This window comes from Caballeronia sp. LZ024, from assembly GCF_031451455.1.
In the GTDB taxonomy this organism is placed as follows: domain Bacteria; phylum Pseudomonadota; class Gammaproteobacteria; order Burkholderiales; family Burkholderiaceae; genus Caballeronia; species Caballeronia telluris.
In genome coordinates this window covers 65,523-178,438 of record NZ_JARUXL010000002.1, presented here as the reverse complement: position 1 = coordinate 178,438, position 112,916 = coordinate 65,523, and the positions used below count along the sequence as shown (strand labels likewise).

General features: G+C 63.1%; 107 protein-coding genes and 6 pseudogenes (1 of these 113 only partly in view). 65 read left to right on the top strand and 48 right to left on the bottom strand.

The genetic code is table 11. From position 1 onward, the window contains the following. Positions 1-236, top strand: partial view of a pentapeptide MXKDX repeat protein gene (locus QCE48_RS16240; RefSeq protein WP_309784865.1) — the 3' portion only. Its footprint begins 31 nt before the window's first position; 236 of the gene's 267 nt are visible here — the last part of the coding sequence; the start codon falls outside the window, past its left edge; the stop codon is at positions 234-236. A gap of 113 nt (positions 237-349) precedes the next feature. Here QCE48_RS16240 and kdgT read toward each other — a convergent pair whose 3' ends face one another. Further along, positions 350-1,366 (bottom strand): 2-keto-3-deoxygluconate transporter, encoded by a 1,017-nt coding sequence (gene kdgT, locus QCE48_RS16235; protein WP_309784864.1) that lies wholly within the window; start codon positions 1,364-1,366, stop codon positions 350-352. A gap of 225 nt (positions 1,367-1,591) precedes the next feature. Beyond that, positions 1,592-2,497: a LysR family transcriptional regulator gene (locus QCE48_RS16230; RefSeq protein WP_309784863.1), complete on the bottom strand. Its 906-nt coding sequence runs from the start codon at positions 2,495-2,497 to the stop codon at positions 1,592-1,594. Positions 2,498-2,621: 124 nt separating this feature from the next. On the opposite strand from QCE48_RS16230, the gene QCE48_RS16225 reads away from it, so the two are divergent. Then, on the top strand, positions 2,622-3,404 hold the full coding sequence (locus QCE48_RS16225) for a glucose 1-dehydrogenase (RefSeq protein ID WP_309784862.1): 783 nt from the start codon (positions 2,622-2,624) through the stop codon (positions 3,402-3,404). Between the two features lie 81 nt (positions 3,405-3,485). Here QCE48_RS16225 and gcvA read toward each other — a convergent pair whose 3' ends face one another. Beyond that, positions 3,486-4,388: a transcriptional regulator GcvA gene (gcvA, locus tag QCE48_RS16220; protein ID WP_309784861.1), complete on the bottom strand. Its 903-nt coding sequence runs from the start codon at positions 4,386-4,388 to the stop codon at positions 3,486-3,488. Between the two features lie 221 nt (positions 4,389-4,609). Here gcvA and QCE48_RS16215 point away from each other — a divergent pair, with 221 nt between their 5' ends. From QCE48_RS16215 to QCE48_RS16185, 7 genes are all read left to right on the top strand, one after another. Next, complete coding sequence (locus QCE48_RS16215) at positions 4,610-5,455, top strand: transketolase (protein ID WP_309784860.1); 846 nt, start codon at positions 4,610-4,612, stop codon at positions 5,453-5,455. Further along, positions 5,452-6,453: a transketolase family protein gene (locus QCE48_RS16210; RefSeq protein ID WP_309784858.1), complete on the top strand. Its 1,002-nt coding sequence runs from the start codon at positions 5,452-5,454 to the stop codon at positions 6,451-6,453. The genes QCE48_RS16215 and QCE48_RS16210 overlap by 4 nt, the downstream gene beginning before the upstream one ends. A 52-nt stretch (positions 6,454-6,505) precedes the next feature. Continuing rightward, positions 6,506-7,270 (top strand): glucose 1-dehydrogenase, encoded by a 765-nt coding sequence (locus tag QCE48_RS16205; protein ID WP_309784855.1) that lies wholly within the window; start codon positions 6,506-6,508, stop codon positions 7,268-7,270. A 135-nt stretch (positions 7,271-7,405) separates the two neighbouring features. Continuing rightward, on the top strand, positions 7,406-8,446 hold the full coding sequence (locus QCE48_RS16200) for a TRAP transporter substrate-binding protein (RefSeq protein ID WP_087632900.1): 1,041 nt from the start codon (positions 7,406-7,408) through the stop codon (positions 8,444-8,446). Between the two features lie 4 nt (positions 8,447-8,450). Continuing rightward, a complete protein-coding gene (locus QCE48_RS16195) occupies positions 8,451-10,310 on the top strand; it encodes a TRAP transporter large permease subunit (protein WP_309784854.1) in 1,860 nt (619 codons plus the stop codon). Between the two features lie 87 nt (positions 10,311-10,397). After that, positions 10,398-12,392, top strand: a complete 1,995-nt coding sequence (gene tkt / locus QCE48_RS16190) for a transketolase (RefSeq protein WP_309784852.1) — start codon at positions 10,398-10,400, stop codon at positions 12,390-12,392. Positions 12,393-12,394: 2 nt separating this feature from the next. After that, positions 12,395-13,360 (top strand): D-2-hydroxyacid dehydrogenase, encoded by a 966-nt coding sequence (locus QCE48_RS16185; protein WP_309784850.1) that lies wholly within the window; start codon positions 12,395-12,397, stop codon positions 13,358-13,360. Positions 13,361-13,379: 19 nt separating this feature from the next. Here the strand turns inward: QCE48_RS16185 and QCE48_RS16180 are convergent, their stop codons facing one another. Further along, positions 13,380-14,300, bottom strand: coding sequence for an AEC family transporter (locus tag QCE48_RS16180; protein ID WP_309784848.1), 921 nt, complete (start codon positions 14,298-14,300; stop codon positions 13,380-13,382). 94 nt (positions 14,301-14,394) lie between these two features. After that, positions 14,395-14,727 carry a cupin domain-containing protein gene (locus tag QCE48_RS16175; RefSeq protein ID WP_309784846.1) on the bottom strand — a complete coding sequence of 111 codons (333 nt, stop codon included), beginning with the start codon at positions 14,725-14,727 and terminating at the stop codon, positions 14,395-14,397. A gap of 171 nt (positions 14,728-14,898) precedes the next feature. On the opposite strand from QCE48_RS16175, the gene QCE48_RS16170 reads away from it, so the two are divergent. The 4 genes from QCE48_RS16170 to QCE48_RS16155 all read left to right on the top strand — a co-directional run bounded on the left by QCE48_RS16170 (position 14,899) and on the right by QCE48_RS16155 (position 19,191). Continuing rightward, positions 14,899-17,145 carry a filamentous hemagglutinin N-terminal domain-containing protein gene (locus QCE48_RS16170; protein WP_309784844.1) on the top strand — a complete coding sequence of 749 codons (2,247 nt, stop codon included), beginning with the start codon at positions 14,899-14,901 and terminating at the stop codon, positions 17,143-17,145. A 96-nt stretch (positions 17,146-17,241) separates the two neighbouring features. Continuing rightward, positions 17,242-18,060 carry a class I SAM-dependent methyltransferase gene (locus tag QCE48_RS16165; RefSeq protein WP_309784842.1) on the top strand — a complete coding sequence of 273 codons (819 nt, stop codon included), beginning with the start codon at positions 17,242-17,244 and terminating at the stop codon, positions 18,058-18,060. 17 nt (positions 18,061-18,077) lie between these two features. Further along, positions 18,078-18,440, top strand: coding sequence for a hypothetical protein (locus QCE48_RS16160; protein ID WP_309784840.1), 363 nt, complete (start codon positions 18,078-18,080; stop codon positions 18,438-18,440). Positions 18,441-18,444: 4 nt separating this feature from the next. Continuing rightward, positions 18,445-19,191 (top strand): SDR family NAD(P)-dependent oxidoreductase, encoded by a 747-nt coding sequence (locus QCE48_RS16155; protein ID WP_309784839.1) that lies wholly within the window; start codon positions 18,445-18,447, stop codon positions 19,189-19,191. A 156-nt stretch (positions 19,192-19,347) separates the two neighbouring features. Here QCE48_RS16155 and QCE48_RS16150 read toward each other — a convergent pair whose 3' ends face one another. Beyond that, on the bottom strand, positions 19,348-20,547 hold the full coding sequence (locus QCE48_RS16150) for a glycosyl hydrolase (RefSeq protein WP_309784837.1): 1,200 nt from the start codon (positions 20,545-20,547) through the stop codon (positions 19,348-19,350). Positions 20,548-21,309: 762 nt separating this feature from the next. Further along, positions 21,310-21,621: a Rieske (2Fe-2S) protein gene (locus QCE48_RS16145; protein ID WP_309784835.1), complete on the bottom strand. Its 312-nt coding sequence runs from the start codon at positions 21,619-21,621 to the stop codon at positions 21,310-21,312. A gap of 258 nt (positions 21,622-21,879) precedes the next feature. Here QCE48_RS16145 and QCE48_RS16140 point away from each other — a divergent pair, with 258 nt between their 5' ends. From QCE48_RS16140 to nadE, 8 genes are all read left to right on the top strand, one after another. Then, a complete protein-coding gene (locus tag QCE48_RS16140; RefSeq protein WP_309784833.1) occupies positions 21,880-22,344 on the top strand; it encodes a MaoC family dehydratase in 465 nt (154 codons plus the stop codon). Between the two features lie 41 nt (positions 22,345-22,385). Further along, a complete protein-coding gene (locus QCE48_RS16135) occupies positions 22,386-24,077 on the top strand; it encodes an alpha/beta fold hydrolase (RefSeq protein WP_309784832.1) in 1,692 nt (563 codons plus the stop codon). A gap of 84 nt (positions 24,078-24,161) precedes the next feature. Beyond that, a complete protein-coding gene (phaZ, locus tag QCE48_RS16130; RefSeq protein ID WP_309784831.1) occupies positions 24,162-24,977 on the top strand; it encodes a poly(3-hydroxyalkanoate) depolymerase in 816 nt (271 codons plus the stop codon). Positions 24,978-25,044: 67 nt separating this feature from the next. Continuing rightward, entirely contained in the window at positions 25,045-25,671 is a 627-nt protein-coding gene (gene phaP, locus QCE48_RS16125; RefSeq protein WP_309784830.1) for a TIGR01841 family phasin, read from the top strand. A gap of 89 nt (positions 25,672-25,760) precedes the next feature. Beyond that, positions 25,761-26,873, top strand: coding sequence for a PHB depolymerase family esterase (locus tag QCE48_RS16120; RefSeq protein ID WP_309784829.1), 1,113 nt, complete (start codon positions 25,761-25,763; stop codon positions 26,871-26,873). A gap of 149 nt (positions 26,874-27,022) precedes the next feature. Beyond that, positions 27,023-28,687: an alpha-amylase family protein gene (locus tag QCE48_RS16115; RefSeq protein WP_309784828.1), complete on the top strand. Its 1,665-nt coding sequence runs from the start codon at positions 27,023-27,025 to the stop codon at positions 28,685-28,687. A 114-nt stretch (positions 28,688-28,801) separates the two neighbouring features. Continuing rightward, the gene (locus QCE48_RS16110) at positions 28,802-29,302 is read left to right on the top strand and encodes a CinA family protein (RefSeq protein ID WP_309785082.1); all 501 of its coding nucleotides are present in this window, start codon (positions 28,802-28,804) and stop codon (positions 29,300-29,302) included. Positions 29,303-29,318: 16 nt separating this feature from the next. Continuing rightward, positions 29,319-30,164 (top strand): ammonia-dependent NAD(+) synthetase, encoded by an 846-nt coding sequence (gene nadE / locus QCE48_RS16105; RefSeq protein ID WP_309784827.1) that lies wholly within the window; start codon positions 29,319-29,321, stop codon positions 30,162-30,164. 113 nt (positions 30,165-30,277) lie between these two features. Here nadE and QCE48_RS16100 read toward each other — a convergent pair whose 3' ends face one another. Then, positions 30,278-31,147, bottom strand: a complete 870-nt coding sequence (locus tag QCE48_RS16100; RefSeq protein ID WP_309784825.1) for a manganese catalase family protein — start codon at positions 31,145-31,147, stop codon at positions 30,278-30,280. 304 nt (positions 31,148-31,451) lie between these two features. On the opposite strand from QCE48_RS16100, the gene QCE48_RS16095 reads away from it, so the two are divergent. Further along, positions 31,452-31,916 (top strand): hypothetical protein, encoded by a 465-nt coding sequence (locus QCE48_RS16095; RefSeq protein WP_309784824.1) that lies wholly within the window; start codon positions 31,452-31,454, stop codon positions 31,914-31,916. A 48-nt stretch (positions 31,917-31,964) separates the two neighbouring features. On the opposite strand, the gene QCE48_RS16090 is transcribed toward QCE48_RS16095, so the two are convergent. Next, positions 31,965-33,167, bottom strand: a complete 1,203-nt coding sequence (locus QCE48_RS16090; RefSeq protein WP_309784822.1) for a zinc-dependent alcohol dehydrogenase — start codon at positions 33,165-33,167, stop codon at positions 31,965-31,967. 142 nt (positions 33,168-33,309) lie between these two features. Here QCE48_RS16090 and QCE48_RS16085 point away from each other — a divergent pair, with 142 nt between their 5' ends. From QCE48_RS16085 to QCE48_RS16075, 3 genes are all read left to right on the top strand, one after another. Continuing rightward, entirely contained in the window at positions 33,310-34,479 is a 1,170-nt protein-coding gene (locus QCE48_RS16085) for a zinc-dependent alcohol dehydrogenase (protein WP_309784820.1), read from the top strand. Between the two features lie 52 nt (positions 34,480-34,531). Beyond that, positions 34,532-34,813 (top strand): hypothetical protein, encoded by a 282-nt coding sequence (locus QCE48_RS16080; RefSeq protein ID WP_309784818.1) that lies wholly within the window; start codon positions 34,532-34,534, stop codon positions 34,811-34,813. A gap of 63 nt (positions 34,814-34,876) precedes the next feature. After that, positions 34,877-36,679: an ATP-dependent DNA helicase RecQ gene (locus tag QCE48_RS16075; RefSeq protein ID WP_309784817.1), complete on the top strand. Its 1,803-nt coding sequence runs from the start codon at positions 34,877-34,879 to the stop codon at positions 36,677-36,679. On the opposite strand, the gene QCE48_RS16070 is transcribed toward QCE48_RS16075, so the two are convergent. From QCE48_RS16070 to QCE48_RS16025, 10 genes are all read right to left on the bottom strand, one after another. Next, complete coding sequence (locus QCE48_RS16070; protein WP_309784816.1) at positions 36,645-37,640, bottom strand: SDR family oxidoreductase; 996 nt, start codon at positions 37,638-37,640, stop codon at positions 36,645-36,647. The two genes, QCE48_RS16075 and QCE48_RS16070, sit on opposite strands and share 35 nt — an antisense overlap. A 30-nt stretch (positions 37,641-37,670) precedes the next feature. Continuing rightward, positions 37,671-38,630, bottom strand: a complete 960-nt coding sequence (locus tag QCE48_RS16065; RefSeq protein ID WP_309784815.1) for a glycosyltransferase family 4 protein — start codon at positions 38,628-38,630, stop codon at positions 37,671-37,673. After that, positions 38,620-39,696 (bottom strand): glycosyltransferase family 9 protein, encoded by a 1,077-nt coding sequence (locus tag QCE48_RS16060; RefSeq protein ID WP_309784814.1) that lies wholly within the window; start codon positions 39,694-39,696, stop codon positions 38,620-38,622. The genes QCE48_RS16065 and QCE48_RS16060 overlap by 11 nt, the downstream gene beginning before the upstream one ends. Then, complete coding sequence (locus QCE48_RS16055; RefSeq protein WP_404982605.1) at positions 39,693-40,760, bottom strand: glycosyltransferase family 2 protein; 1,068 nt, start codon at positions 40,758-40,760, stop codon at positions 39,693-39,695. The genes QCE48_RS16060 and QCE48_RS16055 overlap by 4 nt, the downstream gene beginning before the upstream one ends. Beyond that, the gene (locus tag QCE48_RS16050; protein WP_309784813.1) at positions 40,757-42,502 is read right to left on the bottom strand and encodes a carbamoyltransferase C-terminal domain-containing protein; all 1,746 of its coding nucleotides are present in this window, start codon (positions 42,500-42,502) and stop codon (positions 40,757-40,759) included. The genes QCE48_RS16055 and QCE48_RS16050 overlap by 4 nt, the downstream gene beginning before the upstream one ends. 20 nt (positions 42,503-42,522) lie before the next feature. After that, positions 42,523-43,692, bottom strand: coding sequence for a glycosyltransferase family 9 protein (locus QCE48_RS16045; RefSeq protein ID WP_309784812.1), 1,170 nt, complete (start codon positions 43,690-43,692; stop codon positions 42,523-42,525). Beyond that, positions 43,689-44,285 carry an HAD family hydrolase gene (locus QCE48_RS16040; protein WP_309784811.1) on the bottom strand — a complete coding sequence of 199 codons (597 nt, stop codon included), beginning with the start codon at positions 44,283-44,285 and terminating at the stop codon, positions 43,689-43,691. Before QCE48_RS16040 ends, QCE48_RS16045 begins: the two co-directional genes overlap by 4 nt. After that, positions 44,282-45,574 (bottom strand): glycosyltransferase family 1 protein, encoded by a 1,293-nt coding sequence (locus QCE48_RS16035; RefSeq protein ID WP_309784810.1) that lies wholly within the window; start codon positions 45,572-45,574, stop codon positions 44,282-44,284. Before QCE48_RS16035 ends, QCE48_RS16040 begins: the two co-directional genes overlap by 4 nt. Before the next feature lie 188 nt (positions 45,575-45,762). Further along, the gene (locus QCE48_RS16030) at positions 45,763-46,641 is read right to left on the bottom strand and encodes a glycosyltransferase family 2 protein (RefSeq protein ID WP_404982602.1); all 879 of its coding nucleotides are present in this window, start codon (positions 46,639-46,641) and stop codon (positions 45,763-45,765) included. A gap of 11 nt (positions 46,642-46,652) precedes the next feature. Beyond that, positions 46,653-47,333, bottom strand: a complete 681-nt coding sequence (locus QCE48_RS16025; protein WP_309784807.1) for a PIG-L family deacetylase — start codon at positions 47,331-47,333, stop codon at positions 46,653-46,655. Positions 47,334-47,479: 146 nt separating this feature from the next. Here QCE48_RS16025 and QCE48_RS16020 point away from each other — a divergent pair, with 146 nt between their 5' ends. Continuing rightward, positions 47,480-50,164, top strand: a complete 2,685-nt coding sequence (locus QCE48_RS16020) for an ATP-binding cassette domain-containing protein (protein ID WP_309784806.1) — start codon at positions 47,480-47,482, stop codon at positions 50,162-50,164. Positions 50,165-50,176: 12 nt separating this feature from the next. On the opposite strand, the gene QCE48_RS16015 is transcribed toward QCE48_RS16020, so the two are convergent. Genes QCE48_RS16015 through QCE48_RS15985 form a run of 7 tightly spaced genes read right to left on the bottom strand, consistent with a single transcriptional unit; the run spans position 50,177 to position 57,048 of the window. Next, positions 50,177-51,454: a cytochrome c gene (locus tag QCE48_RS16015; protein WP_309784805.1), complete on the bottom strand. Its 1,278-nt coding sequence runs from the start codon at positions 51,452-51,454 to the stop codon at positions 50,177-50,179. Between the two features lie 13 nt (positions 51,455-51,467). Next, complete coding sequence (locus QCE48_RS16010; RefSeq protein WP_309784804.1) at positions 51,468-52,430, bottom strand: cytochrome c oxidase assembly protein; 963 nt, start codon at positions 52,428-52,430, stop codon at positions 51,468-51,470. Next, complete coding sequence (locus tag QCE48_RS16005) at positions 52,409-52,744, bottom strand: hypothetical protein (RefSeq protein ID WP_309784803.1); 336 nt, start codon at positions 52,742-52,744, stop codon at positions 52,409-52,411. Before QCE48_RS16005 ends, QCE48_RS16010 begins: the two co-directional genes overlap by 22 nt. A gap of 18 nt (positions 52,745-52,762) precedes the next feature. Further along, positions 52,763-53,413 carry a cytochrome c oxidase subunit 3 gene (locus tag QCE48_RS16000; protein WP_309784802.1) on the bottom strand — a complete coding sequence of 217 codons (651 nt, stop codon included), beginning with the start codon at positions 53,411-53,413 and terminating at the stop codon, positions 52,763-52,765. Then, positions 53,410-55,359, bottom strand: coding sequence for a cytochrome c oxidase subunit I (ctaD, locus tag QCE48_RS15995; protein ID WP_309784800.1), 1,950 nt, complete (start codon positions 55,357-55,359; stop codon positions 53,410-53,412). The genes QCE48_RS16000 and ctaD overlap by 4 nt, the downstream gene beginning before the upstream one ends. Next, positions 55,356-56,504, bottom strand: coding sequence for a c-type cytochrome (locus QCE48_RS15990; protein WP_309784799.1), 1,149 nt, complete (start codon positions 56,502-56,504; stop codon positions 55,356-55,358). The genes ctaD and QCE48_RS15990 overlap by 4 nt, the downstream gene beginning before the upstream one ends. Positions 56,505-56,550: 46 nt before the next feature. Next, positions 56,551-57,048, bottom strand: coding sequence for a low affinity iron permease family protein (locus QCE48_RS15985; RefSeq protein ID WP_309784798.1), 498 nt, complete (start codon positions 57,046-57,048; stop codon positions 56,551-56,553). 230 nt (positions 57,049-57,278) lie between these two features. On the opposite strand from QCE48_RS15985, the gene QCE48_RS15980 reads away from it, so the two are divergent. Next, complete coding sequence (locus tag QCE48_RS15980; protein ID WP_309784797.1) at positions 57,279-57,497, top strand: hypothetical protein; 219 nt, start codon at positions 57,279-57,281, stop codon at positions 57,495-57,497. 101 nt (positions 57,498-57,598) lie between these two features. On the opposite strand, the gene QCE48_RS15975 is transcribed toward QCE48_RS15980, so the two are convergent. Beyond that, positions 57,599-57,820 (bottom strand): CsbD family protein, encoded by a 222-nt coding sequence (locus QCE48_RS15975; RefSeq protein ID WP_309784796.1) that lies wholly within the window; start codon positions 57,818-57,820, stop codon positions 57,599-57,601. 485 nt (positions 57,821-58,305) lie between these two features. On the opposite strand from QCE48_RS15975, the gene QCE48_RS15970 reads away from it, so the two are divergent. The 3 genes from QCE48_RS15970 (at position 58,306) to QCE48_RS15960 (ending at position 60,282) form a co-directional block, all read left to right on the top strand. Beyond that, positions 58,306-58,620, top strand: a complete 315-nt coding sequence (locus QCE48_RS15970) for a DUF4148 domain-containing protein (protein ID WP_309784795.1) — start codon at positions 58,306-58,308, stop codon at positions 58,618-58,620. Between the two features lie 110 nt (positions 58,621-58,730). Further along, positions 58,731-59,237: a cytochrome P460 family protein gene (locus QCE48_RS15965; protein WP_404982600.1), complete on the top strand. Its 507-nt coding sequence runs from the start codon at positions 58,731-58,733 to the stop codon at positions 59,235-59,237. Between the two features lie 127 nt (positions 59,238-59,364). Continuing rightward, the gene (locus QCE48_RS15960) at positions 59,365-60,282 is read left to right on the top strand and encodes an IclR family transcriptional regulator (protein ID WP_309784793.1); all 918 of its coding nucleotides are present in this window, start codon (positions 59,365-59,367) and stop codon (positions 60,280-60,282) included. A gap of 19 nt (positions 60,283-60,301) precedes the next feature. Here the strand turns inward: QCE48_RS15960 and QCE48_RS15955 are convergent, their stop codons facing one another. Continuing rightward, positions 60,302-61,375 carry a porin gene (locus tag QCE48_RS15955; protein ID WP_309784792.1) on the bottom strand — a complete coding sequence of 358 codons (1,074 nt, stop codon included), beginning with the start codon at positions 61,373-61,375 and terminating at the stop codon, positions 60,302-60,304. A 441-nt stretch (positions 61,376-61,816) separates the two neighbouring features. Here QCE48_RS15955 and QCE48_RS15950 point away from each other — a divergent pair, with 441 nt between their 5' ends. The 15 genes from QCE48_RS15950 (at position 61,817) to QCE48_RS15880 (ending at position 76,179) form a co-directional block, all read left to right on the top strand. Further along, on the top strand, positions 61,817-62,134 hold the full coding sequence (locus QCE48_RS15950) for a non-heme iron oxygenase ferredoxin subunit (protein WP_309784791.1): 318 nt from the start codon (positions 61,817-61,819) through the stop codon (positions 62,132-62,134). Position 62,135: 1 nt separating this feature from the next. After that, on the top strand, positions 62,136-62,447 hold the full coding sequence (locus tag QCE48_RS15945) for a recombinase-like helix-turn-helix domain-containing protein (protein WP_309784789.1): 312 nt from the start codon (positions 62,136-62,138) through the stop codon (positions 62,445-62,447). A 36-nt stretch (positions 62,448-62,483) separates the two neighbouring features. Continuing rightward, the gene (locus QCE48_RS15940; protein WP_309784788.1) at positions 62,484-63,539 is read left to right on the top strand and encodes an aromatic ring-hydroxylating dioxygenase subunit alpha; all 1,056 of its coding nucleotides are present in this window, start codon (positions 62,484-62,486) and stop codon (positions 63,537-63,539) included. Then, complete coding sequence (locus QCE48_RS15935) at positions 63,532-64,287, top strand: SDR family oxidoreductase (RefSeq protein WP_309784787.1); 756 nt, start codon at positions 63,532-63,534, stop codon at positions 64,285-64,287. Before QCE48_RS15940 ends, QCE48_RS15935 begins: the two co-directional genes overlap by 8 nt. A gap of 31 nt (positions 64,288-64,318) precedes the next feature. After that, on the top strand, positions 64,319-64,846 hold the full coding sequence (locus tag QCE48_RS15930; protein ID WP_309784786.1) for a cupin domain-containing protein: 528 nt from the start codon (positions 64,319-64,321) through the stop codon (positions 64,844-64,846). 4 nt (positions 64,847-64,850) lie between these two features. Beyond that, complete coding sequence (locus QCE48_RS15925; protein WP_309784785.1) at positions 64,851-65,717, top strand: alpha/beta fold hydrolase; 867 nt, start codon at positions 64,851-64,853, stop codon at positions 65,715-65,717. Beyond that, positions 65,718-66,578 carry an IclR family transcriptional regulator gene (locus QCE48_RS15920; RefSeq protein ID WP_309784784.1) on the top strand — a complete coding sequence of 287 codons (861 nt, stop codon included), beginning with the start codon at positions 65,718-65,720 and terminating at the stop codon, positions 66,576-66,578. Beyond that, positions 66,575-67,372, top strand: a complete 798-nt coding sequence (locus QCE48_RS15915) for an SDR family oxidoreductase (protein ID WP_309784783.1) — start codon at positions 66,575-66,577, stop codon at positions 67,370-67,372. Before QCE48_RS15920 ends, QCE48_RS15915 begins: the two co-directional genes overlap by 4 nt. Continuing rightward, on the top strand, positions 67,365-69,032 hold the full coding sequence (locus QCE48_RS15910) for a thiamine pyrophosphate-binding protein (protein ID WP_309784782.1): 1,668 nt from the start codon (positions 67,365-67,367) through the stop codon (positions 69,030-69,032). Before QCE48_RS15915 ends, QCE48_RS15910 begins: the two co-directional genes overlap by 8 nt. After that, entirely contained in the window at positions 69,025-69,849 is an 825-nt protein-coding gene (locus QCE48_RS15905) for an aspartate dehydrogenase (RefSeq protein ID WP_309784780.1), read from the top strand. Before QCE48_RS15910 ends, QCE48_RS15905 begins: the two co-directional genes overlap by 8 nt. 31 nt (positions 69,850-69,880) lie before the next feature. Beyond that, complete coding sequence (locus QCE48_RS15900; protein WP_309784779.1) at positions 69,881-71,371, top strand: aldehyde dehydrogenase; 1,491 nt, start codon at positions 69,881-69,883, stop codon at positions 71,369-71,371. Between the two features lie 10 nt (positions 71,372-71,381). Next, positions 71,382-72,347 (top strand): VOC family protein, encoded by a 966-nt coding sequence (locus QCE48_RS15895; RefSeq protein WP_309784778.1) that lies wholly within the window; start codon positions 71,382-71,384, stop codon positions 72,345-72,347. Continuing rightward, a complete protein-coding gene (locus tag QCE48_RS15890; RefSeq protein WP_309784777.1) occupies positions 72,340-73,569 on the top strand; it encodes an FAD-dependent oxidoreductase in 1,230 nt (409 codons plus the stop codon). The genes QCE48_RS15895 and QCE48_RS15890 overlap by 8 nt, the downstream gene beginning before the upstream one ends. A gap of 33 nt (positions 73,570-73,602) precedes the next feature. Further along, the gene (locus QCE48_RS15885; protein ID WP_309784776.1) at positions 73,603-75,006 is read left to right on the top strand and encodes an MFS transporter; all 1,404 of its coding nucleotides are present in this window, start codon (positions 73,603-73,605) and stop codon (positions 75,004-75,006) included. Between the two features lie 252 nt (positions 75,007-75,258). Further along, positions 75,259-76,179: a sterol desaturase family protein gene (locus tag QCE48_RS15880; protein WP_309784775.1), complete on the top strand. Its 921-nt coding sequence runs from the start codon at positions 75,259-75,261 to the stop codon at positions 76,177-76,179. A 4-nt stretch (positions 76,180-76,183) separates the two neighbouring features. Here QCE48_RS15880 and QCE48_RS15875 read toward each other — a convergent pair whose 3' ends face one another. After that, positions 76,184-77,521 (bottom strand): Gfo/Idh/MocA family oxidoreductase, encoded by a 1,338-nt coding sequence (locus tag QCE48_RS15875; RefSeq protein WP_309784773.1) that lies wholly within the window; start codon positions 77,519-77,521, stop codon positions 76,184-76,186. A gap of 293 nt (positions 77,522-77,814) precedes the next feature. Here QCE48_RS15875 and QCE48_RS15870 point away from each other — a divergent pair, with 293 nt between their 5' ends. The 5 genes and pseudogenes from QCE48_RS15870 to QCE48_RS15850 all read left to right on the top strand — a co-directional run. After that, on the top strand, positions 77,815-79,614 hold the full coding sequence (locus QCE48_RS15870; protein WP_309784772.1) for a thiamine pyrophosphate-requiring protein: 1,800 nt from the start codon (positions 77,815-77,817) through the stop codon (positions 79,612-79,614). A 7-nt stretch (positions 79,615-79,621) separates the two neighbouring features. Beyond that, positions 79,622-80,722 (top strand): annotated as a pseudogene (locus QCE48_RS15865) (enolase C-terminal domain-like protein); the annotation flags it as partial. Positions 80,723-80,734: 12 nt separating this feature from the next. Then, positions 80,735-81,193 (top strand): annotated as a pseudogene (locus QCE48_RS15860) (hypothetical protein); the annotation flags it as partial. Positions 81,194-81,225: 32 nt separating this feature from the next. Continuing rightward, positions 81,226-81,426: pseudogene (locus tag QCE48_RS15855) on the top strand (gluconate 2-dehydrogenase subunit 3 family protein); the annotation flags it as partial. Positions 81,427-81,578: 152 nt separating this feature from the next. Continuing rightward, positions 81,579-82,223 (top strand): annotated as a pseudogene (locus QCE48_RS15850) (GMC family oxidoreductase); the annotation flags it as partial. Here the strand turns inward: QCE48_RS15850 and QCE48_RS31905 are convergent. Then, positions 82,109-82,660: an alpha/beta fold hydrolase gene (locus tag QCE48_RS31905; RefSeq protein ID WP_404982631.1), complete on the bottom strand. Its 552-nt coding sequence runs from the start codon at positions 82,658-82,660 to the stop codon at positions 82,109-82,111. The pseudogene QCE48_RS15850 and the gene QCE48_RS31905 sit on opposite strands and share 115 nt — an antisense overlap. Positions 82,661-83,104: 444 nt before the next feature. Between QCE48_RS31905 and QCE48_RS15840 the strand changes: the two genes are divergently transcribed. Both QCE48_RS15840 and QCE48_RS15835 read left to right on the top strand, forming a co-directional pair. Further along, positions 83,105-83,422 carry a four-helix bundle copper-binding protein gene (locus QCE48_RS15840; RefSeq protein WP_309784770.1) on the top strand — a complete coding sequence of 106 codons (318 nt, stop codon included), beginning with the start codon at positions 83,105-83,107 and terminating at the stop codon, positions 83,420-83,422. Positions 83,423-83,500: 78 nt separating this feature from the next. Beyond that, positions 83,501-84,034, top strand: a complete 534-nt coding sequence (locus QCE48_RS15835) for a DUF4142 domain-containing protein (RefSeq protein WP_309784769.1) — start codon at positions 83,501-83,503, stop codon at positions 84,032-84,034. A gap of 203 nt (positions 84,035-84,237) precedes the next feature. On the opposite strand, the gene QCE48_RS31900 is transcribed toward QCE48_RS15835, so the two are convergent. Continuing rightward, positions 84,238-84,339 carry a hypothetical protein gene (locus tag QCE48_RS31900; RefSeq protein WP_404982599.1) on the bottom strand — a complete coding sequence of 34 codons (102 nt, stop codon included), beginning with the start codon at positions 84,337-84,339 and terminating at the stop codon, positions 84,238-84,240. A 62-nt stretch (positions 84,340-84,401) separates the two neighbouring features. On the opposite strand from QCE48_RS31900, the gene QCE48_RS15825 reads away from it, so the two are divergent. Further along, the gene (locus tag QCE48_RS15825) at positions 84,402-84,971 is read left to right on the top strand and encodes a hypothetical protein (RefSeq protein ID WP_309784767.1); all 570 of its coding nucleotides are present in this window, start codon (positions 84,402-84,404) and stop codon (positions 84,969-84,971) included. Between the two features lie 77 nt (positions 84,972-85,048). Here QCE48_RS15825 and QCE48_RS15820 read toward each other — a convergent pair whose 3' ends face one another. Both QCE48_RS15820 and QCE48_RS15815 read right to left on the bottom strand, forming a co-directional pair. After that, complete coding sequence (locus tag QCE48_RS15820) at positions 85,049-85,249, bottom strand: hypothetical protein (protein WP_309784766.1); 201 nt, start codon at positions 85,247-85,249, stop codon at positions 85,049-85,051. Positions 85,250-85,467: 218 nt separating this feature from the next. Next, on the bottom strand, positions 85,468-86,304 hold the full coding sequence (locus QCE48_RS15815) for a serine hydrolase (RefSeq protein WP_309785080.1): 837 nt from the start codon (positions 86,302-86,304) through the stop codon (positions 85,468-85,470). A gap of 544 nt (positions 86,305-86,848) precedes the next feature. On the opposite strand from QCE48_RS15815, the gene QCE48_RS15810 reads away from it, so the two are divergent. Further along, positions 86,849-89,029 (top strand): TonB-dependent siderophore receptor, encoded by a 2,181-nt coding sequence (locus QCE48_RS15810; protein ID WP_309784765.1) that lies wholly within the window; start codon positions 86,849-86,851, stop codon positions 89,027-89,029. A 188-nt stretch (positions 89,030-89,217) separates the two neighbouring features. On the opposite strand, the gene QCE48_RS15805 is transcribed toward QCE48_RS15810, so the two are convergent. Further along, positions 89,218-90,369: a GGDEF domain-containing protein gene (locus QCE48_RS15805; RefSeq protein ID WP_309784762.1), complete on the bottom strand. Its 1,152-nt coding sequence runs from the start codon at positions 90,367-90,369 to the stop codon at positions 89,218-89,220. Between the two features lie 640 nt (positions 90,370-91,009). Between QCE48_RS15805 and QCE48_RS15800 the strand changes: the two genes are divergently transcribed. From QCE48_RS15800 to QCE48_RS15785, 4 genes and pseudogenes are all read left to right on the top strand, one after another. After that, positions 91,010-93,295 (top strand): multicopper oxidase domain-containing protein, encoded by a 2,286-nt coding sequence (locus QCE48_RS15800; RefSeq protein ID WP_309784761.1) that lies wholly within the window; start codon positions 91,010-91,012, stop codon positions 93,293-93,295. A gap of 558 nt (positions 93,296-93,853) precedes the next feature. Continuing rightward, positions 93,854-94,012 carry a hypothetical protein gene (locus QCE48_RS15795; RefSeq protein WP_309784758.1) on the top strand — a complete coding sequence of 53 codons (159 nt, stop codon included), beginning with the start codon at positions 93,854-93,856 and terminating at the stop codon, positions 94,010-94,012. A 103-nt stretch (positions 94,013-94,115) separates the two neighbouring features. Further along, positions 94,116-94,907, top strand: coding sequence for an EAL domain-containing protein (locus QCE48_RS15790; RefSeq protein ID WP_309784756.1), 792 nt, complete (start codon positions 94,116-94,118; stop codon positions 94,905-94,907). Between the two features lie 67 nt (positions 94,908-94,974). Continuing rightward, positions 94,975-95,194 (top strand): annotated as a pseudogene (locus QCE48_RS15785) (NAD(+) synthase); the annotation flags it as partial. A gap of 272 nt (positions 95,195-95,466) precedes the next feature. Here QCE48_RS15785 and QCE48_RS15780 read toward each other — a convergent pair. Then, positions 95,467-96,447 (bottom strand): OBAP family protein, encoded by a 981-nt coding sequence (locus QCE48_RS15780; protein ID WP_309784755.1) that lies wholly within the window; start codon positions 96,445-96,447, stop codon positions 95,467-95,469. On the opposite strand from QCE48_RS15780, the gene QCE48_RS15775 reads away from it, so the two are divergent. After that, positions 96,446-96,646 carry a hypothetical protein gene (locus tag QCE48_RS15775; protein ID WP_309784754.1) on the top strand — a complete coding sequence of 67 codons (201 nt, stop codon included), beginning with the start codon at positions 96,446-96,448 and terminating at the stop codon, positions 96,644-96,646. The two genes, QCE48_RS15780 and QCE48_RS15775, sit on opposite strands and share 2 nt — an antisense overlap. Before the next feature lie 64 nt (positions 96,647-96,710). Here QCE48_RS15775 and QCE48_RS15770 read toward each other — a convergent pair whose 3' ends face one another. Continuing rightward, entirely contained in the window at positions 96,711-97,211 is a 501-nt protein-coding gene (locus QCE48_RS15770) for an L-dopachrome tautomerase-related protein (RefSeq protein ID WP_404982595.1), read from the bottom strand. A 49-nt stretch (positions 97,212-97,260) separates the two neighbouring features. Between QCE48_RS15770 and QCE48_RS31895 the strand changes: the two genes are divergently transcribed. After that, positions 97,261-97,554: a DUF6723 family protein gene (locus tag QCE48_RS31895; RefSeq protein WP_404982593.1), complete on the top strand. Its 294-nt coding sequence runs from the start codon at positions 97,261-97,263 to the stop codon at positions 97,552-97,554. Between the two features lie 156 nt (positions 97,555-97,710). Here QCE48_RS31895 and QCE48_RS15760 read toward each other — a convergent pair whose 3' ends face one another. The 7 genes from QCE48_RS15760 to QCE48_RS15730 all read right to left on the bottom strand — a co-directional run bounded on the left by QCE48_RS15760 (position 97,711) and on the right by QCE48_RS15730 (position 104,688). Next, positions 97,711-98,058, bottom strand: coding sequence for a hypothetical protein (locus QCE48_RS15760; RefSeq protein WP_309784750.1), 348 nt, complete (start codon positions 98,056-98,058; stop codon positions 97,711-97,713). A 119-nt stretch (positions 98,059-98,177) separates the two neighbouring features. Further along, positions 98,178-99,200: an SDR family oxidoreductase gene (locus tag QCE48_RS15755; RefSeq protein ID WP_309784749.1), complete on the bottom strand. Its 1,023-nt coding sequence runs from the start codon at positions 99,198-99,200 to the stop codon at positions 98,178-98,180. Between the two features lie 548 nt (positions 99,201-99,748). After that, on the bottom strand, positions 99,749-101,086 hold the full coding sequence (locus tag QCE48_RS15750; protein ID WP_309784748.1) for a TIGR00366 family protein: 1,338 nt from the start codon (positions 101,084-101,086) through the stop codon (positions 99,749-99,751). A gap of 57 nt (positions 101,087-101,143) precedes the next feature. Continuing rightward, the gene (locus tag QCE48_RS15745) at positions 101,144-102,103 is read right to left on the bottom strand and encodes a 3-hydroxyacyl-CoA dehydrogenase (protein ID WP_309784747.1); all 960 of its coding nucleotides are present in this window, start codon (positions 102,101-102,103) and stop codon (positions 101,144-101,146) included. Positions 102,104-102,105: 2 nt separating this feature from the next. Further along, complete coding sequence (locus QCE48_RS15740) at positions 102,106-102,807, bottom strand: SDR family oxidoreductase (protein ID WP_309784746.1); 702 nt, start codon at positions 102,805-102,807, stop codon at positions 102,106-102,108. A gap of 28 nt (positions 102,808-102,835) precedes the next feature. Beyond that, positions 102,836-103,888 (bottom strand): cyclase family protein, encoded by a 1,053-nt coding sequence (locus QCE48_RS15735; RefSeq protein ID WP_309784744.1) that lies wholly within the window; start codon positions 103,886-103,888, stop codon positions 102,836-102,838. 56 nt (positions 103,889-103,944) lie between these two features. Beyond that, positions 103,945-104,688 carry a helix-turn-helix domain-containing protein gene (locus QCE48_RS15730; protein WP_309784743.1) on the bottom strand — a complete coding sequence of 248 codons (744 nt, stop codon included), beginning with the start codon at positions 104,686-104,688 and terminating at the stop codon, positions 103,945-103,947. A 253-nt stretch (positions 104,689-104,941) separates the two neighbouring features. On the opposite strand from QCE48_RS15730, the gene QCE48_RS15725 reads away from it, so the two are divergent. Next, the gene (locus tag QCE48_RS15725; RefSeq protein WP_309784742.1) at positions 104,942-106,264 is read left to right on the top strand and encodes an MFS transporter; all 1,323 of its coding nucleotides are present in this window, start codon (positions 104,942-104,944) and stop codon (positions 106,262-106,264) included. An 84-nt stretch (positions 106,265-106,348) separates the two neighbouring features. Here QCE48_RS15725 and QCE48_RS31890 read toward each other — a convergent pair whose 3' ends face one another. Then, on the bottom strand, positions 106,349-106,600 hold the full coding sequence (locus QCE48_RS31890; protein WP_404982589.1) for a hypothetical protein: 252 nt from the start codon (positions 106,598-106,600) through the stop codon (positions 106,349-106,351). Positions 106,601-107,031: 431 nt separating this feature from the next. Between QCE48_RS31890 and QCE48_RS15720 the strand changes: the two genes are divergently transcribed. Together QCE48_RS15720 and QCE48_RS15715 are read left to right on the top strand one after the other, a co-directional pair. Continuing rightward, positions 107,032-107,250 (top strand): hypothetical protein, encoded by a 219-nt coding sequence (locus QCE48_RS15720; protein WP_309784741.1) that lies wholly within the window; start codon positions 107,032-107,034, stop codon positions 107,248-107,250. Positions 107,251-107,260: 10 nt separating this feature from the next. After that, on the top strand, positions 107,261-107,473 hold the full coding sequence (locus QCE48_RS15715) for a DUF3616 domain-containing protein (protein WP_309784739.1): 213 nt from the start codon (positions 107,261-107,263) through the stop codon (positions 107,471-107,473). A 119-nt stretch (positions 107,474-107,592) separates the two neighbouring features. Here the strand turns inward: QCE48_RS15715 and QCE48_RS15710 are convergent, their stop codons facing one another. From QCE48_RS15710 to QCE48_RS15695, 4 genes are all read right to left on the bottom strand, one after another. Further along, positions 107,593-108,030 (bottom strand): hypothetical protein, encoded by a 438-nt coding sequence (locus tag QCE48_RS15710; RefSeq protein ID WP_309784738.1) that lies wholly within the window; start codon positions 108,028-108,030, stop codon positions 107,593-107,595. Between the two features lie 102 nt (positions 108,031-108,132). Next, the gene (locus tag QCE48_RS15705; RefSeq protein ID WP_309784737.1) at positions 108,133-109,818 is read right to left on the bottom strand and encodes an EAL domain-containing protein; all 1,686 of its coding nucleotides are present in this window, start codon (positions 109,816-109,818) and stop codon (positions 108,133-108,135) included. A gap of 247 nt (positions 109,819-110,065) precedes the next feature. Then, on the bottom strand, positions 110,066-110,476 hold the full coding sequence (locus QCE48_RS15700) for a hypothetical protein (RefSeq protein WP_309784736.1): 411 nt from the start codon (positions 110,474-110,476) through the stop codon (positions 110,066-110,068). Between the two features lie 551 nt (positions 110,477-111,027). Further along, positions 111,028-111,756, bottom strand: coding sequence for an aldehyde dehydrogenase family protein (locus QCE48_RS15695; protein WP_404982586.1), 729 nt, complete (start codon positions 111,754-111,756; stop codon positions 111,028-111,030). A 42-nt stretch (positions 111,757-111,798) separates the two neighbouring features. Between QCE48_RS15695 and QCE48_RS15690 the strand changes: the two are divergent. Both QCE48_RS15690 and QCE48_RS31885 read left to right on the top strand, forming a co-directional pair. Beyond that, positions 111,799-112,185: pseudogene (locus QCE48_RS15690) on the top strand (UbiD family decarboxylase); the annotation flags it as partial. A 65-nt stretch (positions 112,186-112,250) separates the two neighbouring features. After that, positions 112,251-112,700, top strand: coding sequence for a response regulator (locus QCE48_RS31885; RefSeq protein WP_404982584.1), 450 nt, complete (start codon positions 112,251-112,253; stop codon positions 112,698-112,700). The last annotated feature ends 216 nt before the right edge of the window (positions 112,701-112,916 follow it).

Sequence of the window (112,916 nt, the reverse complement as noted above, 5' to 3'; positions counted from 1 at the left end):
CAGCGTTGCTCGCCAGCGGCGGCCCGGTATTCGCACAGGCAAGCGGCGCAATGTCCAACGATGCGATGTCGAAGGACTCGATGTCGCATGATTCGATGGGCAAGGATTCGATGAGCAAGGATTCGATGAGCAAAGACTCGATGTCCAAGGATTCAGGCAAGAAGATGAAGCACGACGAGATGAAAAAGGGTAGCTCGGCAATGAAGCACGATAGCGAGAACGGCATGAGCAAATAAGCGCCGCGACGCGCGATGAACCGGCGGCGACGCTTGCTGCAACTCGTTCATCGCGTTTCGCCACGCATGTCGGTGGTCAGCGCTCTTCTGCTGCGAGCTGCCCGCTCGATGAATCAGGCGTGCACGTCCTGCTCGCCGAGCGGTCGCACGGCTTCTTCCGCGTGGGACTCCTCCAGACCGTGGCGGGCGCGATATCGACGAACCCACAGCGCGGTCAGGATCGGCACGAGGATGGCCGTCACCAGACACGCGGTCGCGACCATGGCCGTCGCCGCCGGCACGAGCGGCTTGAAGCGAGGAATCATCTCGCCGATGATCGCCGGATTCGCTACCGCCGCCCCCGCCGTCGACGATGCCGCCAGCCCGGCCGCGCCATTGCCGCCCGCGATCCAGCGGTCCGCGAGAATCAGCGGAATGCCCGTCACGACGATGACCACCAGCCCGAGCACGACGCCCGGCAATCCGCTTGTCGCGATCACGTGCAGGTCGATGCCGTTGCCAAGCGCAAAGCCGAAGAACGGAATCAGCGGATGGACGCAGCGGCCGAAGAGTTCGCGCAGGTCGCCGTCGAGATTGCCGAGCGCGAAGCCGATCAGAAACGGCAGCACCGCACCGACGAACAGCCGCGGCTCGAAGACCGCGACACCCGTTGCGCCGAGAATGAGCATGCTGATGAGCGGCCCGGATTCCACCGACATCAGCACGAACGCGCCCGCCTCTTCGCGGCTGCCGTATTGCTGCATGACGGCGGCGTAGAGTCCGCCGTTGGTCATGTCCATCGACGTCGTGATCGCCAGCACGGACAGTCCCGCGAAGAGACCGGTCTTGATGCCGTCGATCGGGATGAAGCGCGCCGCGAGGATCGTCGCGACCCATGCAACGGCCATCTTCGTGACCAGCAAGGTGCCCGACTTGCGAAGCACGGTTCCGGTCGCGCGAAGATCGATGGTCGCGCCCATGCAGAAGAACCACACCGCGAGGATCGGCACGGTGCCGGTGATGAGGCCATTGGTGAACGAGCCGAAATACTTGCCGGCGCCCGGCGCGAACGTATGAACGCAGGCGCCGAGCAACAGGGGCACCAGCATGAGGCCGCCGGGAATGCGGTCAATCGCTTTCTTTATCTTCATGTCTCCTCCGTGATTTGAGCGTACGGATGGCGGGCTGTCTGCCCCGAGCGGCGGCCGCTTGTGCCAGCGTGCATGCCGGTCTGGCGCAATATAGCATCGTTATTTTTGATCCGCTCGGCACACTCGAAAGGGCGGGTTAATCGTTTACCCGAAATCGCGCTTTTAGGCGGGCTTCGGATTTTTGGTGCGCTGTTCGCCGGTTGGGAACGCGCGTCCGTCTAAGCTTCAAGGGCTCAACGAAGCGAAGAGCGCTTTGACCCAATCGACGAATACCCGTACTTTCGTGCTGAATCGACGACTCGGCGGATACGCGACATAAACGTCGAGCGGCTCGGGATTCCACTCGCTGAGAATAGAAATGAGTTCACCGCGCGCGATCGCCGGAAGTCCCATGAACTCTAGCGTCTGGACGATGCCCAGGCCTGCCATTGCAGTCGCGAGGTGCGCGTTGCTCTCGCTGACCAGGACGTCGTTGCGCACATCGTCCAGGACCAGCCGTTCGCCAGCGCATGCGAATCGAAGCGGTTGGACAGCACTGCTGCTCGCCGAAAAGTACCCGACTACCGCATGGCCGTCATCGGCGATCTGGCGTGGATGCGACGGTGTGCCGTGCTTCGCGAGATACGAGGGACTCGCGAGCGTCGCCCAGCGCAGCGTGCCTATGCGCTGCGTAACGAGCGCCGGGTCGTTCGCCGTGCTGCGAACAGCGCAGTCGATATTCTCGGCAATCAGATCGGCGGTTCGATCCGTCACACTCAACAGCAACTGGATGTCAGGGTATTGCGCCCGAAACGACGAGAGCGCCGGTATCAGGATGCCGCTCGCCACCGACCCGCCGGTATCGATCCTGAGTGCGCCTCGCGGACTGCCGTGCGCACGGCCCAATGTCGCTTCGACATCGTCCAGTTCGCTTAGCAGGAAGCGCATACGCTCGTAATATGCGGCGCCGTCGGTCGTCACCGTTACGCGTCGGGTGCTGCGTTCGAGAAGCTTCACGCCGAGATGAGCTTCGAGCGAGCGCACCCATTTGCTGACCGTCGTATTCGGCATGTCGAGCGACGCCGCAGCCCGCGTGAAGCTTCCTGTTTCCACCACGCGCGCAAAAATTCGAATGGCTTGCAAATGATCCACAGCTTAGTTGCCTCCGCTGATTATGCATATCGGTGCATAAAGACGGTAAAGAATACGGCTTTATCGCATCGAATGCAGGGAATAAGCTGAGGTTCACCTTCACATGGCACACAAGGAGCACGCAATGAACGCATTCGCTAACCGTCATATCGATGCAAGCCGTCACGCCGGCAAAATCGTTTTGGTCACCGGCGGCAGTTCCGGCATCGGCCTTGCCGCCGCCGAGCGCTTCGCGCGCGAAGGCGCGACGGTCTATATCTCCGGCCGCCGTCAGGCCGAACTCGATGCCGCAGTCGAACAGATCGGTCATGGCGCCATTGCTATCCGCGCAGACGTCTCGCTGGCGGAAGACTTGCAGCGGATGTTCCAAACGGTTTCCGACACGCACGGGCATCTCGACATTCTGTTCGCCAACGCAGGCGGCGGCGAATTCTCGCCGCTCGGCCAGATCACCGAGGCCCAGTTCGACAAGTACTTCGGCATCAACGTCAAAGGGACATTGTTCACGGTCCAGAATGCGTTGCCTTTGATGCGGCCCGGCAGCGCCATCGTGATCACCGGTTCGATCACGTCGATTCAGGGCACGCCTGCGTTCGGCGTCTACGCTGCGACCAAGGCGGCTTTGCGCTCGTTCGCGCGAACCTGGGCCAGCGATCTCAAGGGCCGCGACATTCGCGTCAACGTGGTCTCGCCCGGCGTGGTCGTGACTCCCGCCTACAAGACGGAACTCAAGCTCACCGATGAACAGATAGACGCGTATCGCCGCGAGGTAAGCGAAACGACGCCGTTAGGCCGGGTCGGTGAAGCGGATGAGATTGCCAAGGCCGTATCGTTCCTCGCATCCGATGACGCGAGCTATATCACCGGCATCGAAATGTTTGTCGATGGCGGAAGAGCGCAAATCTGACGAAGTGAGACTGCCGAGCCTGTCAGTCGAGGCAGGACCCATAGGGCGCGCAATGCGCGGCTGCACATCGGCAACGCATCATCAGTCGCGCACGGACTTGTCGAGTTCGGTAAAGAGCCAGTCCTGGAAATTGCGCAGCTTCGGCAACTCCGCGCGCGACTTGAGCAGATTCATCGTATAGCCCTTTACCCGCAGTCCTTCCACGCCGAGCGGCGCCACGAGCCGTCCCGTCTCGAGCTCTCTCTGCACGAGCAGCAGGCTTTCGAGGCACACCCCCATTCCATCCGCCGCCGCGCTGATCGCCATGAAGGAGCGCGCGAAGCGCGGCCCGCGCGTGATGTCGACGACGGTCTTGCGGTAGAGGCGCATCCAGTCGCGCCATCCCACCAGGCATCCCTCGCTATGAATCAGCGCATGATGCCGCAGGTCCGCCACCGTGCGGATCGGTTGCTCGCCTTGCATCAACGCCGGCGAGCAAAGCGGCACGATGGTTTCCGGCGGGAACTCGAGCACCATCGTACCGGCCGGCTGCATCTTGCGCGCGCCGTAACGAATCTCGACATCGACCGCGCCGGTGGTGAGGTCGCAAGGTTCCGTCGACGCATTGAGCCGCACGTCGATATCCGGATTGAGCGCGCTGAACCGCGCGAGCCGCGACATGAGCCATTGCGTCGCGAAGCTCGGCGTCGAATGCACGGTGAGGATGTCGCTCTTCGCGACGCGGCCAGCGTCCCGCGTCGCGGCCTCAATGCGTCCGAACGCTGCGCCGATCTCCTCGGCGTACGTCCGGCCGATGTCGGTGAGCACGACCGCGCGATGCACGCGATGAAAGAGCCGCACGCCCAATTGCTCCTCCAGCAGCTTCACCTGATGACTGATCGCCGAGGGCGTCACGAACAACTCTTCTGCTGCAAGCGCGAACGACGATAGCCTGGCCGCCGCCTCGAAGGCTTGTATCGACTTGAGTGTCGCGCGATTTTGCATTGCAGTATCCGGGTGAATTCAATTCAGCGATCAGCCACTTTAATTCGTTTGAGCGCGCGGACTCAAGCCGATACGCTTGAATCACTCGCCGAGCCTTATACGACACGGGTTTTCCCGATGCGGCGAGGGTGGATGCGGAGGCCTCTAAAGCGGCTACTTCACATCATCCAGAACCGAGGCCGACAGCCGTTTTGTCTGCCGATACAAGATGGAGACAACTCGTGAATACGAGCGAAGCCGGGCAACGCGCCCCTCTCGCGGAACGCGCCTACCGCATCCGGCGCAACGCGCTGCTGATGGGTGAAGTGCAGGGCCAAGGCTATATCGGCCAGGCTCTCGATATCGCCGATGTGCTGGCGGTCGCCTACTTCGGCGCAATGCGTTACCAGCCCGAGAATCCCGACTGGGAAGGGCGCGACCGCTTCCTGCTCTCGAACGGTCACTATGCAATCGCGCTTTATGCGGCGCTCTTCGAAGCCGGCTTCCTGCCGCCGGAAGAACTCGAAACCTACGGCAGCGACGACAGCCGCCTGCCGATGTCCGGTATGGCCGCCTACACGCCGGGCATGGAGATGTCGGGCGGCTCGCTCGGCCACGGTCTGACGATTGCAGTGGGCCGCTGCCTCGGTCTGAAGCGCAAGGGTTCGGACGCATTCGTCTACACGCTCTTCTCCGACGGCGAACTCGATGAAGGCGCGATCTGGGAAGGCATCATGTCGGCGGCTCACTGGAAGCTCGACAACCTGATCGCGATGGTCGACGTCAACAATCAGCAAGCCGATGGCCCGTCGACGCAGATCATGGCGTTCGAGCCGCTCGTCGAAAAACTCGAATCGTTCGGCTGGTACACGCAACGCATCGACGGCAACGACATCGATGCCGTGAAGGCTGCGTTCGACAACGCACGCAATCATCCGGAACCGCGGCCGCGCATGATCGTCTGCGATACGCGCATGGGCTGCGGCGTCCCGTTCCTCGAAGAGCGCGAGAAGAATCACTTCATCCGCGTCGATCCGCACGAATGGCAACTGGCGCTTGCCGCGCTCGACGAAGGGAGACAAGCATGAACGACACCACGACGAAGAAGCCGCGCCTGAAGACCTCGGCGATGATCGCTTCGATTGCGAGCGAAGGGCAGATCACGCGCTCGGCGCCGTTCGGGAAGGCGCTCGTCGAACTGGCGCGAGAGCGGCAGAACGTGGTCGGCATGACCGCCGACCTCGGCAAGTACACCGACCTGCATCTCTTCGCGAAGGAGTTTCCCGAGCGCTACTACCAGATGGGCATGGCCGAGCAACTGCTGATGGGCGCGGCAGCCGGTCTCGCACACGAAGGTGCGCAGCCGTGGGTGACGACCTACGCCGTGTTCGCGACGCGCCGCGCCTACGACTTCATGCATCAGGCGATCGCCGAAGACAATCTTGATGTGAAGATCGTCTGCGCGTTGCCCGGACTCACGACCGGCTACGGCCCGAGCCATCAGGCGGCGGAAGATCTCGCCTTGATGCGCGCGATGCCGGGCATGACCGTGATCGATCCGTGCGATGCGCTCGAAATCGAACAGATGGTGCCCGCGATGGCCGACCACAAGGGCCCGGTGTATGCACGCCTTTTGCGCGGCAACGTGCCCGTCGTGCTCGATGAATACGACTATCAGTTCGAACTCGGCAAGGCGAAACTGCTGCGCGACGGCGCCGAAGTGCTGATCATTTCGACCGGCATCATGACGATGCGCGCGCTCGAAGTGGCGAAGGCCTTCGAAGCGGACAACGTCGGCGTGGGCGTGCTGCATGTGCCGACCATCAAGCCGCTCGACACCGTCACGATCCTGCGCGAAGCGAAGCGCTCCGGGCGCCTCGTCGTGGTCGCGGAAAACCATACCGGCATCGGCGGCCTTGGCGAAGGCGTCGCGACCGCGCTTCTTACGGCGGGCATCACGCCGCCGTTCCGCCAGATTGCCTTGCCAGACGCATTCCTCGACGCGGGCGCACTGCCCACCCTGCACGACCGCTACGGCATTTCGACGAACGTGATGGTCGACACCATCAGGAACTGGCTCGGCTGACACTGCGCATCAAACCACACACACCCTCATCAGGAATCAGGAGAAACCCATCATGTCCGACTCGCGTCTTCTCGAAGGCAAGGTCGCCGTCATTTCCGGCGCAGCATCTCCCCGCGGTATCGGCATGGCGACCGCACGCATGTTCGCGAAGCACGGCGCGAAGGTCGCGATCCTCGATCTCGACGAAGCCCAGGCGAAGGAAGCGGCGGCATCGATCGGCGCGGAGCATCGCGGCTATGTGTGCAACGTGACCGACCGGCAGGCCTGCGAGGATGCCGTAGCGAAAGTCGTCGCCGACTTCGGCAAGATCGACGTGCTCATCAACAATGCAGGCATTACGCAGGCGGCGAAGTTCCTCGATATCGACCCGCGAAGCTGGGACCGCATCCTCGATGTCAACCTGCGCGGCGTGCTGTATCTGTCGCAAGCCGTCGTGCCGCAGATGAAGAAGCAGAAGAGCGGGGCAATCGGCTGCATGTCGTCGGTCTCCGCGCAGCGCGGCGGCGGCATCCTGGGCGGTCCGCACTACTCGGCCGCGAAGGCGGGCGTGCTCGGTCTCGCAAAGGCGATGGCGCGCGAACTGGGCGGCGAAGGCATCCGCGTCAATTGCGTGACGCCGGGTCTGATCCAGACCGACATCAACGCGGGCAAGATCCCTGAAGAGAAGCGCGGCGAGATTCTCGCGGGTATTCCGGCAGGCCGCCTCGGCGTGCCGGATGACGTCGCGGGTGCGTTCCTCTTCCTCGCGGCGGACATTTCGTCGTACATTACCGGCGCCGTCATCGACGTCAACGGAGGCATGCTGATCCACGGTTGAGCGTCGCCGCCAGGCACACGCGCCGAAGAGCGCATTGCCGAAACGCATCGAATGAAGCGTCCACGAGGCGCCGCAAAAAAACAGCCTCGGAAGGCGCGATAACCATACCGATACCCAGTATTGGAGGAGCACACCATGACAACCCGTCCGACCGCCCTGAAGGGCATCGACCGCCGCACGTTCCTGAAAGCGGGCGCCACGGTCGCCGCCGCGGCGCCGCTGTTGGGCCTTTCGCACCGCGCGTCCGCCGCCGAATTCAACTACAAGCTCGCGACCGGCCAGGACCCGACGCATCCCGTCAACATTCGCGCGCAGGAAGCGCTGAACAAGATCCGCGAAGCCACGGGCGGCAAGCTCGATATCAAGCTCTTCCCGGCGAACCAATTGGGCTCGGACACCGATCTGCTCTCGCAAGTGCGCAGCGGCGGCGTGGAGTTCTTCAACCAGGCATCGTCGATTCTCGCGACGCTCGCGCCTGCCGCCGGCATCGTCAACACGGGTTTCGCGTTCCAGGACTACGACGCCGTCTGGAAGGCGATGGACGGCGACCTCGGCGCCTATGTGCGCGGCCAGATCGAGAAGGCGGGCATTGTGTCGGTCTCGCGCGCGTGGGACAACGGCTTCCGTCAGGTCAGTTCGTCGACGCGCGTCGTGAAGACGCCCGATGACCTCAAGGGCTTCAAGATTCGCGTGCCGCAGGCGCCGATGCTCACGTCGCTCTTCAAGGCGCTCGACGCCGGCCCCTCGCCGATCAACTTCAACGAGCTCTATTCCGCCTTGCAGACGGGCGTGGTGGAAGGCCAGGAAAATCCGCTGCCGATCATCGCGACAGCGAAGCTCTACGAAGTGCAGAAGTCGATCAGCCTGACCTCGCACGTATGGGACGCCTACTGGATTCTCGGTAACCGCCGCGCGTGGGAGAAGCTTCCCGCCGACATGCGCGCGATCGTCACGCGCGAGTTCGAAGCGGCCGGCATGCTGCAGCGCGCGGACATCGCGAAGCTCAATGTCTCGCTGCGCACGGACCTGAAGACGAAGGGCATCAACATCGTGGAAGTCGATCGCGAAGCCTTCCGCAACGCGCTGCGCAAGACGAGCTTCTACAGCGACTGGAAAACCAAGTACGGCAACGAGGGCTGGTCGCTCCTGGAAAAGAACGTCGGCAAGCTGGTGTGATGCCATGACTACGTACACGGCTTCGCACGCGGCGCCGCGCCGCATAGCCGGTGTCCTCGACACCGTTCTCGGTCATCTTGTGGAGATCCCTGCCGCGCTCTTGGTGCTCGCGGAAATCGTGGTACTGCTCACGGGCGTGACGAGCCGTTACCTGCTGCACGCGCCGCTCGTCTGGTCCGACGAGCTCGCGTCCATCCTCTTCCTGTGGCTCGCCATGCTCGGCGCGGTGGTCGCGTTGCGGCGCGGCGAGCACATGCGGATGACGGCGCTCGTCGGCATGGCGTCGCCGGGCGTGCGGGCGTTCCTCGAAGTCATCGCGATCGCGGCGCCGCTCGCGTTCCTCGTGCTCGTGATCGGCCCGGCTGTCGAGTTCGCGCAGGACGAAGCGTTCATCACGACGCCCGCACTCGAAATCCCGAACTCGTGGCGGGCGGCGGCGCTGCCGGTCGGCACGGCGCTGATGTTGCTCGTCGCGTGCCTGCGGCTCGTGCGTAGCGCCAACTGGCGTCTGACGATCGCGGCGCTGGTGCTGGTCGCCGTGGTCGGGGGCAGCTTCTATGCGCTCGCGCCGGTGTTCCGCGACCTCGGCAACGTCAACCTGCTGATCTTCTTTGTCGGGCTGGTGGCGCTGACCGTGCTCTCGGGCGTGCCGATCGCGTTCTCGTTCGGCCTCGCGACCTTCGGCTATCTCGCGCTCACGACGAGCACGCCGCTCGTCGTCGTGGTCGGTCGCATGGATGAGGGCATGTCGCACCTGATCCTGCTCTCGGTGCCGCTCTTCGTGTTCCTCGGCCAGTTGATCGAGATGACCGGCATGGCCGCCGCGATGATCGCGTTTCTGGCGAGCCTGCTCGGACATGTGCGTGGCGGTCTGTCCTACGTGCTGGTCGGCGCGATGTATCTCGTGTCGGGTATTTCGGGCTCGAAGGCCGCCGACATGGCCGCCGTCGCGCCGGTGCTGTTTCCCGAGATGAAGGCGCGCGGCGCGAAGCCCGGCGATCTCGTCGCGCTGCTCGCCGCCACCGGCGCGCAGACCGAGACGATTCCGCCGAGCCTCGTCTTGATCACGCTCGGCTCGGTGACGGGCGTGTCGATCTCGGCGCTCTTCACGGGCGGCATGCTGCCGGGCGTCGTGCTTGCCGTGACGCTGTGCGCGGTCGTGTGGTGGCGTTATCGCGGCGACGATTTGTCGGGCGTGCGTCGCGCGAACCGTGCCGAGATCGCGAAGAAGCTGGTGATCGCGGTACCGGCGCTCGCGCTGCCGTTCGTGATCCGCGCGGCGGTGGTCGAAGGCATCGCGACGGCAACCGAGGTGTCCACGATCGGCATCGCGTATGCCGTGCTCGCGGGGCTCCTCATCTACCGCCGCTTCGAATGGGCGCGCCTGAAGCCGATGCTGATCGACACGGCCGCGCTGTCGGGCGCGATCCTGTTGATCATCGGCGCGGCGACCGGCATGGCGTGGGCGCTCACGCAGTCGGGCTTCTCCGGCCAGCTTGCCCGCACGATGGGCGGCTTGCCGGGCGGCGCGGCGATGTTCATGGCAGCCTCGATCGTCGCGTTCATCGTGCTCGGCAGCGTGCTGGAAGGCATTCCCGCGATCGTGCTGTTCGGTCCGCTGATGTTCCCCATCGCGCGCCAGATGGGCATCGACGACGTTCACTACTCGATGGTCGTGATCCTGTCGATGGGCGTCGGCCTGTTCGCACCGCCCTTCGGCGTGGGCTATTACTCGGCCTGCGCGGTGAGCCGCATCCATCCGGACGAAGGCATGAAGCCGATCGTCGGTTACATCCTGGCGCTCATCGTCGGCCTGATCGTGGTCGCGGCGGTGCCCTGGATCTCGACCGGCTTCCTGCATTGATCCACGCCCCTCGCCGTTCAGGCGGGGGCGTATCTTCCAATTGCCTTAGACGCCGCCCGCATCGGGGCGGCACAGGAGAGATGCGTCATGTCAAATACCGAGGCCCGGCCGCTCGCCGATGCGATCCGCTTTCTCGCCATCGACTCGATCGTGCGCGCCGGCGAAGGCCATCAGGGCGTGCCGCTCGGCATGGCCGAGATCGCGACGGCGCTCTTCACGCGCCACATGAAGTTCAATCCCGCCGATCCGCAATGGCCCGATCGCGACCGCTTCGTCTTGTCGAACGGCCACGGCTCGATGCTGCTGTACGCGCTACTGCATCTCACGGGCTACGCGCACTTCGGGATCGACGCGCTCAAGTCGTTCCGCGAGATGGGCTCGACCTGCGCCGGGCATCCCGAGTTCGAACCCGCCGCCGGAATCGAAGTGACGACGGGGCCGCTCGGGCAGGGTATCGCGAACGCGTTCGGCATGGCGGTCGCGGAGGCTTATCAGAACGCGCGCTTCGGCGATGGCATCGTCGATCACTACACGTATGCGTTCGTCGGCGATGGTTGCCTGCAGGAAGGCATCGGCCAGGAGATGGTCTCGCTCGCGGGCCATTTGCAGCTCGGCAAGCTCATCCTCTGCTGGGACGACAACCAGATCACCGACGACGGCAGCACGTCGCTTTCGATCTCCGAGGACGTGAGCGCGCGCTTTCGCGTCGCGGGCTGGCAGGTGATCGAAGTAGACGGGCACGATCTCGAAGCGGTATCGGCGGCGCTCGTGATGGCGCGCCGCGATCCGCGACCTTCGATGATCGCGTGCCGCACCGTGATCGCGCGTGGCATCGCGCGACTTCAGGGACAGCGAGGCGGCCACAGCGGCAAGCTCTTCGATGCGGATTCGGAAGCCGCGCGCCGCGAACTCGGCTGGCCGCACGCGCCGTTCGACGTGCCCGCCGACGTGCTCGATGCGTGGCGCAGCGCCGGACGTCGCAGCGATGACGAATATCGCGCGTGGCAGGCGCGCGTGGCGGCGTTGCCGGCGGGCGAGCGCGCCGAGTTCGAGCGCATCCAGGCAGGGCGTCTGCCCGATGGCTTGCGCGACGTACTGGAGGCCTACCAGCGGCGCGCAGTCGAATCGCGCGACGCACAGGCGGGCATCACCATCTCCGGTGAGATCAATGATCTGCTTGTGCCGTATCTGCCGGAACGCATGGTCGGCTGCGCGGACCTCGAAGCGCCGACCGGCCACAAGCGCAGCCTCAAGGCGTTCACCGCGAACGATCGGAGCGGCGCCTACGTGCACTGCGGCGTGCGCGAACATCTGATGGGCGCGATGGCGAACGGCATGGCCGCGCACGGCGGCGTCATTCCGCTCGCCGTCACCTATCTCGCGTTCTCCGACTACGAGCGTCCCGCGATGCGCATGGCCGCGTTGATGGGCCTGCCGGTCAAGTTCGTGTTCAGTCACGATTCGATCGGCGTCGGCAGGAACGGGCCGACGCATCAGCCTGTCGAGATTCTCGCGTCGCTGCGCGCGATGCCGAACATGCGCGTGTTCCGTCCCGCCGATGCCGTCGAAGCCGCCGAGTGCTGGATGATCGCGCTCGAACATCGGAGCGGGCCGAGCACGCTCGTGTTCGCGCGGCAGGCGTTGCCCACGGTGCGCACGACGCACGCGGCCGCCAACCTGTCGCAGCGCGGCGCCTACGTGCTGGCCGAAGCCGAGGGCGGCAAGCGTCGCGTCACACTGATCGCGACCGGATCGGAAGTCGCGCTCGCACTCGAAGCGCGTGCGCGCTTGCAGGCGGAAGGCATCGCGACGGCGGTCGTATCGATGCCGTGCTGCGAGATCTTCGACGAACAGGACGCCGCCTACCGTGTGTCCGTGCTCGGCGCGGGCACGGTGCGCGTCGCGGTGGAAGCGGCGGTGCGCTTCGGCTGGGACCGCTATCTCGGCGAGCGCGGCGGCTTCGTCGGGATGCCGGGCTTCGGCGCTTCCGGTCCCGCCGAGGCGCTGTATGAACATTTCGGCATCACGCCCGCGCATATCGCCGCCGAGGCGAAGCGCCTCATCTCATCCCACGAAGGCTGATCATGCACAAGATCGTATTTCTCGACCGCGCCACGCTCGCTCCGCAGATCACGCTGCGCAGGCCGGGCTTCGCGCACGAACTCGCGGAATATGCGCAGACGCATCCGGAGGACGTGGCGGCGCGCATCGCGGGTGCGTCCATCGTCATCACGAACAAGGTCGCGCTCACCGCCGACATCCTCGCGCAAAGCTCGGGACTGAAACTCGTGGCTGTCGCGGCGACCGGCACCGATTGCGTCGACAAGGCCGCCTGCGCGCGTCATGGCGTCGCGGTGGCGAACATTCGCGGCTATGCGGTGAACACGGTGCCCGAGCATACGTTCGCGCTGATGCTCGCGTTGCGTCGCAACCTGATCGCGTATCGCGACGATGTGCTGAACGGCGTCTGGCAGAAGTCCGGCCAGTTCTGCTTCTTCGATCATCCGATCCGCGATCTGGCGGGCGCCACGCTCGGCATCATCGGGGAAGGCGTGCTCGGCCAGCGCGTCGCGGAGATCGCGAAGGTCTTCGGCGCGCGGCCGATATTCGCGGCGCACAAAGGCAGCCAGGGGTTCGGGCCGCTCTACACGCCGTGGGACCAAATGCTCGCGACGAGCGACATCATCACTGTGCACAGTCCGCTCACGCCGCAGACGCGCGGCATGCTCGCGATGCCCGAATTCCGCGCGATGAAGCGCAAGCCCCTGATCATCAACACGGCGCGCGGCGGACTCGTCGATGAAGCCGATCTCGCGCGCGCGCTCGACGAAGGCCTCATCAGCGGCGCGGGCTTCGATGTCGTGTCGGGCGAGCCACCGGCCGCCGACAACCCGCTGATGCGTATCGCCGGGCGGCCGAACGTCATCGTGACGCCGCATGTCGCATGGGCATCGGACGAAGCGCAGCAGGCGCTCGCCGACCAGTTGATCGACAACATCGAAAGTTTCATCGCGGGCACGCCGCGCAATCTGGTTCAAGCGGCTCTTTAGCGCAAGGCGGTGCGCCGCGCTAAAGAACGTATAGCCAGCCGAGCAGCGTGAGGACTGAAAAGAGCGTAGTCATCGAGATCACTGCGCCGACTACGTTCTTTTCGACGTCGTATTCCACCGCGAGCACATACGCGCTCTTGGCGGTCGGCACGGCAGCGCATACGACGGCGGCGACGGTCGCAGTCCTGCCAAGGTCGGCCGCAAGGCAAAGCGCGTAGACAACAAGCGGCATGACGGCGAGTTTGAGCACGGTCAGCAACGCATAGAGGCCTAGGCGTTCGCGCAGTTCGGCGATGGTCAGATCCAGTCCGATGGCGAACAGCGCGCATGGCGTTAGCGCTTCGCCAAGCATCGCGAGCGACGATGCGACAGGTCCCGGCAGTGTCGAACCGAGCATGGACCAAAGCAGTCCGAAGATCGTGGCAAGGATGACGGGATTGGTGGCGATCTGCCGAATCAACGCCGCCGTCCGTATGTTGTGCGAAGTGTCGTGTCGTCCGATCTCCAGCAGCAGAACCAGTATCGGAAACATGACGGCGCCGATGAACACCGTCGCGATCGCCGCCGCGAGCACGCCCGGCTTGCCGTAAAGCGTCTTCAATATTGGAAGGGCGACGAATCCGGTGTTCGTCATCGACACGGCAGCGGCCAGCATGCCGCTTGCTCCGATGCCTGCGCCGCGCGCGATTCGCATGTAGATCATCACCGCCGCAAAGCAGATCATGGAACCGCCGCCGAACGCAGCGAGAAAGCGCCAGTCGAGGAGCGCGTGAAGCGACTCGTCGGCAATCGTCAGGAAGACGAGGGACGGCATCGCCACGTAGTAGGCAAAGCGCATCAGTGGCGCGGCCAGCGCGCGCGGTATGTAACCGGAAGCGCCGGCGAGCCATCCCGCAAGAATGATCGCAAAGATCGGAAGTATGGTGCCAGCGAGATGCATGGTGACCTCCCGTTGCGCCGAGAGCCAGCGCATCGACGCTCTTCTCGGGCTGGGCGCCATTATCGGGCAGAACCTGGTCGGACGCCGCGCTCATTCAGCGTTCGTGATATATCGCAAGCCAGACGGTTTGCTCGTCGGCATGCGTCCACGCGACGCGATGCCGGCAATGCGGCTCGATCAGCACGTAGTCGCCGGGACGCATTTCGTGCAGCGTCGAATCTGTTTCGAACTCGAGCGCGGCCGCGCCCGACAGCAAGACGACCCATTCGGCGCGCGAGTCGTCGTACCAGAACCCTTCGGGACTCGCGTGACCCATCGATACGATCCGCTCCACGTTCAGGCGCTGCCCTGTCACGAGCACGTCGACTTGCTCTTCGCTGTTGTGCTTCGCTTCGAGGCTGAACAGGTTGCCCGTTTGAAGTTGCATGGCGCGAGCGCTCTCCCTGGATTTCTTCTTAGCAATTTTAAAAAATTGTTCTAAAACATAGGATACGCCAATAAGTACTTAATCAATGACGAGCGACCCGTGGAGGGAGACATCATGCGGTATTGCGATTTCCAATGCCCCACAGCGCTGGCAGTGTTTGTCCTGACGGCGATGAGCAACAGTGTCCTCGCTGCGGGGCCGCTGCCGCAAGGCGGCAAGTTCGCGGCCGGGGCGGGCACCATCGCCACGGGCAACAACGCGGTCGAGATCACACAAAGCACGCCGCGCGGCATCATCGACTGGCGCAGCTTCTCCATCGGCAACGGCAACAGCGTCAACGTCAACAACGGCACCGGCGCGACGCTGAGCCGCGTCACGGGACTCAGCCGCTCCGTCATCGACGGCCGGCTCAACGCGACCGGCAGCTTCTACCTGATCAATCCACAAGGCGTCGTGGTCGGTCCGAACGGCGTCGTCACCACGGGTGGTCGCTTCGCCGCATCCACGCTCGATATCTGCAACGATGCGTTCATGAACGGCGGCTCACTCAGTTTCAGCGGCACGAGCGATGCGGCCGTCGTCAACCTGGGCAAGATCAGTTCGAGCGGCGGCGATGTCTTTCTCATCTCGCGCAAGCTCGTGCAGAACGAGGGCAGCATCGACGCGCCTCGCGGATCGGCGGAACTCGCGACCGGCAGCCAGGTGCTGCTCAAGGATTCGACGACCGCGCCGCAAGTCTTCGTGCAACCGGGCGCGCACGGCGACGTGGTGAACAAGGGCGCCATACGCGCGGCTCAGGTGGCGCTGCAGACCGCCGATGGCAACGTGTTCGCACTCGCCGGCCACAGCGACGCGTTGCGCGCGACCGGCACCGCAACCCGCGACGGCCACGTATGGCTCGTGGCGAACGGCGGCACGGCCCATGTCCATTCGAACATCGAGGCCTCGAACGCGGACGGCAGCGGCGGGGTGGTCGATACGAGCGGCCGCGCGCTGCATCTGGATAACGCCGACATCAAAGCAGCGCAATGGAATATATCGGCACCGACGCTGAACGTTGGCCCGCTCACTGCCGTCGTGCTCGCGCGCAACCTGTCGGGCGGCACGTCGATCGCGCTGAACGCGACGGACGGCAACGCCGAGCTCGCCTCGACGTTGCGCTGGAACGGAGATGCGTCGCTTGCGGTGAACGCGCAGCGCAACGTCACCATCGGTTCGACGAGCATCGTGTCGAACACCGGCGGCGGCAACCTTGCGCTACGCGCCGATGCATCCGGCACCGACAATGGCGGCAGCATCGCGAACCGCGGCACGATCGACTGGTCGCGCAGCACGGGCACCGTTGCGGCGCTCTACGATATGAACGGCACCTACACGCCCGGCACGATCCGGGGCAACCCGTCGTGGACCGCCGCGCCGTACAGCGGGTTGAAGACGCAATCGACCACTTATCGGCTCGTCAATTCCGCCAGCGACCTGCAAAACGTCTCGCTCGATTTCGGCGGCAACTACGCGCTCGGCAAGGACCTCGACCTCGGCGGCTTTCCTCATATCTTCGCCGGCATCGGCGTTGCCGATGCCACGCCGTTCAACGGCCAGTTCGACGGCATGGGCCATGTCATCCGCAATCTGTACATGACCGATCAGGCCGGCCCGACGAACTATACGGGCCTGTTCGGCATCATCGGCGCGAGCGGTATCGTGCGGAACCTGGGCGTGGTGGATGCCGTCGTCGGTGGCCCTTCTATGGGGCCGGTGGGCATCCTCGCGGGACAGAACCGGGGGCTCGTCGTCAATGCGTACACGACCGGCTCGGTCGGCGCGGAAGAATCGGCGTCGTTCGGCGGCGGCGGTCTTGTCGCGCAGAACGACGGCACGATCGAACGCTCATGGAGCGGCGCCCAGGTCGTCGGATCGGGCGAGTATGGCGGTCTTGTCGGCGTCAACAACGGGTCGATCACGCAATCTTTCGCCACGGGTGCCGTCGGCGGCGGCTCGCACAGTTCCGGGGGCGGACTCGTCGGACAAAACTACGGGTCGATCAACCAATCCTATTCGACAGGGGACGTCGCCCTGTTTTCCGTTGGCGGACTCGTCGACGCGAACTACGGCACGATCACCGAATCGTTCACGACCTCGGCCATCACTGCCCAGTTCACGCCGAATCAGGAAGCGGGCCTTGTCGTCTTCAATCAGGGGACCATCGCGAACAACGTGTTCTGGGACAAAGAGCGCAGCACGGCCACCGACGCCGTGGCAATCGGGCCCACGATTCCCGATGCGAACGGCTTGAGCACCGCGCAGATGAGCAACGCCGCGAGTTTCGGCCCGACGTGGGACTTTGGGCCGAACGGTGCGTGGGTCATGCCCACGGGTGGCAGCCATCCGGTCTTGCGCTGGCAGCAGAGTTCACGGTGAGTCATTTCTTGCAGACCCTGTCACTTCGCCATTTCTTCAGGCCACCACAACCGACCGCTTCCGACCTATGATTGCTGGTACAGCAGGAGGAGGCGCATGACCAGCATTCATACCGACACTCGCTTCACCGGTTCGATCGCGGAAGTCTATGACACGTACCTCGTTCCGTTGATCTTCGAAGCCTATGCCGCGGATCTCGCGAAGAGGGTAAGCGCGCGCCATCCGTCCCGGGTGCTCGAAACCGCTGCCGGTACGGGCGTCGTGAGCCGCGCGATGGCACATGCATTGCCGATACATGTCGATCTGGTTGCCACCGACCTCAACCAGCCGATGCTGGATCGCGCCGCGGCAATCGGCGCACCGAGGCGCATCGATTGGCAACGGGCGGACGCTGCGCAGTTGCCGTTCGACGACGCGAGTTTCGACGCTGTCGTCTGCCAGTTCGGCTTCATGTTCTTTCCAGACAAGGTGCGCGCGTTTTCGGAAGCCCGGCGCGTGCTTCGGCATGGCGGCGTACTGTTGTTCAACGTCTGGGACCGCATCGAGGAAAACGAGTTCGCTGATACTGTCACGGCCGCGCTTGCCGGTCTCTTCCCCGCGGACCCGCCACGCTTCCTGCAGCGCACGCCCCACGGCTACTTCGATTCAAAAGCGATTTCACGCGCCCTCGCCGATGCGGGCTTCAGCGCGGCGCCGCACGTCGAGACAGTCGCAGCGCGCAGTCGCGCGGCGTCGGCCCGCGTGCCTGCTGTCGCGTATTGTCAGGGAACGCCGTTGCGCGATGAGATCGAGGCCCGCTCTGGCGCGAGCATCGACGATGCGACCTCCGCGTGCGCGACCGCGATCACGCAGCGATTCGGCACCGGAGCGGTCGACGGGAAGATTCAGGCGCACGTACTTGTCGCGGAGTCGTAGCGGCACAAGGAGACACGATGGAATGCATCGAGATATACACCGGCCCCGACGGACACTCGGCATTCAGGACCATTCGCACGTTTGAAGCGGCTCCCGTGTCTTTCAGCGGCGTTGTCGTATCGTTATCGCCGCCGCAGCCTTGCGAAAGCGTGCTCGTGCACGAGTTCGACGGTGACTATGTCCTCGGCTGGCATAACCCGCCGTCCAGGCAATATGTCGTCGTGCTCGAAGGCGAGCTTGAAATCACCGTGCAAGGGAGAGACACTCCTCGCCGCTTTGCAGCGGGCGCGGTTTTCCTTGCAGCCGATCTGCAGGGCACAGGCCATACGACGCGCGCGATCCATTCAGGCCGCGCATTGGTCGTCAACGTGCGGGGATGAGACGATGCGGTTGAACCATGCTCTGGCGGTAGTGACGGGCGGCAGTAGCGGCATAGGTTTCGCCGCCGCCGAACGGTTCGTCTCCGAAGGCGCGCGCGTGGTGATCAGCGGGCGCGACGCGGACAAGCTGCAACGCGCCGCCGAGAAGCTCGGCGAGCATGCCCTGCCTGTCATTGCGGACGCAGCGAACCCGGACGACATGCGGCGGTTGTATGAGTCCGCAGTCGGCCATTTCCAATGCGATGTCAATGTCGTTGTCGCCAATGCGGGTATTTCCCGGCAAACGCCGGTGCGCGAGACGTCGGTGAAACAGTTCTCAGAGGTTCTCGACATCAACGTCGGCGGCGTGTACTCGACTGTGCGCGAGGCGCTGCCGTTTCTCGCGCGGCCTGCATCGATCATCCTCGTTGCGTCGCTGGCGGCCAATCAGGGCACGAAGAATTTCTCCGCCTATTGCGCGTCGAAGGCGGCGGTGGTCTCGCTGGCAAAGAGCTTTGCGGCAGAATTCGTCGAGTTCGATATACGCGTCAACAGCATTTCACCGGGCGTTGCGCACACGCCGATCTTCGATTCCCTGCGCATGTCCGAAGCGCAACTGATGCAATGGTCGAAAGCGATTCCGATGAAGCGGCCGGCCGAGCCCGCCGAAATCGCCGCGGTGATCCTCTTTCTTGCCTCGGATGAATCGCGTTATATGACCGGTGCCGACCTTGCAGTCGATGGAGGCATGTCAGGCATCAGTCCGTTTTGAAGGTCGCGGACGCGGCAGGTCGACGAGTGGCGAATCAAAGCGCTCGCCGATACCATCGGCGCTTACCAAGGCTGTTTGGCAACGCCTCGCCTTTATCGCAAAGCCCGGTCGGCGAGATGCACGTACCTCGCCGCCCGGCAGAGTGCGACCCGGGCATTACACCGGATTCGCAGCGACGAAGCTTTTATACGCGCTGTAGGCAGGGTTCTTCGTCACGCCATCCGCCTGAATCAGACCGTAGTTCGGATCGATCAGGCAATACATCATGATGCACTGGATGTTGTACTTGTCCTTGATCGACTTGTACTGCGTCATTGCCTTCGTGACGTAGGCGGCGGCCGTATCGGGCGTGTCCAGTGAGCCGGACCAGCCGAACTCCGTCAGCCAGATCGGCATGCCGAACGAGTCCTTCAGCACCTGCGGGATATCGACTCGCGCCGGGCCGCCCGCATACAGGATGTCGTAGGAACTCTTGTACCAGTGATACATCGTGATGTCCCAGCGCACGAGCGCCGCGCCGCCAACGCCGTCCGCCGTGCCGTCCGGCGAGATGCCGTTCCACAGCATCTGCAACGCGCGGTAAGCCATCGGAATGCCGACGTTCACGCCGACCTGGATGGTCGGATCGACCGCCTTCACGCCGTCGATCATGCCGCGGATCACGCCGCGGAACGACGGCCAGTAAGCCGGATTCCAGTCCGCACATGAGGCGCCGTTGCCGCCGATCTTCAGCGGGACATCGCACTCGTTGCCGCATTCGACATACTTCACGAGACCCTTCAGCGGCTTCGTGCAGTTGACGCCGAGGTTATAGCCGAGCGTATACGCCGCCGCTTCCGTGCTGGTGATGTTCCAGCCTGCGGAGATCGGATTGAGGACCGGCAGGATCTGCACGCCGCTGCCCTTGAACGCACCGTTGAGCGCGTCGGCCAGCACCTGAGACATGCCGGCGCCTGCGGTGTCGCATCGATAGATGCCGGCGCCGAGATCCTGCAGCAAGGCGAGTTGCGCGGCCGGTGTGGTCGTCTTGTAGATGCCGCTGTTGTAGGCCATGTGGCCGTTCATGCCGTAGAAGAGCGAAGCCGCGCTGGTCTTCGGGCGCGGGTCGGTCGCGCCGAGCGACGTCCACGGACTGCCGTTCTTGTACCAGGTGCCGTCGGCGTTCTGCGCGTAGATAACGCCGCCGTACCAGAGGATCAGCGTCAGCGGCTTGGCCGAGCCGGTCGCGACCGACGCGCCGTTGCGGGTCACGCGATTGCTGACGAGAGTCCAGACGTTTCCGGCGCTGTCGAGGATAGACGTTGCCGACGGAATCGTCGTGCCGTCTGGCGATGCGGTCGCGGCAACCTTCGACACACCCGCGACGTCCGCGCCTTCGTCGGCGACTCCACCTCCGCCGCATGCCGCCAGAGCAGTGGAGCCTGCACCAGCCATCAAAAAGGAAAGAAACTTCCGACGAGTGAATTGGGCGTCGAAAGAAACAGGATTAACGGAAGCGGTATTTATTGCTTCTAGGTTGTTACATTTGGTATCAGTCATGGGTAGAAAATACTGGATTAGGATGCGACGCATTATATCCAGCAGACTTCTACCGATTTCACGGGCATTAAAAAACGCAAAAAATAGCAAAACTACCGCTTTTTACTATTTGTCTTATGAAACAAGTTGTTACATCTATTACTCATTGAAAGAAAATTCTCCTTCTTTAACGCGAGGCTGCGTCAGAATTCGGTATTTAATGCCGGTTGATCGTTTGCTAATTTCGACGAATGTCGAATTTCGAGCAGGATTTGCTCGAAACGGATTGGCGATTGATTACTTCACACCAATTGCATCCATTGTTTGCTCGCGGTTTTTGCTATTTGAGTTTCGGCATGGCGCGCCGAATTCAGTGCGTGTCGATACGCCTTTTGATGCAAAGGAGGGGCGCGCGGCAGGGCAATTGGGAAGGGGCACTGCGAAGAGGTTCGGAACGCAGAAGAGACGGCGCACGCGGCAGTATCCAGATGGCCGCGATACTCGACTCATTCAACGCGACCGCGGGGAGCGGTCGCCTACAGTCTGACGTCGCCGGGCAAACGGTGACGAACCCGCATGCCGCCAAAAAGCGGTATCCGATTAATCGTCGACTTGCACGATCAGTTCGCCGTCGATCGTCTCGATGGAAAGCTTGCTCAGGCACATGCCCTTCGCGCCGACGACACACCCGGATACCAAATCGAAGCGCAAGCCATGCGCCGGGCATTGCAGGACATTGCCATCGAGGCGGCCATTCGCGAGCGATGCGCCGTTGTGCGGACAGGAATTGTCGATTGCGTGAACGACGCCGTCGATGTTGAACAGCACGACGCTGCGGCCGTCGATGAACTTGAGCATGCGCGAGCCGGCATTAAGCGTGTCGGCGCGGGCAATCGGTATGGATCGCGTCAATTGATTTCCTTCGGTTGCGCATGGATGCGCTGCATCGTAGTCCAGAGCCGTCTTGCGTCACCCTCTCGCGGGGGGAGGGCCGACGCCCGCGTCGTTCGATGCCCTCCCGCCACGAGAGGGGCCCAAAGTCCGCTCCTTCCGTATTCTTGTTGCATGACTTCAAGCGCCATCGCGATGTCCTTCGCTGCATCGTCGGCACACTCCACAGGAAGCGCCTGCGCGAAGAGCCGCGCAATCGCCCAAACGGAAAGCAACAGCATGAGCACCATTGGATACAGCATGGCGACGATCGATGAGTTCGTCGGCCAGGAGTTGGGCATGTCGGACTGGGTCGTCGTCGACCAGGCGCGCATCGACGCCTTCGCGCAATGCACGGGCGACACGCAGTGGATTCACTTGAACGAAGAGCGCGCGAAGCGCGAAAGCCCCTTCGGCGGCACCATCGCGCACGGCTATCTGACGCTTTCGTTGCTGGCGACACTCGCGATCGAAGTCGGCCTCATTCCGGCCGATGCATCAGCCGGCTTGAACTACGGGCTCGACAAGGTGCGCTTCATGACGCCGGTCAAAGCCGGCGCCCGGGTGCGAGCCCGCGTGATGCTGACTTCGATCGAACGGAAGGACGGAGGCCGCGTCGTCGTCAAGATGGACAACGAACTGCAGATCGAAGGCGAAGGCAAGCCCGCGCTGATCGCGCAGACACTCGTGATGCTCGTCGCGTGACCGCAGCAGGAGGAGGCAAGGATGAACGCACGGAGATCGAGATGGCAGCAAACATAAGCAGCGAGAACGACGACATCACGGCTGGCGCGACCGATGGCATGCTCGGACCTAACCCGTTCGTCGGCCTGCGAGCCATCGACATTTTCGCGGCTGTCCAGCAGATCGGCGCGCAGGCGATGCTGCATCCCGCGCTCCTCGTCGATCAAGCCGCGGCGCTCGCCTGCGATCTGACATCGGCCATGACCGGCCACGACACATCGTTGCCGCAAGCAAGCGACAAGCGCTTCGCCGATCCGGCCTGGCGCGATCAGGTGATGTACCGCACGACGTTGCAGGGTTATCAGGCGTGGCGCAATGCGCTTGCCGGTTTCGTCGAGCGCTCGGCACTCGATGAAACGAGCAAGGAACGCGCGCAGTTCGTGATGTCGCTCATGACCGACGCGCTCGCGCCGACCAACACGCTGCCGGGCAATCCCGCAGCGCTCAGGAAGTTCGTGGATTCCGGCGGCACGAGCTTCGTCGCGGGCATGAAGAATATGCTCGCCGACACGCTGAACAACAAGGGCATGCCCGCGCAGGTCGACAAGACCGCGTTCGAAGTCGGCAGAAATCTCGGCACGTCTGCGGGTGCGGTCGTGTTTCGCAACGAGGTCCTCGAACTCATTCAGTATGCGCCGACGACCCCGAACGTCTACGCTCGCGCGCAATTGATCGTGCCGCCGCAGATCAACAAGTTCTACATCTTCGATCTGGTTGCGAACAAGAGCATCGTCGAGTATCTGGTGAAGAGCGAGTTCCAGGTGTTCGTCGTGAGCTGGCGCAATCCCACCGCAGAACACCGTGACTGGGACATGGACACCTACGTCGCTGCGCTCATCGAAGCGATCCAGGCCGTGCGCGATATTACCGGTCACGCGGACGTCAATCTGCACGGCGCATGCTCCGGTGCGATGACGATCTCCGCGCTGCTAGGTCATCTGGCAAGCCGCGATCAGAAGACCGTCAATGCGGCAACGCTGATGGTGGCGGTGCTGGACAACACCGCGCGGTCCCAGTTGGGTCTCTTCACCACGCCCGAGGCCGTCGAGATGGCAAAACAGAACAGCATGGCGAAGGGCGTGCTGGAAGGCGAGGATATCGGTCGCGTGTTCGCCTGGATGAGACCCAACGATCTCGTCTGGAACTTCTGGGTCAACAACTATCTGCTCGGCAAGGCACCGCCGGCCTTCGACATTCTCTACTGGAACAACGACACCACACGTCTTCCGGCGAAGCTGCACGGTCAGTTGCTGGACATCTTCCAGGACAATCTCTTCACCAAGCCGCGGGCATTGAACGTCCTTGGCACGCCGGTCGATTTGTCGGAGGTCACGTGCGACACATACGTCATGGCTGGCATGACGGACCATATCACGCCGTGGAGAGGCGTCTACAACACGGCGCGCGCATTCGGCGGCAACACGCGTTACGTGCTGAGTTCGAGCGGCCATATCCAGAGCCTGATCAATCCCCCGGGCAATCCCAAAGCAAAGTTCTTCTCCAACGCAGACCTGCCCGACGACGCCGATGCATGGTTCGCCGGCGCTCAAGCTCATGCGGATTCGTGGTGGAACGACTGGCAACAGTGGCTCGCCGAACGTTCGGGTGAGCTGCGCGCCGCCCCCAAGACGCTCGGCAACAAGCGCCACAAACGACTGGCCGACGCGCCGGGAGCCTATGTCCTCGACGCCTGATCCGAAGACATGACCTGCCCATCGCGACGAGTCATGCTGGCGCGCTCGTGAGACGAACCGATCACATTCGCAAGGAAAAGAACAATGCAAAGTGTGCGCACCTTGGAAATTCATTCCGTCGTTCTTGAAGGGCAATTGCTGCGTGTCGGCATCTGGCGAGGCAGCGATGCTTCGCCGCCGCTCGTGATCTTCAATGGCATCGGCGCCAATCTGGAACTGATCCAGCCGTTCGTCGATGCGCTCGGCGACGTCGAAGTCGTCATGTTCGATATTCCGGGCGTGGGTGGGTCGCCGGCGCCGCTCGCGCCGTATCGCTTCTCCACGCTCTCAGCGCTGACCGACAAGCTGCTCGTGAAGCTCGGCTACAGCGGGCCGGTGGATGTGCTCGGCGTGTCGTGGGGTGGAGCGCTTGCGCAGCAGTTCGCGTATCAGTATCCGTCGCGTTGCCGGCGGCTGGTGCTTGCTTCCACTTCGCCGGGCGTCATCATGGTGCCCGGACCGATTTCCGTGCTGTCCAAGCTGATCGGGTCCCGCCGCTATAAGGACCCGAAGTTTCTGCAGGAGGTCGGCGCGGAGATCTATGGCGGCGCATATCGGCGCGATCCCGAGTTGCTGAAGGAACACGGACGCCACATCCAGGCGCCGGGCGGGCGAGGATACGTGTACCAACTGCTTGCCGTGTGGGGCTGGAGCAGCCTGCTATGGCTCGGGCGTCTGCGGCAGCCGACGCTCGTCATGCACGGTGACGACGACCCCATCGTGCCGCTCGTCAACGCGAAGATTCTGGCTTCCCGCATCCGTCAGGCGACGCTTCACGTCGTTGAGGACGGCCATCTCTTTCTCGTCACGCGAACGAGCGAAGTAGGTCCCGTGGTGCGCGACTTCCTGCTACAGAAGTAGCGCCCCAAAGGTCGACCAGCAATGTCGACGACCGACCGCACGGAGATGAACCGCCCGAAATGCGCACTTGACGCCCGGCAAGACTCCCGTATCATGGGTTCATTGGTGCAGCGCAGCAAAATACAGGCGCGGAAATTACCGTGCCCTGATGAATCCTTTTTTGGAGCGGTCAATGTTTCCTTATTCCCCCCAGCAGGCATCCTCGGTTGCAGCAGCAAACCTTCAGAGCTTCGTGAACGTGACGAAGCGTCTCGCGAGCGGTCTTCAACAACTCGCCGAGTTGAACGTGCAAACCGTGAAGACGGTGTTCGAGGAAAGCACGTCGGTTCTGAAGGCGGGTTCCAGCGCGAAACCGGGTGACTTCCTGAGCTGGCAATCGACGTTGCTTGCCGAGATTCCGGAGAAAACGGCGGCCTATACGCGGCATTACTTCGAGATCGTCCGTGCGACTGAAGCCGACATCCTGAACGAAACGCGCGGCCAGTACGAAAAATACGGCTTTGGCGTGAAGGGCATATTCGAATCGATGTCTCAGGGACCCACCGCGCTTTTGTCGAACATCGGCTCGGCATCGACGGATGTCGTCAACGAGTCGGCCGAGGTTATTCTCGACGCCAGCGCCGAGGTATCCGACGACGTCCAGGAAGCATCGGACGCCGCGCTACGTCCTGCCAAGGCCGGCTCGAAGCGTTGATCCTGAACGCTTGGCCTTGCGTATCACGGTTGTTCGAAGCCCGCTTCAGGCGGGCTTTTTATTGTGCTCGACACGAATAAGGAAAACCGATGGACCCTTTCGACGCGTTTGCCTCGACGCGCGACACGTTCTGGTCGCTGATCGCACTTGGACCAGTAGGGCTCGCGGCTCAGTTTTTCGTCGACCCGCAGACCTCGGTTGCGAGCGCCGCGCCGGAAACGATCAGCAAGCCGGACGCCGCGCATGGCGCTGCTCCGGAAGGCACGCAGGCGAGTGCGACTGCATCGCCCGTCGGGCGGTTGACTCTGCAAGCAGGCAAGCCCAACTGGTTGAGCAGCCGTTTCGAGCACGGCGACGACGCGCTTCACTTCAAGCTCTATGTGCCGAGCGGCTACCACAGCGAGCCGATGCCGATGATCGTCATGCTGCACGGCGCGCAGCAAGACCCAGACGACTTCGCCGCAGGCACCGAGATGAACGTCATCGCGGAAGCGCGGGGTTATATCGTCGTTTATCCGGAGCAGTCGGAGGGCGCGAATCCGTTCAAGTGCTGGAACTGGTTCAGGCCTGCAGACCGGACGCGGGAATCGGGCGAAACGGCGATGATCGCCGCCCTGACGCGCGAGGTCATGGCGATCTGCAATGTCGATGAGGCTCGCGTCTATGTCGCGGGGATGTCCGCGGGCGGCGCGATGGCGGTCAATCTCGCCGTGACGCATCCGGAGCTCTACGCGGCGGCGGCGATTCATTCGGGCGTCGCGTTCGGCGTGGCCGACGAACCGCTGTCGGCGCTTTGTGCCATGAACGACGGCATGGGGAAGGGGGGCTTGCCCGCACTATCGCCCGATGGCAGCCGGGCGCGTGCCGTGCCACTGATCGTCTTTCACGGCGATGCCGACGACACCGTGCATCCGCGTAACAGCGACCAGATCGTTTCCATGAGCCGGCTGCTGTCCGGCGCGCTCGATGCAACAGAAGCCAGTCCGTTGACGCGCGTCGAGATCGAGCGGAATGGTCACGGCTATACACATCACGTGTTTCATGATCGCGACGGCGTGGCGAGCGGCGAGCAGTGGATCGTTCACGGGCTCGGTCATGCATGGTCGGGAGGGAGCGCCGCCGGTACGCATACCGATGCGCGCGGTCCACACGCGACCACGGAGATCGTTCGATTCTTCAGCCAGTATTGCCTCGATCGTTGATTGATCGCGCGGGCGACCATGCTCGTCTCTGGCGTCGCACGGATTGTCGAACGGGAAGCGCGGCGGCTACACTTGATCCGTCCCCGCGCCTACCGACTTGCCGGCGCGGCCGCCTTCGAGCATGGCAAACCGGGCTTCGTCAACAGCGCATGGTCAACGACCTCTGGTACAAAAACGCGATCGTCTATTGCCTCTCCGTCGGCACGTTCATGGACGCGAACGGCGATGGAACCGGCGACTTCCAGGGCCTCGTGCGAAGGCTCGACTACCTGCAGGGCCTCGGCATCACGACGATCTGGCTCATGCCGTTCCAGCCGTCGCCGTGTCGCGACAACGGCTACGACATCTCTGATTACTACAACGTCGATCCGCGCTACGGCACGCTGGGCGACTTCACCGAGTTCACCCACGCGTGCCGCCAGCGCGGTCTGCGCGTGATGATCGATCTCGTCGTGAATCACACGTCGGACCAGCATCCGTGGTTTCGCGAGGCGCGGCGCGATCCACAGTCGAAATACCGGGACTGGTACGTCTGGTCGAAGAAGAAGCCTGCCAACGCCGAGGACGGCGTGGTGTTCCCGGGCGTGCAGAAGTCGACATGGACCTACGACAAGGAAGCGCGGATGTGGTACTTCCACCGCTTCTATGATTTTCAGCCCGACCTGAACACGGCCGACCCCTACGTGCAGGCCGAGCTGCTCAAGATCATGGGCTTCTGGATTCAGCTCGGCGTGTCGGGGTTTCGCATGGACGCGGTGCCGTTCGTCATCGCGACCAAGGGGCCGCAGGTGAAGCGCCCCGTCGAGCAGTACGACATGTTGCGCACCTTCCGCGAGTTCCTGCAATGGCGCGAGGGCGACGCGATCATCCTCGCCGAGGCGAACGTGCTGCCCAACACCGACATGCAGTATTTTGGCGACGCGGGCGAGCGGCTGCAGATGATGTTCAATTTCCAGGTCAATCAGACGACTTTCTATGCGCTCGCGAGCGCCGATGCCGGTCCGCTCAGGAAGGCGCTCCTCGCGACCCGATCGCGCGCGGCCACGGCGCAATGGGGCGTGTTCCTGCGCAATCACGACGAACTGGATCTCGGGCGCCTCTCGCCGCAGCAACGCGAGACCGTCTTTGCCGCGTTCGGCCCCGAGCCCGGCATGCAACTCTACGAGCGCGGCATCAGGCGACGCCTCGCGCCGATGCTCGACGGCGACCGGCATCGACTGGAACTCGCGTACAGCCTGATGCTGACATTGCCGGGGACGCCGGTCGTGCGCTACGGCGACGAAATCGGCATGGGCGACGACCTGCGCCTGCCCGAGCGCGAATGCGCGCGCACGCCGATGCAGTGGTCGACGGAGCCGCACGGCGGGTTCACGAAACACGGGCGGCCGGTATCGCGCGTGATATCGGGCGGCCCTTATGGATTCGAGCGCGTGAACGTGGCGGCGCAGCGACGCGATCCGAACTCGCTGCTCAACTGGATGGAGCGGATGATCCGTATGCGCAAGGAAGTGCCCGAGATCGGCTGGGGCGACTTCGCGATCCTGCGCGCCTCGCGCGAGGACGTGCTTGCGCTGCGCTACGACTGGCGCAACAACTCGGTCGTGTGCGTGCACAACTTCAGCGCTGCGGCCTGCACGATGAAGTTTCGCGTCGGGCCGGCGGGCGGGGAAAGCGACACGCTGGTGAGCTTGCTTTCCGACGACCACAGCCACGCCGATGCGTCCGGCCGCCATACGATCGTGCTGGAGCCTTATGGGTATCGGTGGTATCGGGTCGGGGGCCTGGATTATTTATTGAAGCGCAGTGAGGTTTGAGATCGCGCGCCGAGAGCTGTGTCGCGGGCGACGTGCCGGGCCGCCGATTTCTTTGGCGCACCGATTGCTGGCGCTATCACTGCAACGATGTCGAGTTACATCCGAGGTGAAAAAATGGACATCCCACGTCAGGTTGTTTCATTTCTTAGTTCTCGCGGCTTGATGCTCGCGACGGCCGAATCGTGCACCGCGGGCTACATGGCGTCACTGATCTCGTCGGTGCCGGGAAGCGGGAGTTGTCTGGACGTCGGATTCGTCACCTATTCGCCGTCCGGGAAAGTGGGTTTTCTCGGCGTGCGCGAAGAAACGATGAAACAGCACGGCCTCACCAGCGAGCAAGTCGCGCGAGAGATGTCGGAGGGTGCGCTCAGTCAAGAAGCATGCTGTGCGGACGTCGCCGTGTCAAACACGGGTGTCGCCGACGCGGTCGCCGGCGACGGTCCGCCGCCGGGTACGCAATGCTTCGCGTGGTCCTACAAGATGCGAGGCGGCGCGATAACGAGTTTCAGCGAGACGAAGGTCTTCGATGGCGAGCGCAACGAAGTCCGGCGCGCTGCGGCGCTCTATGCCCTCTCGCGTATCGAGCATTACTTCAACTGTCTACCGAAACACTGAAAGGACGGAGGCGAGCATGCAAGAAAACCCGAGCAATTGGCGGCAGTGGCAGCAGGATGTCATTCGCGAGCTGGGCGTTCGCGATAGCTTCGACGTCGATGCGGAACGCGAGCGACGCGTCGCCTTCCTGTCCGATTACCTGAGTTCGCAAGGCCTTCGGACCTACGTGCTCGGGATTAGCGGTGGCGTCGATTCATCGACGGCGGGGCGTCTCGCGCAACTCAGCGTCGAGCGTCTTCGTGCGCGTGGGTATGAGGCGCATTTTGTCGCCGTTCGGCTCCCATACGGAGCCCAGCGCGACGAGGAAGACGCGCAACATGCGCTGCAATTTATCCGTCCCGACGAAACCTTGGTCGTAGATGTAAAGCAGCCATCGGACGAGATGCTCCAGTCGCTCAAGCGGGGAGGCGCGCAATACGTCGATGACTTCCAGGAAGACTTCGTGCTCGGCAACATCAAAGCTCGCGAGCGGATGATCGCGCAGTACGCGATTGCCGGCGCGCGGCGAGGTGTCGTGATTGGCACTGACCACGCTGCTGAATCGCTCATGGGATTCTTTACGAAATTCGGCGACGGCGGTGCGGACGTCCTGCCTCTGTCGGGTCTGACCAAGCGCCGCGTGCGCGGGCTTGCGCGTTCGATGGGCGCGCAAGAACGCCTGGTCATGAAAGTGCCGACCGCGGATCTCGAGACGCTCACGCCGCAGCGGCCCGACGAGGACAGCTATGGCATCGGCTATGAAGACATCGACGATTTTCTGGAAGGAAAGGAAGTTAGCGACGAAGTCCTTAAGACAGTACATCGTTTCTTCATGGCGACACGACACAAACGATCGCTTCCGATCGAAGTTCCGAGAGATTGAAGCTGGACGCCGATGGCGGTCTTTGCTCCGGAATGAAACGACGAGTTCGTGCAATTGATGCACTCGGCGACGGTGCGGCCGCCCGCTAAAGGCGGCCGCAAGCGTGACGGTCGTTACGTCGCCTGGTTCGAACCGAGTTCGGCACCGGTGGTCGGCGAACTCGTCGGGTCGGACGCGGTCCGCTCCGCCATCGCCTTCAAGGTCTCGACCTCTTGCAAGGACACCTGCACGGTGGCTAAGCCATCGCCCCCGTCGACGGCCGGCTGCGGGTCTTCGACGAACTTCCAGTCGCCACCCTCGTTCCACGGGCCACGGGCGTCGTTGCCCTTCGACATGTTGAAGTACACGCTCGCGAATTCCGGATCGCCGGGAAGCTTGCCCTGCGGGAAGTTCGGCTGAATAGCGTGCAGCGCCTTCTCGAACGACTTCTGGTGCGCGATCTCGCGTGTCATGAGAAAGCCGAGCGCTTCCTTAATGCCAGGATCGTCTGTCACGTTGATCAGACGTTCATAGACGATCTTCGCCCGTGCCTCGGCGGCGATGTTCGAGCGCAGATCGGCCGTCGGTTCGCCGATCGTGTCGATGTAGGCGGCGGTCCACGGCACACCGGCGGAGTTCGTGAGGGCCGGACCGCCGCCATAGAGCAGCGCGGTCGTGTGCGAGTCGTTGCCATTGCCCGTGAGGGACCGGTAAAGCTCGGCTTCGGACTCCACGGCTTCTGCGAGTTGCCCCTTCGCACCCTTGTTCAGCATCGCGACAATCGAGCCGATGACTTCGAGGTGGCTCAGTTCTTCAGTGGCGATGTCGAAGAGCAGATCCTTGCGCCCCGGATCGTCTTCCGCGACGGCCTGAGTGAAGTAACGGCAGGCGGCGGCAAGCTCTCCTTGCGGTCCACCGAACTGCTCGAGAAGCAGATTGGCGAGACCCGGATTGGGCGCAGCTACGCGGACGGTGTATTGCAGGCGTTTGTTATGCACGAACATTTCAAAGGCTCCTTGTTTGAGGACGCAAGATTTCGTGTGGCTTGGCGCCACAATCGGATTTGCAATAGGTTTGAAATCTCGAAGCTACCGAGAGGAGCGCGAGTGCGTCGCTTGCGGCCGTCTGCTTCGAGCCTCAGCGCAAGGCAATGCCGCGCTGGCGTGATGCGGTCGTGAAAAGCGGCCGCGTGGTGATTAGCGCATGCCGTCGGAGTCGCCATCGCGATCGAGCGGCACGCGGGTTCATCTTCAGCAACGCGCGTGCCACTGAGTTGCGGCACGGTCGCGTCGTTTGCGAACGAGCAAGATGCGGCCATTTCTCGCACCCAAAGGAGCAGTGCCGTTTCATTCGCGAATTGCCAAGGTCCTAAAGCCGGCTTCGTTCAGCCTTGCAGGCGAAAGCTGGTTGGCATGTTTCGTGCTGCAAGCGATAAAAAAATCTCACCGGAAGGACGCAGGAATGAAAGCGACGATTCTTTCCCATGAACAGGCGCCGTCTCCCGATTCAGCGGAAATTCACCGCTTCGGATTCGAGCTTGACGATGGGTATGCGCAACCTTTGCGCGAGACGATCTCGCTGCGCACCGCGCGCGTGATCGTCGAAAACCTTGAGGATGGCAACGCGTTCATCAAGATGTTGCAGGCGATCGTGTCGGCGAACCGCAACGAATACGACTCCCTCATCGGGAATGTGTATCCCGATCATTTCAGCGATTCGCCGTCGAGCGACCGTCCGATGCCCGGGCCTCACAGCGAAGCCCCGCAACCGTAAAGCCCGAAGAGGACGGGCGCCCGCGATTTCCTTTCGAGGACTTGCGATTCAGACGTCGAGCTTCACCTTGAGCCAACCCGGCTGCCGCGAATCGAACGCTTTGTAGGCATCCATCACGTTCATGATCGGCTCGCGGTTAGTCAGCACCGGCAAAGGATCGAACGAACCGTTGCGAACGCGTTCGACAAGATCCGGCACGATCGAACGGTGATTGCAGTTGCCCATCTTGAGCGTGAGGTTCTTGTTCATCGCGGCCCCTAGCGGGAAAAAGCGGTCGTTCGGCGGATACACGCCGATCACACCGAGCGTGCCTGCCTTAGCGAGCGCGGCCACGGCCCAGTCGAGCGCCTGCGTAGGCGCATCGCCCGGTATCCAGTTGCCGCCGGCGGTGTTGCGCTCGCGCGTGACCTCGCGACTTTCCGTCTCGCCCTGTTGCGCCGCTTCAGACGAGGCAGCCGGGCCGGAGCGCGCATGCTGAGCGTCGACACCGACGGCATCGATTGCGCGATCGACGCCGATGCCGCCCGTGAGCGAGAGGATCGCCTCCACCGGGTCTTCCTCGTCGAAGTTCACTGTCTCCGCGCCTTGTGCCCGCGCAGTGTCGAGACGATCTGGCAGGCGGTCGACGACGATCACCCGCCCCGCGCCGAGCAGCCACGCGCTCGCCACCGCGAATTGTCCGACCGGCCCCGCACCGAACACGACGACCGTGTCGCCGCGTGTGACCTCGGCGAGTTGGGCTCCAAAGTAGCCGGTCGGAAATATGTCGGACATGAGTATCGCTCGGTCATCGTCGATACCGTCGGGCAGCCTGACGAGACTCGCGTTCGCGAACGGCGTGCGTGCATATTCGGCTTGTAATCCGTTGATCGGACCGGTGGACTTGGGGCCGCCGAAGAAGGCCGTCCCTGCGCTTGCACCGTTGGGGTTGGCGGTGTCGCACTGAGCCGTGTAGCCAAAGCGACAGTAGGAGCAGAAGCCGCAGGAAATCGTCGACGGGATCAGAACCCGGTCGCCGCGTTTCAGGTTGCGCACGCCTTTGCCCACTTCCTCGATGACGCCGACGCCTTCATGTCCGAGGATCGTTCCCGCCTGCATGCCGCCGAGCGTGCCTCGGATCATATGTAAGTCGGTGCCACAGATCGCGCTGGATGTAAGGCGCACGATCGCGTCGTTGTCGCGCTCGAGCGACGGGTCGGGCACGGTATCGAGCGAGATGTTGCCAATGTCGTGGAAGACGACTGCTTTCATGGTATCTCCTTCGAGGCGGTTCGAGACGCATCTTGCAGCAACCGTTGCGCCTAGTCGCGATAGCCCCGTGCTTAAGGCACCCTGATTGCTATAACAACGTCGATAGCTGATTCTCAACCGGCGATGACTCGTGGAGGCGATCGTGAAAGCACTCAGATGGCATGGAAAAAAGGACATTCGATGCGACACGGTTCCTGATCCGCAAATCGAGCAGCCACGCGACGCGATCATCAGAGTGTCGTCGTGCGCCATCTGCGGCTCGGATCTGCACCTCTACGATGATTTCATGCCGGGCATGGAGCCCGGCGACATCATGGGTCACGAATTCATGGGCGAGGTCGTCGAGGTCGGCAAGGGCAACACGGCGCTCAAAGTGGGCGAACGCGTCGTCGTGCCCTTCACCATCATTTGCGGGGAATGCGACCAGTGCAAGCGCGGCAATTTTTCGGTTTGCGAACGCTCGAACCGTAACAAAGACGCGGCCGACAAGCTCTTCGGCCACACCACCGCCGGCCTTTTTGGCTACACGCATCTGACGGGCGGCTATGCGGGCGGGCAGGCCGAGTATGTGCGCGTGCCGTTCGCGGACAAGACTCACGTCAAGATTCCCGAGGGCCTGACTGACGAACAGGTTCTCTTTCTTGGTGACATCTTTCCGACCGGCTGGCAGGCGGCCGCGCAATGTGACATCGAACCGACGGACACGGTCGCGATCTGGGGCGCGGGTCCGGTCGGGCAGATGGCGATCAGAAGCGCCGTCTTGCTCGGCGCGAAGCAGGTGATCGCGATCGACTGCGTGCCCGAGCGTCTCACGATGGCGCGCGCAGGCGGCGCAACGACGATCGACTTCAAAAACGAGAGCGTGCTCGATCGCCTTAAGGAACTCACCCGCGGCAAGGGCCCGGAAAAATGCATCGACGCGGTGGGCATGGAGTCGCACGCCACGCGCTCCATCGACTCGATCTACGACCGCGCGAAGCAGGCCGTGATGCTCGAGACCGACCGCCCCCATGTGCTGCGCGAGATGATTTATGTGTGCCGTCCTGCGGGCACCCTATCGGTGCCGGGTGTCTATGGCGGGCTCATCGACAAGATTCCGTTCGGCGCGTCGATGAACAAGGGGCTCACGTGGCGCATGGGGCAGACGCACGTCAATCGCTGGACCGATGATCTGCTCAAGCGCATTCAGGAGGGTCAAATCGATCCTTCCTTTGTCATTACGCATCGAATGCCGCTCGCCGATGGACCGTCCATGTACAAGACGTTCCGCGATAAGGAAAACGGCTGCATCAAGGTCGTTCTGAAGCCCTAGACGTTCTTGATCGGCCTTTTCAGTTGGGTTGAGTCCGCAAGAAGGAGAGGCAATGAAAACCAACGCCATCGTTATAGCAACGGGCGCGGCAGCTCTGTTGACTGCCATCACGCCGTGCATCGCGCGCGCCGAGACTTCGACGGCGCCGGGAACCTCGCAGCACGGAAGCGGGTCGGGAAAGTCCGCGGGGGTCGAAGGCGGCGCCGGAGCAGCGGGGCAGCAGGGCACGGACCCCGCCACGCTTAGCCGCACGGAGGAACAGCGTATCAAGCAGCAGAACGCCAAAAGTGGCAATCCCCAAGCGGGCTCGAAGCGGCAGGATTGGAAACAGTAAGCCGCCGAGCCACGCGAACGGCGATGACTCGTTGACGGTGTTACCTACATCACAACAACTTTAATGAACGATAGCCCCAAGGCGAAAGCACGCAGACGCAAATGTCTCGACCCTGAACTCGAAACGGCCCTTCGGAAGGTCTTCGGCTTTCCGCATCTGCGCCCCGGACAGGAGGAGGTCATTCGCAGTGTCATCGAGGAGCACGATACGCTTGCCGTCATGCCCACTGGCGCCGGCAAATCGTTGTGCTACCAGTTGCCCGCGCTGCAATTCGATGGGATGACGGTCGTCGTGTCGCCGCTCATTTCGCTGATGCGCGATCAGGCGGTCAAGCTGAAAGACGCCGGCATTGCAACGGCGGTCATCAACAGCACACTCTCGGCAAGCGAAGAGAACGAGGCTATGCAGTCCCTGGCGAATGGCGCGGTACGCATTCTGTTCGTCACGCCCGAGCGGCTCGTCAATGCGGAGTTCACGGCATCGCTCACTCGCAAAGAAGTGCCGGGCGTATCGCTTGTCGTGATCGACGAAGCACATTGCATTTCTCAATGGGGCCACGACTTTCGGCCCGCCTATGTCGAGCTGATTCACGCGATCAAGTTGCTCGACCGTCCACCCATCCTCGCGCTGACCGCGACCGCCACGCCGGCCGTCATCGCGGACATCGTGAACGAGCTCCAGATGCAGCGTCCGAACATCATCAACACGGGCGTGTATCGCGAGAACCTGCACTTCGCCGTCGAGCAGTTGACCAATATCGAGGACAAGCGCAAGCGCGTGGTCGAACTGGCAAGTACAACCGAAGGCAGCGGCATCATCTATTGCGCGACCATCGCCGAATGTGAGGCATTGCATGCGCTGCTCGTCGAAGCGGGCGTGGATGCCGGGCGATACCACGGCAAGCTGGCGGCGCGGATGCGCTCCGAATCGCAAGATGCGTTCATGGAGAATCGCACGCGCCTGATGGTGGCGACCAATGCATTCGGGATGGGCATCGACAAGCCGGACATTCGCTTCGTGATTCATGCGCAGATGCCCGGCAGCCTCGATGCCTACTATCAGGAAGCAGGGCGGGCCGGCCGCGACGGCGAAGTCGCGCGCTGCATCTTGTTGTTCGAGTTGAAGGACAAGCAGGTACAGCAGTTCTTTCTAAGCGGACGCTTTCCCAGTGCGGAGACCATTCGCCGTGTCGCTGAAACGGTAAGCGAACTCGCGCGCGAAGGCGGAGGCGATACGCTGGAAAAGCCGCTCGAACGACTGCGTGAAGCGTTGCCGACCATTGGCGCGAACAAGCTGCGCGTGGCGGTGGCTCTGCTCAACGATGTCGGCATGGCGCGTCGCACGCGGCGCGGCGGCATGAAGCTGATCGACGACGGTGCGGCTTTCGCCCGTCTGGACGACGCGGCGAGCGAATACACGGCGCGAGCCGGGCGCGATCGCGCGGTGCTGGAGCGCATGATCGACTATGCGCAAAGCGCGCGCTGCCGCTGGCGCATGCTGCTCGATTATTTTGCCGACGATGCCAGCGACGCACGCATGCTCGGGCCGTTGAAGTCGGCGGAGGTCAGCTACCGCAAACCGGAAGACGAACTCGAGGGCGAAGCTTGTGGTGTCTGCGACAACTGCGTGCATCCGCCCGAAGTGGTCGAGAGTGCGCGCGAACTGCGCGAGCAGGCCTTGGCGAGTGAGCAGCAAGAGCAGCCGGCACGCGCCGTGGACACGTTCGCACAAGGCGATCGCGTGCGCGTGCGCCGCTATGGCGTGGGCGAGGTCGAACTCGTCAGCGGCGAGCGCGTCGCCGTGCGCTTCGCCGACGACTCGACGCGCACGTTTATCGCCCGCTATGTAAAGCGTGCGCCGCAGTGAGCGAATCGCGCTGCTGAACCAGTTGCCGAAAATAGTGCGCGGTACGCCGCAGCCCCTCATCGAGCGATGTAGTCGGACGCCAGTTCAGCACGTCGAGCGCCCGCGAAATATCGGGCTTGCGATGCCACGGATCATCCATCGGAAGCGGCTTGAATACGATTTCGGACGATGATCCTGTCAACGCGACGATGCGTTGCGCAATCTCCAGCATCGACAGCTCCTGCGGATTGCCAAGATTGATCGGGCCGGTCACGTCGTCGGGCGTGTTCATGAGGCGGATGAACGCATCGATCATGTCGTCGACGTAACAAAACGATCGTGTCTGCAAGCCTTCGCCGTAAACGGTGATGGGTACGCCGGCCAGCGCCTGCATCAGGAAGTTCGACACCACGCGCCCATCCGAAGGATGCATTCGCGGCCCATAGGTGTTAAAGATGCGCGCTATTTTGATCGACAATCGGTGCTGCCTTCGATAATCGACAAAGAGTGTTTCCGCGCAGCGCTTGCCCTCGTCGTAACACGAGCGCGGTCCGATCGGATTCACATGGCCCCAGTAGTCCTCCGGCTGCGGATGGATTCGCGCATCGCCATACACTTCGCTCGTCGATGCCTGGAAAATTTTGGCGCCGACTCGCTTTGCGAGTCCAAGCATGTTGATGGCGCCATGCACGCTCGTCTTGGTCGTCTGCACCGGATCGTGCTGATAGTGGACCGGCGAGGCGGGACAAGCGAGGTTGTAAATCTCATCCACTTCGACATACAGCGGAAAGGTCACGTCGTGACGCATCAGCTCGAAGTTGGTGCTGTCGAGTAGATGCGCGATGTTGTCCTTCGTCCCCGTGTAGAAGTTGTCGACGCAGAGCACGTCGTGCCCTTGCATGACGAGCCGCTCGCAAAGATGCGAGCCGAGAAAGCCGGCGCCGCCCGTCACGAGAATACGCTTGCGATGTGCTTCTTTCATGATCGTCCCTGTTGCGTTCAATGACTCACTTCAATGGCTTACGTCGTGCAACGCGTTGCTCCAGTCGCGTATGAAGCGGTCAATGTGAAAGCGTTCGAGCGCAGTACGCCGCGCGCCTTCGCCGAGCCGACGCGCTTCAGCGGGATCGCGCAGCAGCCCCTGCATTCGATCGACGAGCGTGTCCAGATCGGTATCGATAAAGCCGCTTTCGTCATTGCGGATCACGGTCGCAAGCTCGGTTGTCGCCAGGCCGATGATCGGCATCCCGATCGTCATCGCTTCGACGATCGCGAGTCCAAGGCTCGTCCATCGGATAGGATTGAAGAAGAAGCGGTACTGCGCGGTGAAGGCAGCAAGATCGAGGTTGCCGATTTCTCCGATGCCGCCCGCCGCCTTTGCATCCATGCCGACGAGATCGAGCGGCACGCGTCCCGCAACGTCGGCAAAGACATCGCTGCCGAGGCGCCGTCCGCGTTGCTTAAGATGGTTGACTACGACGATCCCTCGTGCTTTCTCACCGGTATAACGCACGCCTTCCGGCACCACGACGCCGTGTTCGATCACCTGTACCGGCGTGTCCCCCGAGTCCCACATCAGCCGGTTGAAGTGCGTCACATGGACGAGCAGTGTGCGCGGGTCTTGTACCCAGTGGCGTTCTTCGAACGCGTTCTGCTGCGGCGGATCGTGCTCGATGTAGACGGTCGGAAGCCGCCGTTGCGCTTCGCTTAGTACGTTCACGCGGTCATCGAACCAGTGCGTGCGATGCTGAAACAGGACCACATCGAACTCCTGCGACGCGACCTGATCGATCGGAACTTCATGCACATTGTCGCCCCAAGGGAGCACGCCGACCTTGCCTGCATGACCGGGCGGATGCGATGGCTTCGTGACGAGATAGAAGTCGTGCGGGACCTGCGTCAGATAATAGAGGTAATTGCCGTGCACATGCCACGTGAGGATGCGCAGACGGCGTTGGCGTTCAGTCGGCATGGGTTGTGATAAGCGGTCGGGAAGCATAGCGGTTCAACTGCATGCGCGCGGTATCGAGTACTTGTTGCACGTCGATTGCAAGAGCGCACGGGTGACCGAAGGGACAGTCGCGATAGGAGCACGGGCGGCATGGCGGATAGGCTGCGAGTACGCGATGACGTTCGCGATCGAGCGGTGCCCAGCGGCGCGTATCGCTACCCGAAGCGATCACGACGCTCGGCGTGCGCATGGCGGCCGCGACGTGCGACAGGCCTGTGTCGTTGCACACCACGAGTTGCGCGCAGCCGACGAGCGCGGCCAGTCCGCCAAGCGAAGTGCGTCCGGTGAGGTCTGCCGCCAACGGACCGAGCGACGCCGCAAGCGCCGACGTCAACGTCGTCTCGCTGGCGCTGCCCGTGATCGCAATCTGCCAGCCGTCGCACGCTAGTGCGCGCGCAACTTGCGTAAAGCGCTCGACCGGCCAGCGCCGCGAGGGCAGCTGGGCGCCCACATGCACGAGGATGAGGCGCCGCGCTTCGAGTTCGAAGGCGTCCATGAGCCGCTCGCGTTCGTCGAGATCTTTTGCGCTTAGCGGGATCTCGAGCCGCTGGTCGCCGGCGTCGCATCCAAGCGCCTGCATGAGGGCGTTATAGCGTGTGGGTTCGGGGAGATCGTCGGGCCATGCGATGAATGAGCCGGGACGCGAGGCTTCGCCGGGCTGGACGAAGCCCGCGTGGGTGCGCGCGTTCCATTGCGCGACGATGTCGTTCGCCACGCCGCCGCTGCCGTGCATCTGGATCGCAAGATCGAAGCGGAGCTCGCGCATCATCGCGCAGAAGCCTTCGAGATGCTCGTCGGTTTCATGTTGCTCGGGGAAGCCGGCCGCACCGGGAAATACGATCAGCTCGTCCAGCAGATGTGAATAGCGATCCACGAAAGCCTGCGCCCACGGCAAGCCGATCAATACGATATGCGCATCCGGATATCGCTTTCGCAAGGCGCGCAACGCGGGCACGCAACACAGCATGTCGCCGAGTTGAAGCGCTCGGAAGATCGCGATACGGCGCGTGTCGTCGAGCGCGTTCATACGAAGGGCACCCTAAACTTGATTGCGCCATAGAGCCGCCAAAAGACGGACAAGAACGGAATTGCCGCGGACGTATACGCCATTTCGAGTACGTGCGAGGCGCTGCGCGAGGTGGTCGCGAGGCGCTTCGCGCAGAACCAGCCGGTCATCGCAAGCCACGCGGCGGCGGCTAAGGCCGACGTCTTCGAATGTCCGAGGGCGAACGCGCAAACAGCAAGCACGGCCGATGCGATGATCGCGTAGTACAGAAACGGAGGCGCGCGCCTGATGCGTTCGCGGAATAGCCGTGGATACTTCTTGTAGAGCAACGCATCGAACTGGCTCTTCTTCTGCTGAGAAAGGCTGACGCCCCAGCGGGCGGGTCGCACCGGATGGATCACGACCGCATCGTCCGCGCGTGCGAGCGCGAACCCCGCGTCGAGCAGCGCGAACTGCAAGTCGGAGTCCTCGCGCCACGCCGACGTGTAGCGTTCGTCGAATCCGCCGGTTCGCATCAGCGCCGCGCGCTCGACAAATGCATTGGCCGTCGCGAATTCGGCGCTTGCAAGCCCCGCGGCGTCGCGTTCATAGTCGGATGGATGCTCGGGGATCGGCACGACGATGCGCCCTGAAACGGCTTGTGCTCCAGCGTCGAGCGCCTGCAAACCGGCCTTAAGCCAGTGAGTGGCAGGCTGCGTGTCGTCGTCGGTAAAGGCGATGCGTTGCGCAAGGGCGGCTTGCCACCCCGCATTGCGCGCGCCAGCGGGACCTTGAGTCGACGTCACCGGCAGGTAACGAATCCGTGGGCCCTTCACCGCATGATCGTTCGCGAGACGTTGCACATCATCGCGCGTCGCGTCGTCGGGACCGTCATCGCATACGATGATCTCGTAGCGCCCCGGATCGATGTCTTGCGCGAGTACGCTCGCAAGGCAGCGCGCCAGCATGTCCGGACGACGGTAAGTCGGTATCACGACGGAGACCTCGGGCAACGCGCCGGTGTAGGCATGTTCGACGGGCGACGCGTGCGCCATGCTCGCTTCGTCGCCGTACATATCCGACATTCCGCCCATCACGGTGCTCATGCGCGTGCCCCTTTCTTTTCGATGAGGAACGAGCCGATCACGAGCGCGTCGAGCGGCGACGTCCAGAAGGATTCGAGCGCGTCGCGCGGTGAATTCACCATCGGCTCGCCACGCGTATTGAACGAAGTGTTCACGAGCACCGGCACGCCGGTGCGCGCCTTGAACGCGGCTAGCAAGTCATAGTAGAGCGCATGCTGTTCGCGATTGATGGTCTGCACGCGCGCGGTTCCATCGACGTGGCGCACGGCAGGAATCTGTTTCTCCTTGCCGGGGCGAACATCGAATATGAATAGCATGAACGGCGCGACGCGCGCATCGACAAACCATTCGTTCGCATGCTCCTCCATCACGACCGGCGCGACTGGCCTGAAGTCTTCGCGATCCTTGATCTCGTTGAGCTTGGCCTGCATGCCCAGATCGACCGGTGACGCGAGGATCGATCGCGCACCCAGTGCGCGCGGACCGAACTCGGTGCGTCCTTGATACCAGCCGATCACACGGTTGCTGGCGAGGATGTCGGCGGTTTCTTCGGCGATATTGTCGAGACGACGATAGGGGACCTTCGCCCATTGCAGGAATTGCTCGATCTCGTCGTCCGTATAGCCCGGGCCGTAATACGCGTGATTCATCACCCAGCGCCTGGTCGTTTCACCTTGCCTGCGCCGTTCGCGATGATCGATCCATAACGCAGCGCCGAGCGCCGTACCGGCATCGCCCGCAGCCGGCTGGACCCACACGTCGGCGAACGGACCGCGATCGCGTAGTCGCGCATTCATGACGCAGTTGAGCGCGACACCGCCCGCCATCGCGAGATGATCGAGACCAGTTTGCCTATGCAGCCAGCGCGCGAGTTCAAGCACGGTGTCCTCGAGCACGGTCTGCAACGAATGCGCGATATCGAAGTGCCGTTGTTCCAGCGGACCGCCGCGTTCACGAGCCGCACCGAACCGCTCGACGAGACGCGGCGCATCGACGGTGTATGTCCCGTCTTGCCGGTACTTCACGATTTCGCGAAACTGGTCCACGTAGAGCGGCTTGCCATACGAGGCGAGTGCCATGACCTTGTATTCGTCGGACGAGTGCAGGAAGCCGAGATAGGCAGTCACTGCTTCATAGAGCAATCCGAGCGAATGTGGCAGTTCGACTTGCCTCAGACGCTTGTACTCGCCGTCGACGAACTGCCCGAGGCTCGTGGTCACTCCTTCGCCGCGACCATCCATCGTTAGGACGGCGGTGTCGGTGAACGGCGCGGCAAGAAAGGCGCTCGCTTCATGGGACAGATGATGATCGACGTAATGCCATTCGAAGCACGGCGCCCGGCCGCCGCTCCTGAAGCGCTTCTGCAAGTGATGCGGCGCGCCGTCGATGAGTTGTGCTCTTGCGTTCACGATATAGCTGAGAAAGAGCGGGTCCCACGGAGATTCCGAGGGATTCGTCATCGTCTTCTTGCCCGGTTCGAGCGGCAGCTCGATCGTGGAGCGCGAGGCGGAAGGCATCGTCGAGAGAAGATGCGGATCGTACGAATACGCAACATGATCGAGATCGGCGAGTTCGATGCCCGCCTCCTTCAGGCAGTAGTCGATCGCATGAAACGGCAACTCCCAGGTTGAAAACGGTACCGGCCGCTTTGCATGCTTGACGTGCGTAAAGCGCTCGTCTTCGGCCGCCGCGATGACCGCGCCGTCCTTCAGGAGGGCCGCCGCGCTGTCGTGATAAACCGCATTGATTCCCAATGTGTACATGACAAGAGCTCGGTGAGGTTTCAGATTGTCGGGAGCGGCACGGCCAAGGCTTCGCGGTTGGCGCGGCGCTCGTCCATCAGTTCGCAAGCGGCGGCGACCACGTCGTCGACGACGACGCCATTAAGGCACGCGTGATGCCCCTCGGGGCACACGCTGCGATAGCACCAGCGGCAAGGCACGTCCTGATACAGCACGCGATGGGGCGTCTGCCACGGCATGTGCTGCGGATTCGTGAGCGCGTAAAGATCGACGACGGGCGTGCCGAGCGCCGAGGCAATGTGAACCGGACCGCTGTTGTTCGATACGAGGACGCGCGCGCCACGGATCAGCGCGGCAAGTTCGCCTAGATTCAGCGCACCGGCAAGATCGATCGCGTTCGGATGTGCACCGCAGACGAGCGCGGTAAGGTCCGCTTCGGCCTGAGCGCCGGAGACGAAGACCGTGCAGCCCGTCATGTGCGCCAGGCGTTCGGCGGCCTGTGCGAAGCGCTCTGGCGGATAGCGTCTCGATGCGGCGCTCGCACCCGGATGAATGACGATATAAGGCTCCTCGGCCCTCGCGTGGAGTAGCGAGAGCTTGCGCGCAAGACTCGCGGCGTCTTGCGGCGATACGTCGAAGCGCATGCGCCGATCCTGCGTCTCAGCGCCCACCTGCGCGACGAGCGCTAGTTGCCGCTCGACTTCATGACGCGTGCCATGCTGCGGTTCGGTCTCGGCGACCCAATCGGTCAGCAGGCCATAGGGATTCTCGCGGCAGTGCGCAAGCCGTTTGCCGATGCCCGCAAGATGACACAGCATCGCGGCGGGCAACGGATTTTGGCTATAGACGCTGAAGATCACGGCGGCGTCGAAATTTCCTCGCGCAAGACGCTCGCGCATCGCGAGATCGTTGCGGAAATCGGGAGGCGCGTTTTGCTTGACCCACGGGGCATCGTATTCGATCACGTCGTCGACGTCGGAAAGATGGCGCGAGGCGGCCGCGCCCGCATGCGATGCAAGGAGCGTCAGATGCCGTTGGGGACCCGCCCATCGCAACGCGTGCAACGCTGGCGTGGTCATCAATACGTCGCCGAGGTTATCGAGCCGGACGCACAGAATGCGTTTTACGTCGTCGCCCCACGGGCGCACGGACGTCGCCGCCGGTGTGCGGGCGTGAGCCCCCAGCGTGAGTGGGATCGGGTTGCGGCTCATCGCGCAATCTCCCTCGCGCTTAGGCGTTTGTCCGTGGCGTCGCGAATTGCCAGGGCTGCGCGAAACATGTCGGTGGCGACGACATGCGGCTCGCGCAACGCTCCGCCACGCCACACGGTCTCGTTGCCGTTGTCGATCAGGATGGTGCGGCATCCCGCACGCCGGCCTGCTTCGATGTCGTCGAGAATGTCACCGATGAACCAGCTATCTGCAAGCACGACGCCGTGCTCACGCGCCGCGCGCAGCAGCATGCCGGGCATCGGCTTGCGGCAATCGCATTCGCGGTTATAGGGTTCGACCGTCCCTTCGGCATCGTGCGGACACCAGTAGAACGCGCTGAGTGTCGCGCCGCATTCGGCAAAAAGTTCGTGTAGCTTCGCTTCGACTTCATTGAGCGATTCGATCGGAAAGCGCCCGCGTGCCACACCGCTCTGGTTGCTGATGACGAAGATGGGCACAGCGAGCGCGCAGAAGATCGAAAGCGCTTCGCGCGCGCCGGGTGCGAGCCGCATCGCGTCGGGATCGACGTTGTAGGGCACGTCATCCAGCAGGGTGCCGTCCTTATCCAGAAAGATCGCAGCGGCGGCGGTCATGCAGAAGCGCCTCCGGCTGCGATGCGCGTGCGCTCTTCGAAGCCGCCAACGTGCTCACTCGTCGCAATGCCCGCGACGCGCGCGTACACGCGCGCGAGCGACTGGGCAACGCCGTGCCATGTGAACATCTGCTTCGCGCGCTCTAGCCCAGCCGCACCCATGCGCTCGGCGAGTCGCGGATCGCGCTTCAATACGGCGAGGCAATTCGCGAGCGCCATCGGGTCCTTAGGCGGGACGAGCAGGCCCGTGTGCCCATGCGCCACTGAATAGCGGATGCCGCCGACATCGGCGCCTATCACCGGCCGTGCGCACGCCATCGCTTCAAGCGGCGTGATGCCGAAGGGTTCGTACCAGGGCGTCGTGACGAATACATCGGCGGCGTTGTAGAAGAGCCTTAGCCGTTGCCGCGCGTGCCGTCCAAGGAACTCGACTTGCGGCTCGATCGAGCACGCGCGCGCGATGCCTCTTAGCCGTCCGATCTCCGGCGTGGCGAGCTCGTTCGGGTCGTCGGAGTTGCCGCCCACGACATATAGATGCGCGGTTTCGCCAAACTCCCGATTGCAAGCAGCGATGGCTCGCACAACGTTTTCGATGCCCTTTCGCGGCACCATGCGCCCGAGCTGCAGGGCGATATACCGGTCGTGCGGCCAGCCTAGTTCCTCGCGCGCTTCCGCACGATCGATCGGATAGAACTCGTCGCTGTCGAAGCCGCAGGGCACGAGGTCGATGCGCGCCGGGTCCGCGCGATACAGCGACACGAGATCCGCTTCGTCTTGCGGACACTCCGCGATCACGGAATCGGACTGCGTGACGAGTGCGTCCTCGATGTCGAAGCGCGCGTCGGGGAAGCCGTCGTCCGTGCCTTGATGAATGCGGCGAACGCGACCGAGCGCATGAAACGTCGTGACGAGCGGCGTGCCGAGTGCTTCCTTCACACGCAGTCCTACAAGGCCCGACATGAAGAAGTTCGCGTGTACCACATCATAGGGTTCGTCTTCGCGGCGGAAAAATTCGATCGTGAAGCGAGCGAAATCATCCATGAACGGAAGAAGCTGCTCTTTGGGAAGCTGCGTCGGCGGTCCGGCAGGTACATTGATCACGCGCACGCCGTCGAGGCGTGACACGAGCGGCAATAGCGACCGGTCACATCGCGTGAAGACGTCCACGCGATGACCGTCGCGAACAAGTTGCTTCGCGATGTTCGCGACATAGATATTCTGTCCTCCGCTATCGACACCGCCCGCGACGGCTAGTGGCGATGCGTGTTCGCTGATCAGGGCGATCTTCATGTCGTGGTTCCGTCTGGGCTTGTCGGTCATGCAGCGCAATGGCTGAGGCGAGACGGTTTCAGCATTCGTTGTGCCACTCGTAAAAAAACGCGCATAAGCGTTTGTTCGTTGCGCGACGAAAGCAATTTCTAACGGAGAACGATTGGTGCGTTATTACACACAGTGTGTAGAAGCGAAATGCGTGCACCTCATGAGTCGAGCCGCTGCTGTCCCTCGAACACGATAGCGCGCATGCGCCGCACCCTCGGCGGGATGACCCGGCGTCGCGCGAGCGCCCACGGAAGCGCTGCGAACATGGCCGCCGCGTCGCGCAACAAGGTTCCTTCGCGGCGCATGAGCACGAGTGCGCGCAGCGTCGCGCGCCATGCCTCGTGCATGGGGAGCCGCAGCCACGCGATCCACGCGGCGTTGCGGGCGAGCAGGCGCCTGCGCCGCGCGCTGTCGCGCAATGTCGAAGGATGGTGATGGACAACGAGATCGTCCGCATAGACGATGGCGAGGCCGCTTGCAAGGACATCTAGCGCGACGAGCTCTTCTTCGCCGCCGATGAAAAGCTTTGGCTCGTAGCCGCCGGCGCGCCGGAACACAGCGGTGCGGAATACGCTTGCGCCGGCCATGTAGCCGATCAACGCGGGACCGGGCAAGGCGGGCGTGCCAAGCGGACTTGCCTGCATCAAGGCGCAGGTTTCGTCGAATGCTTCGTCTTCGCCAACGACCACGCGTGCGCTCAATACGCCGACCTTCGGCCATGCGTCGAGAATAGAAACCGCGCGGTTCAGCGAGTTTGCTTGCCACCAGGTGTCGTCGTCGCAAAAGGCAACGTAATCAGTCGCCACGCACGCGACACCCAGGTTGCGTCCGGCCGCACCAAGATTCGCTTCGGAGCGGACGACGCGTACGGAAGGGTAGCGCAACGATACGCGTTGAGCGGTGCCATCGGTCGATGCGTTATCGACGAGTATGACACTCGGGCGGTCAGGAAGCGCAACGAGCTTCGCCAGTGTGTCCAGGACCTGCTCGACGCGATTGTGCGTCAGGACGACGACGGTCACGCGAGCGGCGTTCATCGGCGCCGCCCTCATTGCGTTGCAAGGCCAAGGCGCCAATAGCGTTCACCGGCAAAGACATCGTCGTAGCCGTGCGGGCCGAACGCTTTCAGTTGACTTTCGTAAGCGGCGACGGCCTTGCGTTTCGGCTGCACGGAATACTCACCGCCGATCTCGGGCGTCGCCGTGATTCCATGGGCCAACAGGTCTGCCAGGCGTTGCTGCAGGAGTCCGTCCATCCGGCGGTACAGTGCGTCCTCGTAAGCGATGCAAGCGAGTCCGCGCGAACTGCGCCACGCATTTCGGCACGCCAGGTGCACGAGGACGTGATCGGAGTGATAAAGGCCGAGCGGAATAACGAGGGTCGCGGGCTCGTTCGAACGAATAATCGTGCCCAGTGCGCGTTCTACGGCACCGACGGTCGGTGCATCACCGTAGGGGACGTACTGCGCGTCAAGAAAATTCAGGCGTTCGCGCGTCGCGCCGAGCACATCGAGCGCCCGGTCGTCCTCTGCGATGCGTTCTCGCATCGCCTGGCGTGCATCGCTAAAGCCGCATTGACGGTCCCAGTCCGTCGCGACGTCCGCGTCGGGACAGCCGGCGAAAACGGTGCACACGCGCGCGCCGCCGATCGACGCGATCCACGCGCCGCAACTGAAGACGGCGTCGTCGAAGTGTGGCGAGATGACGAGAATGCGTGAAGCTTCGGGCATATCGGAGTCCGGCGCTTAAGGTCTCGGGCGCTTCGCAATCGGCGGGCCCGATGCCTTGCGAGCGGTTGGTGCGACGATTGCTGACTTGCCCGCCGACGACATTCGACTACGCTTGGAAGACGTAGCTCTTCCTGCTGAGGACACCCATGGAGAATGCGCACGCATCGCCGGACCGTGCTGCGGTGAAGCGCCGGATCGCGCTGGATCTCTGGCAAGCCATCTGGCTCTACAAGGCTCAGACCACGGCCGCGGTCGTGTTGATGATCTGCGCGAGGCTCGCCGTCGTCGGCGTACCGCTCGTGCTCAAGCTCATCATCGACGACTTGAGCCAGCCGGCCTCACTGGTGTTTCCGGTTTTCATCGTGCTCGCTTACGCGATCCTGCGCTGGCTCGGAGACGTGCTCAACGAAGCGCGCGACGTCGTGTTCAGCGTCGTCACACAACGCACGGTCGCGTCGTTCACGCAGCGAACCTTCGCGCATTTGCAGAGCATGGGCGCACGCTTTCATGCAAAGCGCGAGACGGGCGCCGTTGTTCGCGACGTGCAAAAAGGCACGGACGGCATCGGCTTTCTGCTCGGCGTCGCGTTGTTCACGATCGTGCCGACGGTCATCGAAATCGGCACGGTGATGGCGATCCTGATGAGCGGCTATGCAATCGGCTTCGTGCTGATCGTCATCGCGACGTTCGTCTCGTATGGCATCTATACGTTCTTCATGACGGGCTATCGCATGAAGTTCCAGCGCGCGGTCAACCGGATCGAGGCGCAAGCCGACAGCCGTCTTGTCGATAGCCTGCTGAACTATGAAACGGTCAAGTACTTCGCGACCGAAACGATGGAGACACGGCGCTTGTCGTCCGTCCTGGACGAATGGGTGAGCGCTCGCACGGCCAATCAACGCGCGCTGACGATCCTGCACGTCGGTCAGAGCACGGTCGTCGCGACGGGCATCGCAGCGGTGATGCTGCTGGCGGCGCAGCATGTCGCGGCGGGCGGGATGAGCGTCGGCGATCTCGTGCTCGTGAATGCGTACATCGTGCAGGCCTGCATGCCGCTCAATACGCTTGGCTTCGTGTTTCGCGAGACCAACGATGCCCTCGTCAATGTCGAGCGCATGTTCGACATTCTGCTGGCGCGCGGCCGCCGCGGCGAAGATATCGACGAAGCCGGCGCGCGGCCGCTCGTCGTTTCTGCCGGCGAGATCGAGTTCGAGAACGTCGAGTTCGGCTATGAGCCGGCGCGGCAGATCGTGCGCGAAGTCACCTTCAACGCGCATGCCGGACGCAAGCTCGCCATCGTCGGCGGCAGCGGCTCGGGAAAGTCAACGCTCGTGAAGCTGCTGTTTCGCTTTTATCAGCCGACGGGCGGTGCGATCCGTATCGACGGACAGGATCTGCGTCATGTCACGCAGCAAAGCCTGCGCGAAGCGGTCGGCATCGTGCCGCAGGATACGGTGCTGTTCAACGATACGATCGGCTACAACATCGCGTATGGGCGGCCGGGCGCGACCCGTGCCGACATCGCCCGCGCGGCGCGCGCCGCTCAACTCGACGACTTCATCGAGCGTCTTCCGGATCACTACGACACGCGCGTCGGCGAGCGCGGCGTGCGGCTCTCGGGCGGCGAGCGTCAACGCATCGCGATCGCGCGCGCGATCCTCAAGGACCCGCGCATCATCGTGTTCGACGAAGCGACTTCGGCCCTCGACACGCGCTCGGAGCGCGCGATTCAGGGCGAGCTTGATCGGCTCGCGCGCGGGCGCACGTCGATCGTGATCGCGCATCGCTTGTCGACCGTTGTCGATGCGGACTGGACGCTCGTCATGGAACATGGCCGCGTCGTCGAACAGGGCACGCACGACGAGCTCCTTTCGCGCGACGGCGTCTACGCGAAGATGTGGTCGCTGCAATGGCAACAGGGCGAACTCGCGCACACGCAAAGGAAGCTCACTGCGCAGCCAGTGAGGCTTGGCACGCTCGTGAGCGGCGTGATCGAAGCATTGCGCGCAGAGATCGCGGAGAAGCGCGTCGATTTTTCCACTGTGGTTGAGCAGAGCGACCTGCTGGTTTGGGGCGATCCCGCCGTGCTGCAACAGGTGATCGCCGATTTGTGCCGCTATGAAATCGCGCGCGCCGCGCCCGGCGATCGCGTGGAATTGCGCTCGGAGCGCAAGCCGAATCATGTGTGGCTGAACGTGCTCGGCGCGAGCGGCGCGCCGGCGGAACTATCGCAGGAAGAGGCCAGGCGTTTCGAGGACGCGCTCGCCGAGGCAGGCGGCAGTTTTACTCTCAGTCCCGTCGGCAATCAGCTATCGTATGTCACGGAGTTGCCGCTGAGTCCCTTTGTCGTTGAAGGGCCTTCATTGCCCGACGAGCTCGCCCGGCTGCCCGCGCGCGAGCGTTCGCTTGCAGGGCTGAGGATCATGGCGATCGACGATGAAGAACAGACACGCGACGCACTCGAAGCTTTGCTGCAGGCGGCCGGCGCGCAGGTACAGCTTGCCGCATCCGGGAGCGAAGCCTATGAGCAGCTTGCAGCAACCCCATCTGCGCGTTGGCCTGACGCGTTACTGGTCGACATCATGCTCGGCGAGGAAAACGGATACGAATTGCTGGGTCGCGCGCGCCGCCTGGAGGAAGAGCGGCGCGTCTCGCCCGATCAGCGGATTCCCGTTATCGCGCTGACAGGCTATGTGCAAACCGAGGACAGCGCGCGCGCGCGTATGGCGGAATTTCAGTTGCATCTGACGAAGCCTGTCGCCGCGGAAGCGTTGATCGACGCCATCCGCCAGGTCGCGCCGACAGCGAAGATCCACGCCGTGAAAAACTAGACGGCAACGTGCTTACTTGTGCAGCCGGTTTCTGAGCGACGCGACGTCGTTCGCCGTGACCGGCCGCGCATCGTTGCCCCACGACGCGCGCACGTAGGTGAGCACCTGCGCGATCTGCACGTCGGTCAACTGTCCGGCGAAGGCGGGCATCGCCTGACGCGGCGGCCCATGCTTGGTCGCGGGACTGTTGCCGCCCTCGACGAGCAGACGGATCAGCGAAGTCGTGTCTTCGCTGATGACCGACGGATTGCCTGCGAGTGCCGGGAACGCGTTCGGAACGCCTTCACCGCGCGGCCCGTGACATTGCGCGCAGAACGACGCGTAGGCGGCTTCGCCCATCGCGGGCGGCGTGTCGGGCGCGCGGGTTTTGAACGCGGGAGCCGCGCCGCTCGCAGCGGACCAGGCGCCGTCCGCCGCGCCGGTCGCCGGCAGGCTCTTCAGATACGTGGCGACCGCGCGCAGATCCGCATCGTCGAGATACTGGAGGCTGTCCTCGACGGTCTGCACCATGCTGCCGAAAGCGACCATTCCGCCGCCATGCCCGGTCTTGAGGAACGATGCGATATCCGCCTCGCCGATGCGCCCGAGGCCCGAGCCAGGATCGGCACGCAGGTTAGGTGCGTACCAGTTGTCGTTCAGTCCGCCGGTCAGATAGTGCTTCGACGATTCGTCGTAACCGCGCTCCTGATAAGCGAGACCGCGCGGCGTGTGGCACGAGCCGCAGTGGCCGAGCGCCTGCACCAGATAGGCGCCGCGGTTCCACGCACCGTTTCGATCGGCGCGTGGCACAAACGTCGCAGACGGCGCAAAGAGCCGCCACCAGATCCCAAGCGCCCAGCGCTGGTTGAATGGAAAGGGTACGCGAGTGCGCGGCGGATCGGTGCTGACCGGAGGCACGCCGTGCATCATGAAGGCGTAGAGCGCGCGCATGTCGTCATCGGTAATCTTTGCGAACGACGGATACGGCATCGCCGGATAGAGCCGCTTTCCGCCCGGCGCGACGCCTTCGCGCAACGCGCGGGCAAAGTCCTCGTAGCTGTAGTTGCCGATTCCATGCTGGCGGTCCGGCGTGATGTTCGTGCTGACGATCGTGCCGAATGGCGAATTCATCCCGAGGCCCCCGGCGTAGGGCGCGCCATGATCGGCGGCGGTGTGGCAGCCGGCGCAATCGGCGGCCTTGGCGAGATAGGCGCCGCGTGCGATCTGCGCTGACGTACCTCCCGTCGCGTCGGGCGCGGCGATTGTGGCGAAGGGCGAGAGCGCGATGACGCAGCCAAGCGCTCGAAGCATGACGCGGCGCATGTCAGCCGTCCCCTATGGACGTATCGACGGAAAGGGCGGGCATGTCCGATCGCGGCGTTGCGCGTCGCGTCAGCCAGCGCATCCCGACCGCCAGTCCGCCCGCGAGATACGCGAGCCCGCCGGGCACCCACATCACGAGGCCGCCCAACTGCTGATCCTGCAAGGGATCGAAGCCCAAGGCACTGGTGCTTTCGATGTAGGACGGATACCACAGACCGGGCGACAGCGTCAGCAATGCGCCGAGCGCGCTCGTATGAACCATTGTCGTGAAGAGCGAGAGCATCGCGTGCGCGTTCCGTTCGCGGCGCAGGGGATTGCCGAACACCGTCCACCAGAAGAGCAGGGCGCTTGCGAGAAAGCTCGCGTGCTGAAGCGTGTGAACTCCGGGACGCGCGAGCGCTGCTTCAAAGAATATCGGCGCATGCCAGACCCAGAGCGCCGCCGCGTGCAAGAGCCATGCAGCGAGCGGCGCGGTGAGCGTGCGCCACGGCCCGCGAATCCATCGCGATCGGATCGCCCGGCCGACGGCGCGCCGCATCGATACGGGCAATGCCCACATCCATACGGCAAGCGGCCTGCCGATCACGCAGAGCGGCGCGGCGACCAGCATCAGCGTTTCATGCTGAAGCATGTGCGCGGAGAAGAGCGCCGACGACAGCGCGTCGAGCGGCGACATGAGCGCTGCAACGAGCGCCAGCCATCCGGACACGAACGCCGCCGCATGCGCGCCGCGCGTCGTGCGGGAGCGGGCGCTGCGCCGGCGCAGACGCGCATAGCCCGCAAGGTAGGCCGCGAGACTCGCGATCATCAGCGCCGCGACCCACGGCTCGAAGGTCCAGCCGAAACGAAGCGTGCCCGAATCGAGCGAGGTCGTCGGCGCGAGCACGTGGGCCACGGCGGCGGCGGGCCATCCGAGCGCCGCCGACACGAGGAGGCGTGCGATCAGCATGGCGCGAGCAGCCATTGCGGTATCGCCATCACGATTACCGATGCGGCCGACAACACGCCCACACCCGTCGCCACAGCCGCCACGAAACCGGCACGCGCGGGCCGCGCCGGGCTGTCTGCGGACGCGTCGTTTCGCGTCGAGCGCCAGCGCAGCCACGCGAAGACCGTCGCGGCGACGCACACCGCCAGGCTCCCCGCGCTCACGCCATTGAGCGGCGCCGCGCTTGCCGCCGGGCAACGCGAGGTCATCGTCCAGACCAGCAGGTAGTTCACGCTCAGGCATGCGAGCGCGACACAGGGCGCGACGATCAGGGCTAACCAGCTTCGCATCGGCTTTCCTCTGCGCGTTCAATAGCGCGGTGTCCAGTAGATCACCGCATAGATCGGCAGCCAGCTCAGAACGACGAAGTACCAGTACAGCGCGTTCTCGCTGACATCCACGAAACGCTTGCCTTCGAACGGCCCGGTGAAGAGCAGGACGGCAAGCACGGCGGTATCGACGGTATCGGTGATGAGGTGTGTCGTGTGCAGTCCGAGCAGCAGCCACACGACCGAACCGTAAGCGTTCGTGTACCAGCTCACGTTGAGCGACGCGAATTCGAAAGCGCGAATGACGAGAAACGCCAACGCGCCCACGAGGCACACGACGAGCCAGATCCTCGCTCGTCTGCGGTCCTCGCGCTCCGCTGCGCGCTTGGCAAACTGATTGGGCACGAGACTCGCGATCAGCACGATCGTATTGAGCGTGCCCCAGAACAGATCGGGGCGCTGCGCGGCCATCGGCCACGCGGGCGCGACGCTGCGCAGATAGAAGTACATCATCACGCCGATGGCGAATACCGTCCCTTCGATCAGCATCAGGCCCATCGTGCTCCACCACATCAGGCTGCGGTGGCCGAAGCCATAAGTGGGAAGATCGCGCACATCGAGCACGAACCGGTCATCGACGCCGGCCTCGCGATGCACGCGAGCCGTGGACGATCCGCTGGCGCGCTTCATGGCTTCTGCTCCCGCGCGACGGCAAGCGCGTTCTCGCGGCGCTTCGGCCAGAACCACGCGGTCATGGCGATAGCGACGGGTACGGACGCCCACACCACCGCCCACGGCGTATAGATCGATCCGATGAAAAGCACGGTCGTCGCGACCGCGCTGACGAACGGCCACACAGACGGCGACGGGAACATCGGCCGGTGATCGGGCACGCCGTCGAGCACGCTCGTTGCGAGCACTTCACGGGCGTCGGCGGCGAGTCCCGCGACGAACGCTGGCTGTGCGCCTCTTTCCCACAACGGATCGCGGCCGTGAACGACCGGCAACGCGTCGAAATTGTGCGGCGGCGGCGGCGACGGCACGCTCCATTCGAGCGTGCCCGCGCCCCAGGGATCGGCTGGCGCCATCGCGCCTCGCCGGCAACTCATCGCCACGTTCACGACAAAGAGCAGCACGCTTAGCGCGATCGTGAAGGCGCCGATCGTCGCCATTAAATTCATGCCGTCCCAGCCCATTCCGTGCGGATAGGTCCACACGCGGCGCGGCATGCCTTGCAGACCGAGCAGATGCATCGGAAAGAACGTGATGTTGAAGCCGATGAAGAAGAGCCAGAAGTTCCAGCGGCCCAGTGTCTCGCCGAGCATGCGGCCCGTGAATTTCGGAAACCAGTAATAGAACGCGCCGAAGAGCGGAAACACCGCGCCGCCGATCAGCACATAGTGCAGGTGCGCCACGACGAAATACGTATCGTGGACCTGCAGGTCGAGCGGCACGGACGCGAGCATGAGACCGGTCAAGCCACCAAGCACGAGGATGAAGAAAAACGCGAGCACGAAGTAAAGCGGCGTCCTGAAGTGAAGACGCCCGGTCCAGAGCGTCGCGATCCAGCAAAAGATCTGCATCGCCGAGGGAATCGCGATCATCAGGCTCGCGGCCGTGAAGAAGCTCTTGCCAAGTTCGGGAAGGTTGGTCGCGAACATGTGATGCACCCAGAGACCGAATGCAAGAAACGCAGTCGCGATCAGTGCGAGCACCATCGCCGGATAGCCGAACACGGGACGCCGCGCGAAGGTAGGAATGATCGACGAGATGAAGCCGAGCGGCGGGATGAAGATCAGATAGACCTCGGGGTGGCCGAAGAACCAGAAGAGATGCTGCCAGAGCAGCACGTCGCCGCCTTTGGCCGGGTTGTAAAAGTGCGTTCCGACCAGCCGGTCGAGGATCAGCGCGGTGCTGCACAGCATGATGGAAGGCATTGCGAAGATCACCATGAACTGCGTGACGAGCGTCGCCCAGACGAAGAGCGGCATGCGGTTGAGCGACATGCCCGGCGCGCGCAGCTTGAAGATCGTCGCGATGAGGACGATCGCTTCAAGCAGACCGGAAAGTTCGGTGAAGGTGATCATCTGCGCCCAGATGTCGGTGCCCTTGCCGACTGCGTAGTCGGGACCCGCGAGCGGTACGTAGCTGAACCATCCGGCGGCGGGCGCCGTGTTTGCCGCCAGCGACGCAAAAAGCAGCACGCCGCCGAACAGGAACATCCAGTACGCGTAGGCGTTCATGCGCGGAAATGCGACGCTGCGCGTACCGATCATCAGCGGGATCAGGAATCCCGCGACTGCTTGCATCACGGGCACGGCGAAGAGGAACATCATCGTCGTGCCGTGCATCGTGAAGAGCTGGTTGTAGAGGCCCGGACCGATCAGCCGCGCGTCGGGGCGTGCAAGCTGCATGCGCATCGCGAGCGCGAGCAGGCCGCCCAGGACGAAGAAGACGAACGTCGTGATGATGAAGCGGCGCGCGATTGTCTTGTGATTGATCGCGGCCAGCGTGCCGATGATGCCGGGCGGATCGCCCCACGTCGCGGCGAGCGCCTCGCATACGCGCTCGGACGGGCGAGGCCCGTCGAACAGGCGTTCGCTTTGGGCGGCCTCGGGTGGGTTGGAATCGGTCATTCGAGCGTGCCGAGATAGGCGACCAGAGCGTCCAGGTCGGAAGGGGAGAGATGGGTCGGCGGCATCATCGCCGAGGGTTTCAGCGCGCCGGGGTCGGCGATCCAGCGAGCGAGCGTCGCGCGATCGTTGACGAGCGTGCCCGCTGCGAGTGTCCGGCGGCTCGCGAGGTGCGAGAGGTCCGGGCCGAGCCTGCCCGTCGCCGACGTCCCCGAAATCGTATGGCAACGCGCGCAGGCGCCCGTCATGAATAGCTCCCGGCCGCGCATGGCGGATTCCCCGGACGGCGCGAGGGCGAGCGCCCGTTGGCGTGCCGCCCAGGCGTCGTAAGCGGCCGGCGGCTCGGCCACGACGAGAAACGCCATCAGTGCGTGTTCGGCGCCGCAGAACTCGGCGCACTGGCCGCGATAGGTCCCGGCGCGATCGGCGCGAAATGAGATCGTGGACTTCTGACCGGGGATCATGTCTTTCTTGCCGTGCAGGCTGGGCGCCCAGAAGGTATGGATCACGTCCGCCGCGACGAGCGATACGACCACCGGCCGCCCGACCGGAACATGCAGTTCGTTCGCAAGCGTGAAGGCGGGCGCGCCGTCCGTCGGGAGATAGCGCGCTTCCCACCACCACTGGTGTCCGGTCAGCTCGATGTGCACCGCGTCGGCGACGGGCAACCGCGAGAGCGCGCGGTCGGTGAGCACATCGGCGATGACGAGTCCTGCGAGCAACACCGCCGAAACGAAAGTCGCGACCATCACGGGCCGTCTGAGGCGCGGCTCGGAGTGCTCGATGCTCCGAAGCTCGGGCGGCGTTGCGCGGTCCGCGCGCGGGGCACGGAGCAGCGCGACGAAGCATGCGAGCAGAATCGCGGCGAAGACGAGCGAGCAGACGGCGAGCGTCAGACGCCAGAGTTCGAGGATATGCGCGGCCTGGACACCGGCCGGCGCGAGCGCGCTCTGAACTTGCGCGTGCGCGATGCGTGTCGCTGCAAGGCAAGCTGCAAGTAGTAACACAGGCGCCGCGCAGCGCCGTGCGACGAGCCTTCTGCGGTGAACGCACAGCGCGGCGAGATTCGGCGGGCGCTTCGGCATGGTCGTGTGACAGCTCGACGAGGTGAGAGGCGGATCGCCGAGCGACAGCCGTCGCCGGCTCACGAATCATGTGCAAATCGTCGACAGCAAATTGTGTACCGCCTGCTCCTCAACGTTCTTCAGATTCCTGCGAGAGACTGCATTCTTCGGACGACGCGAACTCTGTCGTCGTGCCGCTCGCTACGCGCAAATACGCCGCCGCAAGCCGGCGCAACTCTTCCTCGCTCGCGTCCTCGATACCGATCAGCTTGTCGCTCGCCGCGCGATGCGATGCGATGAGCTCGTTGAGCTTTAGATGCAAGGCAACGCTGTCCTTGTTCTGGCTTTGCTGGATCAGAAAGACCATGACGAACGTGATGATCGTCGTGCCGGTGTTGATCACGAGTTGCCAGTTCTCGGAGTAATGAAAGAACGGACCCGTGACGGCCCAGACAACGACCGACGTCACCGCCAGCGCAAACGCGAGCGGCGACCCAGCCCAACGGGTGACGGCGCTCGCAAACGCATCGAAGGCGCGTGTGAGCGGGTTGCCCGCAGCATAGGCGGGACTCGATGTGTCCGGTACCGTCTTGAGTTCGTCAGTGGACAGGGGCGGATTGTTGCGCACGGCTCGACTCCTCTATGGTTTAACGAGCCGACAAGCAATACGCATTCCCTTACGTCGACATTTCGTGGACGAAGCCTTCGGTGAAATATGGTCCGTCCCTATTGGCGAGTACACGAGCGAGCCTGTATAACATTCATGAATTACACGTCTTTTTCGCGTGAAAGGGGGACCTCGTGAAATCGCTCTGCCCGGAAACGTTGAACCAGCTTGCCGAACGATGGACGGTCCTCATGAACCAGATCAACCGTCACGTCGGTCCATACCCTGACCAGTTTTATATAGAAGTCGACGCGCTCATTCAGCAGACGGAACACATCGTCAAACCGGATCCGTTTGAGCAGGAAGTGCTGCACGTGGTCGAGAAGCTAGCGGACGATGGCAAGTTGAAAATGGCGCTGTTCCGGTTGCGCGAAGTCATCGATGCGCGGCTCGACGGGCAAAGTTTATAAACGTTCAAATTGATTTGTTTCAGCGACTACGTGAACTCGCGTTCTTGCAAGGGTTGCAAGAACGCGGTTTCAATCGGCGCCCATATTTTCCCGGCGTCAAATTACGGTGCCGAGGTGGGGGTGTCGTCCGCGCGATCGGCGGCATCGTCCGCGGCGTCCTTCAAATCTTCCTTGGCGTCTCCCACTTCCTTTCGCGCTTCGCCGGCAACCTGCTGTGCATCGCCCTTGGCTTCCTGAGCGGGGTCGTCAGTCATTTTTCCGACGCCTTCGTTGATCTTGCCTTTTACCTTCTCTCCAACGCCCTTGACCTGGTCTTCGTTCATGACGACTCTCCGTAATCGCCTGCGGATTGCAGACCCTACGATACCCGCAAGGACAGTGCCAACCTTGGTCGAATCGCTGTGGTGCAAAGCGGAGGGTCGATATGTGCATCGGCCGCGCGCCGCGCGCCCGCAGGCTGACGGCCGTATGAGACGGGCAAGCTTTCGTATAGGGTGAAAGAACGGTTGTCTAATGGTGCGTCCCCTGCGCTTCGTGATGTCATGTGCCTGTGCCGCTCGCGGTGGTAAAGACAGGCGAATGAAGATGACCATGAATTCGATTGAGCGATCTATCAAATCGAATTCCGCCGTTTTGTATCGCCATGTACCTACAGCGTGAATTTCTACACGGAGATTCATCCGCGGCTTTTCCCGACATAACCCAGATACGTTCCGGCGTTCAAATACTTCCACGCCAGCGTATCTGGCCTTGCCAATGCAAATCCTGGCAGATCCACGTTCCTACACACGTTATCGAGGTCGACATCATGAAACTGATCCAATCGCTCATCGTCGCAGCAGCCGTTGCCGTGCCCGCGCTTTCGTTTGCGCAATCGAACCACGCGCTGACGCGTGCCGACGTCCGGGCGCAACTTGTCGAGTTGCAGAAAGCCGGCTACAACCCGGCAAGCGACCAGACGCAATACCCGCGCAACATCGAAGCGGCAGAGGCCCGTTTGAATGCCGAGAAGGGCGTGGCAGACGCGTCGTATGGCGGGTCGATCGGCGGTACCTCGGTGTCGGGCGCGGGTGCATCGCACGCAGACGTCGTCGGTCTCGGTCCGGTCTTCGCCAAGCCCTGAACTTGCTTAGAGGGCACGCCCTATCGAAGTCTGCCGCAAGAAGCGCCGCAAGCGTTCGCTTAGGCGATCGTCGACGCCGCCCGCTTGTGATCGCAACCGGAGTATCTTCAATGCTACGCATACGGACTATGAATGCCGTTTTCTATGCGGTACTGCTAGGGGTTGGCGCGGCTAAATCGATTGCGGCGCCCGCCGATCCGCCCACGTCGCCGATCTATGGTGTGGCCGTTCCGGAAGGCTATAGAAAGTGGGAGATGATCGCGCCGGCCGAGGAAGCGGCGCCTTTAGACGAACTCCGTGTCGTGCTCGGCAATCCGGCCGCGATCAAGGCCATAGAAAGCTCGACGCTTCCGTTTCCCGATGGGACCGTTCTCGTAAAGCTCGCGTATAAGCGCAAGCCTTCGCCTGACTTCGAATCGGCGACGATTCCCGGCAAGCCCACGACCGTGCAGGTCATGGTCAAGGACTCGCGACGGTATGCGTCGACGGGCGGCTGGGGCTTCGGCCGTTTCATCGACGGACAGCCGGCGGACCTGGCGCAGCATCAGACCTGCTTTGCCTGTCACGCGGCGCGTGTGAAGGACCGCGATTATGTTTTCACGCACTTTGCGCCTTGACGCGTCTCGCGCTGGCCCCGCTGCGTAATCAACCCGGCGATCCGCGATCCGCGATCCGGCATTGCGGCGTAGTGCTCCGCCCGCCGCGCTATGATTCGGCTAATTGAAATTCAAGCGACGACAGGCCATGCCAAAGCAAGACAAGCTGCAAACGGGGACGCGCCAGCCGGACCCCGCGCGCGACGAAGCATCGGATGACGACGCCAGCGCGTCGTCATCGACCTACCTCGTACCGGGACTCGAGCGCGGCTTGCGCATCCTCGCCGAATTCTCGGCGCGCGAGCCGGTTCTCGGCGCGCCCGAGTTGTCGAAGCGCATCGGCATCCCGCGCACGACCACGTTCCGTCTGCTTCAAACGCTCGAAGCGCTCGGTTTTCTCGAACGCGTGAACGGCGACCGCAATTTCCGGCTCGGCGTCGCGGTGCTGCGGCTCGGCTTCGAATACATGAGTTCGCTCGAACTCACCGATTTCGCCACGCCCGTCCTTGAACGGCTGCGCGCCGCGACCGGCCTGACGACGCACCTTCTGATCCGCGATCAGCGCGATGTCGTGTTCGTCGCAAAGTCGCAAAGTCACGAGCCGATGTTCAGTTCGGTGAAGGTGCATGTCGGCACGCGGCTGCCCGCGCACGCGACGGTTCACGGCCACGTCCTGATGGGCGATCTGACGCTCGACGCGCTACGCCAGCTCTATCCCGAGCACAAGCTCGAGCAGTTCACCGAACGCACGCCCGCGAGCGTCGAAGAACTCGACGAACGCGTGCGCGAATGCGCGGCGCTCGGCTTCGGATTGAGCGAAGCATCGTTTGAACGCGGCATTTCGGTGGTCACGGCGCCGGTGCGGGATCGCACGGGCGCGATCGTGGCGGCGATCACCGTGACCGTGCCGCGCTCGGAGATCAGTTCGTCGGAAGACGAAAAAAACCAGCTCGTTGAAACGGTGTGCGGCGCAGCGCTCGAACTCTCGGCGCGCCTCAACTATCGCCCCGGCGCGAGCGATCCCACCGCCGCGCTCGCCCGCCGCAACGCGGCAGCGGCGAGCTGAAGCCGTCGACGCATCCCGCTCAGAACGAGTGGTGAATGCCCGCGAGCACGATCACCTGATTGGCCGTGCTCGATACTCCCGCCGTGAAGAACGCGCCCTTCGCGCCCGACGAGCCATGCTCGTACAGCGCGTTCACATAAAGCTGCGTCGACTTCGAGAGCAGGTAGATGTCGCCGATCTCGAACTGCGTCCAGCGCATGCCGTCGAAGGTCGTCGTCGCCGCGCCGCCGGCGATCCAGTTCGTCGGGATCATCTTGTAGGTGGCGCCGGCATCGTAGGTCTGATACGTGTTCGAAAACCCGTTCGATTCCAGCTTCACGCGCGTGTAAAGCCCGTGCACGGTCACGTTGCCGATGTCGTATGAGACGCCCGCGCCCATATTCTGCAGCTTGTCGGCGACGTAGGTCGCGGCGGGCTGGCCCTGAAACGTGGTGATGCCGGTCGTCACGATCGAAGGCGTGCGGTTGTGCTCGTTCGAATACGTCGCCGCCGCCTTGAACGGACCGTTCTGATACGTCACGCCGAAGCCGAGCGTCTTGCCAAACGAGAAGTCCGTCGTGTTGCCGAGGCCCATCATCGCGCCGAACGTGAAGCCGCCGAAACTCGCCGAGCGGAACTTGGCCGAGTTGTCGTAGGGGACGACGCCGGTATCCGCGAGCGCGTCGATATTGCCCGGGTGGAACGCGTACCAGCTTGCCGCGAGATAGGCGGTGGAGAGCGGGCCGAGCATGTCGAAGCTGAACGGCGTCTGGTGCCCGAACGTCAGCGTGCCGACGTTGTCCTTGCTCAAGCCCAGGTAGGCCTGCCGGTTCCACAGCGTGCCGGCTTTCGCGAAATTGCCGGTGTTCGTGTAGAAGCCGTTTTCCAGTTGCGCGACCGTTTTGTAGCCGCCGCCGAGATCCTCGACGATCCTGAGGCCCCAGCGATCGGGCTGCATGTTGCCCTGTTCCTCGATCCACTTCGGATGGCCGCCCGCGTTGTTGATGTACGCGACGCCGGCGTCCAGACTGCCATACAGCGTCACGCTGCTTTGCGCCGCTGCGCCCGATGCAATGCCGGCTCCGATCAGCCCGGCCGCGATGATGTGCTTCACCCTTTGTTCTCCTAGCCTGTATTTCACATCGGCGGGACCTTCTCCGCCGCTCCAGTGCCCCGTTCTCCTCGCATGGATCGCCTGCATCCGCGCTCGCCAGACATCGTGTTTTATGTTCCATATATGGTGTGATGTACTGCCTATGGAAAGTATAGTGAGGCGGAACGCGAGAAAAAATAAAAATTTTGAGCGGCCAGGAAGCAGTAAAAACGACGCGTGAGCGGGCGCGCAATATGCGGCTGAACCTTACAGAATATGGCTCAGAGCACCTTCTCGGTGCGACAGAACGGCTATCGGCGAGGCATTTTTGAGAAGCGGAGTCGGTGTTTTCACCTAGCCGGCAAGTTTCTATTTTTTTCCGGCGAGACGACTCCTATAATGCCCATACATAAACTAGTGTTCCGTAGATGGAACATAGTCGAACCAGAGAAAGGGTGAAAGATGTCTGAACAATGGCGCTGCGCCGGACATGCCGGTGACTTGTCGGAAGACGCTCCGATCGAATTCAAGCTCGACGACGGCGTGGAAGTCGGGATCTACAAAGTGGGCGACGACGTGTACGCGCTCGAGAACGTCTGTCCGCATGCATTCGCGCTGCTAACGCAGGGTTTCATCGACGGAGACACGGTCGAATGTCCGCTGCACGAGGCCGTGTTCCACATCCCGACCGGCAAATGCCTGAAAGAGCCCGGCGGCCGCGACCTGAAGATGTATTCGGTGCGGCTTGCCGGTGAAGAAATCCAGATCAAGGTGGAATGACATGCGAGAGGTCGCCGTGAACTTCAATCCGTTACTCAAGCCGTGGCTCGCGCCGCAGCCGAACAACGTCGCCGGCAAGGGCGTCATCGAAAAGCCGGGTGAAACCGAAAACTTTATCTGGCAGACGCGCAAGGCCGAGCCGACCCAGTACGAAAACGACTTCGGCGATGCGCTCGAACAAGTGTTCGAAGCCGGCGCGCTGGAACTCGAACAGGTCGTCGAAGGCTTGAACCGTATCGGCTTTCGCACGCCCGAGGGCAGCGCGTGGAGCGCCGAGCGGCTCGCCGCGGAACTGCGCACGCTGGCCGACTGACCGCGGCATCCAACGAACAGATTTCGGAGTTTCTTCATGACGTCCCCCCAAACAAGCAACGTCGCAGCCGATCCGGTCCAGGCCTATCTCGATCGCGGACTGCGCAACTACTGGTATCCCGTCGCGCCGAGCTGGCAGGTCGCCAACGCGCCGATCGGCCTCACGCGCCTCGGCGACCAGATCGTCCTCTGGCGCGATCAGGAAGGCAAAGTCCATGCGCTCGAAGACCGCTGCCCGCATCGCGGCGCGCGCCTGTCGCTCGGATGGAACCTCGGCGGCAGCGTCGCGTGCTGGTATCACGGCATCGAAGTGGATGGCGGCGGTGTCGTGCAGAAGGTGCCGGCGGTATCGGCGTGTCCGCTCGAAGGGCAGAAGTGCGTGAAGTCGTATCCGGTCGAGGAACATGCGGGCGCGATCTTCCTCTGGTTCGGCGACGAAGCGAACAAGGAACCGGCGCCGCTCGTGCTGCCGGAAGAGCTCGTCGGCGACGAATACGCGAGCTTCCTCTGCATGTCGCACTGGAAGTGCAATTACCAGTACGCGATCGACAACGTGATGGACCCGATGCACGGCGCGTATCTGCACGCGACATCGCATTCGATGGCCGAAGGCGACAAGCAGGCCGACATGCGCGTGCGCAAGACCGATACGGGCCTGATGTTCGAAAAGGTCGGCCAGCGCGACGTGAACTTCGACTGGGTGGAACTCGGCGAAACCGGCTGCCTCTGGATGCGCCTCGCGATTCCGTACAAGAAGAAGTTCGGCCCGGGCGGCAACTTCGGGATCATCGGCTTCGCCACGCCCGTCGACGAAGACAACTGCCAGGTGTACTTCTGGCGCACGCGCAAGGTCTCGGGCTGGCAGCGCGATGCGTGGCGCTTCCTGTATCGCAATCGCCTGGAAGGGCTGCACTGGGCCGTGCTCGAACAGGACCGCTACGTTCTGGAAAGCATGGCGCCGAACGCGCGCGATCACGAGTTTCTTTATCAGCACGATGTCGGCATGACGCGCGTGCGGCGCATGTTCAAGCAGCGCGGCCAGCAGCATCTCGCGGCGCTCGAAGCACATCGCGCGGAGCAGGCTCATGCATGACGCGCTCGAAGGCCGGCGCGTCTTCGTGACGGGCGGTGCGCGCGGACTCGGCGCGGCGTTCGTCACGGCGCTCGCTGAAAGCGGCGCGCATGTCGCGTTCGGCGACGTGCTCGAAGCCGAAGGCCGGGCGCTCGCGGAGTCGCTCCACGGTGCGGGCCGCGTCGCGCATTTCGTCCCGCTCGATCTCACCGATCCGGCGAGCGTCGAAGCGTGCATCGCGACGAGCGTGGAGAAGCTCGGCGGCCTCGACGGCCTGATCAACAACGCGGCGATCACGAACTCGGGCGGCGAGTCCGCCGACGAGCTTTCGACCTCGACGTGGGACGCCGTGATGAACGTCAACGTGCGCGGCACCTGGCTCGCGAGCACGGCGGCGCTGCCGCATCTGCGCGACTCGAAGCGCGGGGCCATCGTGAACATCGCATCGGACACGGCGATGTGGGGCGCGCCGAAGCTGCTCGCTTACGTCGCGAGCAAGGGCGCCGTGATCGCGATGACGCGTTCGCTCGCACGCGAATTCGGCGCGCACGGCGTGACGGTCAACGCGATCGCGCCGGGCCTGACCGAAGTCGAGGCGACCGCTTACGTCCCGGCCGAGCGCCACGAGTATTACCTGAAGGGCCGCGCACTGACCCGCGCGCAAGTTCCCGACGACGTGAACGGTCCCGTGCTGTTCCTGTTGTCCGACGCGGCGCGCTTCGTCACCGGCCAGTTGCTGCCGGTGAACGGCGGCTTCGTCATGAATTGATTGATTGTGTATAGCTGACTAGGAGAGATCGATGGCGGATGCAGATATCGAACGCAAGTCGTGGGAGCAGCCGGTAGGCGCGAGCTTCGCGCAGTGGATGGACACGCGCGTCGCGCGGCTCGAAACCCGCAAGTATGACTGGGACGCGCTCAAGTTCCAGGCCGATTACGACCCGAAGTACCGCCGCGCGCAAATGCGCTACGTCGGCACGGGTGGCACGGGCGTGGCGAAGGACGTGAACACGGTCCCCGCCGGCGGCTTCACGTTTTCGACGATGGTCATCCCCGCGGGCAACATCGGCCCGAGTCATATCCACATGGATGTCGAAGAGATCTTCTTCGTGATTCGCGGAAAGATGAAGGTGATCTGCGAGAAGGACGGCGAGACGTGGGAGACGATCGTCGGCGAGCGCGACCTGATTTCGGTGCCGCCCGGCGTGTATCGCACGGAAGTGAACATCGGCGAGGAAGACGCGCTGATGTGCGTGATGCTCGGCGCACCGAAGCCGATCACGCCGACCTATCCGCCGGATTCGCCGCTCGCCAGGCTGAAGCGCTAAGACCATGACCGCGCACACGCTCACTCACGCCGGCGCGCTCGCTTCGTTTCCCGAAGCGCGCATCGAAACCGCGCGTCGCACGATCGGTTATCGCGAGGCAGGTGCGACGCATCTGCGCACCCTGCCGGTCGTGCTGCTGCATGGCATCGGATCGGGCGCGGCTTCGTGGGTGCGGCAGATGGAAGCGCTCGGCGCGACGCGGCGCGTGCTCGCATGGGATGCGCCGGGGTACGGCGCATCGACGCCGGTCGCGGCCGCGTCGCCGGTCGCAGCGGACTATGCGGCGGCGCTGGCGGATTGGCTCGATGCGCTCGACATCGAACGCTGCGTGCTGGTCGGGCATTCGCTCGGCGCGATCATCGGCGGGGCGTTTGCGGCGCGGCATGCATCGCGCGTCGCGGGCTTGTTGCTCGTGTCGCCGGCGGGCGGCTATGGCGCGGCATCGGCTGAAGAGCGCGAAGCGAAGCGCGATGCGCGTCTCGCGATGCTTGCCGAACTCGGTCCGCGCGGTCTTGCCGACACCCGCAGCGCGAACATGCTCTCGGCGCACGCAAGCGACGAAGCACGCGACTGGGTGCGCTGGAACATGGCGCGCATCGTCCCGCACGGCTACGCGCAGGCGACGCATCTGCTTGCCAACGCCGACCTCGCCGCCGACTTGCAGGGCTATCGCGGACGCGTTGCGGTCGCCGTCGGCGCCGACGACGCGATCACGCCGCCCGCCGCGTGCGAGCGCATCGCGAACGTCGCGGGCGTGAGTCTGCAAGTGATCCCGCACGCGGGACACGCGGGCTACGTCGAAACACCCGCCGCCTACACGACGCTGATCGACGCGTTCTGCGGGGCCGGCGATGCACAACGGAGCAATTGAATGACACCCGACACGATCGGCGCCGCATCGGACGATGCGGACAAAGCCGACACGAACTACATGGTGCCGGGCCTCGAACGCGGTCTCAAGATCCTGACCGAGTTCTCGCCGCGCGAGCCGGTGCTGGGCGCGCCTGAATTGTCCAAGCGCCTGAAGATTCCGCGCACGACGGTGTTTCGTCTTTTGCAGACGCTCGAATCGCTCGGCTTTCTCGAACGCGCCGACAAGGATCGCAACTACCGGCTCGGCGTTTCGGTGCTGCGGCTCGGCTTCGAGTACCTGAGTTCGCTCGAACTGACCGACCTCGGCCTGCCGATCATCGAGAGTCTGCGCGACACCACGGGCTTGACGAGCCACATCCTGATCCGCGATGGCCGCGATGTCGTGTTCGTCGCGAAGGCGCAGAGCCACGCGCCGATTTTCAGCTCGGTGAAGGTGAACGTCGGCACGCGGCTACCCGCTCACGCAACGACACACGGTCACGTGCTGATGGGCGACCTGTCGCTCGATGAACTGCGCGCGCTGTATCCGGAGAAGCCGCTCGAACGCTTCACGAAGCTCACGCCGGAGACGGTCGAAGCGCTTTACGAGCGCGTTCGCGAAGACGCCGAGCGCGGTTACGCGATCAGCCAGTCGTCGTTCGAGCGGGGGATTTCGGTCGTCACGGCTCCGGTGCGCAACGACACGGGACGCATCGTCGCCGTCATCGCGACGACGATCCCGCGCCCGGAAATCGACGCGACGCTCTTCGACAGCGGCCTCGTCGACAAGGTGCGCAACGCGGCGGGCGAACTCTCGCGGCGGCTGAATTACCGGCCGGCGGCGGAAAGCAAATACATGAAGTCATTGGGGTTGCAATGATCCAGATCGATCTCACAGGACAAGTGGCGGTGGTGACGGGCGGCTCGTCCGGCATTGGCCTCGCGACGGCGGAACTCTTCCTGCGCGCGGGCGCGTCTGTTGCGATTTGCGGACGCAACGCGGAGCGCCTGAACGCGGCGCAGGCATCGCTCACGGCGCAGTTTCCGCAGGCGCAACTGCTGGCGGCGCGCTGCGACGTGCTCGATGCCGACGACGTCACGGCCTTCGCCGCGCAAGTCGCGCAACGTTTCGGCCGCACCGACATGCTGGTGAACAACGCGGGGCAAGGGCGCGTATCGACCTTCGCCGACACCACCGACGACGCCTGGCGCGAAGAACTCGAACTGAAGTACTTCGGCCTGATCCGCCCGACGCGCGCGTTCCTGCCGATGCTGCGCGAGGCCGAAGCGCCGTCCATCGTCTGCGTGAATTCGCTGCTCGCGCTGCAGCCTGAGCCGCACATGGTCGCGACTTCGTCGGCGCGCGCGGGGACGTTGAGCCTCGTGAAGTCGCTCGCGAGCGAACTCGCGCCGCAGCGCGTCCGCGTGAATTCGATCCTGATCGGCATCGTCGAGTCGGGGCAATGGCGGCGGCGTTTCGCGGAGCAGGCCGCGCCGGGTCAAAGCTGGGAAGAATGGACCGCCGAACTCGCGCGCAAGAAAAACATTCCGCTCGGCCGCTTCGGACGTCCCGAAGAAGCGGCGCAGGCGCTTTTTTATCTGGCTACGAACCTGTCGTCGTACACGACCGGTAGTCACATCGATGTTTCTGGAGGCGTTGCACGACATGTCTAACACAACCACCGTCGGCGAACTGATCGCCGCCTTTCTCGAACAATGCGGCGTGCGCACGGCGTTCGGCGTGATCTCGATTCACAACATGCCGATCCTCGACGCGATCGGCCAGCGCGGCAACATCCGCTATGTCGGCGCGCGCGGCGAAGCGGGCGCGCTCAACATGGCCGACGGGCTCGCACGCGTCTCGGGCGGTCTCGGCGTCGCATTCACGTCGACGGGCACGGCTGCCGGCAACGCGGCGGGCGCGATGGTCGAAGCGCTGACCGCGGGCACGGCGCTCCTGCACATCACCGGGCAGATCGAAACCGAGTACCTCGATCGGGACCTCGCGTATATCCACGAGGCGCCGGATCAGCTGTCGATGCTGTCGTCGATTTCGAAGGCGGCGTTCCGCGTGCGCTCGGTCGAAACCGCGCTGCCGACGATCCGCGAAGCCGTGCGCGTGGCGCAAGCCGCGCCGAGCGGTCCGGTGAGCGTCGAAATTCCGATCGACATCCAGGCCGCGCACATCGAATGGCCCGCCGATCTCGCCGCGCCGCACGTCACGACGCTCACGCACGACAGCGCGCGCGTCGAGCAGCTCGCCGATGCATTGGTGCGCGCGAAGCGTCCGCTCTTGTGGCTCGGCGGCGGCACGCGCCATGCGCGCGCGGCGGTCGAACGGCTCGTCGCGCTCGGTTTCGGCGTGGTCACGAGCGTGCAGGGGCGCGGCGTGCTGCCGGAAGATCATCCGGCAACGCTCGGCGCGTTCAACGTGCACCCGGCGGTGGAAAGCTTCTACAGGACGTGTGACGCGATGGTCGTCGTCGGCTCGCGTCTGCGTGGCAACGAGACGCTGAAATACAAGCTCACGCTGCCGCAGCCGCTCTATCGCGTCGATGCCGACGCCCTCGCCGACAACCGCGCGTATCGCAACGAACTCTTCGTGCACGGCGACGCGGCCTCAGTCCTCGACGATCTCGCGACGCGCCTCGAAGGCCGTCTTTCGATCGATCCGAAGTTCGCCGGCGACCTCGCCGCCGCGCGCGAAACCGCCGTCGCCGATGTGGCGAAGGGGCTCGGGCCGTACAAGCGTCTGGTCGAATCGTTGCAGCGTGCGGTGGGCCGCGATTACAACTGGGTCCGCGACGTGACGATCTCGAACAGCACGTGGGGCAATCGTCTGCTGAAGGTGTTCCAGCCGCGCGCGGGCGTGCATGCGCTCGGCGGCGGCATCGGGCAGGGCATGCAGATGGCGATCGGCGCGGCGCTGGCGGAATCGGCGGTGAAGACCGTGTGCCTCGTCGGCGACGGCGGGCTGATGGTGAACGTCGGCGAACTCGTCACGGCCGTGCAGGAAAAGGCCAACGTGATGATCGTGCTGATGAACGACCAGTGCTACGGCGTGATTCGCAACATCCAGGACGCGCAGTACGGCGGCCGCCGCATGTTCGTCGACCTGCACCAGCCGGACTTCGCCCAGTTCTGCGCGAGCTTCGGCATGACGCACCGGCGCATCTCGTCGCTCGATCATGCCGACGACATCATCCGCGAAGGGCTGGCAATCGACGGCCCGGTGCTGGTGGAAGTGGACATGCTGTCGGTCGGTTCGTTCGCGACCGCGTTCGCGGGTCCCCCCGTCAAGAAGGAAGAGCCGAAGGAGCCGGAATATGCGTAACGCGCACGCTCCGCACGCCGCGATCGACGTCGCGATGATCGGCTTCGGCGCGATCGGCTCGGCGGTGTATCGCGCGGTCGCAGCCGATCCGCAAGTGCGCGTCTCGCACGTGATCGTGCCCGAGCGCTACATGGCGCAGGTACGCGAAACCGTCGGCGCGAACGTCGATGTCGTCTCGTCGGTCGATGCACTCAGCAGCCATCCGCAGTTCGCGCTCGAATGCGCGGGGCATAGCGCGCTCGTCGACCACGTCGTGCCGTTGCTGAAGTCGGGCACGGACTGCGCGGTTGCCTCGATCGGCGCGCTCTCCGACATGAGCCTGCTCGACGCGCTCTCGAACGCGGCCGGCGAAGGCGCGGCGACGCTCACGCTGCTCTCGGGCGCGATCGGCGGCGTCGATGCGCTCGCCGCGGCGAAAGAGGGCGGCCTCGACGAAGTGCTGTACACGGGCCGCAAGCCGCCGACCGGCTGGCTCGGCACGCCCGCCGAAGACCTCTGCGACCTGCGCGCGCTCACCGAGGCGCGCGTGATCTTCGAAGGCAGCGCGCGCGACGCGGCGCGGCTCTATCCGAAGAACGCGAACGTCGCGGCGACGATCGCGCTCGCGGGCCTCGGCCTCGATCAGACGATCGTGCGTCTGATCGCCGATCCGGCCGTCGAGCGCAACGTGCATCGCATTGTGGCGCGCGGCGCGTTCGGCGAGATGTCGCTGGAGATGAGCGGCAAGCCGTTACCCGACAACCCCAAGACCTCCGCACTGACGGCGTTCAGCGCGATTCGCGCGCTGCGCAATCGCGCGGCCCGCTGCGTGATTTGAGCGAAGCGCCGAGCTGAAAGGAACCCGAGAGATGAATCAACCCGAAACCAGTCTGATCGCGTCGAGCGATATCTTCATCGGCGGCGAGTGGCGTGCCGGCCGTGGCGCCGCCTATGCGAGCCTTTATCCCGCCGACCAGTCGATCAACGCGGAGATCACGGCCGCGAGCGCCGACGACGCGCGCGAAGCGGTCGAAGCCGCCGATGCCGCCTGGCGCAAGCCGAACTGGTCGGGGTTGAAGCCGCATCAGCGCGCGGCCGTCCTGCATCGCATCGCCGATCTGATCAACGCGCGTCACGAATCGCTTGCGCAACTGCAGCGCCGCGACAACGGCAAGCCGATCAGCGAAACGCGCGGGCTCGTCACGAGCGCGGCCAATACGTTCCGCTATTTCGCGGCGTGCGTCGAAACGTTCGAAGAGACGCTGACGCCGTCGCGCGGCGACTTCATGACGATGAGCGTGCATGAGCCGCTCGGCGTCGTCGCGGCGATCACGCCGTGGAATTCGCCGATCGCCTCCGATGCGCAAAAGCTCGCGCCCGCGCTCGCCGCCGGCAACGCCGTCGTGCTGAAACCCGCCGAGGTGACGCCGCTCGCGTCGCTCGCGCTCGCCCGCATCTGCGAGGAAGCGGGCGTGCCGGCCGGCGTCGTCAGCGTCCTGCCGGGCAAGGGCTCGATCGTCGGCGATGCGCTCGTGCGCCATCCGCTCGTCAGGAAGATCGCGTTCACGGGCGGCACGGAAGTGGGACGCGGCATCGCGCGGCTGGCGGCGGACAAGCTGATGCCGGTATCGCTGGAACTGGGCGGCAAGTCGCCGACCATCGTCTTCGAAGACGCCGATCTCGATCATGCGGTGAACGGCGTGCTGTACGGCATCTTCAGTTCATCGGGGGAATCGTGCATCGCGGGGTCGCGGCTTTTCGTGCAGCGCTCGATCTACAAGGAATTCGTCAGGCGTCTCGCCGATGGCGCCCGCAAGCTGCGCGTGGGCGACCCGTCGCGCGACGACACGCAGATGGGACCGCTCATCACGGGGCAGCATCGTGAGTCGGTGGAGCGGTATGTCGCGCTCGGGCTGGAAGAGGGCGGCACGCTGTTGTGCGGCGGCGAGCGCCCGACCGGCGACGGCCGCGAGCACGGCTTCTTCTATCTGCCGACGATCCTCGAAGGCCTGACCAACAACGCGCGCATCTGCCAGGAAGAGATCTTCGGGCCGGTGCTGGTCGTCATGCCCTTCGACGACGAAGCATCGCTGCTGAAGGAAGCCAACGACAGCGTGTTCGGCCTCGCCGCCGGCATCTGGACCGCGGACTACAAGCGTGCGTGGCGCCTGGGCCGCGCGCTCGAAACGGGCACGGTCTGGATCAACACGTACAAGCAGTTTTCGATTTCGACGCCGTTCGGCGGCTGGAAGGACAGCGGCATGGGCCGCGAGAAGGGGCGTCTTGGCATCTGCGAGTACATGCAGCAAAAGAGCATGTACTGGGGCTTAAACGACGCACCGCTGCCGTGGGCGAACTAAAGAGGCACCTATGACGATCCTTGGCATTGAACAGATTACCTACGGCGTGACCGACCTCGACACCTGCCGGCGCTTCTTCGCCGACTGGGGCCTGAAGGAAGTCGCACACGACGAAACATGCGCGCGCTTCGAGTCGCTCAACGGCTGCACGATCCTCGCCGTCGACGCGAACGATCCGTCGCTGCCGCCCGCGTTCGAACCCGGCCCGACGTTGCGCGAAGTGACCTGGGGCGTGGCGACGCGCGAAGAACTCGACGCCTTGCGCGGACGCTTCGCCGGTCAGCCGGGCCATTTCGAAACGCAGTCGGCCGTTGGTTGCATCGATCCGAACGGCATGGCGATTCGCGTGGAAGTGACACGTAAGCACGCGATCGACGCGAAGGGCTCGCCCTCGAACGTGTGGGGCCAAACGTTGCGCGTCGATACGCCGAGCCCGGTGTATGAGCGCGCGGAGCCGGTCGAAGTGGGGCATGTCGTGTTCTTTACGAACTGCGTCGCGGAGCAGGAAAAGTTCTATCACGAGCTGCTCGGCTTCGAGACCTCGGACCGCTATCCGGGCCGTGGCGCGTTCATGCGTTGCGCGCCGCACGGCGGGCATCACGACCTGTTCCTGCTGCAACTGCCCGACGGCAAGCGCGGCTTGAACCACGTCGCGTTCACCGTGCGCGACATCCACGAAGTGTTCGGCGGCGGGTTGCACATCAGCCGCTGCGGCTGGACCACGCAGCTCGGGCCGGGGCGGCATCCGGTGTCGTCGGCGTACTTCTGGTACTTCCAGAATCCAGCGGGCGGCCTGATCGAGTATTACGCGGACGAGGACATCCTCACGCCCGAATGGCAGCCGCGCGACTTCGAGCCGGGTCCGACCGTGTTCGCGGAATGGGCGGTCGATGGCGGGCTCGACGGCAATACGCGCCGTCAGAAGAACGCGAAGGCGCCCGAGGGCACGTTCATGACGGAGCGGAAAAATGGCTGACGACATCATTCAGGACGCGCCGCGCACGATCGTCGTGGTCGGCGGCGGACAGGCGGCGGGCTGGATCGTGAAGACCTTGCGCAAGGAAGGCTTCGACGGTCGCCTGGTGATGATCGCCGACGAGATCCATCTGCCTTACGAGCGTCCGCCGCTCTCGAAGGCGGTGCTCTCAGGCGAAGCCGATATCGACACCGTGCGCCTCGTCAACACCGAGGATTTCGCCGCGCTCGACGTCGAGGCATGGCAGCCGGATCGCGCGACGTCGATCGATCGCGCCGCACGCATCGTGCGCACCGCAAGCGGCCGCGAGGTGCGCTACGACCGCCTCGTGATCGCGACCGGTGGCGCCGCGCGGCGCTTGCCCGAGTCGCTGGTCAGGACCTCGCACGTCACGTATCTGCGCACGCTCGACGACGCCGTTGCGCTCGGCTCGCGGCTTCGCCAGAGCCAGCGCGTGCTGGTGATCGGCGGCGGCTGGATCGGACTCGAAGTCGCGGCGACGGCGCGCAAGCTGGGCGTCGGCGTGACGGTCGTCGAAGGCGCGCCGCGTCTTTGCGCACGGTCGGTGCCGCAGGGCGTGTCGGACTTTTTGCTCGACCTGCATCGCTCGCATGGCGTGGACGTTCGCCTGAACGCAGCGCTCGTTTCGGTCGACGATCACGAAGACGGCGTGCGCGCCACCTTCGCCGATGGCTCTACGCTCGACGCCGATTTCGCCGTCGCGGGAATCGGGCTGACGCCGCATACGTCGCTCGCAGAAGACGCGGGGCTGGAGGTGAACGACGGCATCGTCGTCGACGAATTCGGTGCCACGAGCGACCCGTGCGTGTTCGCTTGCGGCGACGTCGCGAATCATCCGAACGCGTGGCTGAAGCGCCGCGTGCGGCTCGAATCGTGGGCGAACGCGCAGAACCAGGCCATTGCTACCGCGAAGGCGCTGATCGGCGTGCGCGCGGCGTATGCGGAAATTCCGTGGTTCTGGTCGGATCAATACGACGTCAACCTGCAGATCCTCGGCGACATTCCGGCAGGCGTCGAACCCGCCGTGCGCGGCGATTTGCAGGCGCGGCGCGCGACGCTCTTCTTCCTCGACGACAGCATGATTCGCGGCGTCATCGCGATCAATTCGCCGCGCGACTTGAAGCTCGCGCGCAAATGGATGGGACAGGGGCGCGCGGTCGATGTCGCGACGCTCGTCGATGCGGGCAAGGCGCTCGCCTGATCGGCACTCAACACGACACGACAGGGAACAGGCATGAGAACTTTCGGCAATACGATCGCGGAGCAGGGCGGCGCCAGCGTCTCGGGCACGGTGACCAAAGGGTCGATCATCGCGCGCATCGAGCGTCTGCCGGCGAACGCCATGCAGGTGCGCGCGCGAATCCTGATCGGCGCGGCGACTTTCTTCGACGGCTTCGACGTCATCACCATCGCGGCCACGCTGCCGCTGCTCATCCAGAAGTGGGGCCTTACGCCGGGACAGGTCGGCTTCCTGATCGCGTCGGGATCGATCGGACAACTGATCGGTGCGTTCCTGTTTCCGTCGCTCGCCGAACGGTACGGCCGCGTTCGCGCGATCGCGTGGAGCTCGGGGATCATCGGCTTGACGAGCATCGCGTGCGGCTTTGCGCCGACGTTCGCCGTATTCGTCGCGCTGCGCATCGTGCAGGGTCTCGGGCTCGGCGGCGAGCTGCCGGTGGCGGCGACTTACATCAACGAGATCACGCGCGCTCACGGACGCGGCCGCTTCGTGCTGCTCTATGAGATCGTGTTCCCGATCGGGCTGCTTGCGTCGAATGCGCTCGGCGCGTGGATCGTGCCGCGTTTCGGCTGGGAAGCGATGTACTTCATCGGCGGGGTGCCGCTCGTGCTGTTCTTCCTGTTGCGCGTGCTCGTGCCCGAGTCGCCGCGCTGGCTCGGCGAGCGCGAGCGCATGGCCGATGCCGACCGCGCGCTCAACGCGTTCGAAGCGAGCGTCAAGGGACCGCTGCCGCCGGTTACGGATGTGGCCGAATTCGAAGCGATGGTGCATCGTCACCCGAAGCGTCGCATGGTCGATCTGTTCGGTCGCGCTTACATCCAGCGCACGATCGCGGTCGCGTTGCTGTGGATGACGTGCGGCGTGATCCAGTACGGTCTTTCGACGTGGCTTCCGACGATCTACAAGACCGTCTATCACGCGCCGCTGCAACTCGCGCTGAACCTGGCGGTCGCGGCATCGGTGCTCGGCGTGCTGGGGTCGCTGACGTGCGCGCTGATCGTCGACAAGGTCGGGCGCAAGCCGGTGATCAACCTGTCGTTCGTGCTGTGCGCCGCGTCGCTCGTGCTGGCGGGTGTGTTCCATACGCAGTCGGTGTATGTCGTGGCGACGTTCTGCGCGCTGGCGCTCGGCTTCATGGCGTGCGGGTTCATCACCGCTTACGTCTATACGCCGGAACTCTACCCGACGAGTATTCGCGCGTTCGGCTGCGGTCTGGGCGGCGCGTGGCTGAAGATCGCGGCGATCTTCGCGCCTGCGCTGGTGGGCAAGACGCTCGTCGGCGGCAATCTGGATATGGCGTTCTATGCGCTCGCCGCCGTGCCGGTGCTGGCGGCTGTCGCGGTGCACTTTCTCGGCATCGAGACGAAGGGCAAGGTGCTGGAACAACTCGAGGCGTGATCGAAGAACGGAGCGGCGGATCGTCTCTTCGACTTCTCGCCGCCCTTCGGTGTTTGCTGCGAGGAAAGGCGTGTCGGCGCCCTTGATTCGAAGTTATGGACGCGTGCTAACGCGGCCGCCATGCTGTGACATTCGGCGAAATAGTTTTTGGATGGCATGTAACCGGGCAGCCCGCTACATTGGCTTCACCCGACGCGAACGCGGCTTTTTCCCGCCAACGACGCGTTCATCTCAACCTGCCAATCGCCCATCATGTTCAGCACTGGAAAGATCGCGCTGTATGTCACGTTGTTCATCGTTTGCATCTCGCTGATCGAGGCTTGCGTGCTCACGCGCAGACAGCGCGACAGCGCCACGCCCTTCGACTGGTATGAAGTCTGGATTTCGCTCGCCGATATTGCGGGCCGCAAGCTGCTCGCGCTGTTGCCGCTTTCGCTCGCAACGCCTGTTTTTGCGCTCGTCTGGGATCACCGGATCTTCACCGTCACGCTGAACAGCGCGCTGATGGTGTTCCTGCTCTTTATCGGCCAGGAGTTCTGCTATTACTGGTATCACCGCGCGTCGCATCGAATCCGTTTCTTTTGGGCGACGCATGCGGTTCATCACTCGCCGAACCAGTTGACGCTGTCGTCGGCTTATCGGCTCGGAGTGACCGGGAAGCTAACCGGCTCGGCGATCTTCTTTGCGCCGCTGGTATGGCTCGGCGTGCGTCCGGAAATCGTGCTGGCGACGCTCAGCTTCAACTTGCTGTACCAGTTCTGGCTGCATAACACGTGGACCCCAAAACTCGGCTGGCTCGAATACGTGTTCAATACGCCTTCCGCGCATCGCGTGCACCACGCATCGAACGCCGATTATCTCGATGCCAACTTCGGCGGCGTGCTGGTGATATTCGACCGCCTATTCGGTACGTATGTAGAAGAACGCGCCGATGAGCCTTGCCGCTACGGTCTCACGACTCCGACACGGTCCCGCAATCCGCTCGTCGTCGAATTCGAGCACTGGGTGAGTCTAGCGCGTGATGTCGCCTCGGCCGGCAGCGTGTGGACTGCCATTCGCTATGTGATCCTGCCGCCGGGCTGGCGCGCGGACGGTTTCGATGAAACAACCGCGGCGCTACGTCTAAAGAATTCAGCAGCCTGTAGCGCGGTTCAAGTCAAGCCGGGACGGTGAACGGTTAAAACGTCTCTTCTTGTGGATCAGGCCCGCGCGTCGACGCGGCGAGCCTTGCGATCTTTACGACGCGCCCCGTGCGCGCCGATTCGTAGATCGCCTCCATGATGCGCTGATCCTGCAGACCTTCCTCGCCCGGTGTATGCGGCGTGATATCGCTCTTGACGCACACCGACATGTGATCGATTTCGCGCGCGAACTGGTCTTGCGGATCGATCTGCAATTCGGTCATCGCGCTCTTGCCATCGACGAGCATCCCGTGCCGCATGCGCAAACCGTTGTAGCCAAATGCGGGGTCCATCTCTACCCATCCTTGCGATCCTTGCAGTCGGAAGAATCGCGACTCATGACTCGCATAGCTCGACATGCAGGTCGCGGTGAGCCCGCTCGGAAAGCGAAGGATGAACTGCACCGATTCCTCGACTTCGACGAAACGCGGATCGCCGTCCGGCTTGTGCACCGATGCGATCACGTCGAGCGGTTCTTCGCCCGACAGAAAGCGCGCTGCGTTCGGGCAATAGAGCCCGATATCGGGCAGCGCGCCGCCACCCGCGAGCGCCTTGTTGAGCCGCCACTGAGCTGGATCGCCGACGTTCTGCGAATTGCCCGCGACGAACTCGCGCAGCGGCCCGAGCTTGTTCTCTCTGACCATCTTCGCGATCATGCGGTCCATCGGTTCATATTGGCTGCGGTAGGCGATCATCAGTTTGCGGCCCGCGCGCCGGCACGCGTCGATCATCGCCTGGCAATCCGCGACGTTGGTTGCCATCGGCTTCTCGCAGAGCACATGTTTGCCGATCTTCGCGGCGCGCAACGTGTACTCCTTGTGCATGCCGTTGGGCAGCACGATATAGACGACCTGTACGCGCGGGTTGTCGGCGAGACGCTCGAAGCTTTGATAATCGAGTACGTCCGTATCCGCGATGCCGTATTGCCGCGCGACCTTGAGTGCCTTCGCGCGATCGCCCGAGACGAGCGCCGCCGGCTTTGAATACTTGCAATGCGAAAGCGCGGGCAGAATCTGATTCAACGACAGTCGCCCGAGCCCGACCACCGCGTAGCCGATGCGATCGTCGGGCGGCAGGTTGGCGTCGGGTGTTTGCTCCTTCTGCTCGGTGTCGGGGTCCTGAATCAGCGGAAGTCTGACCTGATTCGTATCCGCGCCGGGCACTCCGGCCGCCCAGACGCTGCCCGGCGATCCTGCGGCGAGCGCGGCAGCGATACCCGCCCCGCCGGGCTGGAGAAACGAACGGCGAGTGTTTGCGGGCGGCGCAGTGGGGTCATCGGGCGTCGCGACGCTTGTCGGTTGTGGGGGATTGTCGGGTGGGCTGCGAGATGACATTGAAGGCTCCGTGAAAGCGCTCGCGTCGAGTAGGTTGCGCTAACAAACCGCGCGATAGCTTTAGCATCGAGCATGCCAGATGAATCGGACCCGGGCGCGAACGCTCCGCGGGCGCCGCCATTTGCCGACCTTGATTCCCCTTTCGATAAAGGGCATCGAATCCGTCATCAAGTAGGTTTGTATCACCCCATGATAGAAGTTGCTCGCTGGAATCAGCCCTTGCGAACGGCACGCTCGTCTCCATCGCGGCACACGGATTGCGTGCAATGTGCATTCAGTGAAAGGAGCAGGCAATGAGCGAGACAGTCGGAGACTTTCTGGTCGAGCGTCTTCATGCGTGGGGTGTGCGCCGCATCTTCGGATATCCCGGTGACGGCATCAACGGCGTGTTCGGCGCGCTCAATCGCGCGAAGGGCAAGATCGAGTTCGTGCAGGTACGTCACGAAGAAATGGCCGCGTTCATGGCGTCCGCGCACGCGAAATTTACCGGCGAGTTGGGCGTGTGCATCGCGACCTCCGGGCCGGGCGCCTCGCATCTGATCACCGGCCTCTACGATGCCCGCATGGACCACATGCCGGTGCTCGCGATCTCGGGCCAGCAAGCGCGCGCCTCGCTCGGCGGACACTACCAGCAGGAACTCGATCTCGTGTCGATGTTCAAGGACGTCGCTGGCGCGTTCGTGCAGCAGGCAAGCGTGCCCGCTCAAGTGCGCCATCTCGTCGATCGCGCCGTGCGCACGGCGCTCTCGCAGCGCAAGGTCACGGCGATCGTGTTGCCCAACGATCTGCAGGAACTGGAGTACGAACCGCCGGGACGCAAACATGGCACCGTACATTCCGGCGTCGGTTTCAGCGCGCCGAAAGTCGTGCCGCACGATGCCGATCTGCACCGCGCCGCCGAGGTTCTGAACGAAGGCAAGAAGGTGGCGATCCTCGTCGGCGCGGGTGCGCTCGATGCTACCGACGAGGTCATTGCCGTGGCGGAGAAGCTGGGTGCGGGCGTCGCGAAAGCGCTGCTCGGCAAGGCGGCACTGCCCGACGATTTGCCGTGGGTCACGGGCTCGATCGGCCTGCTCGGCACGAAGCCGAGCTACGACATGATGATGGAATGCGACACGCTGCTGATGATCGGCTCAGGCTTTCCGTATTCGGAGTTTCTGCCGAAGGAAGGCGCGGCGCGCGGCGTGCAGATCGACATCAAGGCGGACATGCTGAGTCTGCGCTATCCGATGGAAGTGAACCTCGTTGGCGATAGCGCGGAAACCTTGCGTGCGCTCTTGCCGCTGCTCACCGAAAAGACGGATCGCGCGTGGCGCAAGAAAATCGAAGGCTGGACCGCCGACTGGTGGAAGACGCTGGAAAAACGCGCGCTCGAACCGGCGAAGGGCGGTGTCAATCCGCAGCGCAGCGTGTGGGAACTGTCGAAGCGCATTCCCGCCGATGCGATCGTCACGAGCGACTCGGGATCATGTGCGAACTGGTACGCGCGCGATCTGAAAGTGCAGCGGGGCATGAAGTGTTCGCTTTCGGGCGGCCTCGCTTCGATGGGCGCGGCCGTGCCTTACGCGATCGCCGCGAAGTTCGCGTTCCCGGATCGTCCGGTGTTTGCGCTCGTCGGCGACGGCGCCATGCAGATGAACAACATGGCCGAGCTGATCACGGTATCGAAGTACTGGAAGCAATGGGCGAATCCGCGCTGGATCTGCATGGTGCTGAACAACGAGGACCTGAATCAGGTGACGTGGGAGCAACGCGTGATGGAAGGCGATCCGAAGTTCGAGGCATCGCAGGATATTCCGTCCGTCGCGTATCACAAGTTTGCCGAACTGATCGGCCTGAAGGGCATCTACGTCGACGATGCCGAACGCATGGGCGCCGCGTGGGACGAGGCGCTGGCGGCGGACCGTCCGGTCGTGATCGAAGTGAAGGCCGATCCGAACGTGCCGCCCTTGCCACCGCACATCACGATGGCGCAGGCGAAGGCGTTCGCGACCACGCTGATGAAGGGCGATCCGGACCAGAGCCACGTGCTGCTCGATACCGCCAAGCAAGTGTTGAGCGCCGTGTTGCCGGGGCACAAGGACGGAAAGTAATCGCGTCATGACGCCATGTCGCCAGACAGACGCGCCCATTACCGCGGTGCGCGCGCAAGCCTATACGGTGCCGGCGGACGGACCCGAAGCCGACGGCACGTTCGCATGGAATTCCACCACGCTGGTGCTTGCCGAAGTCGATGCGGGCGGCGTGACGGGCATCGGCTACACCTATACGGACGCTTGCGCGGTCCCACTGACTCGCGGCGCTCTTAGCGAGGCGGTGCTGCAACGCGATGCGTTCGACGTGCGCGCCGCATGGCTTGCCATGCAGCAACGCGTGCGCAACATGGGACGCTCCGGGGTCGCCGCGACTGGGATATCCGCACTGGACTGCGCGTTATGGGATCGAAAGGCGAAGCTGCTGGACGTGCCGCTCGCGAAGCTGCTTGGCGCGATGCGGCCGAACATCGCGATCTATGGCAGCGGCGGCTTCACGTCTTATGAAGACGCGCGCTTGCAAAGTAGCTTTCCGCATGGGTCGATGATGACGGCTGTCGCTGGGTCAAGATGAAGATCGGCAGCGAGCCTTGACGCGACCCGCAACGCGTTCGCGCAGCACGTGAGGCGATCGGCGATGCAGGCTTGTTCGTCGATGCAAACGGCGCCCTCACGCAGAAGGAAGCGCTTGCATGCGCGGAAGTCTTGGCTCAATACGGCGTGGAGTGGTTCGAAGAGCCGGTGTCCTCCGACGATCACGATGGCCTGTGCGCGTTACGGCAAGCCATTCCAGCGCCGATGCAGGTCGCGGCGGGCGAATACGGCTACACGCTCGACGACTTTCGCCACTTGCTCGACGCGCGCGCCGTCGACGTATTGCAGGCCGACGCGAGCCGTTGCGGCGGCATCACCGGCTTTCTCGATGTGGCCGCGTTGTGCGAGGCGTATCACACGCCGCTTTCCGCGCACTGCGCACCGGCACTGCATCTGCATGTAGCGTGCGCGGCACCGCGCTTCGTTCATCAGGAATGGTTCCACGATCATGTGCGTCTCGAAGCGATCTTGTTCGACGGCGCGCCGCGCGCGCGATGGCATCATTGCGCCCGATCTTTCGCGTCCGGGCTGCGGCCTTGAACTCAGGCGCGCGGACGCGCAAGCCTATGCGGTCTTAGGAGCATCGATGAGCCGGATGATTCAGGGCGCAGCGATCGGCATTGCGGCAGGTGCAGCGCTGCTGGCAACACTCGCCCGTGCACGTGCCAGCGCGGACGGCGGCGCAAGCGAGTCGGCTGCGCATCTCGACGCTGCGCGTTCGTTCAACCGCAGTTCGGCTTTGCTCGCGCTCTCGGTGCTGGCCGACAGCGGCATCGAACATTATCGCGGCTCGTTTGCCAACAGGGCGATGTACGCGCCGCTCGCGACCTCGCTTCTCTCACTCGGTGCTGGCCTGCATGGCGGAGCAGACGGCGCTTCCCGCCGTCATCCGGCGCGGCACGCGATCTACTTGACGGCGGGCGCGGTCGGCGTCGCGGGCACCGGCTTTCACCTGTACAACGTGACCAAGCGGCCCGGCGGAATGTCCTGGCACAACTTCTTCTATGCAGCTCCCATCGGCGCGCCGATGGCCCTCCTGCTCGCCAGAACCGGGGCGACGGTTACAGGGATGCGCGTTTGCCCGCGTTGCAGGAAGCGTGGCGCATCGGGCTCGCAGCGCTGGACGACGAAAGCCGCACGCGCTTCGGCTTGCCGTTCGCGAGTATCGAAGAGGCATCGCAGATTGCGCTCTTGCAGGCGATGGAGCGCGGCGAACTGGAAGGCGCCGCGTGGCGCGGCATGCCGTCGAAACTGTTCTTCTCGCAACGCATCTTGCACGACGTATGCGGCGCTTACTATTCGCATCCGCACGCCTGGAGCCAGATCGGCTTTGGCGGGCCGGCGAATCCGCGGTTATGTGCGCATGGGCTTCGACCGGCGCGATCCGTGGGAAGCGGTGGAGCAGCACGTGCACGATCTGGAGACACCGCATGCTCGATGATGCCCTGCATCATCCTCGCGGCAAGGACGGCCGCGCGCCGAACGTGTTTCGCGCGGGCGCATGGGTGCCGATGCGCGAATATCCGCAGCACGAGCCGGTCGATTTCGCGATTGTCGGCACGGGTGCGGGCGGCGGTACGCTCGCATGTCGTCTCGCCGAGAAAGGCTTCAGCGTGGTCGCCTTCGATGCGGGCGCATGGTGGCGGCCGCTCGAAGAGTTCGCCTCCGACGAAACGCATCAGCACAAGCTCTACTGGACCGACGAGCGCATCTGCGACGGCGAGAACCCGCTCAAGCTCGGCAATAACAATAGCGGTAAGGCGGTAGGCGGCAGCACCGTGCACTTCGCGATGGTCTCGCTGCGCTTTCGCCCCGAGTGGTTCAAGGCGCGCAGCCTGCTCGGCTATGGCGTCGGCTGGCCGCTCGACTGGCGCGAGATGTGGCGCTACCACGCGCAGGTCGAGGATGCGCTGAAGATATCCGGACTCGTGAACTATCCGTGGGGTCTGAGGCGGCCGCGCTACCCGTATCGGCCGCATGAACTGAATGCTGCCGCGCTCGTGCTTGCGCGCGGCGCCGAAGCGCTCGGCATTCCCTGGGCGCCGACGCCGCTCGCCACGCTTTCGGCGCCGCGCGTAGCGACGCCCGAGCCGAGCGAATAGCCATGCAGCACGATCGAGCGTGCTCGCTTAACGACGAATGCATAGGCCGCCCGCGCGATCAGCGCGCGCATCGTCGCAAAAGCGCGGACGAGCCCCACCTTCGCATAGCCGATACGGCCAATCGGCGCCGACGAACGCGCCTGTTCCAGTCTGCCGTTGCGGCGATCGCGCAGGACCTGTGTGACGAGGTGACGCGCGCGATGGTCGACAGTCGGTCCTTGCAGCACGAGCCGGTCGACCGCGTGTGGATAGCGCATCGCGAAGTCGGTGAGGATTTGACAGCCGAATGAATTCCCCACGAACGATGCGCGCTCGATACCGCTTGCTTTGAGCCAAAGATGCAGTGCATCCGCGAGTTCGGGGATGGAGAGCGCCGCGCGGCGTGTGCGGCTTTCGCCGAACCCGGGCAAGTCCGGCGCGTGGACCGCGGAAAGCGCACGAGAGGGCAAGCGCCAAGGGTTCCATGTAGCGGCTCGAAATCACGAGGCCATGCACCAGCACGACATGCGGCCCAACGTCGCCTGCGAGCCGCGTGAAGATGCGGCCAGCGTTCAGATATTCACTGCGAATTCCGGTGCGCTCGCTCTCCGGGCTGAGGGCGGGCGTGCGTCGTAGACGCGCCCATTGGGTCGCGGCCCAGGCCACCCAACGTCGGCGATGATGCCCGCGCCCAATACAAGCCTGTTAAGTCTTGCGCGTTTCATGCGTCGATGCGAGCTCGAGGGAATGGTTGAAGAAGAAGCACGCTGCATGCCTGGTTGCGCGCACCGTCGCATGACCCTGCCAGTGAGCCAGGCGGGTCCGGCGCTTGCTGAAAATCGACAGTGATCTCTCCACATCTGAAGGAAACCGACATGAGCCAATACCTCGACTGTATGGCCGCGCTCGATCGCTGCGCGGCCGCATGCCATCACTGCGCGTCGTCGTGTATCGCGGAGGGGAATCTGCCCGACATGGAAAAGTGCATACGGCTCGATCTCGACTGCGCTGCGTTGTGCGGCTTCACGTCGGAAGCGCTCGCGCGGGACTCGCAGTTCATGCGCGACTTCTGTGATCTATGCGCGCGCATTTGCGACGCCTGCGCGGACGAATGCCGCCGGCATCCGGCCGATCACTGTCAGGCATGCAGTGATGCCTGCCGCGCGTGTGCCGAAGCGTGCCGGGCGCTTTGAACAGACGCGCTAAGCCACATTCGACGCGGCATCCGCATTGCTGATTGCCTATCACCTCATCAACCTGAAGGAAATCCAATGAAAACGAAAATGCTTGTCTTGCCGATGACGCTTGCCTTAGCCGCGTTGCCTGCCTTCGCGCAGACGCAGGCGGCGAGTACCACAATGGCAAACGACCTTCCACCTCAAGACAAGGAGTTCGTGCAGGCGGCGTCCATGTCCGGTTCGACCGAAATCGATGCCGCGAAGCTTGCCGTCAAGCAATCGCAGGACAAGGATGTGACGAACTTCGCGCATCACATGATGGTCGATCACACGAAGCTCACGCTTGAATTGAAGATGGCGGCGCCGCACGGCGTGGCGGTTCCGAAGGACAACTCGGACACGACCGTTCTGGATTCGCTAAAGGGCCTGAAGGGCAAGGAGTTCGACACTGTGTACATCAAGAGCGTCGGCGTAGAGGGGCATCAGAAGGCCGTGGAAGCGTTTCAGAAGGAAGCGGAAAGCGGCCAGAACGCCGACTTGAAGAAAGCAGCAGCAAAGGCTTTGCCGACGATCCAGGATCATCTGAAGATGGCGCAGGCTCTGGCTGCAAAGAAAGGCGTTCAGTAAATCGAACGCGTAGACCGTTGGCGATCCGCCCGCCACGCGGCTCGATCGCCAGTCCGGTTCACCGGCAGAGCGGACGGCATAGAGATCGAGCGTGCAACGCCACTGCGGTTCAAATTCGCCGCGTCAAGCCTTCAACCGCTCTGGCATCGTCACAGGTTCGACCGGATCGACGTGCACTTCAAGCAAGGCGGTGCGTGTCGAATTCAGCATCGAAGCGAGCACGGGACGAAGCAAGCGAGGAAGCGGATCTTGTCACGATGCTGGCGCAATGCTTCGATGATCGGATTGATGCCGTCGCCTACCATGCCGAATACGTGGTCGACGTCCCACGCGAGCAGCGTCTGAACGATGACGCGCGGGACTGTATGTGAAACTCAAGGATCCATCGGTCACGCAATTACCCTCTGACGCATTCGGGCAACGCTTCACGTATTCGCCGGCGCCGCCTGCGGCACATGCCGGCCGCTGGACGAGCGCACCGCCGCTGCCGCGCAGCGAAATGGCATGGGCGGTGGGCGTGGGCGATCGCATGCATGTGATCGGCGGTTATGGCGCGGGACAAGTTGCCCGTGCGTGTCATCACGTGTTCGATGCATCGCGCGGCATGTGGCTCGACGCGGCGCCGATACCGCGCGGCGCCAACCACATCGGCGTAGCAGCGCAAGACGGCGTGATCTATGCATTCGGCGGCTTCGTCGAACAAACCCGCATTGCGACTCCGGACTGCTATGCGTATGTCGTGACCGACGACCGCTGGCACGCGATCCGTCCTCTGTCACGCGGGTCGCGCGGCGCCATTTCCGCGGTGGCCGCGAACGGCCTGATTCACGCGATAGGCGGTCGCGATACGCGCTCAGTCGACTGGCACGAGGCTTACGATCCACGCACGGATAATGGGGCACCTTGGCGCCCATCCCCGCCGGCGGCGGTCCGATGAATGGCGGCGCGTTTCAGACCATTCACGAAGCGTGGACCCCCGATTAACAGCCCTTTAGCGATGTCTAAAGACACCCCTCATTCGAAGAAAGTGACAAGGGGATGGAGTCGAGCCTCGGGGTCCGCGCGGGCGTCGGAAAAGCGATATGCATCTGCTTCCGTAGGAATGGAATTCAGCGCTTGGGCGGTAAATATCTTGTCTCTCGACTCCGCGACGACCGCCGTCGCGGCAGCGGGGACAGTGTCCGGTCCGATGAAATCGACGCGGGGTAAGTACATGATCGTCTCCTCGGCTCAGGCGGGAAATAGCGAATGGCCGCCTAGCATCTAATTTCGTTATCAGGCTAGCTCATAATGCGTTGCACAAGAAAGCTGGGACGCCGTCCGTAATCCAGTGCTTGCGGACGCCAGGGTGCTCGCTCGTGCTTGACGGATAGGGATCGTGCTGCATGGTGGGCTCCTTCTGTGTGTGACTGATGCGCAAACGTATGCGTCCGCTAGCCGGCGCGCGCATCGCGCACGTATTTGTCGAATAAGCTTCGTGCGTGCTTGGGTGCCTTGTTGTTATCGGAACTTACGGCCGCAACGATTCGTTCCTCGGGAACGACGAAAATGTACTGCTCTCCGAACCCGGTCGCGAAACAACCGCGCGGCTCGACCCACCACAGATAGCCATAGCGCGCATCGTCCACCGGCCAACCGCCCGCGCTGTGTGGCATCGCGGCCTCGCGGGCATACGACTCGTCGAGCAGGCGCTTGCCTTGCCATTCGCCGCCTGACAGCATGACCAAGCCGAGTTTCGCCATGTCGCGCGTGGTCAGCGACAGTCCGCGACCCGCGAACGCATACCCTTCCTCGTCGACTATCCATTCGCAGCGTTCGATGTCGAGCGGATCGAAGAGCGCTTCGTGCGCGAACCGGTCGAGCGCGCGGCCGGTCGCGCGCGCCAACACAATCGAGAGAAGGTGAGTGGCGTGGGAATCGTAGTTGAAGTGCGTGCCGGGCGCATACGCGAGCGGCCTGCTAAGAATGAAGCGCAGTCGCTCGCCGCCGAGCCGGGAACACGCGCCAAGCAGACATTCGTCGACCGTGCGTTCGTCCCAGTCGAAGCCGGAGGTCATTGTCAGCAGCTGTTCGATCGTGATGTTTCGCACACGTTCATCGACCCCTCTCGAGCGCGCCTCAGGCAGAAACTCGCCGATGACCTGCTGCATGTCGCGAAGCGCGCCGACGCGCAACGCGATCCCCGCCAGCATGCCGACAACGCTTTTCGTCACTGAATTGATCTCTTGCAGATCCGATGGCTGGACATCGTGCCGGAAGTGTTCGAACAAAGTGCGGCCGTCGCGGACGACGACGAACGCGCGAATGCCATCGGTACTTTGCGCGAGCTGTTCGCCTAGCGTAGCGAGAGTTGCATCACTTCTCATTGTTGCCTCGGTCGCGTGCCGATGCTTCGGCGCGTCATGCGGATCGGCTCGGTTGGGTTCAATGACCATGACGGGCTCCGCCGATAAGTACCGTTCAGGCGAGCAAGGCTTGTTCCGCGCTTACGTCGGAACGACGCTCGCCGTCGAGCCTTGCTACGTTTTTCGCACGACCTTAGCTTGCGTGAGCAAGAACCGGGCAGAAAGGTATTCAGGTTCAGGTGAGGGCCATTTGCCCTTGTGCATCTCCGACGTCTCGCGAAGTTTTGCGCATTCAACAGTCCGACTTCGTTGACCGAGCACGATCGTGCCTAAGGTGCAGCGGATTGTGTCGTTTCGGACCAAAACGCACGAATCGTCTCTTTACAAATATAAAACGTCGGGTCACAATTCGCCCGCAAATAATAACGATTCGCATTCACGCACGCAACGACATCCACGAGAAATGAGCATGAAACCAAGTACGACGAGCCCGGTCGCGATGCGGCCCCTGAAACTGGCTGCCCTGCTGCTGTTCGCGGCGGCGCCGCTTGCCTATGCGCAGTCGACGGAGCCGGCACCGGCCGCAGCGAACGCGCCTAGCGAAAGCACCTTGCCCGCGGTGAAGGTCACAGCCCAGAACGTGGATGAGCCGTATGGTCCGACGAATGGCTACGTCGCGAAGGAATCGACCGCTATGAAGGGCAGCGCGTCGCTGCTCGAAACGCCGCAGTCCGTCTCCGTCGTCACGCGCGAGCAGATGGATCAGCAGAACGCGCAGACGCTCAACGCCGCGGTGCGCTATGTTTCGGGCGTGACGCCCGAAACGCGCGGCGGCATCGCGACGCGCTACGACATGCTTAAAGTGCGCGGCTTCGATGCGGACAAGTATTGGAACGGCCTCAAGCTGCTCGACAACGCGTGGTACGCGGTGCCGCAGGTCGACCCATACATGATGGAACGGATCGAGGTGCTCAAGGGACCGGTATCCGTGCTCTACGGTCAAGCGGCGGCGGGCGGCCTGCTCGATCAGGAGAGCAAGATGCCGACGGTCGTGCCGCTGCACGAAGTGGGCATCGAGTTCGGCAATTTCGCGCACAAGCAGGCGAAGTTCGATTTCTCCGGACCGATCGCGGGCGACGACCGCTACCTGTATCGCATCACCGCCATCGCGCGTTCGGAAGACGGGCAGGTGCAGTCGACGTACAACAAGCGCATCGCGATCGCGCCGTCGTTCACATGGCGCCCGGACAACAAGACCTCGCTCACGCTGTACGGGCTGTATCAGCATGACCCACGCAGCACGTCATACGGCAGCGTGCCGCCGCAAGGGACGGTGCTCTTTAACCCGAATGGCAAGCTGCCGAGCGATTTCTACGACGGCGATCACAACTTCGAGAGCTTCAACCGGGTCGAGGAAGCGATTGGGTACAAGTTCGACCGCAAGCTCAACAACGCGTGGACGTTCCGTTCAAACGGCCGCTTGCTGCACCTCGCGCAGGACTACAAGAGCGTCTATGCGACCGCGCTCGAAGACGACCTGCGCACGCTGGATCGCGGCACGGCGGCGTCTAAGGACAACCTGAACACGGTCTCGCTCGACAATCAGCTCGAAGGCAATTTCTCGTCCGGTCCGATCGATCATACGGTGCTGTTCGGCTTCGACTATCAGCACTACGCGAGCAACTTCGACGCGGGCTTCGGCACCGCGCCGTCGCTCGACATGTTCGCACCGAACTACAACCAGGCGATCACGCCGCCGGACCGCTATCACCAGGTGCTTAGCGGCACGCAATACGGCGTCTATGCGCAGGATCAGGCGCGCTGGGGCAACGTGATCCTCACGCTCGGCGGCCGCGAGGACTGGGCGAGCAGCGATTCGAACAACACGACTTTTGGCATCGTGTCGCATCAGTTCGATCGCGCGTTCACGTTCCGCGGTGGTCTGAGCTATGTATTCGACAGCGGCATCGCGCCGTACTTCAGCTATACCGAATCGTTCACGCCGCAAGCGGGCGTCGACATCAGCGGCAATCAGTTCTCGCCCGAGCGCGGGCGCCAGTACGAGCTAGGCGTGAAGTTTCAGCCGAAGGGCTATAACGCGTTCTTCTCGGCTGCGGTGTTCGATCTGACGCGCAAGAATCTGCTGACCGTCAACGCGGACAACCCGGCCTTCCAGTCGGCTGTCGGCGAGGCGAGATCACTCGGCGTCGAACTCGAAGCGAAGGCGAGCCTCACGGATTCGTTGAACGTCACGGCGAGCTATACGTATCTCAGCACGAAGTACACGGAGGACAACAGCGGGCTCGACGGCAAGTTCCTTCCCGCCATTCCGCAGAATCAGGCTTCGTTGTGGGGCTACTACACGATCAACCGTGGACCGCTCGCCGGTCTCTCGATGGGCGCGGGCGGACGCTATACCGGCACGACGTACAGCAGCGACAACACCTTCAAGGTGTCGAGCTTCTTCCTTGTCGATGCCACGCTGCGTTACGACCTCGGACGCGCGGCGGCGCAGTTGAAGGGCGCGGAGCTTTATGTGAACGCGCAGAACCTCTTCAACAAGGAATATGTCGCATCGTGCTACTACGGCAGCTGGTGCGCGTTCGGCTACGGACGTCAGGTGTTCGCGGGCATGAACTATCACTGGTAAGCGCGCTTTAGCGCACTGCGTCGCATAGCCTTCGCATTGGGTCGAACGACAATGCAAGGCCGATTACTGCCGCTTGCGCCTGAACGCAAGCGGCAGTGACGAATCTAGGCGAACGCAACGGCGCACCAAGACGGCCACACGATCTTAACAATGCGGAGCTGCAAAGGAAGGGAGATGCGCCGCCATTCTCACGCTATGACCTTATCGCGTCCGTCGACTTTCGCGCGATACAGCGCGCGGTCAGCGCGTTGCAATGCTTCGCGCACATCCGTTTCCCCGTGCGCGACTTGTGAAAGACCGATGCTAACGGTCCATTCGAGCATGCCGTTCGCACATCGGCGGCAAGCATCGTGAATTTGCCGGGCGCACGCCTTCGCATACGGCGCGCGAGAGGCGGGCAAGATCGCGAGAAACTCATCGCCGCCCAAACGCCCGAATACGCCGCCGAGCGAATGAACTTCTGCGGTTGCAACCGTTGCCAGCGCCTGGAGAACCTGGTCGCCCGCGAGGTGGCCGTGCGTGTCGTTGATCTGCTTGAAGTGATCGAGATCGATCGCGAGCAGCGTCGCCCCGCTCGCGATTAGCGACAGCGACTGCGACTCGAAGCCCGCGCGGTTCCAGACACCGGTGAGCGGATCGCGCAACGCCGCATCCCGAAGACGCGCCGCTGCGCGTTCGGCGGGTATCGCGAGCAAGCCGAGGTTGAGAATCGCGAGCAGCAATTGGTCGGACAGCATGGGAACCAGTGCAAGAAGGTTGTCGCGAGCTCCGGTCCACACATAGCCGACGAGCGTGATGGCATAACAGGGCAGATAGCTCAGCATTGCGAAACCCGCCAGGCGGCGGCCTCGGCTGGGCGTGGCGATGATGTCCGCTTCCTTTGCGCTCGACGCACGCGGCTCCCCGGCCAGACACGCGAGGCCTGCAATCAGGGCCGATATCGCGATGCTCAGCGTATCGCCGATTTGCGTCACGAGAAACGTATGTGAATCCGTACCCGCGACGATCGCCGGAAGGAGATGCGTGGCAATGCAACCGGCGATCGGCAAGATCATCCACCAGCGAAACGCCGACTGGCGATCGAACGCGCGCAGCCCGGAAACGATTTGCATGTTGGTTGCCGCTAGCGCTCCAAGCAGCACGCTCTTGAGGACGGGGTGTCCCGGGGCGAACTCGAAGCCGATCAGTACGGCCGCGTACAAAAAGGCGCTGGCCGACCAATGCAAAAAATACCGCTCGCCGCCGCCCGCAAAGCGCACGAGCGCAAAAACGAACCCGAACGCGGTACTGGACAGCACGCTGCACAGGCGCAGTGTTTCGGTATCGGGTGTATGGAACATGTTAGAGACGTCACGCACAGGGCGGGACGCGTGAAAACGGAGTAAGCATGCGGGTCGCGCCCGAGGGAAGAAGTGTAGCGGAAGGCGATGGTTTCAATCGACCAAACAAGAGGGTAATTGTGGCTTTAAGCGGCGGTTGAAAAGCAGCGCTTTGAGGCAAGCGTCGGTCGTCGCATGGACGGTCTTAACGTTGCGCCGAGAGTCAAAGCGGTGGCGCGACAAACGACCGATTTCTGGATCATCGATCTAAGATCGACGAACATCGGCGATATGGATGACTGGGAATCGATCACTCGTCATAGCGATTTGCTTTGCCAGTTTCCGTATGCCCGTTGTCGTTTGTCGGTTAGGTTCCCGAAAGGTCAATGCGATTCCCGCCGGCTTAAACGCGTCGCGCCGCGTCGTTTAATCGACTACGTCTCCAGTTTCGCTTTTGGCGCCGAGTGCCCATACCCTTGCGGCCAAGCGCCCACGATGCACCACGATCGCATGGTGATGCACGTGTAAAGGGACGGGCGTCGGTCGGGATTAAGACAATGTGCGGTATCGCACGAAGAAAAAACGATTAGGCATACGTCTGATTTTCAATGAACTAATGTCCTCTTGCGGTGAAGGCCCATTCGTGAAGAGGAGAGCACAGATGAAAAGGCCATTGAACCAAGCCGTCGTGCCGGCGTTATTCTTTGCGCTCGCGTTAAGTCCAGCGCTGTGTGTTGCGCAGACGAATTTGAACGCTCGTTCATTTACCGACGTCGACGATACCGCCGATGCCACTGCGGGCAACTCCGTCGTCGCGACGACAGGCAGTCTTTCATCAATCCTTCAACGGCTGCAATGTGCAGCAGGGCTAAACCCGCTCGGCAACTCTGCCACCGTTTCGCTTACGGCGCGAATGGGAAGCTACAAGATCTATAACCCGTCGACAAACGAGTTAGACACGGTCAGCATGCGCTCGTACAACGGCTGTCCTTCAGGGCCGACCATCAGCATCAAGCCCGGCAACACGCTTAAGCTGAACTTCACCAATAATCTTCCGTTAAACCCGAATGACGGCACGTGCCCGAGCCAACCCGACCACGTCACACCGCACTGCTTCAACAACACGAACATTCATACCCACGGGCTACATATCTCGCCGTCGGGCAGCGCCGACAACGTGCTGATTGCCCTGCCGCCGAGCGGCGGAAAGCCGACGAGCGCCAACGCGCACCAGTATGTCTATAGCATTCCGTCCACGCATCCGGCTGGCACGTTCTGGTATCACGCGCACCTGCACGGATCGACGGCCATTGACGTGGCTAGCGGCATGGCGGGCGTGTTGATCGTGCGCGGCTCGCGCCAGGCGCGTGCTGGCGTGACGGACGGTCGCGCGGACATCGATACGATTCTTCGTCGGCGCTTGTTCGGATTGCCCCTGACAGAGCACGTGATGCTGTTTCAGCAGATCGAATACGCGTGCTTCAGCGATGCCACGTCCACCGTTCCGCTACTCGATCCGACAACAGGCGAATGGATCTGTCCTTCTGGAAAGATAGGGGAGATCCGTGGCTATAACAATCAACTCGGCTTCGTTCCCGATACCCGGACGGGCGCACCGGCGGGGGCGGTCAACTCATCGTGGATCATCTCGGGGCGCTACACGCAGATCAACGGTGTCGTGCAACCGATTTTTCCGAGTGCGCTCACCTTTGTCCCAGCCGGCGACATCAGGCGTCTGCGGATGGTGCACGGCGGCAATCGCGACACTATCAACGTGAAGATCGTTCGTGCCAACCTCACCGCGCTTGGCCTGGCGGACTCGCAGTCGCTAAGCGCGGCTCAGGTCAACTCGGCGACTAACGCCGCGGCTGCCGCGCTCGCCAACGATCGTACCAAGGCCGCGCAAGTCGTTACGCTCGACCAGTTGTGCAGTGGCGAAACGGTCAAGCAACTCGAGTTCGCCGAGGACGGCATTACGATGCAGACGATGGTGGAAAAGGACGTCAACTCGATGAACCCCGGTTATCGGAGCGACGTGCTGGTGGCGTTCCCGTCCCCAGGCTTGTATTGCGTCCTCGATGAGGCCGCGTCGGCGTCCGCGACCATCAACTTCCGCCCCACTGCGACGAAGGTGAAAGACAGGCGACTGCTGTCGTTCGCGCGAGTCGGTCCTGGCGTGAACATTCCGAATACGACAGTGGGCAACCACTCGAAGTACTGGCAGTACATCCGCGATCAACTGGTTGCATCGAATCCTACGTTGGCGGAACCGGCGAAGACGGATCTCAAATCGCTTGCGCTGCGCGCGTTCGCGCCGACTGTACCTGTGGATGGTCCGATCAAGCAGACGGTCAATCAACAGTTCCAGATCAATCTGCCGACTGGGCCGAATCTCCCACTCACCTTTCTGATCGAGGGGGAGTCTTATGATCCGAACAAGATCCGCGTGACAGGCACGCTTGGAACCGTCGATCAATGGAACGTTTCAGCATCGAACTTCGCCACGCACATCTTCCATATTCACACGAACCCGTTCAAGGTCGTCGACATTAAAAATGGATCGAACAATTCGATCTTCAACGGCTCGGGAGGCTGCACGCAAGAGGAGCTGGCAACCGGCGACAGCGAGTACTGCAACCTGCAAGGCGTGATACGCGATACGCTGTTCATCAAGGCGGGCTATACCCTTCAGATGCGTACGGCTTACGAGGATTTCACCGGCGAGTTCGTGATGCACTGTCATATCCTCGACCACGAGGATCGCGGGATGATGGAGAACGTAGCCGTAGTGTCGCCGACGACCGCGTGGTTGCAACGTCTTTCTGCACCGATCACTGCGATGACGAAGGGCACGAGCCGATGGATGGCCCGATTTCGCGGCGAGGATGAAACGAAGTTTGCGCTTGCGGCTTCGTTATGTTCAGCCAAAAGCTACGTACGGCGTTAGGGAGGGCTTGGGAAGTGCGGTGAGGATCGCGTCATCGCGCCGGCAAGAACCGATGTGGTCAGCTCGACGCTCCATGCCGGATGGGCGCGTGCTGTACGTGTGACCGTTCCCAGAATCCGCTGTTGGCCGGCGCTGAAGGAGGCGAAAGTCGTTTTTACTTCGTGTTCAAGCTAGCAATACGTTTCGAGTGCCTCGAAGCTAACCACGCGCCGTCGGCGCACAGCCTTTCGCCCGGCGCGCCGAAGCCCGCGGCCGCGCCCTCATGCCGGATCCGTTCCTCGCGGCACACCGGCCGGACTGGGCGGATCGCGCGACTCGGCCGCGTCCTGCGCACGATGCGGCGGGTCTTCGGCCTGCGCCGGTCCGAGACCGGTGAGGCCAGGCGAATCGATGGGGTGTTCGGGCGGCCGGGAGCCATGCTGATTATTTCCTGCCTTAGTTTCGGACATCGGCGATCTCCGGGCGAATTGACACGGCTTTCTATAGCAAGCGACATTCCACGTTGCGCGGCATGACCGCTCCTCGAAATATCCTCGTTCCTTTTCGAAAGAAGGCGGCATGAACAAGGATCAGGTCGAAGGCGTCAAGAAGCAGGCGAAGGGTTGGGTCAACACGAGCGTCGGCAAGCTCACCCGCGACGGCGATCGGACGGCCCCCGGCGATAAACGCGCCGTCGATCCTGGCAATCCGGGCGATACCCGCGGCCGGCTGCGCTAAAGATTGTCGCGCGGCGTCCGTTAAGCGGTCTGAACGTCGGCGTTTCGTCGGCGCTCGTCTTGCAACGAGGCCGCGCGCCACGCGGCGAAACGATTCCACGAGCATGAGCGACCCAGCAACCACTCACCGTATACACGAAGTACACGGCGCGCAAACCGGCTGCGCCGGATGCACAAGCGTCGATCATGCCGTCGAACTGGCATTCGCTTTCCAGCCTATCGTCGACGTCGGCACCGGCCGCGCGTTCGCGCACGAAGCGCTGGTGCGCGGGCCCAACGGCGAGTCGGCGGGAAGCGTGCTGGCCCAGGTGGACGACGGCAACCGCTACCACTTCGACCAGCGCTGCCGGACCACGGCGATCGCCCAGGCCGCCGCGCTGAAGATGGAGGGCCTGCTCTCGATCAATTTCATGCCAAATGCCGTCTATCGTCCCGAAGCGTGCATCCGCAGCACTTTCGAAGCGGCGGAAAAGCACGGCTTTCCGATCGAGCGGATCATCTTCGAGACCGTGGAGGGAGAGAACATCATCAGCCGACCGCATCTGGTCGATATTTTCCGAGCGTACAAGGGCTTCGGCTTTCAGACCGCCATCGACGACTTCGGAGCGGGCTACTCGGGTCTGACGCTACTCGCCGACTTCCAGCCGGACCTGATTAAGCTTGACATGGAATTAGTGCGCAACATCGACATCGATTCCGTGCGCCAGCGCATCGTGAGCGGCGTTCTGGCAATGTGTCGCGACCTTGGCATTCGCGTGATCGCAGAAGGGATCGAAACGCGAGGTGAGCGCGACTTTTTCGCGGCCAACGGCGTCATGTTGATGCAAGGTTATTTTTTTGCAAAGCCCGCTTTCAAGGCGGTGCCTCCGCTCTGTGCGAGCGCGATGGCGGCTTGATTGGCGGCGTTACGGGGTTGCGGTCGCCGATGCCCACCACGCGCTTCCCGTCGTATCGTTGTTCCATGAAGATTTCGTGCTCGGCAACGACAAGCCGCGCGAGCGGATGATTGTTTAACCTGCAATCGCCGGCGCGGCGCGGCGTGGTGATCGGAACCGACCACGCCGCCGAATTGCTCATGGGCTTCTTCATGCAGTTCGGCGACAGCGGAACGGATGTCCTGCGCCTACCGTGCTTGAACAAACGGAGCGTGCTCGCACTCGCACGCTCGATGGGCGCCGACCAGCGCCCGCGGCATCGAGATGCACCTCAGACAAACGAACGCCGAGGAAGGGGCTACTGGCTCGCTGCGGCCGGGGAGCTCACCGCTGCAGCCGGCGCCGACGCCATCGGCGCGGAGGCCGCTGTATCACCTGCTGACCCGCCGCTCGTTTCCGCGCTGCGCTTGCAACCCGCTGCGAACGACATGGATGCGACGAGCGCGGCGACAACTACAATTCGGATTGCGGAGTTCATGGCATTGCTTCCTCTTAGGTTTATGGACGCTGCATTGAGCCGTCAAAGCCCTTTGCCTTGGCCCTTAAAGGGTACGTCTATGAGCGTTGTCTGCACCGACGTGCCGCTTTCCCACGCGTTCGCCCCGGGCGCGACATCGGGCACGGGGATGTCATAGCGTTTGCGCCGGCGCTCTTCATGCGACACATTGAGGCGCTGGTCCCGCTCCTCAAGCGCTGCCTCGTTCACCTGTCCGTCTTGCGTGAAGCCCATCATTAGTTGCGGTGCGCCGTAAGGGAACTCGTCACGGTCGATCTGCCACGTATGGAAGGTCTTGCCGTAAGTCGACACGAGGTCCTTGAAATAGGCGCGCTCGGCGAGCTCCGGAATACCGGGCGCAACCAGAACGCCGGACTTCACTTCGTAATGGTGGCTGTGCCAGAGGCGCTTCTCCTCCGCGGGCAACTGCCGGAAGCGTTCCTCAGAGATGATGTATTCGATGCCGATAAGGCGTGCATCGTGCCGGTTCGAATCGAAGATCACGCATTGATGCAAGTCGTGACGCAGATGAATGCAGAAATGATGCGCCTCGACCTGGCGGCCCATGTCGTCGGCATACATGTGGAATCCATTAAGCCACGTACTCATCGCCTCAAGCGGATATTTGGGCTGCATGACGCCAGAGGCGAGATCGAGCAAGCGATGCTTCGCGGAATGGCCTTCTCCGACATTCGCGATCGCGCCTGCGCGTCGCCCGATCAATACGCCCGCCGCCGCCGCGAGCCCGGCGACAACGCCAGCCGCGACAGGCGCGAATTGGCCCTGCTGATTCGCCAATCCACGTCGCGTCCCCATGAACGTCTCCTTTGCCCGGCTCGCACCTTTTCGTAGCAATCGCCGTACCGCTGCGGCCGCGGCATCGCGTTTGCTGAAGTGCCTTGCATGCTGACCGGGGGACGCCTTCCCCGTCCGCAGCGTGGCGATCCCAGCGGTCGGTACTTTTCCCTCTTTGATTGCGCCCAGGAGGCACCAGGAGTTCATCATGAGCACGTCTTCGCAGCCCCGCAAACCTAGTGAATTGCAGGAAGCCGGCGAGCAACCGGACAACGAAAACGCCAATGGCGACGACACCTATACGACCGACATCTCCGAAACGGACGACGATGGCAAGACCGTGCGCGAGGCCGAGGTGAGGTCGGATGACCTGTCCGAAACGAAGGCAGGAGAAGGTGGCAAGTCCTAAGCAATGGCGGACCTGCGCCTGTAAGACGGCTTCACGCCTGGCATGAGTCCGGCGACATCGCGGGTCACGAATTCATGGGCGAGGTCGTTTCCGTCCGGTCCTTTGGCAAATGTGTCCGGCAATAGGAGCGTGGACGCGGATGCGGATCGCGTGATCTTCGACCGACGATACATAGAGCCGCCCCTCGCGATCGCAGAGTAGCCCGTCCGCCGGTTCGTCTATGCCAGCCGTTTCGACCCGCGAATCCTCGCACGCCAGAATCGGTGACGTACGCGAAGCGTCCGTCGGGGCGCTCGCGGACGTCGTTGACGTAGCTTCCTTGCGGTGCGATCGATTCGTCGAAGGCGAAGTTCTGCGCAACGCGGTTCGAAGCGAAATCGATGCGTACCAGCTTGGGCGCGCCGGGAACGATGAGCGACTGCGCAGGGGGGGCGCCGGGGTCGATGATCCACAACTTTCCACGCGAAACGCCATCCGTGGCGCCGCTCAAATGCTCGAAGCGCCCGGCGCCGTTCAAAAGGACTGGGTTACGGACCGGGTGCGGCGATGCACAACCGCTTAACATGACGCGTCGACGGTTCTTCGCCGCTTATTTTACGAAGGACAATTTGAGCATGCCCGGTAAGAGACCCAAGCTCGTCCTCTATCCGACGCGCACCGTGACCCAGCCCGCACCGGCCAGGACGGACGATGACTTTGCCATCTACACTTCATACCGGATCAATGCGGGCCACCTGTATCACGGTAGCCTGAAGGTCGTGCGCAAGACCGATGGCCGCCTGCTCTTTCCTTTCGATGGCGCGCCTGTCATCGGTCCCTTTGCTTCGAAGCATGAAGCGATTACGGCGGCACAGGAACGTGGGCGCGCGATCGTGCTCGCTGACCTCGAGAGTCCCGAAGGTCTCTAAGTCAGACATCGACCGTCGTTTATACAAGAGAGGAGATCGAGAGACTGCCTCAAATGCCGTCGTAACGCTTGTCGGGCTGATGCTGGCTAACGCGTCGACTCTAAATTCGTCCGGCTTATTATTTAAGACACTGATGCGTAGCGGCGACCTGTCTAATCAGGCTTCCGAGTCCGGCTTGCTCGTCGGATGACCGTTCTTCGACCCTGGTTCGACGTCTGGATCGAGTTGATCGTGCTCGGGCTGATACGTTCCCTGCTCGGGGTGGTCCTTCCCCTTCGGAACGAGCGACGCGTCCATACTGCCATGCTCTTTTTGCTCGATGGTGCCGTCGGGCTTCTGGGTTACGTCGCCAGCACCGAGTTCTTCTCGGCGTTGGTCAGCACGTTCTACTGGATCAGACGGCTCGGGCTTCATGATTTCTCCACGGTTAGTCGGTGTGTCAACGCACAGCAACTGGAATGCCTGCGGAAAACCATTGCCCTGCATTCTCGATGCAACGCTCATTGCCGCCTCACAGAAGTCCAGCACTACGAGTTCGACACCTACGAAACGCGCGCAAGGACGCTCGGTTTCAACGAAGTGATCGCTTCGGTTCGGATTTTATGAGCATGTTTGACTGCGACCTACATGCGATTCTGGGCCATGTACCGTTTAGCCATCGATGCGATCAGCAGCCCAGTCACGCTCGCGAGAATTACCCCAGCCGTCGCGCGGTGGTTCAGTCTCGCGCTCGTATATAGGCTTGATTCAAGTACCGGACCGTTTTTACCCGAACGTTCGCGCAGGCTGCCCGCGCCTTTGTAGAGCGCGTCGCCGCTGCGTTTCGCCTCCTTCGTCATCTGCGCCGCAACGCCGAGCTTGCCCATGAAGCGGTCAAAAAGGCCCGGCGCCGCACGCTCGAACGCCACGGTGCCGCGCGAGGCTCCGCCGACATAGATTTCCGGTTCGGGACGCGTCGCCGCACGCAGAATCGCCTTTGCGACGATGTCCGGGGCGTAGACTGGCTGCGGCAGCTTCGGCTCGATGTCGAGATGGTTGCGCGCATGCTGGACGAAGAGCGTATCGATTCCGGCGGGTTTGATGAGCGTCACGGAGACCGGCGCGCCTTCGTCGATCAGTTCGAGGCGCAGGGTGTCGGTGTAGCCCTTCACCGCATGTTTCGACGCGACATACGAGCCTTGCAACGGCACCGCGATATCGGACAGTTCGCTTCCCAGGTTGATCAGCGCGCCGCCGCCACGCTTCTTCAAGTGTCGCACGGCAATCAGCGAGCCGTGCACGACGCCCCAGAAGTTCGTCTCGAAGAGCTTGCGCTGGTCTTCGAGCGGCACCTCGTCGCTGAACCCGTAGACTGAACCGCCCGCGTTGTTGACCCAGGTATCGAAGCCGCCGAAGTGTGCGACGGCGGCATCGGCGGCGCGTTCTAGCGCCACCTCATCACCGACGTCGGCGGCGGCGTAGGCGACGATCGCGCCGCGCGCTGACAGCTCATTCGCGACCTTCTTAAGCGCGCGTTCGTCCCGGGCGATCAGCATCAGGCTCGCTCCCCTTCGAGCGGCGACACGCGCGGTGGCGAGGCCGATGCCGCTGGTCGCGCCGGTGATCACGATGACCTGTTGGTTCAGGGGTTTCAGTTTGAATCGCATGTCGGTAGGTCCGGGCGGTGGAATGTGCTTACGATGCAGCATCGCCTGTACCTGACCGGGCGTGATATTCGTGGGAATTACGTTGGCAGCTGGCTGGGGATTAGTGGTGTGGGATACGCCCCACAGTCGCTGCCCCGATGGAGGTCGTGTCCACGCACCGCGTCATATTTTGCTGCGTCCCGAACGAATCCAGTTCGGTTGGGTCGCTATCGCCTGCGTGTAACAGCACGCCATCGCCACTGCGGCAAACGCTTTTCTTTTCATAGCCCCCGCGACTTGTTGTTTTCGTTCACGAGCGTGCGGAGGTGTCCGCGCCGCGGTCGTCGCGTCTTCAAGCTCCTGGCAAACGGCGTCTGGCCGAATGCTGGCGAGACGTAACGTGGCGGGCGGGCACGCCGCCGAAGCGCCGCCCTCAATCAATAACGCGCGAGCAGGAACCCGTCGTAGTAGCCGCGGGCGCCATGCGTCTGAAGGCTGAGAATGCGCTGGCGGGCGACGCAGCGCTCCGCGAAGCCGCGTTGAAGACGATCATCTCGTTTGCAAAACAATCAGCCCCAGGCAAGTATCGCCACCGTATACACGATGCCGATCCAGAACATCATGATCACTGTGTAGCCCATGATGTCCTTCAGCTTGAGCTTGGAGAGCGCGAGCGCCGGCAAAATCCAGAACGGCTGCACGAGATCGTTCCACGCGTTACCGAGCATCACGGCCGTCGACGTATGACCGACCGAGGCGCCGATCGCCTTTGCGGCCTCGATCATGAACGGTCCCTGAATGACCCAGTGCCCACCGCCCGAAGGCGCGAAGAAGTTGATCACAAACGAACTGATCAAGCCCCAGAAGGGCAGCGTTGCAGGCGTCGCGATCTTGACGAAGAACTGCGAGAACGTGTTCACGAGACCCGACGACGCCATGATCGCCATGATCCCCGCGTAGAACGGGTACTGCAGGATGATGCCGCTGATCGTGCGGATGCCTTCATTCAGCTTTTCGACATATCGGATCGGCGTGCCGAGCAAGATGATGCCGAGAAAGAGGATGATGAAATTGATCAGGTTGAGATCCATCGAGCCGCCGCTGCGAAAGTAGATCGCGACATAGACGATCCCGATCGCCCCGATCAAATAGCTCAGCACGCGGCTGTTGTTCAGGCGGTTCGCCAGCGTGCCGGCCTCGTCACTGTTATCGGCTTCGGATTCCGGCGACGCGGCCTTCGGCGCGTATTCCAGACTGCGGTCGATCTCCGTCACCGGCTGGCCCGGCTTCGGATGCAGCCACGCATTGAGCAGCGGCAGCGTCACGATCACGACGAGGCTTGTCATCAGCATAGCCGGCGAGAAGATTGTCTCGGACAACGGAATCACGCCCATTTGTGCTTCGAGCGGATGGCCCTTGGTGGAGATGAGCACCGGAATGCTCGCCGACAATCCCAACCCGTACAGCGTGAAGCCGCTGTAAGCGGATGCGATGATCAGCGGATAGTGCACGCCGCGCACGCGCAGTGCGAGTTTGCGCGCGACGATCCCGCCGACCACGAGGCCAAAGCCCCAGTTCAGATAGCTGCCGATGCCGCCCACCAGGGTCGCGACGATGATGGCAATGCGCGGATCGTGCACACGCGCGACGACACGATCGAGCAGGCGCTCGGTCAAGGGCGCTGTGGCGAGCACGTAGCCCATCGCCAGAATCACCGCCATCTGCGTCGTGAAAGCGAGCAGTGCCCAGAAGCCTTTGCCCCAGCTCGTCGTGAGCGCGGTGATGGCCTGTCCCTGGACGAGCACGGCGAGAACCATCGTGAGCAAGGTGAGGCCGATCGCGAAGACGAATGGATCGGGCAAGTACCGGCGCATCAGCTCGGTAAAGAAAGCGGTGATTTTCTGCATAGCGTGTCTCTGTGTCTGTCGTTGTTGTCGTGCCTTGCATGCGGCGCAAAGCGAGCATCAGTCGTCTTCGTCTGCCGATTGCTTCCGGTGACGCACGAGTTTCGTCAGCTCTCGATCGCGCCAGGCGACGCGCTCGTTCCAGCGTTCCATTGGCAGTGCGCGGCGGCGCTCGGTCTCGACGCGCGCGACGAGTTCGGGCGTCCACGGATCGTGCTGTCCGCGCTCCGCGCCCATGCGCGCGTATGACGGCCCCATCTTTTGCGCGTGCGCGGCGATTCCGCCGCGCGTGTTCAGATCGACCGTCTCGAACGGACCGACCACCGACCAGCGCGGTCCCAATCCTTCGCGCATCACGGTGTCGATGTCGTCGACCGACGCGACGCCGTCGCGAACGAGACAATAAGCTTCGCGCAACACGGCGCCCTGCAGCCGGTTGAAGACGAACCCCTCCGCTTCCTTCGACACCAGCACCGGCTTCATTCCCGCCACGCGGAACAGATCCGCCGCGCGAGCAGTCGATGCCACGGAAGTGAAGGGCGACGGCACGATCTCGACCACGGGAATCAGATAAGGCGGATTGCCCGGATGCGCGACGAGGCAACGGTCGCGCGCGGACAATGTTTCATCGACGAACTTCGACGCGGCTAGAAACGACGACGCGCTCGCGAGAATCGCATGCGCAGGCGCGGCGCGGCTCAATCGTTCGAACAACTCGCGCTTAACCTCGACGCGTTCAGGCGCGCATTCCTGCACGAGATCGGCGCCGTCGACTGCGGCTTCCAGCGTGTCGACGACGTCCACGCTCTCGGCCACTTGACGCACCGCCGCTTCGAGCAGACCGAAGCGCGCGAGCGTCTCCAGCCGCTCGACGATTTCCGCCGGCACGGCCTCGCGTCTCGCGGCATCGGGATCGTGCAGGCGCACGCGCCATCCTGCGCGCGCGAACACGACCGCGAACGCCACGCCGATGCTGCCGCCACCGATGATACCCACGCGGCGCAACGTCTCATCGCTCATCGTCAGACTCCCGCGACGCCGACGGTCATGCCGCCGCACACGTACAGCACCTGGCCGGTCACGAAGCCGCTGCGCGCGTCGAGCAGATAGGACGCCGCATGCGCCACATCGTCTGGCGTGCCGACACGCTTCACCGGCACGCTTTCGATGATCGCGCGCGTGCGCGGCGCATCGGGCGGATTGGCGCGATCGAAGAGCTCGGTGCGGATCGGCCCGGGACCGATGGCGTTCGCCGTCACGCCTAGGGCGCCGAGTTCGAGCGCCCAGACGCGCGTCATGCCGATCAGCGCGGCTTTCGTCGCCGCGTAGGCCGTGCGCAGTTCCTTGCCGAGCGCCGCCCGCGACGACATGTTCACGATCCGCCCGAAGCCCGCGGTCTTCATGCCGGGCAAGAGCGCCTGCATGCATTGCTGCGCGCAGCGCACGTTCAGCGCCCAGGCGCGTTCGAGTTCTTCGAGCGTCTGGCTTTGCGCGTCGGCCGGCACCACCACGCCGACGTTGTTGACGAGCCGCGTGATCGGGCCGTCCTCTAGTGCGCGGGCGAGCGCGTCGGCGGTCGCGCGCGTGTCGGACAGATCGGCGATCAGGCCGTCGCCGATCCGGTCGATGACGACGACTTCATAACCGTCGGCCGCGCAGCGAGCGGCGCACGCCGCGCCAATGCCGGCGGCGCCGCCGGTAATCAGGACTCTTTCTCTGGACATGTTCGATATCGAGGGTGATGAATGAAGGTCACACGGTCGCGACCGGCGTGACCGGCGAACCCATTGCGCCGGGCAGGCGCAACGGCGGTGCGGTCAGCATGAAGCGCGAGCGCTGGTGCTTGCGAAGCCAGTCTGCGAGATCGCGCAGATACCACAGTTCGCCAAGCGGCAAACCGAGTTTGAAAAGACAGTGATGATGCAGCGGCATTGCCGGATGTTCGCCGGGCGATGCGGGCGGCCGCGCCGGATAGCGTTCGACCGCGTAGTTGTCGGCGGCGAGCGCCGCGATGCCCGAATCGGTGATCCACTTCAGGAGGCGCTCGTCGCGTCCGTCGAGCGCACTGCAATGGCTGTTCAGCACCGCCTCGTCCGGGTTGCGGTTCATCTCCAGGATCATTTCCGCGAAGCCGGTGCGTAGTAGCAGCATGTCGCCCGTTTCGATTTCGATACCATCGGCATCGAGCACGAACATCAGGTCGTCGTAGCCGATCGTGCGGTGCTCGCGTCCGTAGTGTGCGACCAGATCGATCAGCACGCCCCGGCCCTGCATGCCCTTGACCGCCAGGTTCTCGATGCCAAGCGCATCTGCGCAGCTATGCTCGCCGCCGCATGCATGTGGCGCGAAGCCGTCGTCATGGCGGTAGTCGACCGGGCCTATGACATCCTCATTGGCGCGAAAGCCGTTGTAGTAGACGCTCTCGGCGACGCCATCGCCGTCGGCGTCGAAGCGTGCGCCGACGTGCGCGAGCGCGTCCCACTGCGTCGAATATTGCAGCGAAAGCAACACCTGGTCGTCGCTGACGACGTCCGTCGCGCCTTCTTCGTTGCGCGCGAACGGGAAGTTCACGTAGGGCAGGCCGTCACGAAACGTGGGTCGCAGTTGCGGAGGGTGGCGGCGCACATTGAGCTTGTTGTCGCCGGGAAAGTCCAGTGGCAAGGAGAGCGGAAAGCTCATTCCCGCGCGAATCTCGCGCGCGCCCCTGAGCACCTGCTCGGCGCCGATCAAATTTAGTCGTCCGAACTGGTCATCGAGTCCGAAATCGCCCCAGTTGGACCCTTCGGGCCGGTTTTTCCAACGCATCAAAACATCCTTTGCTATTTCGCGGGCAGAAAACAGGGAAGGGCAATCGACGCCGACTAACCCAGCAACGATGGCGGAATCCGCCCGTAGACCTCGAGCAACGCCTGAACCGCTTGTCGCTCGTTCTTCAAAAGACGCGCTTTCGGCGCCCCGATCACGAGCGCAAATGCCTCGCCGTGAATCAAGAAGCCGCGCGCCAGTCCGGCGACGTCCTCGACGTTCTCGCCGGTCGAACGATGCCAGCCGTCTCTCACACCTTGCTCGATCTCCCGTTCGAGCGCCGCACGATCGGCGATCGATCCGTCGGTAAACGCCGGCAGCGGTTCGCAACTGTCGAGCAGCTTGCGGCGCGCGGCCAGTGAGAGCGCGCCGGCGAGCGCTTTGCCCGCTGCGCTCGCATGCACGTACATGAAGCCGCCCGGCTCGTCGCTGTAACGAATCTTCTGGCGAGATTCCATCACGTCGAGATACACGACCCGGTTGCCCGCCAGTGTCGCGAGTGCGGCGGTTTCTCCCGTCGCGTCGCGAAGCGCGCTCAGTAGCGGCTGGAATGCGAGCGTCAACGGGTCCTCGCTGCAGATGTCGCGCGCGACGTGCAGCAAGCGCTGCGTCGGGTAGTAGCCCGCCTTGACGCCGGGCGCGTAGAGGTAACCCTTCGCGACCATCGTCTGTAAGAGAGCGTGGCAGCTGGAGAGCGGAATCTCGGTTCGACGCGCAATTTCGCTGTAAATCATCGGTTGCCGGACTGCGGCGAAGAGATTGATCACATCGAAGACGCGGGCAGCAGTTTTCACATCCATGAGAACATTATCGACATTTCGATAGACGATGCGCAATAGCTCGCGGGTAAACCCCTAAAAAACCCTTAATTAGATGCTTTGCGTTGAAACGTGACCTCGGGTAATCCCTTGGTTGACGCTGACCGACCGCAGCGGTCATAGTCCGCCACTTCACCCGTTGTTCGAACAAAGAAATATCGTTTGGATAGCGAACAATCTACGGCAGCCGGGACTACAAGAGCCGGCCGCGTGCAATCGATTTTGGAGATGTGTCTTGACAGCTAACGCGCCCGAAAACAGACAAGGCCAAGCCCGTAGGGCGGGTATTGCATCGTTCGTCGGAACGACGATCGAGTGGTACGACTTCTACGCTTACAGCACTGCGGCGGCGCTCGTGCTGGGCAAGGTTTTCTTTCCCACGACCTCAGCGTTGGTCGGCACGCTCGCCGCGTTCGCTTCGTTCTGGGTGGGCTTTCTGGCGCGTCCGATCGGCGGCATCGTGTTCGGGCATCTCGGCGACAAGGTCGGCCGCAAGAAGACGCTGATCGCGACGCTGATGCTGATGGGTTGCTGCACGACCTGCATGGGTCTCTTGCCGACCTATGGACAAATCGGCGTCTTGGCGCCGGTGCTGCTGATCGTGCTGCGGCTCTTACAAGGCATCGCGATGGGTGGCGAGTGGGGCGGGGCGGTGGTGTTGTCGTCGGAGCATGCGCCAAAGGGCAAGGAAATCCTCTACGCGGCGTTTGCCCAGCAGGGGTCGCCCGCCGGCAATCTGCTTGCAACGCTTGCGTTCCTGATCGTCTCGATGCTTCCTGATCATCAGTTCATGACATGGGGCTGGCGTGTTCCGTTCCTCTTCTCGGCCTTGCTGGTCGGCGTGGGACTATTCATCCGGATGAGCGTCGAAGAGTCGCCTGCGATGCAGGAACTCAAGGATAAGAAGCAGATTGCGAAGCTGCCGATCGGCGAAGTATTGCGCCATCACAAGAGCCTCGTCGCGATGGGCGTGGGCGCCTGCGTGATTGCGCTTTCCGCGACATACTTCAAGACCACGTTCGCGCTGTCATGGGCGGTGACGAGCATCGGTTTCGACCGCACCCAGTTCCTCGGCGTGATTACCGCGGCGATCGTCGTGCAACTGATCGTGCAACCCTTCGGCGCCGTGCTCGCAACGAAGATGGACCTGAAGAAAGCGGTGGCGTTCATGCTGGTGCCCGAGATCCTCGCGTTGCCATTGATGTTTTCGCTGATCGCGACCGGCTCGGTGAAACTCGCGATGATCGGCATGGCGCTCGCATCGATTCCGCATTCGTTGTACTACGCGGCGATGGCCGGAATTCTCGCGAAGTCTTTTCCGGCGCAGGTGCGCTACACGGGGATCTCGCTGTCGTATCAGATCTGCGGGATGTTGTTCGCTGGTACGACGCCGATTCTCGGGCAATATCTGCTTAGCTCGACGGGCAGTATCTGGTCCGTGGTGGGGTTGGGGGTCTTGCATGTTTTGATTACGCTGGTTTGCGCGCTGATGCTTGTCGGACGGATGCATCAAGAGAGTGCGCGCGGCGAGCGAAGCGCGACGCTTTTGAGTACGTAAGACGCGGGGCGTCGTCAATTCGATGAGTCTTGCGCCGCCGCGCGGTCGTTGTAGCAAAGCACTGTCGGGGGGCGGAGAGCGATCTCAAAGATCTCCTGCGCCGCCTTCTGCCCCTGTGGCGTGAGTTCGACGTCGATAGTCCGCTCGTCTGCAACAAGAAGCTCGTGCTTCCTTCATCGTCGACACGTAGCCCATGCGACGCTGGTTCGCCACAGCGTGGCCTTTGCGCTTGCCGGCGAATGCGATGCGCGTATGTCCCTGGGCGATCAGGTGCGCAGTTGCGAGCGCGAAGCCGAAAGCGATATCGACGCCTACGGTATCGACGCCGTCATCCATCGGACGCGTTACCAGTACGAGTCGGATTTCCCATAACCGGATTTCTGCTGGAAGCATTTCGTCCGTTTCGAGTCGGCGCCACAATCAGTCCGGCAAGATTGCGTTCGCGCATCGAGCGCAGCACACGAGTTTCCCGATTTCGACACGCCGCGGTTCTGGTCCGCCCGCTCCCGGTTCGTCTGCTTCCAGACTTTATCGGCGCCGTAGACCTGCATGTTGGCCGGCCACACACGCTCGGGCAAGGTTGGAGCTCAAATTCACGCTACAGTAATCCTATGCCCGCGTTGCCAACGCTGGTCGCCAAAAATTCATTTCGTGGTTTCATTTGCGTTTCCATCGATTTCTCCTTTCATTTATATTGATGCATTGCGTCTCGTGACCGGTGCGCTTCCTGATCAGGCTGAGTGTTATTTATTTGATTCGAGGTTGACATGCTGATCCATCAGGCAGTTCTCGACGACCTCGCCGCCTCCGGTGTGCATATCTCCATCGATGCGGCGGCAATGCCGCCCCCGCGGCTGGACTACATTCTTCGATTGTGGCTCGCGCAGAAAGGGACTCTGACGATACGCAACGCGGGCGCGCTTCCGCCTCAGGTGCTCGTTCAGATCGCCCGGGCACTGGGCTCGCGGCTCACGCTCTCGGAATGATTATCTGTGCGTGCAGGACAGGGATCTCGTGGTGCTCGCCGACCCGACGATGAAACTCGACGGCCCGGTCCTGTTGTATAGCTGGAGGAACGCACTGGACAGCGACGCCACCGGTTCCATCGACGGGAATTCGCTTCAATCGCTTTTCATCATCGCGTTCGGGACGGCTTCGATTATGCAGAAGGCATCGCTTTGCTCAACATGGGCTAGAGGAAACGTCTGATCGTCGTATATGACGGCCCAGGCCCCGCGCCTGAACGGCGGCGATCATTACACCGCCGATGTGTTCATTCTTCGATGAAGCGATCCGGCTCCTGTGTGCGATAGTGCTTCGAAGCCGAGCTAGTCCCCGTACCCCTCGAAATCGGCGCGTGACTCGGGCAACTGACCGCCGCCTGCTCGATCGAGCTTGACGAGGAAGGCAAACGGATTGCCTTTCGCGGGCGGGCTCAGATACACGAAGCGCCAGAGAAACAGCGCGCGCCGTCGCACGTGGCCCGCCTTCAGGTCGCCCGCCAGATCCGGAAAATCGATCACCTGAGGCGGCGGCGCGGTGGCGAAAAGCGCGCTGCTCACCGCCGCGCCTTGGCAAGTCGCAAGCCCGTACGACGCGGCGGGCGGCGCGAGCACCGGTCTCCCGACGATGCCCACGTTGAGATCGAGCATGGTGCCGCCGATCTCGACGCTGATCTGCAGCCGGTCTCCCGGCGACAGTCGCGCGGGCGTATCGCTTATCGCGGTCGACTGGTCCCGCAACTCGCGAAGGTTCCGGATCGGCACGGCATGAGTCGCCGGGCTTTCGCGCACGCGTCCGCGCGGAGGCCGATGCCGGCTCAACGAGCGTAGCTGAAGCAATGGAAGCGGTCGGCTGCGCGTCGGCCGCTAGCGGTGTCCGCTTCGTGCGTTTTGCGACGACAAAATTGCGGTTGGCGCCGGCTCGAACCGTGTTTCGGCGTAAGGTTCGATGCGCGCTGCCGGCACCGGTTTGCCGATGAAGTATCCCTGCGCGGCATCGCACCCAAGCTCCTTGGCGAGAACGAGCTGCGTTTCGGTTTCGATGCCTTCCGCAACCGTTCCCATGCCCAGCGCGCGGGCGAGGGCCACCATCGCCTCGACCATCGCGCGTGCCTGGTGACAGGTTTCCTTAACGGTGAGCTTCTGCACGAACGACTTGTCGATCTTGATGCGATCGACAGGCAGTCGTATGAGGTACGCAAGGCTCGAGTAGCCGGTACCGAAATCGTCGAGCGAGACGGTCACGCCAAGCCTTCGCACGGCCGACAGCGCGCGCGACGCGGCGGCGAAGTCGCTCATGACGGCACTCTCCGTCACTTCGATGTCGAGTATGGAAGCGCATACGCCGGACGCCTCGGCCGCCTCCGAAACCAGGGCGGCGAGATCGCAGTTCTGTATCGTCGTGGCCGACAGATTGACGGCGACTTTGAACGGAATGCGGTCCGTCGACTGCCACTGCGCGGCCTGGCGGAACGCGAGGCGAATCAGCCATTCGCCCGTCGCCTCGTAGGCCGGCGATTCAAGCAGCATGTCGAGGAAGTCGGCCGGCGTGAGCAGCCCCAGTTGCGGATGGTTCCATCGTATAAGCGCCTCGGCTCCGTAGACGCGGCCAGTATGCAGGTCCAACTGCGGCTGATAGTGCAGTTCGAACTGGCGCGCGGCGCTCGCACCTTCCAGATCCGCGCGTAACCGCAGGCGATGCGAAAGGCGCTGCGCATCCTCCTTGCCAAACGACCACACATGCGAACCGCCCGCGCGTTTCGCGTGATACATCGCGGTGTCCGCGTTACGCAACAGCTCGTGGGCACTCGATGCCGAGATGGGGTAGCGCGCCAAGCCGATGCTCGCCCCCACTGAGGCCCGCACGCATGGAGTCTGAATTGGCTCGCGCATGCGTACTAAGACGTCGCGCGCAACGCGCGCGGCCTCGCCCTCGGGCGCGTCAACGAGAAAAATGACGAATTCGTCACCGCCGATGCGCGAAACATGGGCGCGTTCGGCAAGCATGTCCGAAAGACGCTCGCCGATGGCACGCAGCACTTCATCACCTGCCGCGTGACCAAATGAATCGTTGATATCCTTGAAGCGGTCAAGGTCGATGAAAAGCAGATCGACGGAAGCGGCAGCGCCTTCGTCGACGAGACGGTTCAGGCGCAGCAGCAGTTCCCGCCGGTTGATGAGCCCGGTCAGTTCGTCGTGTGTGGCCTGGCGCGACAAGCGTTCGGAGATCGCGCGCGCTTCGGTGACATCGCGAACCAGCACGATGACACCGTCGTCGCACGGAAATGCCCGCACTTCAAACCAGGCACCGAGCGGCGGGTAGAAGTCGGTAGCGGTGCTGGGCATTCCGGTCTCGGCCGCCTGACGATAGGCGGCTTCGTAGCTCGACCCGATGAGGTCTGGGTATTCGGCCCAGATCTCGCGGCCCAGCAGATCCGCGGGCCGACGCTTCAGCAACCGTGCAGCGGTGCGGTTGAGGTTGCGGAACTTCCAGTTACTGTCGAGCGACATCACCCCGTCGGTGATGTGATCGAGTACTTGAAAATCTTCCACGCCCTGTCCTCCGCGTATCGACCGCCGTTACAGTTGTCGGCCAATCTTATTTAAATTCGACAACGTTGTATCGTAATATGAATAGGTGATTTCGGGAACGAGAGGTTTTCTGGAGATGCGCCGCCCGTTCACTGTAGCGCATTCACTGCCACGCCGCGCCATTGCGCTTGTCACCGCGCTTCCGCGCTGCGCAGGCGCTTGAAGCACTGCGCGCCAGGCAAGGGGCGAGATCGGATTCTCCATGATTTTAGGCGATCCCCTCGTCTTCCAGCAGCACCGCAAGGGTGCCGCGCTCGCTCTGGCAGCCCGCCTCGTAGTCGACGTCGTGCGGCATGAGATGCTGGATCGAGCGCAACAATCGCGGTGCGAAGCGTGCGCCGAAGCGCGCGACCAGCGCGTCGCGCTCGGTGTCGCCCGCGTGCGCGAGCGCGCGCAACTCCGCGACTGGCAAGCCGACGAATAGGTCCAGTGGGAAAGGCGGTGAGTCCGGGTCGTCGCCCGGACTTACGGGCGAACGAATCCGCAAGCCAGGCTGCACGTGTGCCTCGAGTTCCATCGTGAACGTGTACTGAGCGTTGCTAGCAAGCGCGGTCTTTGCCTCGCTTAGTAGGAACGGCGCGATGGACTTGACGGTAGCGAGTTCTTCGTCGTTGAGCATGATCGATCCTTCGGGCGCAGTTTATGTCGGCGCGGGCCTCGAGATAGCGGGCGATGAACGGCGCCGTGCGCAGCGAACGGAACAGAAGCTGTGTCGTCCCTTCGTGCACGCTGAACGGCGCCGCAAGCGCCATGCCGGACATTCGGTGGCACCTGCTGCTCCTCCCGGCCGTCCTGCTCGCGAGTGTTATGACAGCGACCGCTGATCGGACGTGGGGACAGTACCCCTATGGAATTTGAGCGCCATCGGGGGCGCCGGGGACGGAAGGTTCTCGAGGCAAACTGCGCGCTAAAAGCCCAAGGAATGCGTGTGGGACGCGCGGTTGCGAGCCCAAGTTCGCCAAACGAGTACATGGGACGGGTACAGCGAATGCTAAGTAAAAGAGCCCTCAGTGTGCACGGATCCAGCCTGCGCTGCGCCGACCATTTAGCATGTGCCTCACGGTTGTGTCACGCCGCCCGCGCCACCGATTGGTTCTTAATGACCTTGAATAAGGCGCTTCATCCCCAGTTTGCTCGATGCGCGGGCGGAGTCGACGCCCGCCAAGCTACTCAACGCAGCGGTGTTACGCCATCGGCGACCCCTGCCGGCATGCAGATGTGCTTGATCTCCGTGAAGTCGGCGAGCGCATCGTAGCCGTGCAGGCGGCCAAGACAGCTTTGCCGGTATCCGCCCGTTTCCGCTTCGGCAAAGAGCTTGTTGTGATCGTTGATCCACACCGTGCCGTTGCGCAACGCGCGCGCGATCCGGTAGGCGCGAGCGCCGTCGTGCGTCCACACGCTCGCGGATAGACCGAATACGGTGTCGTTGGCTTTCTCGATTGCCTGCGCTTCAGTGTCGAATGTCTCCAGCGTGACAAACGGTCCGAAGATTTCCTCCTGGCAGAAGGATCGTTTCGGGTCGCTGTGTTCGACGAGCGTCGGCGACAGGAACGCATGCCCCGAGCGCTTGCCGCGCAGCAGTACGCGATCGGCTTCGTTGCAGGCACGGGCAATGGTTTGATCGATCGCGTCGCGCGTGGCCGCGTCGATTAGCGGACCGATGTCCATTGCCTCGTTGATGCCTTCGCCCACTTTCAGCGCTTCGAGCGCGCGCGTCAGATGCTCGCGCATCTCGGCCGCACACCGCGCATGCACGAGCACGCGACGCGCAGCAGTGCATTGTTGACCCGAGATGATCGTCGCAGCGCGTGCGATACGCGGCGCGATCGCGGCGACGTCCGCATCCTCGAAGACGACACAGCACGACTTGCCTCCGAGTTCCAGCGAGAGCTTCTTCATGCTTTCGGCGGCGGAGGCCATAATTTTTTTGCCCGTCGCGGTCGCCGCGACCCAGTCTTTCATACGATCGTGCCGGCCGAGATGGAGCACTTGCTGCTCGGCGCCATTCCGCGTGAAGCGACGCTGCTCGCGCATCTGCAACGCAGCCATCCTGGCGTCACCGACGTGCATCTTTCGGTCGGCGGCGTGTGCCGCTATCACCTCTGGGTGCAGTTCGAAAAGAAGCGCGAAGGCGAAGCGAAAAATGTGATCCCGTGCGCGTTCGGTGCGCATTACGACATCAAGCAGGTCGTCGTCGTCGATACCGATGTTGACGTGCACGATCCCACCGAAATCGAAAGGGCAATCGCGACGCGCTTTCAGGCCGACCGCGATCTCGTCGTGCTTGAAGGCGCACAGGGTTCGCCCCTCGATCCGCCAGTCGTCGTCGACCTGTCATGCGGTTCCGGTACGCCTATTGCTCCATTCTGCTGAAATAACTTCGTTTCGAAATCATGTCAGGCACTGCCCTTTCTCTACCGTCACGCATCTGGACCGCGCGCACGTTCGCGTCCGTTGTTGCGCCTGTTACCGCTCTGATCGTGGACGACAATGCTGAACTTGCTATCGCGATACAAGCGGCGCTTGAGCTTGAAGGGTTTGACGCTCGGACAGCCGACTGCGTCCACGCCGTCCCGTTTGCCCAGCAACGTCCGCCAAGCGTTGTCCTGCTCGACATCGAGATGCCAATAATCAACGGATTTCAAGTGGCTCGCGAGATGCGCAAGCTAGCTGACTGTGCTTGTGTTCCGATCATTGCGCACACGTCGCTTGCGGAGGGTGAAGTCCTGACGCAAGGGATACCTGCCGGAATCGACGCGTACTGCCGGAAAGGGAACTCGTTAGATGCATTAATTGCGCTCCTACAGTTGGTCGCTCCGGCTCGCAGAGGCAGCGGCAAATAGACGCTTGGAGCGGGGAAGGGCGGCGCTTGGCGGAGCGTGAAACACCTCGAGGGACGGGGCGCGCGGCCGCCTCATTCTTTATGGTGCCACGGTTCTTGCGAGAGCAAGCTTCGTCAAGTCGATGTAGACCGTGATCTCATGCAGCACGATCAGCGCGGCCATCGCACAGATGGCGAACGGGTTAATCTGCAGGAACAGCGCGCACAGGACGAGCGC

Excerpts from the sequence above, each read along its gene's own strand:
- kdgT (WP_309784864.1), bottom strand. The coding sequence starts at position 1,366 with ATGAAGATAAAGAAAGCGATTGACCGCATTCCCGGCGGCCTCATGCTG.
- QCE48_RS16225 (WP_309784862.1), top strand. The coding sequence starts at position 2,622 with ATGAACGCATTCGCTAACCGTCATATCGATGCAAGCCGTCACGCCGGC.
- gcvA (WP_309784861.1), bottom strand. The coding sequence starts at position 4,388 with ATGCAAAATCGCGCGACACTCAAGTCGATACAAGCCTTCGAGGCGGCG.
- QCE48_RS16210 (WP_309784858.1), top strand. The coding sequence starts at position 5,452 with ATGAACGACACCACGACGAAGAAGCCGCGCCTGAAGACCTCGGCGATG.
- QCE48_RS16205 (WP_309784855.1), top strand. The coding sequence starts at position 6,506 with ATGTCCGACTCGCGTCTTCTCGAAGGCAAGGTCGCCGTCATTTCCGGC.
- QCE48_RS16200 (WP_087632900.1), top strand. The coding sequence starts at position 7,406 with ATGACAACCCGTCCGACCGCCCTGAAGGGCATCGACCGCCGCACGTTC.
- QCE48_RS16195 (WP_309784854.1), top strand. The coding sequence starts at position 8,451 with ATGACTACGTACACGGCTTCGCACGCGGCGCCGCGCCGCATAGCCGGT.
- tkt (WP_309784852.1), top strand. The coding sequence starts at position 10,398 with ATGTCAAATACCGAGGCCCGGCCGCTCGCCGATGCGATCCGCTTTCTC.
- QCE48_RS16185 (WP_309784850.1), top strand. The coding sequence starts at position 12,395 with ATGCACAAGATCGTATTTCTCGACCGCGCCACGCTCGCTCCGCAGATC.
- QCE48_RS16180 (WP_309784848.1), bottom strand. The coding sequence starts at position 14,300 with ATGCATCTCGCTGGCACCATACTTCCGATCTTTGCGATCATTCTTGCG.
- QCE48_RS16175 (WP_309784846.1), bottom strand. The coding sequence starts at position 14,727 with ATGCAACTTCAAACGGGCAACCTGTTCAGCCTCGAAGCGAAGCACAAC.
- QCE48_RS16170 (WP_309784844.1), top strand. The coding sequence starts at position 14,899 with ATGAGCAACAGTGTCCTCGCTGCGGGGCCGCTGCCGCAAGGCGGCAAG.
- QCE48_RS16165 (WP_309784842.1), top strand. The coding sequence starts at position 17,242 with ATGACCAGCATTCATACCGACACTCGCTTCACCGGTTCGATCGCGGAA.
- QCE48_RS16160 (WP_309784840.1), top strand. The coding sequence starts at position 18,078 with ATGGAATGCATCGAGATATACACCGGCCCCGACGGACACTCGGCATTC.
- QCE48_RS16155 (WP_309784839.1), top strand. The coding sequence starts at position 18,445 with ATGCGGTTGAACCATGCTCTGGCGGTAGTGACGGGCGGCAGTAGCGGC.
- QCE48_RS16140 (WP_309784833.1), top strand. The coding sequence starts at position 21,880 with ATGAGCACCATTGGATACAGCATGGCGACGATCGATGAGTTCGTCGGC.
- QCE48_RS16135 (WP_309784832.1), top strand. The coding sequence starts at position 22,386 with ATGGCAGCAAACATAAGCAGCGAGAACGACGACATCACGGCTGGCGCG.
- phaZ (WP_309784831.1), top strand. The coding sequence starts at position 24,162 with ATGCAAAGTGTGCGCACCTTGGAAATTCATTCCGTCGTTCTTGAAGGG.
- QCE48_RS16120 (WP_309784829.1), top strand. The coding sequence starts at position 25,761 with ATGGACCCTTTCGACGCGTTTGCCTCGACGCGCGACACGTTCTGGTCG.
- QCE48_RS16115 (WP_309784828.1), top strand. The coding sequence starts at position 27,023 with ATGGTCAACGACCTCTGGTACAAAAACGCGATCGTCTATTGCCTCTCC.
- QCE48_RS16110 (WP_309785082.1), top strand. The coding sequence starts at position 28,802 with ATGGACATCCCACGTCAGGTTGTTTCATTTCTTAGTTCTCGCGGCTTG.
- nadE (WP_309784827.1), top strand. The coding sequence starts at position 29,319 with ATGCAAGAAAACCCGAGCAATTGGCGGCAGTGGCAGCAGGATGTCATT.
- QCE48_RS16100 (WP_309784825.1), bottom strand. The coding sequence starts at position 31,147 with ATGTTCGTGCATAACAAACGCCTGCAATACACCGTCCGCGTAGCTGCG.
- QCE48_RS16095 (WP_309784824.1), top strand. The coding sequence starts at position 31,452 with ATGCGGCCATTTCTCGCACCCAAAGGAGCAGTGCCGTTTCATTCGCGA.
- QCE48_RS16090 (WP_309784822.1), bottom strand. The coding sequence starts at position 33,167 with ATGAAAGCAGTCGTCTTCCACGACATTGGCAACATCTCGCTCGATACC.
- QCE48_RS16080 (WP_309784818.1), top strand. The coding sequence starts at position 34,532 with ATGAAAACCAACGCCATCGTTATAGCAACGGGCGCGGCAGCTCTGTTG.
- QCE48_RS16075 (WP_309784817.1), top strand. The coding sequence starts at position 34,877 with ATGAACGATAGCCCCAAGGCGAAAGCACGCAGACGCAAATGTCTCGAC.
- QCE48_RS16070 (WP_309784816.1), bottom strand. The coding sequence starts at position 37,640 with ATGAAAGAAGCACATCGCAAGCGTATTCTCGTGACGGGCGGCGCCGGC.
- QCE48_RS16065 (WP_309784815.1), bottom strand. The coding sequence starts at position 38,630 with ATGCCGACTGAACGCCAACGCCGTCTGCGCATCCTCACGTGGCATGTG.
- QCE48_RS16060 (WP_309784814.1), bottom strand. The coding sequence starts at position 39,696 with ATGAACGCGCTCGACGACACGCGCCGTATCGCGATCTTCCGAGCGCTT.
- QCE48_RS16055 (WP_404982605.1), bottom strand. The coding sequence starts at position 40,760 with ATGAGCACCGTGATGGGCGGAATGTCGGATATGTACGGCGACGAAGCG.
- QCE48_RS16050 (WP_309784813.1), bottom strand. The coding sequence starts at position 42,502 with ATGTACACATTGGGAATCAATGCGGTTTATCACGACAGCGCGGCGGCC.
- QCE48_RS16045 (WP_309784812.1), bottom strand. The coding sequence starts at position 43,692 with ATGAGCCGCAACCCGATCCCACTCACGCTGGGGGCTCACGCCCGCACA.
- QCE48_RS16040 (WP_309784811.1), bottom strand. The coding sequence starts at position 44,285 with ATGACCGCCGCCGCTGCGATCTTTCTGGATAAGGACGGCACCCTGCTG.
- QCE48_RS16035 (WP_309784810.1), bottom strand. The coding sequence starts at position 45,574 with ATGAAGATCGCCCTGATCAGCGAACACGCATCGCCACTAGCCGTCGCG.
- QCE48_RS16030 (WP_404982602.1), bottom strand. The coding sequence starts at position 46,641 with ATGAACGCCGCTCGCGTGACCGTCGTCGTCCTGACGCACAATCGCGTC.
- QCE48_RS16025 (WP_309784807.1), bottom strand. The coding sequence starts at position 47,333 with ATGCCCGAAGCTTCACGCATTCTCGTCATCTCGCCACACTTCGACGAC.
- QCE48_RS16020 (WP_309784806.1), top strand. The coding sequence starts at position 47,480 with ATGGAGAATGCGCACGCATCGCCGGACCGTGCTGCGGTGAAGCGCCGG.
- QCE48_RS16015 (WP_309784805.1), bottom strand. The coding sequence starts at position 51,454 with ATGCTTCGAGCGCTTGGCTGCGTCATCGCGCTCTCGCCCTTCGCCACA.
- QCE48_RS16010 (WP_309784804.1), bottom strand. The coding sequence starts at position 52,430 with ATGGCTGCTCGCGCCATGCTGATCGCACGCCTCCTCGTGTCGGCGGCG.
- QCE48_RS16005 (WP_309784803.1), bottom strand. The coding sequence starts at position 52,744 with ATGCGAAGCTGGTTAGCCCTGATCGTCGCGCCCTGTGTCGCGCTCGCA.
- QCE48_RS16000 (WP_309784802.1), bottom strand. The coding sequence starts at position 53,413 with ATGAAGCGCGCCAGCGGATCGTCCACGGCTCGCGTGCATCGCGAGGCC.
- ctaD (WP_309784800.1), bottom strand. The coding sequence starts at position 55,359 with ATGACCGATTCCAACCCACCCGAGGCCGCCCAAAGCGAACGCCTGTTC.
- QCE48_RS15980 (WP_309784797.1), top strand. The coding sequence starts at position 57,279 with ATGAACCAGATCAACCGTCACGTCGGTCCATACCCTGACCAGTTTTAT.
- QCE48_RS15975 (WP_309784796.1), bottom strand. The coding sequence starts at position 57,820 with ATGAACGAAGACCAGGTCAAGGGCGTTGGAGAGAAGGTAAAAGGCAAG.
- QCE48_RS15970 (WP_309784795.1), top strand. The coding sequence starts at position 58,306 with ATGAAACTGATCCAATCGCTCATCGTCGCAGCAGCCGTTGCCGTGCCC.
- QCE48_RS15965 (WP_404982600.1), top strand. The coding sequence starts at position 58,731 with ATGCTACGCATACGGACTATGAATGCCGTTTTCTATGCGGTACTGCTA.
- QCE48_RS15960 (WP_309784793.1), top strand. The coding sequence starts at position 59,365 with ATGCCAAAGCAAGACAAGCTGCAAACGGGGACGCGCCAGCCGGACCCC.
- QCE48_RS15950 (WP_309784791.1), top strand. The coding sequence starts at position 61,817 with ATGTCTGAACAATGGCGCTGCGCCGGACATGCCGGTGACTTGTCGGAA.
- QCE48_RS15945 (WP_309784789.1), top strand. The coding sequence starts at position 62,136 with ATGCGAGAGGTCGCCGTGAACTTCAATCCGTTACTCAAGCCGTGGCTC.
- QCE48_RS15940 (WP_309784788.1), top strand. The coding sequence starts at position 62,484 with ATGACGTCCCCCCAAACAAGCAACGTCGCAGCCGATCCGGTCCAGGCC.
- QCE48_RS15935 (WP_309784787.1), top strand. The coding sequence starts at position 63,532 with ATGCATGACGCGCTCGAAGGCCGGCGCGTCTTCGTGACGGGCGGTGCG.
- QCE48_RS15930 (WP_309784786.1), top strand. The coding sequence starts at position 64,319 with ATGGCGGATGCAGATATCGAACGCAAGTCGTGGGAGCAGCCGGTAGGC.
- QCE48_RS15925 (WP_309784785.1), top strand. The coding sequence starts at position 64,851 with ATGACCGCGCACACGCTCACTCACGCCGGCGCGCTCGCTTCGTTTCCC.
- QCE48_RS15920 (WP_309784784.1), top strand. The coding sequence starts at position 65,718 with ATGACACCCGACACGATCGGCGCCGCATCGGACGATGCGGACAAAGCC.
- QCE48_RS15915 (WP_309784783.1), top strand. The coding sequence starts at position 66,575 with ATGATCCAGATCGATCTCACAGGACAAGTGGCGGTGGTGACGGGCGGC.
- QCE48_RS15910 (WP_309784782.1), top strand. The coding sequence starts at position 67,365 with ATGTCTAACACAACCACCGTCGGCGAACTGATCGCCGCCTTTCTCGAA.
- QCE48_RS15905 (WP_309784780.1), top strand. The coding sequence starts at position 69,025 with ATGCGTAACGCGCACGCTCCGCACGCCGCGATCGACGTCGCGATGATC.
- QCE48_RS15900 (WP_309784779.1), top strand. The coding sequence starts at position 69,881 with ATGAATCAACCCGAAACCAGTCTGATCGCGTCGAGCGATATCTTCATC.
- QCE48_RS15895 (WP_309784778.1), top strand. The coding sequence starts at position 71,382 with ATGACGATCCTTGGCATTGAACAGATTACCTACGGCGTGACCGACCTC.
- QCE48_RS15890 (WP_309784777.1), top strand. The coding sequence starts at position 72,340 with ATGGCTGACGACATCATTCAGGACGCGCCGCGCACGATCGTCGTGGTC.
- QCE48_RS15885 (WP_309784776.1), top strand. The coding sequence starts at position 73,603 with ATGAGAACTTTCGGCAATACGATCGCGGAGCAGGGCGGCGCCAGCGTC.
- QCE48_RS15880 (WP_309784775.1), top strand. The coding sequence starts at position 75,259 with ATGTTCAGCACTGGAAAGATCGCGCTGTATGTCACGTTGTTCATCGTT.
- QCE48_RS15875 (WP_309784773.1), bottom strand. The coding sequence starts at position 77,521 with ATGTCATCTCGCAGCCCACCCGACAATCCCCCACAACCGACAAGCGTC.
- QCE48_RS15870 (WP_309784772.1), top strand. The coding sequence starts at position 77,815 with ATGAGCGAGACAGTCGGAGACTTTCTGGTCGAGCGTCTTCATGCGTGG.
- QCE48_RS15840 (WP_309784770.1), top strand. The coding sequence starts at position 83,105 with ATGAGCCAATACCTCGACTGTATGGCCGCGCTCGATCGCTGCGCGGCC.
- QCE48_RS15835 (WP_309784769.1), top strand. The coding sequence starts at position 83,501 with ATGAAAACGAAAATGCTTGTCTTGCCGATGACGCTTGCCTTAGCCGCG.
- QCE48_RS31900 (WP_404982599.1), bottom strand. The coding sequence starts at position 84,339 with ATGGTAGGCGACGGCATCAATCCGATCATCGAAGCATTGCGCCAGCAT.
- QCE48_RS15820 (WP_309784766.1), bottom strand. The coding sequence starts at position 85,249 with ATGTACTTACCCCGCGTCGATTTCATCGGACCGGACACTGTCCCCGCT.
- QCE48_RS15810 (WP_309784765.1), top strand. The coding sequence starts at position 86,849 with ATGAAACCAAGTACGACGAGCCCGGTCGCGATGCGGCCCCTGAAACTG.
- QCE48_RS15805 (WP_309784762.1), bottom strand. The coding sequence starts at position 90,369 with ATGTTCCATACACCCGATACCGAAACACTGCGCCTGTGCAGCGTGCTG.
- QCE48_RS15800 (WP_309784761.1), top strand. The coding sequence starts at position 91,010 with ATGAAAAGGCCATTGAACCAAGCCGTCGTGCCGGCGTTATTCTTTGCG.
- QCE48_RS15795 (WP_309784758.1), top strand. The coding sequence starts at position 93,854 with ATGAACAAGGATCAGGTCGAAGGCGTCAAGAAGCAGGCGAAGGGTTGG.
- QCE48_RS15790 (WP_309784756.1), top strand. The coding sequence starts at position 94,116 with ATGAGCGACCCAGCAACCACTCACCGTATACACGAAGTACACGGCGCG.
- QCE48_RS15775 (WP_309784754.1), top strand. The coding sequence starts at position 96,446 with ATGAGCACGTCTTCGCAGCCCCGCAAACCTAGTGAATTGCAGGAAGCC.
- QCE48_RS15780 (WP_309784755.1), bottom strand. The coding sequence starts at position 96,447 with ATGATGAACTCCTGGTGCCTCCTGGGCGCAATCAAAGAGGGAAAAGTA.
- QCE48_RS15770 (WP_404982595.1), bottom strand. The coding sequence starts at position 97,211 with ATGTTAAGCGGTTGTGCATCGCCGCACCCGGTCCGTAACCCAGTCCTT.
- QCE48_RS31895 (WP_404982593.1), top strand. The coding sequence starts at position 97,261 with ATGCCCGGTAAGAGACCCAAGCTCGTCCTCTATCCGACGCGCACCGTG.
- QCE48_RS15760 (WP_309784750.1), bottom strand. The coding sequence starts at position 98,058 with ATGAGCGTTGCATCGAGAATGCAGGGCAATGGTTTTCCGCAGGCATTC.
- QCE48_RS15755 (WP_309784749.1), bottom strand. The coding sequence starts at position 99,200 with ATGCGATTCAAACTGAAACCCCTGAACCAACAGGTCATCGTGATCACC.
- QCE48_RS15750 (WP_309784748.1), bottom strand. The coding sequence starts at position 101,086 with ATGCAGAAAATCACCGCTTTCTTTACCGAGCTGATGCGCCGGTACTTG.
- QCE48_RS15745 (WP_309784747.1), bottom strand. The coding sequence starts at position 102,103 with ATGAGCGATGAGACGTTGCGCCGCGTGGGTATCATCGGTGGCGGCAGC.
- QCE48_RS15740 (WP_309784746.1), bottom strand. The coding sequence starts at position 102,807 with ATGTCCAGAGAAAGAGTCCTGATTACCGGCGGCGCCGCCGGCATTGGC.
- QCE48_RS15735 (WP_309784744.1), bottom strand. The coding sequence starts at position 103,888 with ATGCGTTGGAAAAACCGGCCCGAAGGGTCCAACTGGGGCGATTTCGGA.
- QCE48_RS15730 (WP_309784743.1), bottom strand. The coding sequence starts at position 104,688 with ATGGATGTGAAAACTGCTGCCCGCGTCTTCGATGTGATCAATCTCTTC.
- QCE48_RS31890 (WP_404982589.1), bottom strand. The coding sequence starts at position 106,600 with ATGGATGACGGCGTCGATACCGTAGGCGTCGATATCGCTTTCGGCTTC.
- QCE48_RS15720 (WP_309784741.1), top strand. The coding sequence starts at position 107,032 with ATGCTGATCCATCAGGCAGTTCTCGACGACCTCGCCGCCTCCGGTGTG.
- QCE48_RS15700 (WP_309784736.1), bottom strand. The coding sequence starts at position 110,476 with ATGCTCAACGACGAAGAACTCGCTACCGTCAAGTCCATCGCGCCGTTC.
- QCE48_RS15695 (WP_404982586.1), bottom strand. The coding sequence starts at position 111,756 with ATGAAGAAGCTCTCGCTGGAACTCGGAGGCAAGTCGTGCTGTGTCGTC.
- QCE48_RS31885 (WP_404982584.1), top strand. The coding sequence starts at position 112,251 with ATGTCAGGCACTGCCCTTTCTCTACCGTCACGCATCTGGACCGCGCGC.